The sequence below is a fragment of the Pseudonocardia sp. Cha107L01 genome (assembly GCF_052566575.1).
On record NZ_CP199579.1, the window covers coordinates 2,152,355 to 2,267,354 of the forward strand.

Genomic DNA, 115,000 nt, shown 5'->3' on the forward strand with positions numbered 1-115,000 from the left:
CTCGGGATGCCGCAGGCGAACTCCACGACCTCGAGGCCGCGCTGCACCTCGCCGAGCGCGTCGCTGACCACCTTGCCGTGCTCGTCGGCGACGATCTCGGCGAGCTCCTGGGCGCGGCCGTTGACCAGCTCGCGGAACCGGAACAGCACCTTCGCGCGGGCCGACAGCGACGACTGCGACCACTGCTCGAACGCCGCGGCCGCGGTGCGCACCGCGGTGTCGACCTCCTCGGTGCTGGCCAGCGGCACCTCGGCCTGCTGCTGTCCGGTGGCCGGGTTCCACACCGGCGAGGTGCTCGTGCCACCGGCGACCGGCTTGCCGCCGATCCAGTGCGTAATGGTCCTCACGGGCGGTTCTCCTTCGGGTCGTGAGTGCCGAGTTGGGTCATGGCCCCACTCGCCACTCACGGGGTGATCAGCGGGCGTTGGGTGGCTTTGTGCTCTTCGTAGGTCTTGCGGGCCTGCTGGGTGCTGTCCAGGGCGGCGACCTGGGCGACCGGCACGTCCCACCAGCTCTCCGGGGACGGCACCGGCGCCAGCGGGTCGGTCTCGATGTGGATGGCCGTGGTGCGGGTGGACGCGCGTGACGTGGCGATCGCCTCGCGGAGCTCGGCGATGGTGCGCACCCGGATCACCTCGGCGCCGAGGCTGGCCGCGTTGGCCGCCAGGTCGATCGGCAGCCGGGCCCCGTCGAGCTGGCCGGTGCCGGCGTCCCGGTAGCGGTAGTTGGTGCCGAAGCGCTGCGAGCCGACCGACTCCGACAGCGCCCCGATCGAGGCGAAGCCGTGGTTCTGCACGATGACCAGGTTCAGCTTGATGCCCTCGGAAACCGCGGTGACGATCTCCTGCGCCATCATCAGGTACGAGCCGTCGCCGACCAGCGCGAACACCTCGCGGTCCGGCTCGCGGCCCGACTCGGCGGCGGCCATCGCGGCCATCTTCACGCCCAGTGCGCCGGCGATCTCGTAGCCCATGCAGGAGTAGCCGTACTCCACGTGGTAGGCCTTCTCGTCGCTGGCCCGCCACAGCATCTGCAGGTCACCGGGCATACTGCCGGCCGCCTGCACGATCACGTCCCGGGGCTGCATCAGCTCGTTCAGCGCGCCGAGCACCTCGGTCTGCGCCGGCAGCGGCCCGTGGTCCAGGTGGTACGCCCGGTCCACCACCCGCGTCCACTCCTCGCGGTGCGCGGCAAACCTCGCCGTGTACTCCGCCGCCACCCGGTAACCACTCTCCCGCGAGTCGGGGATCTCAGCACCCTGTGTCGCGGGTGTCAGCACACTCACCGGCCCGGCCAGCGCCTCGGTGAGCGCCGTCAGACCCTCCCGCGCGTCGGCCACCAGCGCCGTGGCGGACTGCTTGGCGGCGTCGAACGAGGTGATGTTGAGGTTGACGAAGCGCACGTCCGGGTTCTGGAACGCGGTGCGCGACGCCGTAGTGAAGTCGCTGTACCGGGTACCGACGCCGAGGATCACGTCGGCGTCGCGGGCCAGCGCGTTCGCCACCGGTGACCCGGTCGCGCCGACCCCGCCGACCGCGCACGGGTGGTCCCACGCGATCGCGCCCTTGCCGGCCTGGGTGTCCGCCACCGGGATCCCGGTCGCCTCGGCGAACGCCCGCAGCGCCGCGCCCGCCTCGCTGTAGATCACCCCGCCGCCGGCCACCAGCAGCGGCTTTGACGCCGACCGGAGCACCGCCACCGCCCGTGCCAGCGCCGCCGGCTCCGGTACCGGCCGCGCCACGTGCCACACCCGGCGCGCGAACAGCTCGTCCGGCCAGTCGTACGCCTCGGCCTGCACGTCCTGCGGCAGGGAGATCGTCACGGCGCCTGTTTCGGCAGGATCGGTCAGCACCCGCATCGCACCGAGGAGCGCGGACGGCAGCTGCTCCGGGCGGTCCACCCGGTCGAAGAACCGGGACACCGGGCGGAACGCGTCGTTCACCGACACGTCGTAGCCGCGCGGGTCCTCGAGCTCCTGCAGCACCGGACTGGCCACCCGGGTGGCGAAGAAGTCGCTGGGCAGCAGCAGCACCGGGATCCGGTTGATGGTGGCCAGCGCGGCACCGGTGATCATGTTGGTGGAGCCGGGGCCGATGGACGCGGTGCACGCCATCGCCTGCAGCCGGTTGCGCATCCGCGCGTAACCGACGCTGGCGTGCACCATGCCCTGCTCGTTGCGGGCCAGTCGGTAGGGCAGGTCGGGCGACTCGGGTGCCTCGTGTGCTGAGAATCCCGACTCGGTGTGCTGGGAGCCCCGACTCGCGGGGGGGTTGTGGCCCGGGGCGGAGTGCTCTCGCTGGGCGGCGTTCTCCAGGAGGGCCTGGGCGACGCCGGCCACGTTGCCGTGGCCGAAGATGCCGAAGCAGCCGGGGATCAGCCGCTGCTCCACGCCGTCCCGCTCGCTGTACTGCACCGCAAGGAACCGGACCAGAGCCTGCGCCACTGTCAGCTTCATGTCGGCAGCTCCGAGGTGCTCGTGAGGGGCAGCCGGGAGTCGAGGGCCTGGCCGGCCCAGGTGTCGCGGACCCAGCCGTGCGCCGGGTCGTCGCAGATCAGCCAGGCGCGGTCCGGGCTGGGGCCGGCCATCACGTTCAGGTAGTAGAGCGGGTAGCCGGGCGCGGCCATGGACGGGCCGTGCCAGCCGTGCGGGATGAGCACGGTGTCGCCGCCGCGCACCTCGGTGCACACGTCGATCTCCCGGCCGGGGCCGGAGCCGTACACCCGCTGGTAGCCGATGCCTTCCCCGGCGGGCCCTGAGCCGACCTCGAAGTAGTAGATCTCCTCCAGCTCGGCCTCGCCGTCGCGCGCCTGATCGTGCTTGTGCGGCGGGTAGGACGACCAGTTGCCGGCCGGGGTGAGCACCTCGACGGCGATCAGCTTGTCCGCCTCGAACGTCTCCGGGGTGCAGAAGTTGTTCACCTGCCGACTGGCCTGGCCGGCGCCGCGCAGCTCCACGCCGACTCCCTCGGCCGGGCCGTACCGGGCGGGCAGCCGACGGGTGGCCCGGGCGGCCGGCAGAGCGAACCGGCCACCGTCGACCGAGGACACCTGGGCCCGCGAGGACATCGGGAGATACGCGAAGTCGGTGACCCGGGAGAACACCGACCCCCGGCCGGCCAGCTCGAACTTCTCGCCGTCACAGCTCACCGTCGCACCACCGGACAGCGGCAGCAGCACCATCTCGTCCGGCCCGGTGTCGAACTCGGCCGTGCCACCGGGGGCCAGCTCGAGCACCCGCAGGCTGCTGTACCCCCAGCCGGCCGACTCCGGAGTGACCACCAGTTCGAAGTCACCGTCAGACGTCTCGCCCCGACGCACCACGTACTTCTCGCTCACAGCAACCCCACCGCCGCATCCACGGCCGCCGCAACATCGTCATTGGGAGGGAACAGCAGACTGCGCCCGATCACCAGGCCCTGCACGGTCGGCAGCGCCAATGCCTTGCTCCAGCTGGCGATCGTGGCGTCCTGGTCGCTCGCCACCTCGCCGCCGAGGATCAGCGCGGGCAGCGTGGTCGCCGCCATCACCTTCTCCATGTCGTCCACGATCGGCACCTTCAGCCAGGTGTACGCGGAGGTGGTGCCGAGCCCGGCGGCGACCGTCATCGCCCGGATCATCGCCTCGGCGGTGAGCTCATTGCGCACCCGCCCGTCCACCCGGTGCGAGATGAACGGCTCGACCATGGCCATCAGCCGGTGCTCCGCGAGCTCGCTGACCGCCCGCCCGGCGGCGGCCAGGGTGAGCACCGTGCCGGCGTCGTCCGGGTCGATCCGGGTCAGCATCTTGCCGCCCTCGAACCCGGCGGCGCCGATCGCGGCCGCGGTGTACGCGGTGAACTTGTCGTCCATCTCGAACGTGGTGCCGGCCAGGCCGCCTCGGTTCATCGAGCCGACCACGACCTTGCCGTCCAGCGCGCCGAGCAGCAGCAGGTCCTCCAGGACGTCCGGGGTGCCGAGCACGCCGTTGACGCCGGGTCGGGACAGCGCCAGGCACAGCCGGTCCAGGAGGTCGATCCGGTCGCCCATCGCCAGCGGCCGGTCGCCGGCGCGCAGGGCGCCCCGGGCCGGGTGGTCGGCGGCGATCATCATCAGCTTGCCGTGCTCGCCGAGCAGCGAGTCGGGCCGGCGCCGGGCGGCGGCGGCCTCGGCTACCGCGCCGGGGCGGTGCACCCGGGTGGAGATGAGTTCGGAGAGCTGGTCATCGCGCACGGACGGCCTCCTCTAACCCGGTGTTCAGCAGCTGCTCGACCTCGTCGAGCGTGGGCATGGCGTCGGCGCAGGCCAGCCGCGACGCGACGATCGCGCCGGCGGTGTTGGCGAAGCGCATGATCCGTTCGGTGTCCCAGCCGGCGAGCAGTCCGTGGCACAGCGCGCCGCCGAACGCGTCGCCGGCGCCCAACCCGTTCACCACCTCGACCGGTACCGGCGGCACGGTGACCTCGGTGTCCGGCCGACCGTCGGCGCCGCGCACCGAGGCCAGCACGCCCTTGGGGCCCTGCTTGACCACGGCGAGCTCGATGCCGGCGGCGTGCAGCGCCTGCGCCGCCTCGTGCGGGTCGCGGATGCCGACGGCGGTGTCGCACTCGTCCTGGTTGCCGACCGCGACGCTGACGTAGGGCAGCGCCTGCTGGTACTGCTCGCGGGCGGCCTCGCGGGACGGCCAGAACATCGGCCGGTAGTCCAGGTCGAGCACGGTGATGCCCCGTTTACCCCGGGCCCGCAGTGCGTGCAGGGTGGCCTCGCGGCTCGGCTCGGCGGACAGCCCGGTGCCGGTCACCCAGAACACGTCCGCCGAGCGGATCGCGTCCAGGTCCAGCTCCTCGGGGTAGATCTCCAGGTCGGGTGCCTTGGGCAGCCGGTAGAAGTAGAGCGGGAAGTCGTCCGGCGGGAAGATCTCGCAGAAGGTCACCGGCGTCGGCAGGCTCGGCACCGCGGTGATGTGCCGGTCGTCCACGCCGAACCCCTGCAGTGCGTCGTGCAGGTACTCGCCGAACGGGTCCGCTCCGGTGCGCGAGATGAGCGCGCTGCGCCGGCCGTACCGCGCCGCGGCCACCGCGACGTTCGCGGCCGTGCCACCCAGGTACTTGCCGAACGTCTCGACCTTGCGCAGGGACACCCCGGTCTGCAGCGGGTAGATGTCCACCCCGAGGCGGCCCATGGTGAGCACCTCCGGGGCCGCCGGGGAGTCACCGACCTCGCTGGGCCGGTTCGTGTCAGCATTGATCACGGGGTCCATCGCTACCTCTCGCTCGAAGCCGTCTCGCCCCGAAAGGAGGACGGCGACCACGGGCTCAAGGTGTACCCTTCGGCCGTCAGCACGTCAATACTTTGTCTTTACATACTTTGTCAGGACATAGGGGGCCACGGTGTCGGAACGGACGACGGTCTGGGGGCTGGTACCGGACCTCGCGTTGGACCGGAGCAGCCCGGTCCCGCTCTACTTCCAGGTGGCCAGCCGGCTGCAGCAGCTGATCGAGGACGGCGAGCTGCCGGTGGGCGGGCGGCTGGAGAACGAGGTCGAGCTGGCCGACCGGCTGGGAGTGTCCCGGCCGACCATGCGCCGCGCCATCGGCTACCTGGTCGAACGCGGCATGCTGGTGCGCAAGCGTGGCGTCGGCACCCAGATCGTGCATCCCAAGGTGCGCCGGCCGGTGGAGCTGACCAGCCTCTACGACGACCTGAGCAAGTCCGGTCAGGCGCCGCGCACCGAGGTCAAGCTGCTGGAGATCCGGGTGGCCCCGGACGCCGTCGCCGAGGTGCTCGGCATCCCGTTCGGCTCGGAGATCAACTGGATCGAACGGCTGCGCTACGCCGACGGCGAGCCGCTGGCGCTGATGCACAACGCGGTGCCGGTGGACGTACTCACCCTGCGCCGCGCCGACCTCGAGCAGCGTGGGCTCTACGAGCTGCTCCGGGCCGCCGGGCACGTGCCGAGGATGGCCAACCAGATGGTCGGCGCGAAGTCGGCCACGGTCGCCGAGGCCAAGCTGCTCGGCGACTCCCGGGGCGCCCCCATGCTGACGATGACCCGTACCGCCTGGGACGCTGCCGGCCGCGCGGTGGAGTACGGCTCGCACATCTACCGCGCCAACCGCTACTCCTTCGAGCTCACCCTGACCAGTTAGCCCCCGTGAGTGGGGAGTGGTCCCTCGGGACCACTCGCCACTCACGAGGCCTGAGCTGCGACGATGCCCAGTTGGCCTCGGCTTCAGCTGGCCTCGGTGCGGCGGCGACGGTAGGCGACGCGCTGCCGGGCGCTGTTGCGGGTCGCGTCCATCGGCACCGGCTCCAGCGCGCCGGCCAGCCCGAACGCCGGCATGTTCACGTAGACGACCTCGCTGGTGCCCGGTCGCGCCTGGTACGCCTCGTGATAGGCGCCCATGCTGCCGTCGGTGCCGATCTTGCGCACGTACCGGCGCCACGCGGCCAGGTGCGGCGCGTCCGAGTTCGCCGCGAAGGCCTGCAGCTCCGCCATGCCGCGCCAGTACTGGACCATCAGCGTGGTGCGGCCGAACCAGGTGTAGTTCGCCAGCAGGCCCTCGTCGCGCCCGGCCAGGTGGCGCAGCATGCTGTTCATCGCGAGCAGCATGAACAGCCACTTGTCCACCCGCCACCAGCGGTTGAAGCGCATCCCGATCAGCACCACCACCACGCCGTCCTCGCCGAGCTCGGCGGTGTAGCGCCCTGGGAACACCTTGCCGGCACTGCCCTGGGGTCCGCGCATGGCAGTCTCCTCCCGATCGCACCCCGGGCCGTGCGTCGCTGCCCGCCCGATGGTCGGTACGGGTCCACTGTGACGTATCAAAACAGTGTTGTCTATCGCGCTGAGGCCATTGGCTGACTCGGCTTGAATGCCGGCGCCGCGGCGGGCAGGTTGGTCACATGAGCACGATCAGCACGCGCCGGCTGGGCGCGACCGGGCCCGAGGTGTCCGCGCTCGGCCTCGGCTGCATGGGCATGTCCAGCGGGGTCTACGGCCCGGCGGACCGGGCGGAGAGCATCGCCACCATCCACGCCGCGCTGGATGCCGGGATCAATCTGCTGGACACCGGCGACTTCTACGCCCAGGGCCACAACGAGATGCTGGTCGGCGAGGCACTGCGCGGCCGGGACCGGGACCGGGTGCTGCTGAGCGTGAAGTTCGGCGCGCAGCGGGGCCCGGCCGGCGACTGGCTCGGCTACGACGCGCGGCCGGTTGCGGTGAAGAACTTCCTGGCCTACTCGCTGAACCGGCTGGGGGTCGAGTACGTCGACGTCTACCGCCCGGCCCGGCTGGACCCGCTGGTGCCCATCGAGGACACCGTCGGCGCGATCGCCGACATGGTGCACGCCGGCTACGTCCGGCACATCGGGCTGTCCGAGGTCGGCGCGGCGACCATCCGGCGGGCGCACGCGGTGCACCCGATCGCCGACCTGCAGATCGAGTACTCACTGCTGTCCCGCGGCATCGAGGCGGACATCCTGCCGACCTGCCGCGAGCTCGGCATCGCGGTCACCGCGTACGGGGTGATCGGCCGGGGCATGTTGTCCGGGCGGTGGACCGCCGACAGCGTGGCCGCCCCCGGGGACTTCCGGACCCGGGGGCCCCGGTTCCAGGGCGAGAACCTGCAGCACAACCTGAACCTGGTCGCGGCGTTGACGAAGGTCGCCGAGGCGCGCGGGGCGAGCCCGGCGCAGGTGGCCATCGGTTGGGCGCTCTCGCGCGGTGCGGACATCGTGCCGCTGGTCGGCGCGCGCACCCGGGACCGGCTGGCCGAGGCGCTCGGTGCCGCCGAGCTACCGCTGTCCGACGACGACCTGGCCGCGGTCGAGCGGGCCGTCCCACCGGGCGCGGCTGCCGGCGACCGCTACGACGCGCACCAGATGGCCGTGCTGGACAGCGAGCGCTGAACCCGGGGAGTGCGCACCGGGCCCGGCAGGGCTGGGGCCGAGGGCTCGGGAGGCTCGGCCGGCCGGGTTCGGGCCGAGGGTCAGGAGGCGCGGCGGGCCTCGACGCTGAGCCGCAGCGCCTCGAGCAGGTCGGTGACATCGGTGGCGGCCGGGGCGGCGGACTCGGCGACCACCTGGTTGCCGACGCGCTTGTCCTCGATCAGGTCCCGGACCCGGTCGGCGTAGGTGTCCCGGTAGTCCTCCGGCCGCCAGTCCGCGCTCATCGACTCGATCAGGGTGCGTGCCATGTCGAACTCCCGGCCGTCCGGCTCGGCGCGTTCCGGCAGGTGGTCGAGCTGCTCACGCGGCTGGCGGATCTCGTCGGCGTAGTACAGCGTCTCCAGTGAGAGCACCCCGTCGTCGGCGCGGACGGCACAGAGGTACTGGGTGCCGCGCATGACGAACGTGGCGATCGCGACCCGGTTGGTCGCCGCCATCGCGGCCGCCAGCAGCGCGTAGACCTTGCCGTTCTCCGCCTTGGCGGGCGCGAGCCAGTACGTCTTCTGGAAGTAGATCGGGTCGATCTCGTCCAGGTCCACGAACGCGGTGACGTCGATCGAGCGGGACCGCCCCGGTGCGATCTGGTCCAGCTCGGCCGGCTCGACGATCACGGTCTCGCCGTCCTCCTCCTCGACGCCGCGCACGATGTCGCCGAAGGACACCTCCTCACCGGTGCGCTCATTCACCCGCTGGTAGCGGATCCGGTCGGTGGTGCCGCGCTGGTACTGGTGGAAGCTCACGCCGTGGCTCTCGGTCGCGCTGTAGAGTCCGACCGGCACGGTGACCAGCCCGAACGTGATCGAGCCGGTCCAGATGGAACGGGGCACGGTGCTCTCCTGCCTGGTCGCCGCGAGTGGTCAGTGTTCCAGCGCGGTCAGTCGGTCCCGCGCCACCCCGTGCCGCCGGTCGGCGTCACGCAGTGCACGGTCGGTGTCCTCGCGGTCCCGCCGTGCCGCCCGCGCTCGCTGGCGGGCCCGCTGCTCGGCCTGCTCGGCGGCGATCAGCTCGGCCCGCCGGTCGGCCACGGCCTGGTGCGCGGCGGCCTCCTCGGCGGCGGCCTCGTCGTAGTCGCGGTGTGCGGCCTCGGCCCCCGCGCGCGCCTCGGACAGCGCCTCGGTCAGTCGCTCCAGCTCCTGGCGGGCGCGCGCCAGCGCCGGGTTCGGGCGGTCGGCCGGCCGCGGCGGGGTGCCCGCCGGAGCCGCTCCCGCACCGGAGTCGGTGTCGGTGCGGGAGGCGGCGGCGCCGGTGTGGGAGGCAGTGCCGGTGCGGGATCCCGCGGCGGAAGCGGAGCGAGGCGCTGCCTCGGTGCCGGGCGTGACATCGGCGGGCGCGGCGGACGGTGCCGGTCGCGGGCGGGCGCCCGGAGCGGTCGCCGGCCAGTCCAGCGTGCTGGCGCTGGCCAGCTCCTTCGGCGAGCTGAGCCGACCGCTGGCCAGCGCGCGGGCGGCGTCCGGATCGGTCAGCGCAGAGGTGAACATGCCCTCCAGCTCGCGGCTGACGGTCTCGCTGACCTCCTCACCGGCCACGGCACCCAGCTCCCGGGTGGTTCGGGTCAGCGCGTTGATCAGCTCGCGGCGCTGTTCGGAGAGCCGGCGCAGCGCGGCGCCGTCCAACTGTTCGTGCGCGGCACGCAGCTGCTCGCCGAGCTCGGCCAGGCCGGTGATCTCGTCCGGGCGCTGCCTGGCGAGGTTGTTCACCAGCCAGGCCGCCACGGTGGGCCGGCGCAGCTTGCCGATCGAGGCGGCCAGTGCCTTGTCCCCGGCCGACCTGGCCTCCTTGACCCGCTCGTCACGCGCCGGGGTGAAGTCGGCACGGGGCAGCGCATACAGCGCATCGGCCGTCCCGTCGAGGTCCACCGGAACAGCCTTTCATGACCGCCCCGATCGCCCGATGGATTAGGGACAGCGCGCCGCCCTCGGCCCCGGACCGAACTCAGACTGAGAGTTACTTAAGTGTTTGTTCGATAGCCCCGTATCCGGCGGTCCGGGCCCCGGGCGCTGGCTAGCATCGACCCAGTGATCGAGCGGAAGACGTGGGGGCAGCGCCGTTCTCGGCGGTGGCAGCGAACGACCGGACTGTCGGTGGGGCTGGTCGCGGTGGCGGTGGTGCTCGCCGGTTGCGCGGGGAGCACCGGGGACTCGAGCTCAGTGCGGCCGCCGGTAGCCGGCGGCCCGGCGGGGGTCGGCGCGCCGGCGGCGCAGACCAACTGCGCGGCGAAGGCCACCGACCCGTCGAGCCTGGAGCAGGCACTGAACGGCGCTTCGGCCGGCGACACCATCTGCGTCAGCGGCGATCTGAGCGGCGACCGCGTGATCATCGCCAAGGGTGGCAGCGCGCAGGCCCCGATCACGGTGCTGGGAGACGGCAAGACCGTCACCAAGGGCATCACCGTCGAGGCGAGCAACGTCATCGTGGACGGGTTCGTCGCCGAGGAGCCCGAAGCGCCCGGCGTGTCGCTCAAGGGTGACAACCTGACCCTGCGCAACACCGCGGTCAACAGCCCGAGGGAGGGCGACGGCGACGGCATCCGGTTCTGGGGAACCAATATCAAGATCCTGCACAACACCGTCACCGACACCAGCAACGACACCGGCGCGCACGCGGACTGCATGCAGACCTACGCCACCGACGAGGACAGCCCGGCCAGCCAGGACGTGCTGATCGACAGCAACCGCTGCGAGAAGATCGACAACAACTGCCTGATCGCGGAGGGGCCGAACAGCAGCGCGGGCGACGGCAGCGGCGAAGGCGAGATGAAGAACATCACCTTCAGCAACAACTTCTGCGACAACAAGGCCTCGCAGGCCGTGCTGGCCGACGACGTGCGGAACATGGTCATCACCGGCAACCAGATCGTCGGGCACATCAACCACGCCTTCGCCTTCCAGAACCAGTCGAGAGGCGGCGTGGTCACCGGCAACCAGGTCGGGTCCGTCAGGTACGAGGTCGGCATGGACTCGTCGTCCGAGAACGGCTACAACGGCCCGGAGGCCGGCGGCGCCCCCTGATCGGCACCGCGCCCTGATCGGCACCGCGCCCTGATCGGCACCGCCCGCAATGATCGAAACTCAGGGCTTGTCCTTGGTCTTCGTCGGTGCCTTGGCCAGGTTCTTCAGGTCCAACGAGGGGTTGCCGCTGGAGTCCCAGCTGAGCGCGGCCACGAACATGGAGCGCTGCGTCGGGCTGGTGTAGGCGTGGAAGAGGAGGTAGTCGTGCTTGCGGCCGGGCACGACCTCCTCACCGCCCGGGTTGGTGTACCCGCCGCCGAGCGTGTCGCGGTTGAGGAACTGCCCGTCGTGTTTGTCGAACGCGCTGCTCAGCGACGTGGAGCTGGCGTAGTTGACGAAGTACTTGCCGCTGTTGAACGCGTTGCCGGAGTAGAACAGCACGTACCTGTCGCCGTGCTTGACCATCGCGGGGGCCTCCACGATGTTGCCCTCCTCCGGCCGGTCCGCCTGGATCAGCGCGTGCCGGTCGCCGATCGAGGTGACCCCGTCGACGCTCACCTGCTGGATCCAGATGGTGGCCTTGCCCCGGCCGCTGGTGTAGAGCAGGTACTGCTTGCCGTTGGTGTCGGTGAACGCGCTCGGGTCGATGCTGTCCACGTCCTCGGGGCGGCAGACCAGCGGGTTGGCCCCGGTGGACTGGAACGGTCCCTTCGGGGAGCTGGCCAGCGCGACGCCGATGCACTGGACGTTCTTCGACCCGGACCGCGCCGTGAAATACAGGATGTAGCTGCCGTCGCTGCGGGCGGCGACCTCCGGGGCCCAGACGGTGGCCGCGGCGCCGTTCTTCGCCACCCAGGGCGGCAGCTGCGGCATTGCGTCCCCGACGACGCTCCACCTGCCGTCCAGCGTGGACGCCCGTTGCACCGGTACGTGCCATACCTGATTGCCGTAGCTACTCGCCGTTGAATAGGCGTAGTAAACGCTTCCGACTGCAAGTACAGCGGGATCCGGAAAGTCATGGGCAATGACCGGCTGAATAGTCGATGCCGTCGTTGCGGCAACGACCGCCGCGACCGCGGGACCGGTCTTCAGTAGGCGTACCCAGCCGCCGCGAGTGAGGGGAGACATCACGACAGAGAGTAGCTTGCGGCCCGAGATGTACCGCAACGTGTTTACCCAAAAGTGTTAATCAGATCGGGTCAGTCGTGACCCTGCGGTAATAATTGCGGTGATCCACACCATCGGTCGGCCGGTGTGAACCGCCAGGTGGGGGTATTTCGCGTGCCGCGAAGCGTGTCAGCCGCACCCGCAGCCGCCGCCGCAACACCCGCCGCCGGCCCTCGGCGCGGACGCCGCCGCCATCCCCGTCATGGCCACCGTGGACAACAGCTTGACCGTGTCTCCGTGACCTGCGGGGCAGGTCGCGGGCTCGCCGGCGGCGCTCATCGGGCGCGATACCTCGAACACCGAGGCGCTGCCGACGTTGGCGCAGGTCCGGCAGCGGAACTCGTATCGAGGCATTCGCTCATGGTAGCCGGGCGGACCGTTCAGCTACCAGACTCGGCCGGCCGACGGAAGGGGCGTTCGGCGAGCGGGTAGCGCGGTTGAGTGACGACACGCCGGAGGCGGCGGTGCTCGACATGCCTCGATCGGGTATGTAACCTACTCCGGTCGAGAGGGCAGGATGCTCGTTTCCCTGCGTTATTGCTGAATAGTAAGTGCTTCAGTCGGCAGGTCTCCGAGAAAGGCATTGCGAACGAGTTCGTCGAGATGGCGAACGAGCGCGGGTTCGGGCTCCTCGGCGGTCTCGCACAATTTCCTGGCATATGCGATCACCTCGGCCGCGAGTCGGCTCTCCGGATCCGGCAGCGGTAGCCGATTCACATATTGCGTCATCCAGCGGCGACGGCCCGAGTAGAGCCTGTTCGCGCACATGAGGTCGTAGAAGCGGACGGCGAGCGTGGAGTTGGCCACGCCGACGAGCAGGTAGCCGAGATCCTCGTGCGGCAGCTCGGCGAGGCTGATCCAGTAGCAGTCCCCGTTCACCACGGCGCCGGAGTGGTCCACCGAGAACCTGGGCGCCACGCTGATGTCCGGGAACACGATCTTGGGGGCCTGCCAGCCCGCCGGCCGCTGCGGGACCCAGAGCTCGAACCACTCCCGGCCGGCGTCGGCCAGGTAGCGGCGCGCGCTCAGCCGGTCCCGGTGCAGTTCGAGATAGGCGGTGGCCCTCGGGTAGTCGGCCAGCTCGAGGAGCCGGCGGGTGGGGTGCCCCCGGTCGTACGGGTAGAGCACCCTGGTGGCCGGCTCGCCGGGCCCGCGCCAGGCCCGCACGTTGCGGTGGGTGAGCAGCGGCAACAGCAGCTCGTCCTCCGGGCGGTGTGCGGCGGGCAGCAGGTGCCAGTCGTCCCGGACGAACACCGGGTCGGCCGTGGACTTGATGCCGACCCGGATCCGGGCCACCTCGCCGAACGTGCGCCAGGTAGCTCCCCGGACCCGCTCGACCCACCTGGTGTTCGGCACGGACTCCAGCCGCCAGCGGTGCTCCGGGCCCGCCTCGACGCGCAGCGTGCCGACGGACACCGCGAAGCTACGACCGGCGCGGCGGGTGACCGTGTCGGCGGTGGCCCGCAGGTCGGCGTAGAACCGGTCGGGGCGTTCGGCCGGTTCGGCGGGTTCGGCGGCGGGTTCGGCGGGTTCGGTGCGCTGGTAGGTGCTGACGAAGCGCGCCGGCGGCGGGTCCGGATCGCCCGGTCCGGCGGTACCGACCACGATCGCGGGCAGTACCGCGGCCGGGAACGGTTTGCTGTCACCCAGGTCGTACACCTCGCGCACCTGGAACCGGTCGGCGAGCAGTCGGCGGACATTGGCGCCGGCCAGCGTGCTGAGGAACCGGTTCGAGCAGAGCAGCCCGAGCACACCGCCCTCGGCCAGCTGCTCGGCCGCCAGCGCCACGAACACGTGCATCAGGTCCACCCGGCCGCTCAGCCCGAACCGGCGGGACAGTTCGGCGGCGGTCACCGCGCCCAGAACCTGGGTGCGGACGTACGGCGGGTTGGTGATCACCAGCTGGTAGTCGCCGGGTGGGGTGGCACCGTTGTGCGGCGCGGCGGTCAGCGCGTCGCGGACGTGCAGCGCACCGGGGCAGCCCAGCTCAGCCAGCCGCCGGCCGGCGGCGGCCACCGCGACCGGGTCCCGGTCCGCGCCGACCAGCTCGACCCGGTGGTGACCGGCCGCCCGCAGCCGCTCACCGGCGGCCGCGAGCAGTGCGCCGTCCCCGCAGGCCGGGTCCAGCACCCGGATCAGCCGTTCGCCGGGTGCGCCGAGGGCGCGGACCGCCCGGTCGGCCAGGAACCCGGCGAGCTCCGGCGGGGTGTAGTGCACGCCGTGGCGTTTGCGCGACCCGGCCGCCGCTCCGGTCGCGGTCACCGAGGGCCCAGCGGGCCGGACGGGCGATGGTCCAGCAGCCCGAGGGCGAACTGCGCGTACTCCTCGGCGATCCGTTCCGGGGTGGACGGGCCGCCGACGTGGAACCACTGCGGCAGCGACGTGCACATGGTGGAGATCGCGCGTGCGGCATGCCTCGGGCTCGGGGTACCCAGCTCGCCGTCCCGGATCGCGTGGTCGATGGCGCCGTCCAGCAGGTGCTGCACGTGGTTGCGCAGCTCGGCGATGCGCCGCCGGTTCGCCGGCTCCAGGCTGCGCATCTCGCTGGCGCCGATGAAGGCCAGCTCCCAGCGGTGGGTGTGGAACAGCGCGAGCGCCTCCACCATCAGCCGGACCCGGGTGACCCCGTCCCGGGCCTGCCGCGCGGCGGCCAGCAGCCGCCAGGTCAGGTCGTCCATCGCCAGGTCCAGCGTGATCACCAGCAGCTCCTGCTTGCTGGCGTAGTGGTGGTAGACCCCGGGCACGCTGATCCCGGCCAGCGCCGCGATCGAGCGCATGGTCGCGCCGTGGTACCCGGTGCGGACGAACGAGGTGATCGCGGCGGCCAGTACCGGGTCGATGGGCAGCGGCCCGAACGTCCGCCAGTCCTGGCGCTCCCCGCCGAGTTGGACACTGCCCGGCCCGGCGCGGACCTCGTCGCGCGGCTCGCCGGGGGAGTCGAGCGCCGGCACGGCGAGCAGCCGGTCCGGGGTGGTCTGCAGGGCGTCGGCGATCTCCCGGAGCCGGCTGACCGCGAGCTCGGTCTTGCCGGTCTCGATCGCGCTGAGGGTCGCGGCGCTGACCCCGATGCGCCTGGCCAGCTCGCGCAGTGACACTCCAGCGGTCAGCCGGGACTGCCGGACGGTATGCCCCATCGCGTCCGGTGACGGCCCGTCACGCACCGCTGACCGAGCTGGCATCTGTTCAGGCTAGCCGAACACTTCGACGGATCCGGGCAGCTGGCCCAGGTGTCCGGTTCGCGTTGCACCACCGCCCCGCCGGTGACAGGGTGACTTGGCTCATAACGCCGGCCGAGCGAGCGGTCGGTAGTTCCGGGAGAGCTCGCACTGAAGATCAGGAAGGTAGCGCTCAATGGCTGAGCAGCACAGCATGGAGGACCTGCTCCGGGACGCCCCGTCGAACTGGGGCAAATGGGGCGACGAGGACGAGTTGGGCTCGCTCAACTATCTGACCCCGGCGGAGGTCCTGCGCGGGGTGCAGCACATCCGGTCTGGCAACGTGTTCACCCTGCAACGGCTGATCGGCGACCCGAAGGGTGACCCCGTCTGGCCCGGCCGCTCCCCAGCGCAGCGCACGATGATCTTCGACGAGTCGACCTGGGACAGCGACGACGCGCCGGCGTTCCCCGGCGGGTTGCACTACGCCGACGACAAGATCGAGGCCTTCCTGCAGGGCTCCACGCAGTACGACGCCCTGGGCCACGTCTGGTACGCCGGCAAGATCTGGAACGGCTACGACGCACGGACCACCATCGGTGGGCTGGACAAGGCCAGCGTGGCGCCGATCGCCGAGCGCGGCGTCGTCGGCCGGGGCGTGCTGCTGGACCTGGCCCGCTTCCGCGGCAGGGAGAACCTGGACAAGGGCGAGACGTTCGACCACAACGACCTCGAGGCCTGTGCCAAGTCGCAGGGGATCGAGATCGAGAAGCACGACGTGCTGCTGATCCGTACCAACTTCCTGAAGCTGTTCTTCGACCAGGGCGAACAGTTCTACGAGGGCTTCAACGAGCCGGGCCTGACCTACAGCCCCGAGCTGGTGCGGTGGTTCCAGGACCGGGAGATCCCGAACCTGGTCACCGACACCATCGCCAACGAGGTCACCTACGAGCCGGAGACCGGGATCGCACTGCCGCTGCACTGCGCGCTGATGCGCAACCTCGGCGTCGCCCTGACCGAGATCTGCGACCTGGAGAAGCTGGCCGCGAGCTGCGCCGAGGACGGCCAATACACCTTCCTCTACGCGGCCGCGCCGCTGAAGGTGCACCGGGCCACCGGCTCCCCGGTCAACCCGCTGGCCATCAAGTGATCGAGGTGAACCGATGAGTGAGCGTGCGAGCGAGTCAATGTCACAGGCTTTTCGCGCAGCGCCGGCCGAGTGCAGCGAGGGCGAGCGATGAGTGTGTATACGGAGCGGCCCTGGTTGGCCCGCTACGCCGACGGGCTGCCGGCGGACATCAAGACCGAGTACGGCACCCTGCTGGAGATGTTCGCCGCCTCGGTGGCGCGTGCCCCGGACACCGAGGCGATCCGCTACTTCGACGGCGTTCTCACCATGGCCGACCTGGACGCCGCCTCCGACGCGCTGGCGGTCGGGCTGGCCGAGCAGGGGTTCCAGCCGGGTGACCGCCTCGCGGTGTACGTGCAGAACAACCCGGCCTTCGTGGTCGGGCTGCTCGGCGCCTGGAAGGCCGGTGGCGCCGCCGTCGCGATCAACCCGATGAACAAGGCCCGCGAGCTGACGTACCTGCTCACCGACTCCGGCGCCACCGCGCTGCTCTGCCTGGAAGAGCTCTACGAGAGCGTTGCCAAGGGGGTGATCGAGACCGGCGATACCCAGGTCCGTTCGGTGATCACCGCCTCGCCGCTGGACTGGCAGACCCGGAACGACCCCCGGCTGTTCGCCGACGCCCGCAAGACCCGCCATGACGGCACCCTCGACCTGCTCGAGCTGATCGAGGGCAACGCCGGGCGCAAGCCGGACGCGCCGGCGCCGAAGCCGGACGACATCGGGATCCTGACCTACACCTCGGGTACCACCGGCGTGCCCAAGGGCGCGATGAACACGCACGCCACCATGTCGTTCAACGCGCAGACCTACCGGGAGTGGATGAAGCTCACCGGGGAGGACAGCGTGCTCGGGATCGCTCCGCTGTTCCACATCACCGGGCTGATCGGGCACGTCGCGCTGGCCCTGCTGCTGCCCTGCCCGCTGGTGCTGGCGCACCGGTTCCACCCCGAGGTCGTGCTGGATGCGATCAAGGAGCACCGGCCCACCTTCACCGTCGGCGCGATCACCGTGTTCATCAGCCTGGCCGGTATCGACGGGGTCACCAAGGACGACTTCGCCTCGTTCAAGATGCTCTACTCCGGCGGGGCGCCGATCGCGCCGGCGGTGACCGACCGGTTCGAGCAGCAGACCGGGCTCTACATCCACAACATCTACGGCCTCACCGAGACGAACTCGCCGTCGCACGGGGTTCCGCTCGGCGCCAGGGCACCCGTCGACCCGAACTCCGGCGCGCTCTCGGTCGGGGTGCCGGTGTTCAACACGGTGGTCCGCATTCTCGGCGAGGACGGCGAGGAGGTGCCGGTCGGCGAGATCGGGGAGATCGCCACCGCCGGGCCGCAGGTGGTGCCCGGGTACTGGAACAAGCCGGAGGCGACGGCAGCCTCGTTGCCCGGGGGCGAGCTGCGCACCGGCGACGTGGGGTTCATGGACGCCGATGGCTGGTTCTACCTGGTCGACCGCAAGAAAGACATGATCAACGCGGCCGGCTACAAGGTGTGGCCCCGTGAGGTGGAGGATGTCCTCTACGGCCATCCCGCGGTGCGCGAGGCGGCCGTGGTCGGGGTGCCGGACGAGTACCGGGGCGAGACGGTGAAGGCGTTCGTCTCGGTGCGCCCCGGTGTCGACGTGACCGAGCAGGAGTTGATCGACTACTGCAAGGCCAACATGGCGGCCTACAAGTACCCGCGATCGATCGAGTTCATCGATGAGTTGCCGAAGACCACGACCGGCAAGATCCTGCGCCGCGAGCTCCGGGACACCTGACGCTGAATGATCAACTCAACGTTCCTCTGGTCTCGGTCGTGATCGAAGCAGAGGAACGTTGAGTTCGGCGAGGCAGCCGCGGGGTGTCAGTGCGGGGCGAAGCCGGTGCGCAGGGTGGCGATGAGCCGTTCGACGACCTTCGCCGCGTCGCCGGGGTCGTCCGAGTGCAGGCCGAGCACGGCGTCCAGACCCGGCTGGCTCGGCGCGATGGCCAGGTGCGGCAGTACCAGCATGAGCAGCGCGAGGAACACCTCGACGTCCGCGTCGGGCTGGAGTTGGCCGTCGCGGCGGGCGGCCAGCAACAGTGGGCGGAACACCGCGATGTAGTGCGCGTTGACGGCCGCCCGGACCGGCGTCCTGGTCACCGGGTCGGGCTCCAGATTGACCGCGGAGGTCAGCGCGCGCTCGGCGGGATGGCTGGCGAAGTAGGCCATCCAGGAGCAGCAGATCGTGTGCAGCGAGCCGAAGAAGTCCTCGGACCAGTGCTGCTCGGCGATCAGCTCCTCCATCACCGAACGGATGCGCCGGCTGACCAGGTCGCTCAGGTACGTGCACAGGTCGGCCTTGTCGGTGAAGTACTGGAAGAGGCTGCCCTTGCTCACGCCGGCGTTGCGCGCGATCACGTTGAGACTGCCTCGGGAGAAGCCGAAGGCGCCGAACTCGGCCTCGGCGGCGTCCAGCACGGCCTGTCGGCGAGCCGCCGGCAGACGGAACCACGTCGTGGTCGGCACCGACCCTCCTCCCCGTCCCCGATGACCGGGCACCCGCCTCCCAGCACGCCGCGCGAGATCTCCTGGGGACGATCCGTCCTCAGGGGGACGCCCGTTCTGGGTGTTGTGCCATACAGTGTCGAAATCTAATATGACCGGCGGTCACATGACCAGTGGTCACGTTACCGAACGGGGTGGTCGCGGCATCGGGTAAGCCGCCAGTGGGTCGGCGCGTCCGTGCGGTTCAGGCGGGTCGCGGCTGATCCGGGCGCACGCCCTGTCCGCGTCCCCGCACACTCGTTCGCTGCCCCGGCTATCCCGGTGGCCCGGTCACCCGGGCCGCCACACGATCTCGAGGAGGAGATTCCGTGAAGACTCGCGGCGCTATCGTTCGGCAGGCTCCGGGTAAGTACGAGGTGGTGGACCTGGAGCTCGACGACCCGAGGCAGGGTGAGCTGCGGGTCAAGCTGGTCGCCTCCGGCCTGTGCCACTCGGACGACCACATCGCCACCGGTGACATCCCGGTGGGCATGTACCCGTTCGCCGGCGGCCACGAGGGCGGCGGCATCATCGACGAGGTCGGGCCGAACACGCCCGGCTTCGCGGTCGGCGACAAGGTGATCTTCTCGTTCCTGCCCGGCTGCGGGAAGTGTCGCTGGTGTGCCACCGGGCACCAGAACCTGTGTGACCTGGGCGCTGGCCTGCTCGCGGGCTCGCGCTGGACCGACCCCACCAGCTACCGGCTGCACCTGGAGGACGGCAGCCCGGTCGGCCAGATGTGCGGTATCTCCACGTTCTGCGAGTACACCACCGTGTCGGTCGACTCCACGATCAAGGTCCCGGACGACACCCCGCTCGAGGTGGCCTGCCTGCTGGGCTGCAGCGTCGGCACCGGCTGGGGCTCCGCGGTCAACACCGGCGAGGTCCGTCCCGGTGACACCGTGATCGTGCAGGGTGTCGGCGGTATCGGCGCCAACGCGGTGCAGGGTGCGGCGCACGCCGGTGCCTCGAACGTGATCGCCGTCGACCCGGTGCCGTTCAAGCGCGAGGCGGCGCAGACGCTGGGCGCCACGCACGCGGTGGACAACATGAACGAGGCCACCGAGCTGGCCAAGAGCTTCACCAACGGCCAGGGCGCCGACGTGGCGATCGTGACCGTGGGCATCATGAAGGGCGAGATCGTCGCCGAGGCCTTCGCCTCGATCCGCAAGCAGGGCACCGTCGTGGTCACCGGCCTCGGCGACCTCACCGCGGTCGGCATTCCGGTCCCGCTCGGCGAGCTGACCCTCTTCGAGAAGAAGATCAAGGGCTCGTTGTTCGGTTCGTCCAACCCGACGGCGGACATCCCGAAGCTGCTCGACCTCTACCGCACCGGCCACCTGAAGCTGGACGAGCTGGTCACCACCCGCTACGGCCTCGACGACGTGGCGCGCGGCTACGAGGACATGCACGCCGGCAAGAACATCCGCGGCGTCATCGTCTACTGAGCCGTCCACCGGCCGCACGTCCGGGCCACTCAAGGCCCCGGTCAGCGAGTCTCGCTGGTCCGGCTGGACCCCGGTGCCCGAAGTCGTTTCGGGTGCCGGGGGTCCAGTTTGACGAACACCAGGAAGTAGGAGTGGTTCTTGCGAGCGTGCTCCTGGCGCAGCAGTCGGGCGATACCGGGCCGGTTCGGCCGGATCACGATGAACAGGTCCTTGCAGTAGAAGCCGGCCTCGGTGTAGGCGTTGATCAGCTCGACGTGGGTCAGCCGCTGCCGGTTCGCGCTCACCTCGTCCTGGCACTTGACGATGAACACGCCGTGGTTGCGCAGCACCCGGGCGGCTTCCGCGCCGGCTCGCAGGTACAGGTCCAGCACCGCCTCGTGATAGCGCGGCCCCTGGTCCGGATCGGTCGCCAAACCGTCGGAGTAGCTGCTCCGGAACGCGGCGTGGGTGCCGGCGCCGGCGAGGTGCTCGCGGTCCCGGCGGAACAGGCCCTCCATGTATGGCGGGTCGAGCACCACGCAGTCGATCTCGCCGTCCGCATACGGCAGGGCGCGGCAGTCCACCCCGGTCTGCAGGTCGGTGGCCAGCACCTGGTAGGCGGCGGGCGGCACCTTGCGCCAGAACGCCCCCTTCCCCCAGGTGACGTCCGCGATCCGGCTGCCACGGGGCACGTGCAGGTCCAGGACCAGCGGGAAGACGTCGGCGTTTGCGCCCACGTGCGCGCTGAGAGTGACGTCCGTGGTCGCCACGCCGGCCGGCCGTTTGCGTTTGACGACGTCGTTGGCGACCTCTGTGGTGGCGGGCAGCGGCCGCTCGGTGGACGCCCCTGTCATGCGTGCGGCCCTTCGCTGAGACGTACCTACTCGCCGGCTGAAGCGCGCGTAGATTATCAACGGTCCGTGGAGATGCAGGGAGGTCGTGGCGTGCAACCGTTCCAGGTGACGACCCGGTGTCGGATCTTCACCCGGACGGCGAGCGCGACGCGCCGATGTCGACACGCGGTGCGCAACTGCGGACATCCGGATGGGTCAACTCAGCCGACCCGCGCACAAGATAGCCTGCGAAGGTGACGCCAGGTATTCGGGTTGTGACGATTGCCAACCTCAAGGGCGGCAGCGCCAAGACCACCTCCGCGGCCTTTCTGGCGCACGCGTTCTACGAGCGCGGCCGCAAGGTCGTGCTGGTCGACGCCGACCCACAGGGCTCCGCACTCCGCTGGCACGGGCTGGCGGACTGGCCGGTGCCCGCGCTCGGCCTGGCTTCCACCGCATTACACCGGCAACTCTGGGGCGTGATCGACCCGGCGCGCTGGGACACCGTTGTGATCGACACGCCGCCGCTGGAGGAGCGGGACGGCATCGTCGCGGCCACCCTGCGGGTGGCGACCGACGTGCTGGTGCCGATCGCGCCGACCATGATGGAGCTGGACCGGGTCGGTCCGGTGTTCAAGGCGCTCGAGGATGCCGGCGGCCGGCGCGACGAAGATCCCAACGTCGCGGTCCTGCTCACCCGTACCGTTGCGCACGCGACCAGCACCGAGACCGTCCGGGAGATCCTGGAGAGCCAGGGCCGGCGGGTGCTGTTCTCCACGGTGCCCCGGTTGGAGCGCTATGCGCAGGCGTTCGGCGCCGGCATCCCGGAGAAGGACGTGCCGTACGGCACCGCGGCCGAGGAGATCATGGGGGGCTGGGGCCGTTGAGCAGTTCCAACCGGCGGGCCGACCTGGCCGCCCGGGCGGCCGCGGTGGCCGGCTCGAGCGGTGCCCGCGCCCCCGCCGGTCCGCGCACCGAGCCCGCCGCCGCGGACCCGGCGGGAGCCGAGGCCGGCCGCGAGCCGGTGTCGTCCCGGGTGCCCAGGACGCGCCCGGTGCGGGTCACCGTGGAACTGTCGCCGATGGAGCACAAGGCGCTGCGGCAGTGGTGCGCCCAGACGTCGGCCGACCTGGACCTGCCGGTGGTGGCCGGCGCCGAGGTGTTCCGCGCGCTGCTCAGCCTGATGCGCGGCGATCCCGAGGTGGCGGAGCAGGTGCGCGCGGAGCTCGAACGCACCGGCGGCAGCCGCCGCCGCCACTGACCCCCGACCCGGTACTTCCCGCGAGTCGGGGCTCTCAGCACACCGAGTCGGGGCTCTCAGCACACCGAGTCGCGGGATTTCGCACACCGGGCGGCGAGGTTCCTCAGTCGACGTGAGCAGCGTGGGGTGCCGCCTGCCGGACTGTGTCGGTGTTCGGCGGTAACGTCGGGTCGTGTGCGTTGAGCTGGCTACCGACCAAAGGTGGCTGACCCGCGCGATCGAACTGTCGAAGCGCTGCCCGCCGGTCGATCGGGCCTACTCGGTGGGCGCGGTGATCGTCAGCGCTGATGGCGAGGAGCTGGCCTACGGCTACTCCCGGGAGACCGATCCGGTGGTGCACGCCGAGGAGTCCGCGCTGACCAAGCTCGCCGGCTCCGGCATCGACCTGCGCGGAGTCACGCTCTACTCGACGCTCGAGCCGTGCTCGCTGCGGGCGTCCCGGCCGCGCACCTGCAGCCAGCTGATCCTCGAGGCCGGCGTCGGCCGGGTGGTGCTGGCCTGGCGCGAGCCGTCCCTGTTCGTCGCCGATGCCCAGGGCGTCGAGCTGCTCACCGCCGCCGGCGTCACGGTGCTAGAGCTGCCCGAACTGGCCGAGGCCGCCCGCGCGGTGAACGCGCAGCTGTTCCAGTGAGTCGGCCGCCGAGCGCCGGGCGCTGGGTGCTGCATCTGGACATGGACGCCTTCTTCGCCTCCGTCGAGCAGCTCACCCGGCCCACCCTCCTCGGGCGGGCCGTGCTGGTCGGCGGTCTCGGGCCACGCGGTGTGGTGGCCGGCGCCAGCTACGAGTCGCGGGTGCACGGGGCTCGCTCGGCGATGCCGATGTCCCGGGCGCGGCGGCTGGTGCCCGCCGCCGTGGTGTTGCCGCCGCGCATCGCGGTGTACCGGGTGCTCAGCGAGCGGGTGTTCGGCATCGTCCGCGAACTGGATGCGACGATCGAGCAGATCTCGGTGGACGAGGCGTTCGTCGAGCCGGCCGGCCTGATCGATGCGCCGGCCGGCGAGGTGGAGCAGGCCGCCGAGGAGCTGCGCGCCCGGATCAAGGCGGCCACCGGGCTGACCGCCTCGGTCGGAGCCGGTTCCGGCAAGCAGTTGGCCAAGATCGCGTCGACCATGGCGAAGCCGGACGGGGTCCGGGTTGTCCCGCACGGCACCGAGCGTGAGCTGCTGGCGCCGCTGCCGGTGCGCAAGCTCTGGGGCGTCGGGCCGGTCGCGGAGACCACCCTGCACCGGGTCGGCGTGGAGACCATCGGCGCGCTGGCCGCGCTGAGCGTGCCGGAGGTGACCGCGCTGCTCGGGGTGGCGATGGGTACCGAGCTGCACGGGTTGGCCCAGGGGGTGGACCGCAGGCCGGTGGCGGAGCGCGGCGAGGCCAAGCAGGTGAGCGCCGAGACGACCTTCGACGCCGACCTGTCCGACCTGGCTTCGGTACGCAGGGCGGTCGCCGAGATGGCCGAGCATGCGCACCGCCGGCTGCTCGCGTCCGGCCGGGCCGCGCGCACCGTGACGGTCAAGATCCGCGGCGCGGACTTCGCCACCCGCAGCCGCTCGGAGACCACCCCGATCGCGAGCACCAACCTGGCTGTCCTGTCGGCGACCGCGCAGCGGCTGACCGAGGGCGCGCTGCCGGACTCCGGGGTCCGCTTGATCGGGGTGTCGCTGTCGGGGCTGACCGGGGCGGTCCAGCAGTACCTCTTCGAGACCGGGACCGAAGCCGGGACCGGGGCCGAGCTGGCGACCGCGGAGGGGTCGGGAGCCGAGTCGGTGGCCGTGGCCGATGGGACGGCCGTCGGCGCCGAGCAGGTCGAGGCCGACGGGCTGTTGCTGGGCGCGACGGCGGTCGGGGACGGGACGACCTCGACCGCGAGCGCGCCGACGCCGGTCGATGGGGTGGCAGGGGCACGGGTCGCGGCGGGATCGGTGGCGACGCTGCTCAGCCAGGAGGACCCGGCCGAGCAGCTGACCCCCCGGCGCTGGCGGGCCGGCGACGACGTCCGGCACACCGAGTACGGCCACGGCTGGGTACAGGGCAGCGGGCACGGCAGGGTCACCATCCGGTTCGAGACCAGGCGCACCGGCCCGGGCCAGGCGCGCACGATGGCCGACGACGACCCGGGGCTGACCCCCGCCGACCCGCTGGCCAGCCTGGACTGACCAGCACGCCTTTGCTCTGCGCACTGATACGCAACGGCCGCGCGGTGTGCGTATGTCTACGCAGAGCAAAGGCGCAACGGGCGCGCGGCTCTGCGTATGCCTACGCAGAGCAAAGGCGCACGGCCCGGCCGCTCAGCGCTCCGCCCGGCCGCCCCGCCGCTCTCCGTCAAGCGCCCAGCTGGCCCACCTCGAGCACCGCCTTGCCGAGCACTCGACGCCCACGCAAGGCCTCGACCGCCTCGCCGACCCGCTCCCAGCTCCCGTGCCACCCGATCTGCGGGTCCAGCTTGCCGGCCGCCAGCAGGCCGGCCAGATACGCCAGGTCCGGGCCGACCCCCGAGCCGATGTTGAACGCTTCCACCCGGGCGTCCGGATTGTGGATCCTGGCCTGCTCGAAGTCGATGGTGGTGGGGGCCAGCGATGCCATTCCCACGCTCAGCGCCACCCCGCCGGGTGAGAGCAGCGCGTAGCAACGGGCCAGCAGGGGGCCGCCCACGTTGTCGATCACCGCGTGCACCGGTCCGCCGACCTCACCGACATCGGAGACGACCTCGGCCGCACCCAGCTCCCGCAGCCCTCGGCCACGCTCCACCGAGCCGACCAGCGCCACCACCCGTGCACCCGCGTGCGCGGCGAGCTGGACCGCGAACCGTCCGACGCCGCCGGATGCCCCCGTGACCAGCACCCGCCGCCCGACCACCGAACCCAGCCGGCGGACCGCCCGCAACGCGGTCACCCCGGCGACCGGGAGCGCGGCGGCGGGCGCATGATCGACCGAGGACGGCAGCACGGCGAGCTCGGCCACGTCCACCACCCGGCGCTCCGCCCAGCCGCCGCTCCAACCGAAGGTCACCACCCGGGTGCCGGCCGGCGGACCGCTGCCGTCACCCGCCGAGGCGAGCACCACCCCGGAGGCATCCCATCCCGGTACCCCGCCGACGGGTTGGTGGTTGCCGAGGAAGGCCACCTCGCCAAAGTTCAGCGACGTGGCGGCCACCTCGACGAGCGCCTCACCGGGCCCGGGTACGGGGTCCGGAAGGTCGCTCAGCCGCAGCCCGTGCGGCGCGGCCGGATCGTGGATCAGTGCTCTCATGGCGACCATCCTGAGCAGACCCGGACCGAAGCACCAAGAGCTGCTGTAATAGCCGACAGCTATGGACCGCGCCCGGCCCGCCCAGGCCCGGCCCGCCCAAACCCGACCCGGCCGGCCGACCCGGCCGGCCGCAACAGCTCAGCCGATGACCTTGGAGATCCAGCCGACCAGGTCGGAGTTCACCTCGTCGCGGTTGGTCTCGTTGAAGATCTCGTGGCGGGCCCCGGGGTAGACGTGCACCGTGATGTCGGCCAACCCGGCCGCCTGGTACCGCTCGACCAACGGGTTGAGCAGCGCCAGGCCGCCGTTGACCGGGTCCGCGTCGCCGACCGCGATGTAGAGCGGCAGGTCGGAGCGCACCTTGGCCAGCTCGGCGGGGTCGGCCGGCCGGCGCGCCCCGACGAACATCGCCTTGCCGGACGGGCCGTCCACCCCGAAGCCGCAGCGTGGGTCGGCCACGTACGCGTCCACCTGGGCGTCGTCGCGGCTGAGCCAGTCGTAGTCGGTGCGGGCCGGTGCGAACGCGGCGTTGAACACGGCCAGGTCCATCGGCTCGTCCAGGTTCAGCGCCGGCTCGAGCAGGTCGATGGCGGCCGTCCCGCTGAGCACCGCGGCACTGACCCGGTCACTGTTGTCCACCAGGTACTGCTGCACCGCGAACGAGCCCATGCTGTGCCCCAGCAGCACCAGCGGAAGGTCGGGGTGGTCGGCCCGGATCACGTCGGTCAGCCGGCCGATGTCGGCCACCAGCTCGGTCCAACCGTCCGGACCCAGCACGCCGTAGTTCTCCGGTGACCCCGCGGTCGCGCCGTGGCCCCGGTGGTCCTGGCCGTACACGACGAGGCCGCGCGCGTTCAGTACGGCGGCGAGCTCCCCGTAGCGCCGGACGTGTTCGCCCATGCCGTGGGTCAGCTGGACAACGCCGGCAGGGGAGCCGGTCGGATCCCAGCGGTACGCGGTGATGGTGACTCCGCCGGCGGACGGATAGCTGAGGGTGGTCGGGGCGGCGGCGCACATCGTCGGTGCTGCTCCTTCGGCTCGGCGAATCGTCGTGAACTCGACGATCCGCGACGCTACCCGTGCGACGGCCGGTCCGGTCCGACCGAACGGGGGTGCCCGCCGGGCCGGACCCATCGCGGGGGCCCTGCCGGCGCCACCGAACTGAGAGCGCGGCGGCCCCGGAACGGGGATGGCTCCATCCAGCGATACCCAGGGTTACCGGGCAGTCCTAGACTGCGCGCCATGACTGAGACCCCGCCCACCGAGCACGGCGAGTCGAACGGCCGCGACGACGCGGGCGCCGGGAGCCCGGTGGGTGCCGCGGCGCAGGCCAAGGAGCAGGGCTTTCCCTGGCAACTCGGCCTCGCGGTGGTTGCCTGGGTGATACTCGGCGCGCTGCTGATCGTCTCGGCACTCGGCTCGAGTTCCACGTCCGGCGGCGCGGATCAGGCCAGCGTCGACAAGATTCAGGGCACGCTGGGTGACTCCGCTGTGGCCACCAACACCACCGCGCATCCCACCCTGATGCTGTTGCTGGGTCTGGTCGTGCTGCTGATGGCGCTGTTGCTGCTGATCGGGCAGGGCTGGGCGCGACTCGTGCTCGGGGTGCTCGGGGTGCTCGCGGTGATCCTGTTCGCGGTCGGTGGCCGCTGGGAGGCGATCATCGCGTTCGCCGTGCTGGTCGTGGGTAGCGTCCCGTTGCTCGCCCCCTCCGTGCATCGCTATCTGACTTCCTCCTGACCCGGTTCCACCGGCGGTCGGAACGCCCTGACCAGCCTAATTGGTGTCGGCAATAGCTGACCGTTAGACTATTGACTCATCGAGCTTCGGCTCGCGGGCGGCCAACGCCGGCTGCCGGGCACAGCGACGGAGGTGTCGCGGATGGGCCAGCAAGTCTGCTCCCGGGCGATGTCGCTGCGCGAAGCCGACAACGGCGCCCCGTGGTTGGCCACCGGGCACCGGCTATCCCCGGCGCGGCTCGAGGAGACCCTCGACGTGGCCGGCCGGGCCGGCGCACTGCTCGGCTGGACCGAAACTCCCGCTCCGTACCAGCTCAGCGACCGTGCGACCGCGCAGGAACTGCTGGCCAGGGCCTGGCGCGAGATCACCGATCAGCTGGCCGTCGCGGCCGGAACCGACCCGGACCGGCTCGGTGAGCTGATCGCCCTGCTCACCGATCTGAAGGCCGCCGATGAGCGGGTGCGCGACGAGTTCCTGGCCCGGCAGAGCTCGGCGGCCCGGGTGGTCCGCGAGGCGCTGGATGTGTTGCGCGACGTGGACACGGTCGCGCAGCTGACCGAGCGGGCCCCGTTGGCGGTGTCCACCATCGGGTTCGACCGGGCGGTGCTGTCCCGGATCGAGCAGTCGGTGTGGATCGCGGAGACCGCCTACGTGGCCAAGGACCCCGGCTGGGCCGACGAGATCCGCCGCGCCGGAAGTGACCAGCCGCGCACGCTGGACGGATCCCTGCTGGAGACCCAGATCGTGCGCCGGAACCGGCCGTTGGTGGTCAATGGCCTGGCCGACCGCACCGATCTGCACCGGGCATTGATTGATACCTCGATGACCCGGTCCTACGCCGCCGCGCCCATCGTCGGCTGGGGGCGGGTGATCGGGTTCCTGCACGCGGACTGCTACCACCAGCGGCGCAACCTCGACGCGATGGACCGCGACCTGCTCTGGATGTTCTGCGCCGGGCTGGGCACGCTGATCACCAGGGCCGCCGCGCTGGACGAGCTGAACCGACTGCGCGGTGAGCTGCGGCGACTGGCTGACGGCCCTGGCACCGAGGGCGGCACTCCCGGTGCCGGGCTGTCCTGGTCACGGCCAGCACCGGAAATCCCGTTCGGCCAGCCGGAGCCGTTCACCGGCCGAGGCGGCCGGCCGCCGGCCGAGCTCAAGCCCGAGCTCACCCGCCGTGAGCTGGACGTATTGCGGCTGATGTCCGGCGGCCGCACCAACGGCCAGATCGCGCGACAGCTGGTTATCGCGGAGGGCACCGTCAAGTCGCACGTCAAACACATCCTGCGCAAGCTCGACGCCGCCAACCGCGCGGAAGCCGTCTCCCGGTGGCTGCGGACCGAGCGAGCTGGCGGCTCAGCACGTACGGGCTATTCCCGATCCCGGGTTGGCGCAACGTAAGGCGTATCTCATCGGGCTAACAGCCGTTAGGTCAGAAGAGTCGGTCAGCCCTCTGACCGGCGCGGACGGTGAGATTCGGGCTTCAACCGAGGCCGGGGACGATGCCGCCAAACGGGTGATGTGTCAGATACCTCCCGATCGGGGGGTGGAGATGCCTCCTACTGATGATGTAGCGCGCGAACGAAGTCGGGATGATGCTCTCTCATGGTGTGTCAGTGGGCCCTTTGGAGCTTCACGCTGATGCGCGGGTACCGCCACCCCGAATGGCGGAACCCAGGCTCCCCGCAACTAGCGGGTGGGGGAGCGGCGGGGACCGCCGCTCTCGACGTCGTACCGGGCAGTGCTGCCGGGGCGGCGCGCCAGTGAGAAATGGATGGAGTGAGAGATGACGACCCCAGTGCAAGGCACCGGGACGCTCGGTTCTCCCGGGAATACCAAGGCAGTCGCCGCGCCGAAGTTCGGCAAGGGGCTGCGTTCTGCTCGAGGCGCGGCCACCAGGCCACTCCAGCAGGCCGGAGAGATGCTGGAGCTCCTGATCGCAGTGATCAAGAGCGCGGTCACCAACCCCAGGGGTTACTGGGGCGACGTCCGCGAGCAGATGTTCGAAATTCTCAAGCTCTGCTGGTTGCCGATGATCATCTCGACAACCGCGTTCGGGTTCGGGGCTCCGGGTCTGCAGGGTGGAAACATCTTCCTGCTCTTTGGTATCCCGGAACGTCTCGGCTCGTTCTTCCTGATGGCGAGCGTTCGTGAGTTCGCGCCATGGATCAACGCGATGGTCGTGGCCGGCGTGATGGGCACGGCGATCACGGCGGACCTCGGAGCGCGACGCATCCGGGAGGAGTTCGACGCCATGGAGGTTCTCGGCGTCGACCCCATCCGGACGATCATCCTGCCTCGAGTGATCGCGCTGACGATCATGACCGGCCTGATGGACGTCGTTGCACTGTCGTTCGGCGTGTTCGGTGGACTGCTCGCCGCGTGGGAGCTGGACGCCAACACCAACGCTTACTTCGGCAACTTCTGGAACAACGCCACGACGACCGACATGTGGTGCAGCGTCGTCAAGACCGCGCTGTTCGGCCTGATCATCGGCGTGGTGTGCTGCTACAAGGGATACCGGGCCGAGGGTGGCCCGATCGGTGTGGGTCGCGCGGTGAACCAGGCCGTCGTGATCGCGTTCGCCGGGATCTGGATGTTCAACTTCGCGTTCACGACCCTCATGCTCGGGCTCAACCCCGACATGCAGGTCTACCGGTAAGCGGGAGGAGCTGACATGACGATTACCGAAGATCGGTCAGGCCCGCCCGTACCTGGGCCCAACGGCGCACCGCCTCCCACCAAGCCGACGCCCGTGGAGGGCATCAAGAACGTCCTCGGCTCGGTCGGTGAGATCGCCCGATTCAGCGGGAGTGTTATCCGCTCCCTGCCGGACGTGCGGAAGTACAGCACCGAGGTTTTCCACCAGGCCGGCATTCTGATCCTGTCCAGCGGCCTGATCATCTGGGTCATGCAAGGTGTCATGGGCACCGAGTGCGGCCTCGAAGCCAGCTACACCCTCAAGCAGATCGGTGCGCCGATCTACTCGGGTGTGTTCAACGCCTGGTGCTCACTGCGCGAGATGGCGCCCTACATGTGGGGCTATATCTTCGCGGCCAAGGTGGGCTGCGGTCTGGTCGCTGAACTCGGCTCCATGCGCATCGCGGACGAGATCGACGCGATGGAGGTCATGGGGATCAAGTCCCGGAGTTACCTGGTCGGCACCCGGATCCTCGCGGTGTGGATCGCAATGCCGTTCCTCTACACGGTTGGTCTCGGCGTCATGTACGTCACCGCGTACCTGGTCACCGTGGTCAACCTCGGCGGGGTATCCCCAGGTGGTTACCTCTACATCTTCTGGCTGTACCAGAATCCAGCGGACTTCTTGTACTCCCAGATAAAGATCATGGCGATGGGGACGGTCATCACATTTGTCGGGTGCTACTACGGCTTCACCGCCAGAGGCGGTTCGGTCGGAGTGGGGCGAAATACGGCGAAGTCGATGATGTTGAACATGGTTCTGATTCACATCGTCGGCGTACTCGGGACGCAGCTCTTCTGGGGTCTGTCCCCGAACGCACCGATCGCTAACTGATGACGGCCCTCTGACCATTCACACAGGAGCGACATGTCCTTCAATTCGACCGTGGGCAGCCGGGATTCTTCCCGGCTGCCCACGGAGGGCAACGGCAAGCACGCGGCGCACAGCATGGAAGTGCGCAACCTGCACAAGTCGTTCGGCACCGCGACGATCCTGTCGGGTCTGGATCTGATGTTCCAGGACGATGCGATCACCACGATTCTGGGGCCTTCGGGTACCGGTAAGAGTGTGTTGATCAAGCATCTGGTGGGGTTGTTGGAGCCGGACGACGGCGAGGTGTTGATCTTCGGTCGGGATCTGTGGCAGATCTCGGAGAAGGAGCGCTACGAGCTCCGGACTCGGATGGGGGTGCTGTTCCAGGACGGGGCGCTGTTCGGGTCGTTGAACGTCTATGACAACACGGCGTTCCCGTTGCGCAAGCACACCGACAAGTCCGAGGACGAGATCCGCGAGATCGTGATGAAGCGGCTCACCGAGGTGGGGTTGGAGAAGTCGTGGGCGAAGCTGCCCAACGAGGTCTCCGGCGGTATGCGCAAGCGCGCCGGGTTCGCCCGTGCGTTGGTGATGGACCCCTCGATCGTGTTCTTCGACGAGCCGGACTCGGGTCTGGACCCGGTGCGGACGAGCCTGTTGAACGACCTGATTCTGGATATGCACGCCGAGCACAAGGGCACGTATCTGTTGGTGACGCACGACATCCGGACCGCGCGCAAGGTCAGCGACTACGTCGGGCTGATCTGGAAGGGCAAGGTCGTGCACTACGGCGAGGCCGAGGAGGCGTTCGCGTCAGAGGACCCGTTCGTCCGCCAGTTCCTGTCCGGTGAGTCCGCCGGACCACTCGGAATGGATTAGCCAAGCATGCGCCTGTACGTCGTCCTGGGGGGAGCCATCGCGCTGGTTATAGCCGGCGTATGGTTCCTTGCCGGGAATACCTATACCGTCAAGGTAGCCCTGCCATCGGCCACCAACATTGTCAACGGCGGCACAGTCCAACTGAACGGCTTCGAAGTCGGCTCAGTATCAAGCATTCAAGCTCAGGACAATCAGGCTATTCTTGAGCTGAAAATTGATCGCGACTATGCTCCGCTCCATGAAGGAGCGGTCGTGTCCGTCCCTTTTAAGGCCCTGCTGGGTGAACGCGTCGTTGACATCACGGATGGACCGTCAACGAACGCGAAAATCCCGAGCCATGGCCTAATTGAGGGTCAGATGCCAAAGCCTACTGAGTTCGACCAAATCCTTAACACTCTTGACGCCCCCACTCTAGACCACCTGAAGTCGCTGGTCAACGGATTGGACAACACCGTCAAGGGACACGAGGGTGACGTCAATGCGACGCTGACCGCCTCCGGACCAGCACTGAACGCCCTCGGTGGCGTTCTGGATGCAATTGGTACCGACGGGCCGGCTATTCGAGCCCTGGTCACGCGGCTGAACGAACTCACCGGCACGGTCGCCGACCACCAGGGCGACGTACGCACCATCGTGACTCAACTGACGCGGCTGACTTCCCTCGCCGCGAGCCGTCAACAGCAGCTCCGCGACTCCCTGAGCGCGCTCCCCCCCACGCTTCGGACGGCGAAGACGACTCTCGACAAGGTGCCACCGGTAGCGGATGACGTCGTTCCGCTGCTGCACGACCTGGACCCGGCCACCGAGCGGCTCAAGTCGGTCGCCGGCAACCTGCACCCCCTGTTGAAGGACCTGCGCCCGGCGCTGCACGACCTGCGGCCGACCATCAAGGCGCTGAACGAGCTCCTGGACAACACCCCGGGCCTGTTCGACACCGCGCACGAGACGTTCCCGGATCTGACCAAGGCCCTGGACAACCTGTCCGAGCCGCTGAACTTCCTGCGGCCGTACACGCCGGAAGCCGTCGGCTGGCTGTCCAACTGGAACTCGGCGTTCTCCAACTTCGACTCGAACGGCCACTACGCCCGCATCTTCGTGCAGGCAGGCGCCGGCGACCCGACCATCAACCCGGGCATCGTGCCGCCGGGTGTCCGGGAGAGCCCGTACCCGCTGCCCGGTCAGAACGGCGGGACTCCTTGGACCGACGCATTCGGAAGCGGTGTGCGATGAGTAGTCAACCGTTCCCGATGCAGGTGTCGAAAGCCCGTGTGGTGGCCGTCGCGCTGGTCGCGGTCGGCAGCTGCACGGCCGGCGCGGGCAGCTACGCGATCCAGGCCAGCCAGGAGCGGACCATCGTGGTCGCGGAGTTCCGCGACGCCTCCCCGATGCTGGTCGGCAACGACATCAAGCTGCACGGGGTGAAGGTCGGCGACGTGGCCGGCATGACCGAGGAGAACGGCATCGCCAAGGTGGCGCTGGATCTGGGCCCCGAGGCACTGCCACTGCACACCGACGCCCGGGCCACCGTACGGCCGGTCAGCCTCCTCGGTGAGCGGTACATGGACCTGGACACCGGCACCGCCAACGCTCCGCTGCTCAAGACCGGCGGCGTGATCCCGGTGACCCAGACCAGCCAGAACGCCGACCTCGACGAGGTCCTCAACGTCTTCGACGACAAGACCGGCCAGTCGCTGGCCGCCTTCGTCGCCGTACTCGGTGAGGGCATGCGGGGCAACGGTGCCGACCTGGACGGCGCGATCAAGGCCCTCGCCCCGGCGATGACCCAGACCGACCAGTTCGTCAAGGTGCTACAGGCGCAGAACGCCACACTGAACAGCCTGGTGGACAACCTCCAACCGGTGGCCTCCTCACTGGCCCAGGACAACGGCAAGACCATGGACAGCCTGGTTGCGTCGACCAGTTCCCTGCTGAACACCACGTCGACCAACGTGGCGGCGCTGAACGACACGCTGCAGGAGCTGCCGAGCTCGCTGGCCGCCGCCCGGCACACCCTGGGCAACCTGGCCGACACCGCGGAGGACACCACGCCTCTGCTGCGCTCGATCCGGCCGACCACGGACAACCTGAAGGACATCAGCGGCGAGCTGAAGCACTTCTCGCACTCGGCCGACCCCGCACTGGACAAGCTGGTGCCGGTGCTGGACAAGGGCACAAAGATGCTCGAGCAGCTCAAGCCGGTGGCCCGGGAGCTCCGCGCGGCGGGCCCGGACATGACCGACACCGCCAAGGGCCTGCGGCCGATCGTCGAGCAGCTCAGCGGCAACATCGACAACGTGCTCAACTTCATCCGGTACTGGGCACTGACCACCAACGGCAAGGATGGTCTCTCGCACTACTTCCGGGCGCACCTGAACGTCGAGCCGACCGCGGCCACCGGCAACATCCCGGGCGCCATCGGAAACGCAGGCCTGGGCGGTCGGGACCCGGCACCGGACTCCGGCCACCCGGCCAACCACGGCCCGGGTGTGCCGACCGGACTTCTCGCCCCGGACAACTCCGGGGACGGCAGCGCGACCGGGCTCAATGAAAAGCAGGAGAGCGGCGCTCTCGGCTTCATGCTGGGAGGTGACCACTGATGGTCAAGCGGTCGGTAATGCGCCGGCGTCGAGCCGTTGTGCTCGGCGCGGGTGTACTGATCTTCTTCTTCGCTCTGGTGACGCTGTCCCTGATCTCCCAGCAGGGTCTGCCGTTCGCCCCCCGCACCACGGTCAAGGCGGCCTTCGAGGATGTCGGTTCGCTCCGTACCGGCGACGACGTCCGGATCGCCAACATCCGGGTCGGCTACGTCCAGCAGGTCGACCTGGTGGACGCGACCAACGCGCCCAACGGGCAGAGCAAGCTGGCCGTCGCCATTCTGCGGCTGGACGGTGAGCGCCCGGTCTACAAGAACGCACAGGCGATCACCGCATCGGTCGGTGCCCGGTCCGCACTGGGCCAGAAGTTCGTCGAGCTGAACCCGGGCGACCCGTCCGCCGGGCTCCTGCCCGCTGACGCGGTGGTACCGGCGGTGCACACGGTCGGCGCGCAGGAGATCTCCGACGTGCTCTCGGTGCTCGACGAGCCCACCCGCCAGGCCATCGGCTCCTTCGTCCGCAACGTGGGTGGCGGGCTGGCCGGGCACGGGCGAGACTTCAACCTGGCCGCGGCCGCGTTCCCCGACGTACTGCCCGACCTGGGCACCGTCTCCGACGCGTTCTCCAACAACGGCGGGCGGGACACCGCTTCGCTGCTGCGCAGCACCAACGAGCTGTCGGTCTCGTTCATCGGCCGGCAGGAGCAGATCGGTCAGCTGCTCGGCAAGCTGGACAAGACGTTCGCCGGCTTCAACGCCGACAACGGCGCGCCGCTGGCGCAGACCCTGCAGACCGCGCCGGACTCGCTGCGCCAGACCCGCGCGGCGCTGCAGTCCCTGGACGGTCCGCTGGCGAACACCGCGGTGGCGGCGAAGGACCTGCAGCCGGGCGGCGACGCGCTGGGCCGGGCAACTCCGGACTTCCGGGGATTCCTGGTGGACAGCCGGTCGCCGCTGGACAAGGTGCCCGGTGTGTCGGATGACGCACGCGGTCCGATCGACGACCTGAAAGGCACCTTCGAGGATGCGCAGCCGTTGGCTCCCATGCTGAGCGACGCGTTCGGTCGGGGTGGCGCGTTGGCTCAGATCATCAGCCCGTTCTCCCCGGAGGCGTCGCTGTTCTTCACCAACGCCACCGACGCGCTCAAGGTCGGTAACGACAACTACCACGCGCTCCGCGTCGACACCGGCGTTGGCCACGAGCAGGCCTTCGACGCGATCTCGGCGCCGATCCGGGACCCGCTGCAGAGTCGTGACCCATATCCCGCACCGGGTGAGGCCGCCAAGCAGAGCCAGGGCCTGCCGGGCGTTCCGAAGACGGGGAGGACCGGAAGGTGAAGAACTTCTTCTTGAAGATCTTCGGCGGCCCGGTGGTACACGGGCACCGGACGCTCTCCGCCTGGAAGCTCGGACTGGGCTTCCTGGTCGGCGTGCTGATCATCGGCTGGGGTGTGTTCAACAAGGCCCAGGTCACCACCTGGCTGCACCCGGGCGAGACGATCAAGGTCAACTTCGCCAGTGACTACCGGCTGCGGCCCTACTTCAGCCAGGTGAAGATCGCCTACGTGCCGGTCGGCATGGTGACCGGCGTGGAGCAGAAGGACGACGGGACCGCGATGGTCGACGTCAAGCTGTACAACGGCAGCCGCGACCGGCTCGGCAGCGAACCGTCCGCGACGATCCGCCCGACCACGATCCTCGGTGGCAACTACTTCCTCGACCTGGAGCCGGGCGGGGACCGGGGACGGTTCAACGACGAGGTGATCCCGGTGACCCGGGCCCACCTCCCGGTCGAGCTGGACAAGGTGGCCAAGGCACTGCAGCCGGACGCACTCGCCGGCATGAAGGGCACGGTCGTCAAGTTCGACGAGACCCTGGCCGGGGGCGGCACCGCGGCGCTGCAGCGGCTCGCCGCCGATGCACCGTCCTCGCTCGGCCCGACCGGCGAGGTGCTGGACGCGCTGCGCGGGACCGACCCGAACCACGACCTGACGAACGTGGTCAGCGGGTTCGAGGCCACCGCGAGGGAGCTGGCCGAGCCCAAGGGCCGGCTGGACTCGATCCTGAGCGACCTGGCCGCCACCAGCGCGGTGTTCGGCAACCGCAGCCAGGACTTCTCGGCCACGCTGGACGAGCTGCCCGACTCGCTGCACACCGCCGATCGCGGCCTGCACCGGTTGAACAAGACGCTCGACGTGCTGCAGGACACCGCGAGCGACATCCGGCCCAGCGCACGGGAGCTGGACAAGACGCTCAAGCATCTGGACCCGGTGATCAAGCGGGCCCGCCCGGTGGTCAGCGACCTGCGTGACGTCCTGGACGACGCCCGGCCGCTGCTGGAGAACCTGGTGGACAACACCAGCGACCTGGACGACGTGCTGCGCGACCTCAAGGGTCCGGTGCTGGACCGGGTGAACGGTCGGATCTCCGACCTGATCCTGGGCAGCTTCCACGGCTCCGGGCCGTACGCACAGACCTCGACCGACAAGCCGGTCTTCGAGGAACTGGGCTACGCGGTCGCCGACCTGGACCGGGCAACCATCCAGACCAAGGACGGCTCGGGCATCGCATTCCAGCCGATGCCGCAGCCGGAGCCCGGGGAGAACGTGATCCAGAACAACGGTCAGGGACGCGGTGAGACATTGGAGCGCAGTGTGGTTGACCCGCTTCGGATCAACCCGCCGATCCAGTCGCCCGGTACGCCGCCGCACGCCTCACCGGGGCACCCGCAGCTGCTGCCGATGATGGGTGGGGAGGGCAAGTGACCAGCCCCAGTCGCCGCGAGCGCGCGGCCCACGCATTCGAGCGGGTCAGGACCGAGCCAGGTCTGGCCAGGAACACCATCGTGATGTTCGCGTTGATCGCGATCGCCGCGGTGGTGGGCGGGATCATCCTGGCGAACCAGCGGTTCGTCGCACCGTGGGACAACCGCCAGGTGTTCTACGCGAGCTTCGCGGCCACCCCGGGTATCAGCCCCGGTAACGGCCAGGAAGTCCGGATCGCGGGTGTCAACGTCGGCGACATCGTCGGCGCGGACATCGACGACACCGGCCACGCCCGGCTCGAGATGTCGATCGAGCGCGGTCACCACCTGTACGAGAACGCCAAGCTCGTCCTGCGACCGAAGAGCCCGCTGAACGAGATGTACGTGACCATCGCGCCGGGTGGGCCGCCGTCGAAGGAGATCGCCGACGGCTACACCTACCCGGAGTCGAACACGGTGCGCCCGGTGCAGGTCGACGAGGTGCTGGACCACCTCGACGACAACGCCCAGGCATCGCTCACCTCGCTGCTGGCGGAGTCGGACGTGGCGTTGACCAACGCGAAGTCCGACCTGCCCGGTGGCCTGGACGCGACCCGGATCGTGGGCAACGACCTCAAGCCGGTCGCCCAGCAGCTCGCGCTGCGCAAGGAGAAGATCCGCACCCTGATCACCGCGCTCGGCCAGATCTCCAACGCGGTCGGCGGCGACGACAAGCGGTTGGCCACCCTGGCCACCGGGCTGCAGACCACGCTGCACTCGTTCGGCACGCACGAGCCGCAGTTCGACCAGACGCTGTCCGAACTGCCGGGTCTGGTGCACAACCTGAAGCGCTCCACGCACGCCGTGCAGGAGCTGTCCGACCAGCTCGACCCGACGCTGCACGATCTGCAGGACGCGTCGGAGGAGTTCCCGGACGCGCTGCGCAAGCTGCGCGACACCGGCGACAAGCTGGACGACGTGGTCGATTCGGCCAAGCCGTTCCTGCACGAGCTGCGTCACGTCGTGAAGGACCTGCGGCCGTTCTCCGACGAGCTCTGCGACAACCTGCCGGAGCTGAGGGCGTCCACCAGGCACCTCGACCCGGTGACCAACGCACTGCTGCCCTACCTGCCCGACGTCGCGGCGTTCACCATCCAGACGCGCTCGATCGTGAGCACCGAGGACGCCAACGGCGGCATCCTGCGGGGTAACGCCCCGGTCGACGCGCAGATCGTGCCGCCGGTGCTGGGTGTCAACAACGGCCTCAGGCCGCTGCCGGCGCCCGGCGTGGACGAGGGCACGACGACGCTGCAGAAGCTGGTACCGACCGGGCCGGGAGGCCAGCCGGCACCGAGGCAGGACGGTTCCTCCGTCCACACGAAGCCGGACAAGACCCCGGGTGAGGACAACAACTCGGGCCTGCTGCCCGCACCTGGCGGCGGCGGCTCATCCTCGGGCGGACTGTTCTCGCTGCCTGGCAAGAAGAACTGAGGGGTCAGGGAATGAGACTGTCCGCAAGGGTCGTACAGCTGACCACGCTGATCCTGTTCGGAATTCTGTGTGTCGTGGTGTTCTCCTACCTCTGGATCAACTCCGGCGGCAAGATCCCGGGCATCACCAAGACCTCGTACCGGGTCACGGCCGACTTCCCGAGGGTCGCCAACCTGGTGTACTTCGGCGACGTCATGGTGTCCGGCGTGAAGGTCGGCAAGGTCCAGGACGTGATCCCGGAAGGCGATCACGCCAAGGTGGTGATGGACCTGGACAGCTACAAGCCGCTGCACCAGGGCGCCACCGCGCAGATGCGGGCCAAGACACTGGTCGAGGAAAGCTTCGTGGAGATCCTCGACGGCACCGGCCCGCCCATGCCGTCGGGCTGGATGATGCCGCCTGGCTCCGGCAAGCCACCGACACAGCTCAACGACGTGCTGGTGTCCCTGGACGGCAAGACCAGGGGCGCACTGGCCTCGGAGATGCGCTCGCTGGGCGCGGCCACCGAGGGCACCCAGTCGTCCATCTCGGCGGCGGTCCAGGGTCTGGGGGCCATCGGCCGGGGCGGCCACACCGCGCTCGACGCGCTGGCCGCCCAGTCCGACGACCTCAAGGCGCTGACCGGCAACACGGCGGCCATGATGACCGCGCTGAACACCCAGCGCGGCGAGATCGCCCAGCTCGTGGAGGACGCCAACCGGCTCACCACCGCGACGTCCGACGGCCAGGATGACCTCAAGGAGGTCATGCGGACGCTGCCGCCGGTACTGCACAGCGCCCGCAACGCCAGCCACGCCGTGACCGACATCGGCAACGCGCTGGACCCGGTGGCCCGACACCTGCACGACGCGGGCCCGGACCTGTCGGCCGCGCTGGAGGAGCTGCCGGACGTGTCGAGGGACCTTCGGGACCTGCTTCCCGACCTGAACAGTGCCCTGCACAAGGCCCCGGATACCCTGCACCGCGTGCCGGACTTCTCCGACGACTCGCACGATCTGTTCCCGCAGACGGTCACCGACCTGCGGGACCTGAACCCGATGCTGGGCTACCTCAAGCCGTACGCGCCGGAGCTGGCGTCTGTGCTGGCCAACTTCGCGCAGACCTTGGCGCACGGCGACGCGAACGGCCGGTACTTCAAGACGCTGCTGATTGTGAACGAGCAGTCCGCGAAGGACTTCCCGATCAACACCAACATCGGCCCGTTGGCGAAGTTCAACCCGTACCCGAAGCCTGGTCAGGGTTATGACCCCGGTCCGGTGGGTCGACCGTTCACCCGAGTGGAGAAGGCGCCGCCCGGATGATCCGACGGTTACTTGGCAAGAAACACGCGGAGCGGCCCACCAGCCGCACTCGTGGCACGGACAGCGGTATCGGGGGCCGGTTGAGTCGTCTTGTGCGACTCGGCCGGCCCTCGGCCGTGAAGGCGGCTCTGACGCCGCGCCGGGCACTGGCCGGGGTGGCGGTGCTGTTGGTGGCGGCGTTCATGGTCGGTGGCCTGATGCGGTCCCAGGTGCAGACCGGCATCGACTCGTTCCTGCCGTCCAGCGACCCGACGGTCGCCGAGCTCAACCAGGTCGGCCAGCTCTTCGGCGGTGACCCGATCGTCGTGCTGCTCGAGTCGCCGCAGCCGCGTGAGCTGACCGGCTCGAAGGACATGATCCCGCTGGTCCAGCTGGAGGGACAGCTCTCGAACCTGCCCGATGTGGCCACCGTCTACGGGCCGGGCACCCTGCTCAACCAGATCGCCGGGCAGGCCCAGAACCTGCTCACCGAACTGATCGGGCGCCGCGACGGGGACGCCAGCCGCGCCGAGGTGATGGCGCTGCAGGCCGGCAAGTCACCAGCCGAGGCGGCGGCGGCCAAGGCCCAGGTGCTGATGCGGTTCGACCAGCGCTACGGGACGCTCATCGTGGAGGGACTGCCCGCGGGGCTGCCCACGCTGCGGAACCAGGCGTTCGTGAACACCGTGGTCTTCGGCCCGGGCGGCCCGCGTCCGCAGTGGCGGTTCGTGGTGCCCTCCGAGCACGCGGTTGCGCTGTTGATCCGGCCCCGGGAGGGTGCCGACGCGGCGTCCGTCCAGCGGCTGGTCGAAGCGGTGCAGACCACCGTGGCGGCGGCCAAGCTGCCCGACGTCAAGGTGACCGTCTCCGGCGTACCGGCGGTGGTTGCCGCGCTGAGCGCCCAGGTGAAGCGGGAGGGCCCGCTGCTCGGCGGGATCGCCCTGCTCGCAGTCGGGCTGTGCTTCTGGCTGGTCCCGTGGACTCGCCGGTCCCGGCGGCTGGTGCCGCTGCTGACCACACTGATCGCGATCGGGCTGACGCTGGCCATCTTCGGCTGGTTGCACCGGCCGCTGTCCATCGGCGTGGTCGCGTTCCTGTCCGTGGTGCTCGGTATCGGCTGCTACTACCCGACGTACTTCGCGGTGCGGGCCAGGGTGCGCACCGTGCTGACGGTGGCCTGTGCGACGGCGGCCAGCCTGGGCACGCTGGTGCTCTCGCCGCTGCCGCTGGTCCGCGACCTGGGTCTGACCCTGTCCATCGGGGTGCTGCTGTCGGCCGTGTTGGGCATCCTGGCCCGCCGGCTGGTGTACCGGGGGCCCGCTGACTCGGCCGCTGACTCGGCTGACTCGGCTGACGACTCGGCAGCCGCCGAGGACACCGGGCCGGTGCGGCGGGTGCCGTTGCGGGAGGCCGTGACGGTCGCGCTGAAGACCAGGGTGCTGGCTCGGCGCGGTCCGGCGGTGGTGTTCGTGGTCGCCCTGGTGATCGCCGGGTTCGGCTGGGCGATGCTCCCCCGGCTCGGGCTGCAGACCGACGTCGAGCAGTTCGCCGCCGGGCTGCCCGCGCTGAACGACGCCCAGCACGTGGAGGACGTGATCGGTTCGTCCGGCGAGCTGGACGTGGTACTCACCGGCAAGGACATGACCTCGCCCGAAGCGGTCCATTGGATGGACCAGTCCGAACAGGTCATCATCACGAAGTACGGGGACCGCGCGCACCGGGTGATCTCGCTGCCGATGCTGTTCACGTTCCTCGGCGAGACGCCGAGCCCTGGCCAGATCGACGCGGCGATGCGGCTGCTGCCGCAGTACCTCACCGGCGCCGTGGTGAGCCTGGACCGGGGAACCTCGGTGATGGTCTACGGGGTCCGCATCAACGACCTGGCCAGCACCGAGGACCTGCGCGCCAACCTGCTGAACTCGCTGCCTCCGCCGCCGCTCGGCTACCAGGTCAAGCTGGCCGGGCTGCCGATCGTGGCGGCGCGCGGCCAAGACCTCGTCTCGGCCGACCGGATCCAGGCGAACCTGCTCGGCGTGATCGCGGCCGGGCTGGTGCTCGCCTTCGGGCTGCGCCGCCGCTGGGACGCGTTGCGCGCCGTGGTGGCGGCGATGCTGGCCACCGGGGCCGGCCTGTTCCTGCTGTGGTTGACCGGTACCCCACTGTCGCCGATCACGGTGGCGCTCGGCTCGCTGACGGCGGCCGTGGGGTGCGAATTTACCGTTCTGCTGTCCGAGGCGAGCCGGCGTAGCAACCCCGCGCTGCGCCGCGCCGTGCTGCTCGTGACAGCGACATCCGTAGTCGGTTACGCGGTCCTGATGATCTCCGGGATCGCCGTCGTGAGGGAGTTCGGCCTGCTACTCGCGGGCGCCGTGCTGCTGGCGCTGCTCTCCTCGCTCTGCGTCGTCCGTCTCACCGCGAGACCGGACGGTGCGGCGGCGGGGCCGGGCGGCCCGAGCCAACTTCGGCAGGACTCCCTGCTTGGAGCACATTCATGAAGTCGAAGTACGAGGTGGACGAATCCGTGGCCGTGGACACCCAGCGCGACGAGGCGAAGCCCGAGACCAATGGGACGGGCGTGGCGAAGGAGGTCAACGGCGCCGAGCCGACGGCCGCCGCCGCGACGGAACCGGGAGCCGGAACGGAGACCGGGGTCGAGGCCGGGGCCGAGACCGGGGCCGAGACCAAGGCTTCCGCCGCCGCGGTTGAGCCGGCGGGCAAGGCCGAGCCCGAGGTGGAAGCGTCACCGGCAGCGAAGGCAGAGCCCGAGCCGCTGGCGGAAGCCACGGCGGCGCCCGAGGCGGCGGCGCCCGAAGCGGCAGAGCCCGAGGCGGCAGAGCCCGAGGCGGCAGAGCCCGAGGCGGCAGAGCCCGAGGCGAAGACGCCCCCCGCTGTCGAGCCGGAGCCCGACGTCGAATCGGGGTCGAAGCCCGCCGAGTCAGAGGCGACCGAGTCAGAGGCGACCGAGTCAGAGGCGACCGAGTCAGCGGCCACCGAGTCGAAGGACACCGAGTCGAAGGACACCGAGGCCAGCACCGAGTCGGAGACCGACTCGGTGGAACCGCCCGCCCCGGCGGTCCCCGGACCCTCGGACCGCCCTAGCTGGCGTCAGCCGGCCACGCTGCTCGCGACGACGAAGAGCCGGATCCTGGCCGGGGTGGCGCTCGTCGTGGTGCTCGCGCTCGCCGGGGGCGGGTTCTACTGGTACAAGAGCACGCACCTCGCCGAGGGTGTCGCCTTCCGGGTGGACGGCCAGGACGTCACCGTGAGCCAGCTCGACGACGACGTGCAGACCGACAAGGCGCTGTTCGGCGTCCAGCCGCCCACCGAGGGCCCCAAGCTGGACCAGTTCCGCCGGGACTTCGCCAAGGCGACCGCGGTGTCCATGATCATCGACAAGGCGGCGGCCGACCGGCAGGTCGCGATCGCCGACCGGCAGGTGTCGGACGTGCTGGCCCGCTACATCACCCAGTACTACGGCGAGGGGCCGGAGGGGCACGACAAGTACGTGCAGGCGCTGGGCAACCAGGGCACCTCGGAGGCCAAGGTGCTCGCCGAGCTGAAGCGCCAGATGGTGCTGCAACAACTCGTGACCCAGGTGACCTCGGGTGTGACGGTCTCCGACCAGGAGGTGCAGCAGGCGTTCGACCAGCGGCGCGCCCAGCTCGGTACCCCGGAGCTGCGGGACATCCACAACATCGTGGTGGCCAGCCAGGTGGACGCGGACCAGGTCATCGCCCAGCTGAACAGCGGTGCCAACTTCGAGCAGGTGGCCCAACAGCGCAGCATGGACGACAGCACCAAGGGCAAGGGCGGCGACCTCGGCCCGGTCAGCGCGCAGGACCTGGAGCCGCAATACGCCGCCCAGGCGTTCGCGGCGCCGGTCGGCGCGGTGTTCGGACCGGTGCAGACCCGCGGCGGCTTCAACGTGGGCCGGGTGATCCAGGCCCAGCCGCCGCAGCCGGCTGTGTTCGACAAGATCAAGGACCAGCTGCGGCAGCGACTGATCAGCGAGAAGTCCGCCACCGTCTGGGGCTCGTACCTGACCGACCTGATCAAGAAGGCCGGGGTCCGCTACTCCGACACCTACCGGCCGGCCGACCCGGACGCGCTGCCCTCGGCCGGTCAGCCGGCGCCGGGCCAGCAGGGCGCTCCGGCAGCGGGTCAGCCGGCCCCGGCGGCCGGTCAGCCTGCTCCGGCCGGTCAGCCCGGTACCGCGCCGGCTCCGGCCGGTCAGCCCGCTCCGGCCGGTCAGCCCGGTACCGCGCCGGCTCCGGCCGGTCAGCCCGCGCCGGCCGGTCAGCCTGGTGCCGCGCCGGCTCCGGCCGGTCAGCCGGGGGCTCCGGCTGTCACCCAGCCGTCGCGGTGACACCGCGAGCGACCCAGTCCCGTGACTGGGGTGCCTGGATGGACCGGGTGGACTGGGTCCTGGTGGTGCGCGGCGCGTCCACCGGCTTCACCGTGCTGGTGATCAGCGGCCTGGTGAACCCGATCGTGTCGAACATCAACCCGCTGGCCGGGCTGATCTTCCTGGTGGTCGGCGCGGTGGCCGCGTCCGTGGTGGCGGCCTGGCGGACCCGGACGGCGGACTCCCCGGTGCTCAGCGGCGCGGTCGCGGCGTTGATCAGCTACACCCTGGTGGTGCCGCTGATCTACCTGAGCGAGCGCCACCTGGACTACCGGGTGATCGTGTTGTTCGCCGCCGTCGCGCTGCTCGTCGGCACGGTCAGTGGGTTCCTGCTCAGCCGGGGGCGGGCCGGGCAGGTCAAGTAGTCGCGGTCCGGAGTGCTCCAGCGGTTTCGCGGCGCCGGAAAATAGTCTAGTCTTCGATAATCGTCCGCTAGACATTATTCGGCGTACAGCGAGGTGCCCGTGAGCCAGTCCGACCTCATCCGACCTGAAGACCGCTACTCGGCCGACACGATCGCGTCGTTCCGCCAGGCCGGCCACTGGCGGGACGGCTCGCTGGCCGAGCAACTGGAGCACTGGGCCGCCACGCAGCCCGACCGGACCGCCGTCTCCGACGGCTACGGCACGCTGACCTGGAGCGAGCTGCACGGCCAGGCCTACCGGCTGGCCGCCAAGCTGCGCGGGCTGGGCGTCGAACCCGGCGACCGGGTGCAGGTGCAGCTGCCCAGCTGGAACGAGTTCGTCGTGGTCTACGCCGCGCTGGCCCGGATCGGCGGGGTCCTGGTCCCCACCATGCCGATCTACCGCTGGGACGAGGTCCGCTATGCGATCAACCACGCGGGTGCCAAGGTCTCGGTGATCTGCGGGGAGTACCGCAGGTTCGACTACCACCAGATGCTGCGCGACGTCCGTCCGGACTGCCCGACGCTGGGTCACGTGATCACGGTGCGGACCGAGGCCGGCGAGGGCGAGTCCCGGTTCGAGGACCTGGTCGCCGGCACCGACGTCCCGGGTGCGGACGAGCTCGGCCCGCTGCCGCACGCGGACGACGCGCACGCGATCATCTACACCTCGGGCACCGAGTCCCGGCCCAAGGGCTGCTTCCACACCTTCAACACGTTCAGCTACACCGTGCACTCGCTGGGCGCCGACGTGATGGGGCTCGGGCCCGGCGACGTGATGTTCATGCCGTCGCCGATCACCCACGCCACCGGCCTGGCCATGGGCGTGACCACGCCGATCGTGCTCGGCTGTGGCATGCACCTGATGGACACCTGGGAGCCGGCCGCCGGGCTGAAGCGGATCCAGGAGCACGGCTGCACCGCCAGCATGGCCGCCACCCCGTTCGTCCGGATGGCCGTGGACGTCTTCGACCCCGAACAGCACGACCTGTCGTCGCTGCGGGTCTGGGTCAGTGCCGGCGCGCCGATCCCGCCGTCGCTGCTGTCGGACTGGCGGGCGAAGTTCCCGGACTGCTCACTGCTGCCGGTGTACGGGCGCAGTGAGGGTCTGCTGGTCACCAGCTGCCGCCGCGACGACGACCCGGAACGGGTGCTCAACTCGGACGGGCGCGCGCTGCCCGGTGTCGACCTGCGTATCCAGGCGGAGAACGGCACCCAGGTCGCGGCGGGCGAGGAGGGCGAGATCTGCCACGGCGGACCCGGGCTGATGCTCGGCTACTGGCGCGACCCGGAGCGCACCGCCGAGGCGATCGAGGCCAGCGGTGTCTCGCACTCCGGCGACCTGGGCCGGGTGGACGCCGACGGGTACCTGCGGGTCACCGGCCGGATCAAGGACCTGATCATCCGGGGCGGCACCAACATCTCCGCCCGTGAGGTGGAGGACCACCTGCTGACCCACCCCAAGGTGGCGAGCGTGGCCGTCGTGGGGATGCCCGACCGGGTTCTCGGCGAGCGGGCCTGCGCGTTCGTGGTGCCGGCCGGCGAGCCGCCCACCTTCGAGGAGCTGACCAGCTACCTCAAGACGGAACGCAAGATCGCGGTGGTGAAGCTGCCGGAGCGCCTGGAGCTCATCGACGAGCTGCCGATGACCGCCACCGGGAAGGTGCAGAAGTTCGCCCTGCGGGAGAAGCTGTTGCCCGCCGCCGAGGGCTGATCCGGGCTCAGTCGAGGTCGCCCATCTTGGTCCGGACCTGACCCAGGACCGCGGTCACCCGCTGGGCGAGCGCGTCGTTCACCCCGGTGAGTCCGAACTGTGCGGTGGCGAGGTCCTCGCTTGCCTTGGTCACCACGCGTCGGCCCTCGTCGGTGAGCGCGGCCAGCACGGTGCGCCGGTCGGTGGGGTGTGGCCGCCGCGTCACCAGGTCGCGACCCGCGAGCTGGTCGATCACCAGGGTGACCGTGGTGGGGTGCACCATCAGGTGTTTGCTCAGCTGGCCGAGCGGCCGGGTGTGCTCGCGGGACATCAACAGGGTCGCCATCAGCAGGAACGCCGTCCGGCTGAGGCTGTGCGGCTTGAGCAGCCGGTCGAGCTCATTGACCATCAGTTGATGGGTACGCATCAGGGCGGCCAGCGCCGCGAAGTGATCGGCGGCCGGCTGGCCGCTCTCCGCCCAGTGTTGGCGGGTGTACTCCACCGCATCCGCATCCGCGGTCATCGAGCCCCCTCGTTGCTGGTCATCGTCCGTGCGTTTGTCTACCTCTGGACTGTTGAGGATACGGGCTATCGCCGGCGGGGCGCTGTCGGCCGATCGGCCGGTCACCGACCTTCGAACTTGGCGGGGCGCCGCTCGAGGAAGGAGCTGACCCCTTCGGCGAAGTCGTGGGTCCCGGCCAGCGAGTGCACCAGCTCGCCCTCCAGCTCCAACTGCTCGGCCAACGAGGGCCGTTCGCCGGCGTTGAAGGCGCGCTTGATCGCCGCGTAGGCCCTGCTCGGGCCGGCGGCCAACCGGGCGGCCAGCTCGCCGACGGCGGCCTCGAGCTCGCCGTCCGGCACGGCCCGGTGCGCGATGCCCCAGTCGACCGCCCGCGCGGCGGTCACCGACTCGCCCAGCATGGCGATCTCGGTGGCGCGCTGGCGACCGACCAGCGCCGGCAGCATGTGGGTGCCGCCGCTGTCCGGGTTGAGCCCGAGGGAGACGAACGCCAGCCGCAGGAACGCCGACTCGGCCATCACCAGGAAGTCGCCGGCCATCGCCAGGCTCGCGCCGAAACCGACGGCGGGGCCGTTCACCGCCGTGATCACCGGCAGCGGCAACGTACGCAGCCCGAGGATCGTGGGTACGAAGTGGCGGCGGTGCATGCCGTGCAGGTCCGGCCCGCCGGCCGGGGTGCGCTCGAACCCGTCCCGCAGGTCCACCCCCGCGCAGAACGCGTCACCCTCCCCGGTCACCACCACGCAGCGCACCTCGGGATCCGACTCGGCGCGCAGCAGCGCCTCGGTCATCGCCGCGCCACTGGCCGCGGACCAGGCGTTGCGTCGATCGGGGCGGTTCAGGCGCAGCCAGTAGACGCCGTCCCGGACCTCGGTCTTCAGCTCGCTCATACGGATGCTCCCTCGGGGATGTCGGTACTCGGCGCGGCATGGGTCAGCAGCGCCTCGACGAGCTCGTCGCAGCGCTGGGCCGAGAGCCGGAAGCTGGGTGGGTAGACGATCACGTGGTCCAGTACGCCGTCGTAGCGACGCAGCTTCTCGGTGACCTGTGCCGGGGTGCCGGCCACCGCGAGGGCGTCGATCATGGCGTCGGGTACGGCGGCGACCATCGCGTTGTGGTCACCGGCCGCGAACGCCGCCCGGATCGCCGAGGCGGCGGAGTCGAAACCGGCCAGCGCCAGCACCGGGGCGTAGGCCTTCGGTGCGGTGTAGAAGGCCAGCTGGCCGGCCACCTCGCGGCGGGCCTGCTCCTCGTCGTCGGCGACCGCACAGATCACCACACCGCACACGGCGACCTGGGCGGGGTCCCGGTCGGCCTTCGCGGCGCCGGTGGCGATCGCCGGCCGGACCACCTCGTCGACGTAGCTCGGGGCGAACAGCGGGTGCCCCAGGAAGCCGTCCGCGACCCGCCCGGCCACCTCGACCATCCGCGCGTTCACCCCGGCGGTGTAGACCGGGATGTCCGCGCGCAGCGGTGCGTCCACCTCGGCGGTCGGTTTGATGTCCACGTGGTAGAACCGCCCTTCGTGGCGCACCGGCCCCTCGTGCAGCCGCCACAGCCGGCGCAGCAGCGGCACCAGCTCCTCCATCCGGGAGGCCGGCCCGTCCGGGGTCTCGCCGTGCCAGTCGTGCATCATCCGCCGGGTGCCGGTGCCGAGGCCGAGCACCAGGCGGCCGCCGCTCACCTCGTCCAGGCTGCGCGCCTCGGTGGCGATGGTCAGCGGCGAGCGGCCCACCCCGTAGGCGATCGAGCTGCCGATCCTGGCGGTGGTCGTGGTGCCGGCCATCCGGGCCAGCGTGACCACCGCCGAGCGGGTGTAGAACTCCGGCGACCAGACCGAGTGGAAGCCGAGGCGCTCCGCCGCACCGGCCGCCGCCGCGATCTGCGCGACCCCGCCGCGCAGCACGGTGATGCCCCGGGTGGCGAGCTGTTCGGCCGTCGCGTGCCGCTCAGGCGTGGCCAGTTGCTCAGGCGTGGCCAGTTGCTCAGACATAGTTGGGCCGCCTCTTGGCCAGGAAGGCCCGCAGGCCCTCGGTTGCCTCCGGTCCGGTGTACAGCTCGTTCACCCGCTCCGCCTCGCGGGCCAGGCCCTGCTCGAGGGGCAGGTCCGCGGCGTCGTCGACGCACCGCATGATCTGGGTCAGCGCGTCGCCGGAGCGGCCGCACAGCGTCGTGGCCAGCGCCATCGCCTCGTCCGCCGCGGTGCCTGGCTCGACCAGGCGGTCCAGCAGCCCGATCGTGTACGCCTCCTGCGCCAGCACGTCGCGGGCCGTGAGCATGATGTCCAGCGCGCGGCCTCGGCCGATGAGGCGGGGGAGCCGCTGGGTACCGCCGGCGCCGGGGATCAGCCCCAGCTTGGCCTCCGGCAGGCCCAGCCGCGCGGTGCGCGAGCCGACCCGCAGGGTGCAGGCCAGCGCGAGCTCGAGGCCACCGCCGAGCGCGAGCCCCTCGATGGCGGCGATGGACGGCCGCTCCGACGCGCAGAGCCGGTTCAGCGGGCCGCGCAGCTGCTCGCCGTAGGCGGCGAAGTCCGCCGCGCCGCCCGCTCCGGAGAAGGACCCCATCAGCTTGATGTCCGCCCCGGCGGCGAAGAACCCGTCCAGGGCGGATGTGATGACGAGCACGCGGGCATCGGACTTCTCGAAGCTGTCCAGGGCTCGCTCCAGGCCGGTCACCAGCGGCAGGCCCAGTGCATTGGCCGGCGGGCGGTTCAGGCTGACCCGGAAAACGCGGTCGACGACGGTGTGGTTCACGGCTTCAGACTCGGTCACCGCTTGAGTATAAAAGCTCTAGCACTCTATTATCGAGTGGTGGAGCAATCTGTGATCGTATCGGCGGTACGCAGCCCGCTCGGACGCCGGGGCAAGGGGCTGTCCCAGATACATCCGGCGACGTTGCTGGGCAGGGTCCAGCGGGCCGCGCTGGAGAAGGCCGGGGTGGACCCGGCGTCGGTGGGCCAGGTGATCGGCGGCTGTGTCGCCCAGGTCGGCGAGCAGTCGTTCAACCTGGCGCGCACCGCGTGGCTGTCCGAGGGGCTGCCCGAGTCGGTGGCCGCGACGACGGTGGACGCGCAGTGCGGGTCCTCGCAGCAGGCGCTCACCCTGGCATCCGCGCTGGTCGGTGCCGGCGTGGTGGACCTCGCGCTGGCGTGCGGTGTCGAGTCGATGAGCCGGATCCCGATCGGGTCGAACTTCCGCAAGGACTTCGACCTGGGCCGCCCGGTGCCGAAGGACTACCTCAAGCGCTACGAGTTCCTGAACCAGTACCAGGCCGCCGAGCGGATCGCCGAGAAGTGGGGCGTCACGCGGGAGCAGGCCGACGGTCTCGGGCTCAGCTCGCAGCAGCGCGCCGCGGCCGCGTGGGCCGACGGTCGGTTCGACGGGCAGATCGTGCCGATCACCGACCCGGAAGGTGCCGTGGTCTCGCGCGACGAGGGACTGCGGGAGACCAGTGCGGAGGCGCTCGCCGCGTTGAAGACGGTGGTCCCGGACGGCGTGCACACCGCCGGCAGTGCCTCGCAGATCTCCGACGGCGCGAGTGCGGTGCTGGTCGCCAGTGAGCGGCGCGCGGCGGAGCTGAACCTGGAGCCGCTGGCCCGGATCGTGGACACCGCGACGGTCGGGGTGGACCCGGTGATGATGCTGCTCGGGCCGCACGAGGTGACGCCGATGCTGTTGCGCCGCAACAAGCTGGGCATCGACGAGGTCGACCTCGTCGAGATCAACGAGGCGTTCGCCTCGGTGGTGTTGTCCTGGGCCGCGGACACCGACGTCGACATGGCGAAGGTGAACCCGAACGGCGGCGCGATCGCCATGGGACACCCGCTGGGCGGCAGTGGCTGCGTCCTGACCACCAAGGCCGTGCACGAACTGCGCCGCTCCGGTGGCCGCTACGGACTGGTGACCATGTGCTGCGGTGGCGGGCTGGGTACCGGCACGTTGCTCGAACGACTCTGAGATGTCGGCTGTGCCGAATCCCGATACCGATTTCCGATACCGATTCCCCCAGGCAGTGGAAGGACTGACATGACGGCCGCCTACGAGGATGTCCGCTACGAGGTCGATGGGCCGAACGCGGTCATCACGATCGACCGCGAGAAGCGGATGAACGCCTTCCGGGCCAAGACCATCGAGGAGCTGATCCATGCGTTCAAGCGCGCCTGGGCGGACACCTCGGTGCACGCGATCATCTTCACCGGTGCGGGTGAGCGTGCGTTCTGCGTCGGCGGTGACGTCAAGCAGCGCGCCGAGACCGGCGACTACGGCCCCACCGAGAACGGACTGTTCGAGGCGGCCTACTTCCACCGGCTGATCCGGGACGTGCCGAAGCCGGTGATCGCGGCGGTGAACGGCATCGCGATCGGTGGCGGCCACGTGTTGCACGTGCTGTGCGACCTCTCGATCGCCGCGGAACACGCCACGTTCGCCCAGGCCGGGCCGAGGGTGGGCTCGTTCGACGGTGGCTTCGGCTCCGCGTACCTCGCCCGGGTGGTCGGGGAGAAGCGGGCCCGGGAGATCTGGTTCCTGCTGGACAAGTACGACGCGGTGACCGCGGAGCGCTGGGGTCTGGTGAACAAGGTGGTGCCCAAGGAGGAGCTGCTCCCGGCGGCCAAGGAGTGGGGCGAGAAGATCGCCAGCTACAGCCCGACGGCGCTGCGTTTCCTCAAGCACTCGTTCAACGCCGACACCGATCACCAGGGCGGGCTGTCCCAGCTGGCGATCGCCGGCCTGGACACCTTCCTGCAGACCGACGAGGCCAAGGAGGGCGCCGCCGCGTTCGCCGAGAAGCGCCAGCCCGACTTCGACAAGTACTTCCAGCAGCACTGACAACCCCCGTGAGTGGCGAGTGGTCCCCGGGGACCACCCGCCACTCACGACCCGGAGGGCAACGACATGAGTGTGCAGATCGACCTGAGCTCGGACGTCGCTGTGGTGACCGGCGGGGGCAGCGGTATCGGTGAAGGAATCGCCATGCTGCTGGCCGAGGCCGGCGCGAAGGTGGCCATCGCCGACCTGTCCGCCGATGCCGCCAAGAGCGTCGCCGAGCAGATCACCGGCAAGGGCGGCACCGCGATCGGCGTGGAGCTGAACATCGCCGACGAGGAGTCGGTGCGCCAGGGGTTGGCGTCCGTGCGCGAGCAGCTGGGACCGGTGTCCGTACTGGTCAACAACGCCGCCACCTGGACGATCAAGAAGTTCGCGGACACCACCGCCGAGGAGACCCAGCGGGTCATCGACGTGACGCTGATCGGCACCATCAACATGATGCGCGGCGCGCTGCCGGACCTGCTGGAGACCCAGGGCCGGATCGTCAACATCGCGTCCGACTCGGCGCGCACCGGCGAGCACTCGATGAGCGTCTACGCCGCCGCGAAGGCCGGGGTGATCGCGGTGACCAAGAGCCTGGCGCTGGAGGTCGGGCGCAAGGGCGTGCGGGCCAACGCGGTCGCGCCCGGCACCACGGTGACGCCGGGCAGCTCGGCGTTCATCGAGCAGGTGGGCGGGGCGGACAAGCTGGCCAGGGCGTATCCGTTGGGCCGTCTCGGCTCGCCGGACGACATCGCCGGCGCCGTGCTGTTCCTGGCCTCACCGCTGTCGGCGTGGATCACCGGTCAGGTGCTCAGCGTCAGCGGCGGCTACACGATGGTGTAGGGGTGCTGTCCTTCGCGTTCACCGAGGAGCAGGAGGCGTACCGGGTCGAGCTGGCCCGGTACGCCCGCACCCGGTTGTTGCCGGCGTACCGCGACCGTGCCGCGAAAGCGGAGTTCCCGTGGGACGCGCACAAGGAGCTGGCCGCGCTCGGGGTTCTCGGTATCGGGTTGCCGGAGGAGTTCGGCGGTACCGGGGTCAGTCCGGACGACCCGGTCACGCTGGGGTTGGCCACCGAGACGCTGGCCTACGGTGATGTGAACGTGGCTGCCGCGCCGGTGCAGAGCGGTCTGGTGGCCGCGCAGCTCGGTGAGGGCGGCAGCCGTGCGGTGCGGGAGCAGTACATCCCGCCCCTGATCGCCGGCGATGCGGTGTCGGGTATCGCGGTCACCGAGCCGGGTTCCGGCTCGGATGCGGCCGGTCTGCGCACGGTGGCGGAGCCGGTGCCGGGTGGTTGGCGGCTGTCCGGGGAGAAGATCGCGATCACTCACGCGACCGTTGCGGCGAGCATGTTGATCTACGCCCGGCATCCCGGTTCGGCCAGGTCGAAGGGGATCTCCTGTTTCCTGCTGCCGATGTCCTCACCGGGGGTGTCGGTGCGCCACCAGCCGGGGATGGGTTGCCTGCCGTTGGGCTGGGGTTCCGTCGCGATGGACTCGGTGTTCGTGCCGGCCGATCATCTGGTCGGTGAGGAGGGCCGCGGTTTCGCCGCCGCGATGCACCACTTCGACTTCAGCCGCTCCGCGCTCGGGCTGCTCTGCCTGGGTGCCGCGCGGGCGTCGGTGGACGAGGCGGCCCGCTACGCCCAGGAACGGGAGGCGTTCGGCCAGAAGATCGGCGAGTTCCAGGGTGTGTCGTTCCCGCTGGCCGAGCACGCCACGTACCTGGAGGCGGCCCGGCTGCTGTGCTATCGCGCGCTGTGGGCCCGGCAGGTCGGCCAGCCGCACACCGCGCTGGCCGCGATGAGCAAGTGGTGGCCGCCGCAGGTCGCGCTGGACGCCATCCAGGCCGCGCTGAAGATCCACGGCAACCTCGGCTACTCGACGGAGTTCCCGCTGCAGCAGCGCTACCGCGATGTGATGGCCTATCTGATCGCGGACGGCACCTCGGAGATCCAGAAGCGGATCATCGCCAAGGACGTGTACCGGAAGGCGGGTTTGTCATGACCGGCAGTGCTGTGACCGGCGGTGCTGTGACCGTGGGGACGTCGGTGCACGACCAGGTGCTCAGCGTGTCCCCGGGCGAGCGGCGCGCGCTGCTCGGGCGGATCGCCGACGCCGGCATCGACCACGTCGTGGTGGCCGATCACGTGAGCTTCCACGGCGGTACCGGGTTCGACGGGATGCTCGGCGCGGCCGCCGCGTTGGCCACCGAGGACCGGTTGTCGGTGTTGATCGGGGTGTATCAGCTCGCGCTGCGGCACCCGATGACGGTGGCCCGCTCGCTGGCGTCGCTGACCTCGCTGGCACCCGGTCGGCTGACCCTCGGCGTCGGGGTCGGCGGCGAGGACCGCTCCGAGGTGAGCAACTGCGGGGTGGACCCGGCGACCCGGGGGCGGCGGATCGACGAGTCGCTCGGGTTGCTGCGCCGCCTGGCCACCGGTGAGGTGGTGGACCACGCCGGCGAGTTCTTCACGATCGAGGCGGGCGCGGTGCTGCCGGCGCAGAAGCCGGAGGTGCCGATCCTGATCGGCGGCAAGTCCGAGGCGACGCTGCAGCGCACCGTGGAGCACGGCGACGGTTGGCTGGCCATGTTCGTCTCGGCGCGCAAGTTCACCGAGTTCGTCGCCCAGATCGCCGCACTCGCCCAGGAGCGGGGGCGCCCGGTGCCCGAACAGCACGGCTTCGAGGTGTGGTGCGGGCTGGCCGACGACGCCTCGGTGGCCCGGGAGCTGGTCGCGGAGAAGATGCAGGCGCTGTACAAGCTGCCGTTCGACAGGTTCGAGCGGCTCTGCCCGGCCGGTACGCCCGCGCAGGTCGCCGACTTCCTGCGGCCCTATGTCGAGGGCGGGGCGCGGTCGTTGACGCTGGTGCCCTGCTCACCCAACTGGCAGGCCGGGGTGGACGCGGTGGCCGAGGTCCGCCGCCTGCTCGCCGGCTGACCGGGTCGTCATAACCCGACACGCGGAAACGACGGAGGCCCCCGGCCCACCGAGGTGGATCGAGGGCCTCTGCCGCACCCCGCGAGTGGAGAGTGGATCTGGGGACCGTCGTGTCGCCGCCGGTTACAGCGGTGCGAAGCGGTAGTGGTTCTCGTCCAGCCGGTCCTGGTCCTTGCCGGTGTAGCCGTTGTACCCGTTCGACTCGTCGTCGCCCTGGAAACCGGTGCAGTCGGCGTCCTCGTCGTCGCTGTCGTAGCTCTCGTCGTCGGACTTGTCGCCGTCGTACCCGTAGGTGTAGTCGTGCGAGGCGTGGGACGGCCCGCAGCTGTCGTCCGAGCCGGAGTCCGAGCTGGTCAGCGGGTTGGCCGCGGGCACCGAGGTCGAGCCGGGCATGGACGCGGCGGTGGGCAGCTCGAAGCTGTGCAGGTTCTGCGCGCCACCGGCGGAGCTGCCCGGTGCGGCGTCGGGCAGTGCGGCGGCCGGGTCCTGCTGCTGAGCCTGGGGAACCGCGGTGGTACCGGTCGCGGCATACGCGGTGCCGGTGAGGGAAGCGCCGAGCGCGGCCAGGCCGACGACGCTGACTCCTGCTCGCAATGCACGCCGGGCAGTGTGGTTCATGCTCGGTTCTGTCCTCTCCAGGGCGCGGTCAAGTCCTCGGTGACCCGACACCTCTTCCTGGTGCAACGAACGGGGGAGGCTGAGGGTGCGCATTGCGCTGGTAGGGGACCTGCCGTTCACCCAAGTCAGTGACCGCTCGGAGTCAGCCCGCCCCGATCAGCCCAGTCGGGATGTCGGTCAGCCGGGAACGCAGGTATTCGCCGAGCCCCTTGGCCTGCGGATCCGGTCGGGTGCTGGACGCAACGCCCTCGCCGAGCAGGCCGACCACGACGAAGTTCAGCGCGAACAGGTTCGGCAGCTCGTGGCGCTGCACGACGAGCTCGGCGGCCTCCGGCAGCAGTTCGCGGAACGTGGCCACGGTGAGGTGTTGGCGCAGCCAGGCGTACTGCTCGGCGGTGCGGGTCCACAGCCCGACGTTCGCATTGCCGCCCTTGTCGCCCGAGCGTGCCGCGCACAGCGTGCCCAGCGGGGCCCGCTCGGTCGGCCCGAAGTCCAGGGCCTCCCCCGGCGCGCCCACCGCTGGGCTGACGGAATTCCCGACTCGCCCGGACGGAATCCCCGACTCGCGGGGGTGGGTGTGCGGGATGGCGCGCTCGGTTCCGTCCGGGAGTACGGCGGTCTGGGTGACGAATCGGCTGGGCACCAGGGCCGGCCAGTACACCCCGTACGCGGCCTCGGGGCTGGGTGGGGTGGTGGTGTGGAAGCCCGCGTAGCCGCCGAGGGCCAGCTCCATGGTGGCGTTGGAGAACACCCGGCCGACCTTGCGCGGGTCCGGGTCCTTGACGGTGATCCGCAGGTGGGCGGTGGCCTCCGGGTTCGACCCGGCGTCCGGGTGGTCGAAGCGCAGCAGTCGCACATCGGTCTCGGCGAACCGGTCCTTGCCACCGAGCACCTCGAACAACAGCTGCTCGGCGTAGGCGGCCCGCTCGGCGATGTCCAACCCGGTGAGCACCAGCGTCATCGTGTTGCGGTAGCCGCCGAGCTGGTTCAGCGCGACCTTCAGGGTCTCCGGCGGCGCGGTGCCCCTGGTGCCGGCGATGCGCACCCGGTGCGGCCCCTCCTGGGTCAGGCTCAGCGTGTCGAAGTGCGCCACCACGTCCGGGTTGGGATAGGCCGGCGCGGCGATCTCGTACAGCAGCTGCGCGGTGACCGTGCCGACCGAGACCAGCCCGCCGGTGTCCTCGTGCTTGGTGATCACGCTGCTGCCGTCGGCGGCGACCTCGGCGATGGGGAAGCCGGGGTAGCGCCGATCGGTGATCTCGGACAGCCACGAGTAGTTGCCGCCGGTGGCCTGCGGGCCGCACTCGATCACGTGCCCGGCGGCGACCGCACCGGCCAGTGCGTCGAAGTCGTCGCGGGCCCAGCCGTGCCACCAGGCCGCCGGGCCGACCACCAGCGAGGCGTCGGTGACCCGGGGGCAGACCACGATGTCGGCATCCGCGCCGAGTGCCTCCGCGATGCCCCAGCCGCCCAGGTAGGCGTTCGCCGAGATGGGCTTGCGGTCGGAGTCGGCGAGCGGCTGCCCGGTGTCCAGGTTGGCCAGGTCGACCCCGGCCGCGGCCAGCTCGTCGAGGCGGTCCACCAGGTCGTCGCCGGTCAGGTGGGCGACCCTGGGGTGCAGCCCGAGCCGCTCGGCGAGCTGGTGGATCTGCTCGGACAACCCGGCCGGGTTCAGTCCGCCGGCGTTGCTGACGATCCGGATACCCCGGTCAAGGCAGGTGCCCAGTACGTGTTCGAGCTGGGTGAGGAAGGTGCGGGCGTAGCCGGCGGACGGGTCCTTCTGCCTGGCCTTCCACAGGATGAGCATGGTCAGCTCGGCGAGGTAGTCGCCGGTGAGCACGTCGATCGGGCCGCCCTCGACCATCTCCCTGGCGGCCTCGATGCGGTCGCCGTAGAAGCCGGAGCAGTTGCCGATCCGGACCGGTCCGGTGTTGCTCATCGGGTCCCCTCCGCGGGCTCGGGCAGTTGCGCCGGCAGCAGCGCGCCGTCGTGTTCCAGGTCGGCGACCTGCTCGGCGGCCAGCCCGAGCCACCGGCCGAGTACGTCGGCGTTGTGCTCGCCGACGTACGCCGCACCGGCGCGCGGCTCGCAGGAGGCGGCGGAGAACCGGTACGGCATCCGGATCACCGGGCGGGTGCCGCCGTCGCGGTCGTCCACCTGGGCGGACACCTCCCGGGCGACAGCCGTCGGGGACTCCATCAGGGTCGCCGGGGTACGGATCTCGGCGTAGGCCACCCCGGCGCTCTCCAGTGCGGCAATCGCCGAGGCACGGTCGGTGAACCCCTCGACCCAGTCCTTGATCACCTGCGCCCTGGCGGCGATCCGGACCGAGGTCTCGGCCGTCGGGTCCGGGTCGGTCAGGCCGTGTCCCCTGGACAGCCGGTGCCACAGGAACTTCAGGTCACCGGCGACCAGCAGCGGGCCGCCGGCGATCTCGTAGATGGTGCCTCGGGCCGGCCACACCGGGTAAGTGCCCTCCAGGCTGTAGTGCGTGTAGTCGTCGGTGGCCAGCATCGCCTCGAACATCGACAGGTCGATGTGCTGCCCGGCGCCGGTCTGCTCGGCCACCCGCAGCGCGGCCAGCACGCTGATCATCCCGTGCAACCCGGCCACCGAGTCGGCCAGTGACATCACCAGGTCGTTCGGCTTCGCGCCATCGACCTCGGCCTGCCGGCCGAGCAGCCCGGTCTCGGCGTGCAGCACCGGGGCGTACGCCTGCCGTGTCGCCTCCGGTCCCCACTGGCCGAACCCGGAGATCGACAGCATCACCAGCGACGGGTTGCGTCCGGACAGCGCCGACCAGCCCACGCCGAGCCGGTCCAGCGTGCCGGGCCGGAAGTTCTCCACCACCAGGTGTGCCCGGCCGGCCAGCTCACGCAGCAGCTCCGCGCCGGCCTCGGTGGTCAGGTCCAGCGAGATGTTCGTCTTGCCGGTGTTGACCTGCACATACAACCCGGAGTGCCCGTGGCTGCGCGGCCCGAACGCCTGGGTGATGTCGGTGCCGGGGACCTCGACCTTGACCACCTCGGCGCCCAGGTCGGACAGCAGCCGACCCACGTACGGCCCGGAGAGCGCCCGGGACAGGTCGAGCACCCGCACCCCGGCCAGCGGGAAGGGCGCACTCGCGCCGTGCTGCGTCACGCGGGACTCCTAATAGGACTTGGGCAGGCCGAGTACATGCTCGGCGATGTAGTTGAGCACCATCTCCTGCGGCACCGGGGCCAGCTTCTGCAGCCGGGCCTCCCGGAAGTACCGCTCCACGTGGTACTCCGAGGCGTAGCCGAACCCGCCGTGCGTCTGCACCGCGGCGTCGGCCGCCTTGAACGCCGCGTCGGCGGCCAGGAACTTCGCGGTGTTCGCCTGCTCGCCCGAAGGCAGCCGCTGATCGACCCGCCAGGACGCCTCGCGGATGGCCAGCTCGGCGGCGCGCAGCCGGGCGTGCGACTCGGCGAGTGGGAACGAGATGCCCTGGTTCTGCCCGATCGGGCGGCCGAACACCACCCGCTCCTTGGCGTACGCCACCGCCCTGCGCACCGCGGCGCGGCCGATGCCCAGCGCCTCGGAGGCGACCAGCACCCGTTCCGCGTTCAGCCCGTCGAGCAGGTACCGGAAGCCCTTGCCCTCCTCGCCGACCCGGTCCCGGTCCGCCACCCGCAGCCCGTCGTAGACCACCTCGCAGGAGGCCACCGCGTTGCGGCCGAGCTTGGGGATCGCGGTGACGTGTACCGCCGGGTCCTTCAGGTCGGCCACGAACAGGGTCATGCCCTCGGTCGGCTTGGCGCACTCGGCCTTCGGCGTGGTGCGGGTGAGCAGCAGTACCTTGTCCGACTCGAGCGCCTTGGAGGTCCACACCTTGCGGCCGTGGATCCGGTAGCCAGGGGAGTCGCCGGAGTTGTCCCGGACCGCGCGGGTGCTGATCGAGGTGGTGTCCAGGCCGGCGTCCGGCTCGGTCACCCCGAACGCCACGTGCAGCTCACCGGAGGCGACCGCGGGCAGCACCCGCTGTTTGAGCTCCTCACTGCCGTGCAGCACCACCGGGTGCATACCGAAGATCGACAAGTGGATCGCGCTGGCGCCGTTCATGCAGGCCCCGGACGCGGCGACCTCCTCGAGCACCAGCGACGCCTCGGTGATGCCCTGCCCGCCGCCGCCGTAGGCCTCCGGGATGGCGATGCCGATCCAGCCGCCCTTGGCCATCTCCCGGTAGAACTCCCAGGGGAACGTGTGCTCGGCGTCCAGGCGCATCCAGTAGTCGTCGTCGAACTGCTTGCAGACGTCCCGCACCGCGGCCCGGATCGCCCGATGGTCCTCGTGCTCCGCGAAATCCACGGTGCGCTCCCTCTGCTCTCTTTGTCTAGTGCAAAAATAATGAGTCCTCGACTAAATGTCCAGTCCGGCAGTGGTTCGTCACCACCGGGCGGGCCACCCCCAAGGGAGTGGGAACTTGCCCATTTAGGGAGGCGTGTCGCAGCTCACTCTCCCCCGACACTGGGGTGCGGACGTGCACCGAAGACAGGGGATCACCATGACGACCACCGAGACCGTCGACCACAACCTCAGCCCGCTCGAGTTCTGGGCGAAGCCCCGCCAGGTGCACCACGAGACGTTCAAGTGGCTGCGGGAGAACAAGCCGGTCAGCTGGCACGGCCCGCCGGAGGCGCTGGACCCCAACCTGGACAATGCCCAGGGTTACTGGTCGGTGGTGAAGCATGCGGACATCCGTGAGGTGTCGCGCAACCCGCAGGTGTTCAGCTCGGCCGAGGGTGTCTTCCTGGACGACTTCCCGCAGTTGGAGACGATGTTGTCGTTCATCGTCACCGACGCGCCGAGGCATACCAGTTTCCGCAACATCATCAGTGTGGCGTTCACCCCGAAGCACATCAAGAAGGTCGAGGAGGATACCCGGCGGACGGTGCGGGAGATCATTGATCATGCCGCGCCGCTGGGCGAGGGCGACCTGTGTGAGCTGATCACGAAGGAGGTGCCGGGTCGCATCTTCGCGTCGTTCTTCGGTATCGCCGACCGGGACGAGCGGCAGTACGTGATGGATCTGTCCGAGCAGATGGGTGCCTGGAGCGATCCGGAGTACAAGCACATCGGCTCGCCGCTGCAGGTGTTCGCGGATGCCACCAGCCGCCTCGGCGAGGTCGCGTTGCGTCATGCCAAGGAGCGGCAGAAGAAGCCGACCGAGGACCTGATGAGCTGGGTCTCGCAGGCGCAGTACGAGGGCGAGAAGATGACGGTGGAGGAGGTTGGGGTGTTCTTCGCGCTGTTGGCCGGCGCGGCGAACGACACCACCCGGCACTCGATGGCGCACGTGCTGGCGCTGTTCGACCAGCACCCGGACCAGTTGGCGTACGTGTTCGAGGACTTCGACAACCGGGCCGACGACGCGGTCAACGAGTGCCTGCGGATGGAGCCGCCGCTGATGCACTTCCGGCGCACCGCGGTGTCGGACTACGAGCTCGGTGGCGAGACGATCAAAGCCGGTGACAAGGTGGTGCTCTGGTACATCTCCGGCAACCGGGACGGCGAGGTGTTCGAGAACCCCGACACGCTCGACGTGACCCGGGCGGCCAAGAGCAACCCGCACCAGGCGTTCGGCGGCGGTGGCCCGCACTACTGCCTGGGCAACATGCTCGGCAAGCAGATGCTCAAGGCCGAGATGTGGGAGATCTACACCCGGATGAAGGACCTCAAGGTCGGCGAGCGGACGATCATGCTGTCCAACTTCATGAACGGCGTGATGAAGATGCCCGGCACCTGGACCCCCGAAAAGCGCTGACCCCCGAACGTCCGCCCCCCAGCCGCACACCCGTTCTGTACGCCGCACAGCCGCTCCAGTGGATGTGCGGCGCACGAAGCGGGTGTGCGGTGCGCTTTCTTTCTAGTGGGTGGGGGCGGTGGCCGGCCAGTCGGCGCGCAGGGTGCGCTTGTCCGTCTTGCCGGAGTCGTGCATGGGCAGCTCCTCGGTGCGCAGCCACCAGTCGGCCGGCACCTCGTAGCGGGCCAGCTCGCTTGCGGCGAACGCGGCGAGGTCGGCCTCGCCGACCTCGGCGCCGGGCTCCAGCTGCACGACCGCTGCCACCCGCTCGCCCAGGTCCGGGTCGGGCAGTCCGAGCACCGCGACGTTGCGCACCGCCGGGTGCCCGAGCAGGACTGCCTCGACGTGCGCCGGCGCGATGTTCTCGCCGCCCCGGATGATCAGGTCCTTGATCCGGCCGGTCACGTAGAGCAGCCCGTCGACGACGCGGCCCTGGTCACCGGTGTGCACCCAGCCCTCGGCGTCGATCAGGTCGGCCGCGGTGTCCCCGGGCGCGGTGCCCCAGTAGCCGACCATCTGGCCCGGCGTGCGGACCACGATCTCGCCGTCGCCCTCCGCGTCGGGTGCGTCGATGCGCAGGTCCACCACCGGCAGCGGGGCGCCGGCGGTGGTCGGGTGCTCGGTCATGGTGACGCCGGACGCGGCGGCCACCGTGCCACCGGTCTCGGTCATCCCGTAGATCGTGGACATGCCGCGCCCGGCGTTCGGGAACGCCTTCCGCAGCCGTTCCACCAGCGCGGGCTGTACCGGCGCGCCGCCCATCGAGATCGACCGTACCGAGTCCAGGTCGCGGCCGGTGATCGACGGGTGCTCCAGCACCCGGGAGGCCATCGTGGGCACCGCGCCCCACCAGGTGACCCGCTCGCGCTCGATCACGTCGAGCACCTGCCCGGGGTCGAACCGGCCCTCCAGGAACACCAGGGTGTTCCCGCCGAGCAGCGCCAGCAGCAGCGACTGCAGGCCGCCGATGTGGAACAGCGGGCCGCTCTGCAGGCTGACCGCCGGCGGCCGGGACCCGTCCACCTGCTGCGGCAGCCGGCGCGACATGACCAGCAGGTTGTGCAGGTTGGCGATCACCGAGCGGTGCGCCAGCACGACGGGCTTCGGCGCCCCGGTGGTACCGGCGGTGAAGATGATCACGGCGGGGTCGTCCTCGGCGCCGGGCGGCGGGGCGGGCACGGCGGCTGCCGCCTCGCCGGAAGCCGCGCCGGCGTCGACGCGGTCGCGCACCTCGTCGACGGTCAGCACGGTGACCCCGGCCGGGACCAGCGCGGCGCGCTTGTCGTCGGCGAGCACCAGCCGGGGCGAGATCAGCGCCACCGCGTGCTCCACCAGCGGGCCGCTCCACCAGCCGTTGCCCAGCGCCACGATCGCGCCCACCCGCAGGCCGGCCCACAGGCTGATCACCCACTCCGGCGAGTTCGCCGCGAGCAGCAGCAGCCGGTCACCGGGGCGCAGGCCGGCCTCGGCGAACTGGGCCGCCACCCGGGCGGACGCGGCGAACATCTGGGCGAAGCTCAGCCGGCGCCCGCCCTGGATCAGGTGGGTGCGGTCCGACCAGCGGGCTGCGTCGTCCAGGAGCTCGACGACGTGCCGGCGCCGGGGCGAGTAGCACAGGAACGGGATGGCCCCGTCCCGGCGCTCGACGGAGGTACCCCAGAACGCGTGATCACCGGTGACTGACACGCGACCGATTTTAGTCTAGTACGCAATACTCGACAACTAGACTATGTGCACTGTCACCGACCGAGCGCGAGCACCTCGTCGAACCCCTTGCTCAGGCAGTCCTCGAACAGTGCGAGGTCGGTGACCGCGTCCGGGTCCAGGTTCACCCCGATGCAGCACATCCCGTCGTAGGACACCATGGTGACCATCGCGGCCACCCCCGGCCGCGGACCGATCGGGTACATCCGCAGCACCTTCGCGCCGGCCAGGTAGACCGGGTGGCTCAGGCCGGGGATGTTGGACGCCTGCACGTCGGAGACCTTCGTCAGGTTGGCGGTGATCTCGGTGAGCACCGCGCCCGGCAGCTTGCTGAGCACCGGGCTGATCAGGCCGAGAAAGCCGATGGCCGGCTCCGCCCGCACGTTCAGGATGAACTCGCGGACGAGCTGGATCCGGATCCGGGGGTCGGCCTCGCCCATCGGCGCCACGAAGCGCGCGCCGGTGAACTTGTTGCCGCCCATCGGGTCGTTCGAGTCGCGCAGACTGATCGGGATCGCCATCGGTAGCTGGTCGACGGACTGCCCGAAGTGTTCGTGGTAGCGGCGGAACGCGCCGAGGACGCCGGCCAGGAAACAGTCGTTCACCGAGCCGCCAACCGCCTTGCCGGCCGCCTTGAGCTCGGCCAGCGCCACGTCGTGCAGCACCAGCTGGTAGCCGAACCCGCCGCCGCGCAGCAGCGGGGAGCGCTCCGCCGCCGGCGGGCTCAGCATCCGGCGCAGCGACAGGCCGTAGCCGAACGCCCGCTGCGCGGTGCCGACCGGGTCCCGCAGCGCCCGCCCGGCCAGGCCGAGTGCGCCGGTCGCCGCGCCGAACACCCGGGCCGGCGCGCCGGCGATCTCCTCGAGCAGGCCGTCGGCGACGAGGCTCAGCGGGGTGGTGGAGGTGGCGGCGGCCGTTTCGGTGATCCCCGAGGGCAGCCGGGTGCCGCCGGGGGTGGCCGTCTGGCTGTGCGCCATGCCGAGCAGCTGCACGATGCCGAGTCCGTCGGACATGGCGTGGTGCAACCGGAGCAGGTAGGCGGCCTTGCCGTCCGGCAGGCCCTCCACCAGGGTCGCCTCCCAGGGCGGCCGGTTCACGTCCAGCGGCCGGGAGGCGAGCTGGCCGGCCAGATCCAGCAGCTGCCGAGGTGAGCCGGGTTCGGGCAGCCGGATCCGCTGCACGTGGTAGCTCAGGTCGAAATGGGCGTCCTCGGTCCAGGTCGGTGGGACCACCGGCAGCAGCGGTTCGACGACCCGGTCCCGCAGCCGGGGGATGGCCTGGACGGCGCGGCCGTGCGCGGCGAGGAACCGGTCCCACTCGGGGGCGGAGTCCAGCAGCTCGAGCAGCAGCCCGCTGGACCGGGTGCGCAGGTCACCCTCGGCCCGCCACATCAGGGCTTCCGAGGGGTTCATCCGGGCCGGCCCGCCCCAGTCCCGCCCGTCGATCTCGGTCACCGACACCACCCCGCTCCTATCCGCCGGCCACCGGGACGGTGCCCCGATCCACCGCGTCGGTCACCTCGAGGATCAGCCGGGCCACCGTGTCCGGCCGGTCCGACATCGGTACGTGGCCGACTCCGTCGAGCATGATCAGTTCAGCGCTGGGTACCAGCTCCAGCATCGGCTCACCGTAGTGCTGGAACGGGATGACCCGGTCCTTCTCCGCCCACACCACCCGCACCGGGCATCCCGGGTCGGGCAGCGGCGCCAACGGCTTGTCCATCAGCACCCCGAGCAGCGGGCGGACCACCGGGGCGTTGCGGATCGCCCGGATGTCGGCGACCAGCTGACTGGGGTCGTACCGTTCCGGGTGCGCCACCTGCGAGGACAGCAGCAGCCGGCGCCCGCGCGGGGTGCGGGCCAGCCGTTCGAGCCAGTCGCCGCGGTTCTCCATCAGCTCGAAGCCGGCCCGCATGCCGGCGGTGAGCAGGGCCATCCGCAGGTTGGAGCGGTAGGCGCCGGCGGGGGAGAACAACACCACCGAGCGGGCCCTGCGGCGCCGGGCCAGCTCGAGGCTGATCCAGCCGCCCAGCGAGTTGCCCACCACGTGCACCCGGTCGAGGCCGAGCTTGTCCAGCTCCGCCTCCACCCCGTCGACCAGCGCGTCCAGTGACGGGGCGGTCCCCTCGGCCAGTGGTGCCGCGCCGCTGTGCCCGAGCAGCGTCGGGGCGATCACGTCGTGGTGCTGCTCCAGGAGTGGCAGGACCGGCTTCCAGGTCCGCCAGGTGACGCTGATGCCGTGCAGCAGCAGGATCGGCGTGCCGGAGCCGCCGCGGTGCCCGGCGGTGTCCGGGGAGATGTACTCGGTGACCTGGCCGGTGACCCGCTCCGCGTGCACGATCGCGCTGTTCGCCGGGTCGAGCACCGGCTCGCCGAAGTCCGAGCCGACCCCGGCCACGTCGTCGGCCCGCTGCCGGGCCCTGGTCACCAGCACGCCGGCGGCGCCGGCTGCCAGGCCGGCCGCTCCGACGGTGATCAGCAGGTTGCGCCGGCTCACCAGCCCTCTCCGTGCACCTCGTGCCCGGGCGTGTCCTTGAGCAGGCCCCGGTAGGCGTCCTCGGCGGTGCCGCCCTTGTTGACCACGCCGTCCACCTCGGCGGCGATCGGCATGTCGATGCCCAGCCGGTCGGCCACGTCCATCACCGCGCTGACCGCCTTGACGCCCTCGGCCACCTGGTGCATCCCGGCCATCACCTCGTCGATCGACTTGCCCTTGCCAAGCTCCTCGCCGACCCGGCGGTTGCGGCTCATCGGGCTGGTGCAGGTGACGATCAGGTCCCCGGTGCCGGCCAGCCCGGCGAAGGTCTTGTGGTCGCCGCCGAGCGCCTCGCCGAACTTGGTCATCTCGCGCACCGCGCGGGTGATCACCATGGCCTTGGTGTTGTAGCCGGCGCCGGCTCCGTCACCCATGCCGGCGGCGATCGCGAAGACGTTCTTCAGCGCGCCGGCCACCTCCACGCCGAGTACGTCGGTGGTCGAGTAGATCCGGTAGCGCTCGGTGCGGAACAGCGCGGCCAGCTGGGCGGCCGAGTTCTGGTCGGGCATCGCGATGGTGGCCGCCGCCGCGTACCCGGCGACGATCTCGGAGGCGATGTTCGGGCCGGACAGCACGCCGGCCGGGTGACCGGGCAGCACCTCGCCGACGATCTGGGTCATCCGGTGGTCGGTGCCCTGCTCGAGCCCCTTGACGAGGCTCACCACCGGGATCCACGGCCGCACGTACGGCGCCGCCTGCTCCAGTGCCTCGCGGAAGCCGTGCGACGGCACACCCATGATCAGCACGTCGGCCTCGCTCACCACGCGCTCCATGTCCGAGGTGGCGCGCAGGCCCTCGGTCAGTGCGACGTCGCCGAGGTACCGGGTGTTGCGGCCGTTGCTGTCGATGTCCTCGGCAACCTCGGCCGATCGGGCCCAGATGGTGGTCTGGGCGCTGACCGCCACGATCGAGGCCACCGCCGTCCCCCACGAGCCCGCGCCGAGCACGGCCACCCGGGGCTGTCTGCGTTGCATCGGAACACCCCCAACATGGATCTTCGTCGATGATCGCACCCACGAATTCGAACGTCAGCTACCGTCCGGTGTCAATGTTTGTCAATGTTGCCCGAGCGGCACCTTGGCGAGAGCGTGTCTGCGGGACACTAGTTTGCAATACTCGGGGAATCAATAATTGAACTTTGGGGCTACCGCTGTCGGTTGCGGCGCTGCCCCGGCCGTGGTTGGGAGTAGTGGTGACGTCGACCGAAGCGCTGGTGGAGTCGATCCGGTCGGGTCCGACCGGTCCTCGGATCGCGGCGTTCTTCGATTTCGACGGCACCCTGATCGACGGTTACTCGGCGGCGGCGTTGTACGAGCACCGGTTCCGCAATTTCGAGATCGGTCCGGGTGAGTTGGTCCGGACGGTGCGGGCGTCGATGGGGCCGACCATGACCGAGGAGCAGTTCGCCGCGGTGGTGGAGGACGGTCTGGGCAGTTGGGCCGGGCGTACCGAGGAGGACATGCTGGAGCTGGGTGAGCGGTTGTTCGCCCAGGGGATCGCGGGGACCCTGTTCCATCCGGCGTGGCGGTTGGTGAAGGCGCACCAGCGGGCCGGGCACACCGTCGTGATCGCGACGTCGGCGACGTTGTTGCAGGTCGCGCCGTTGGCCCGGGAGTTGGGTGTGGAGCACGTGCTGTGCACCCGGCTGGCGGTGGAGGGCGGGCTGCTGACCGGCAAGGTGGACGGTCGCACGTTGTGGGGGCCGGGCAAGATCGCCGCGGTGCGGGGGTTCGCCGCCGAGCACGGTGTCGACCTGGCGGCCAGTCACGGCTATGCCAACGGGGACGAGGACGTGCCGTTGCTGGCCGGGGTGGGTCAGCCGCATCCGGTGAACCCGCAGCCGGAGTTGGCGGTGGAGGCGGCGCGGCGGGGTTGGCCGGTCCTGGAGTTCGGCTCGGCTCGCAGCGGCCGGTTCGACCCGGTGCCGGCGCTGCGTACCGCGGCGTTGTTCGGCACCTTGTTCGCCTCGGCGGGTGCGGGTATCGCGGTGGGGGTGTTGAACGGCAACCGGCGTCAGGGTGTGGACCTGGCCACGTCGATGTTCGATGCGTTGGCCGGGCCGTTGACCGATATCGAGGTCGAGGTGGTCGGTGCGGAGCATGCCTGGTCGGCCCGGCCGGCGGTGTTCTTCATCAACCACCAGAGCACGTTGGTCGACTTCCTGGTGACCACCCGGGTGATCCGGACCGGGTTCACCGCGGTGGCGAAGGCGGAGGTGAAGAAGATGCCGGTGGTCGGGCCGTTGTTCGATCTGGCCGGGGTGGCGTTCCTGGATCGGGCGAATCGGGCGAAGGCGTTGGAGGCGTTGAAGCCGGCGGTGGAGATGTTGCGGTCGGGTACGTCGGTGGTGATGGCGCCGGAGGGCACCCGGTCGATGACGCCGCGGCTGGGGGTGTTCAAGAAGGGTGGGTTCCATCTGGCGAGCCAGGCGGGGGTGCCGATCGTGCCGATCGTGATCCGCAATGCTGGGGAGATCATGTGGCGCAACGCCCGCACCGCCCGCTCGGGCACGGTGCAGGTGGCGGTGCTGCCGCCGATCAGCACCGACGGCTGGACCCACGACGACATCGACAAGCAGGTCCACGCGGTGCGCCAGCTCTACCTCGACACCATGGACCACTGGCCGGCGCCGTCCTCGACGTAGATTGACCAAGGCAACTAGGGTGACCGCGGACACAATCAACCGGGGGTAGGTACAGATGCAGGCCGTCGATCCAGCCTCGATCCGGGGCGGAGCAGCCGCGCTGCTCGGCCGCACGCCGGCGCGAGGTCTCCTGCGCAGGGCGTCAATGCTGGCGCCGAGTGATGCGCCGCTGCCCACCGACACCCGCGAGGTGACGCAGCTGCTCGAGTCCGACTCGTTCCGCGCCTCGGTGAGCGAGCTGGCCAGCAAGATCGACATGGTGCCGGCCGAGGCGATGACCGAGGTCGCCGGGTACCTGCGCGAGATGTCGGCCACCCACAACCAGCGGGTCAGCGACGTGTGGCAGCGCTTCGGCGGCTGGCTGACCAGGGGCTACGACATCCTGGTCGACGACGACGGGCTGGCCGAGCTGCGCCGGCTGGACCGCAAGCACGCGCTGATCTTCCTGATCTCGCACCGTTCGTACCTGGACGAGTTCATCCTGCCGCCGGTGCTGCAGTCCGGTGGCCTCTCGCCGCTGTTCGGCATGGCGGGCGCGAACCTGAACTTCTTCCCGCTGGGCACCGTGGCGCGGCGCACCGGGATCATCCACGTCCGGCGCTCCACCGGCGACATCCCGATCTATCGGTTGGCGCTGCGCTCCTTCGTCGGCCAGCTGGTGGCCAACAAGTCCAACCTGTGCTGGTCCATCGAGGGCGGCCGCACCCGGACCGGAAAGCTGCGCCCGCCGCGTTACGGGCTGATGCGCTACATGGCCGACGCGGTCGAGGCGCTCCCGGACACCGACCCGCTGCTGGTGCCGGTGTCGTTCATGTACGACCAGCTGCCGGTGCACGAGGTCGGCCGGATGGCGTCCGAGGCGCGCGGTGCGGGCAAGGAGGCCGAGGACGTCCGCTGGCTGGTCAACTACGCCGCGGGTCTGAAAGAGCGGCTCGGCAGGGTGTACCTGGACTTCGGCACCCCGTTGCCGCTGCGCCAACGGCTCGAGGAGCTGCGCGCCGACGAGGTCACCGAGAACCAGGTGGAGCGGGTCGCCCTGGACGTCTGCCACCGGATCAACGCGGCCACCCCGGTGACGCCGACCGCCGCGGTCTGCATCGCACTGCTCGCCGCCGACCGGGCACTGACCCTGGACGAGGTACTCACCACGGTCCGCCCACTGGCCGACTACGTGAGCGGGCGGGGCTGGCCGGTTGCCGGCGGCGCCACGTTGACCGACCGCTCCACGCTGCGCTGGGCACTGCGCGAACTGGTCCGCTCCGGCGTGCTGACCTCGTACTCCGGCGGCTCGGAGACGGTGTGGGGGATCGGCGACGACCAGCACCTGGTCGCGGCGGTCTACCGCAACAGCGCCATCCACGTGCTGCTGGTGCGGGCCATCGCGGAACTGTCCCTGCTGGCCGTGGCGGAGGCCGACGCCGAGCCGGGCAAGGGCGCCCCGAACACGTTGTTCGACGAGGCGCTGCGGCTGCGCGAGCTGCTCAAGTTCGACTTCTTCTTCGCCCAGCGCGAGCAGTTCGCCGAGGAGCTGGCCGCCGAGATCGCCATCCTGGCCAGCCCGGACACGTCCAACGAACTGAAGGTCACCCCCGAGCAGGCCCGTGAGTGGCTCGCCAGGGCCCGACCGCTGGTGTCGCACCTGGTACTGCGGCCGTTCCTGGATGCCTACCGGGTGGTCGGCGAGCAGTTGGCCGCGCTCGACGAGGACGAGACGGTGGACCAGAGCGCGCTGGTGGACAGCTGCCTGCGGGTAGGTCACCAGTGGGCGCTGCAGCGCACCCTGGCGAGCGAGGAGTCGGTGTCCGGGGAGATGTTCAGCACCGCGCTCAAGCTCGCCGGGCACCGCGACCTGCTCAAACCGGGCGCCCCGTACCTGGGCAAACGACGGCGTGAGTTCGCCGACGAGCTGGGCGAGGTGGCCAGGGCGATCGGCCGTATCGCGGACCGCGACCACCCGCTGAGCGCCGGCACCTGACCTACCCCGTGAGTGGCGAGTGGTCCTGTCGGACCACTCGCCACTCACGACTCCGTGCCCCGGGGCCGTACGGTGTTGACCACCACCTCGGTTGTCCGCGGCGTGGGCGAGCTCGGCGCACCGGGTGGTGGAGGAGGCAGCCGTGGCGGTGGCGTCCCGGTTGTCCGACGACGACGGATTGGGCGCGCGGAGTCTGACCGAGCTCGTGGTGCGCCGGCTGCGCGGCGAGATCCTCAGCGGCGCGCTCGCCCCCGGCGAACGCCTGGTGGAGGAACACCTCACCCGCCGCTACCAGACCAGCCGGGCACCGTTGCGCGAGGCGCTGCGGCAGCTCGGTGAGCAGGGTCTGGTCGACCACCTGCCGCGCCGAGGGGTGCGGGTGGCCGAGCTGTCCACCCGGGACGTGGACGAGTTGTTCAGCCTGCGCGACGTGCTCGAAAAGTTCGCACTGGGGAACGCGCTCGACGCCGGGGTGGTACTCGAGCCGGCCCAGCTGACCAGACTCGCCGAGGCGCTGGCGACGATGGAGAAGGCCACGACGCGGGACGATCCGCTGGCCAGGGCCGAGGCGCACCGGCGGTTCCACGTCGAACTGGTCGCGCTGGCCGGGCACCAACACCTGTCGCGGGTGTACGAGCCGGTGATCCTGAAGCTGCAGCTCTACATGGCCACGAACATCCGCCGGGAGGCCGCGACGCGCAGCCCGATGGACAGCGTGCACCGGCACCGCCGGCTGTTCGACGCGGTAGCCAGCGGAGATTACGCGGCGGTGCTCGCTGTGCTGGCCGGGCACGGCGCCCGGGTCTACCTTCCGCCCGAGGCCCAGGACCCGAAGGACCGCCAGCCGTCCTGAGTCCCGGGTCCCGGACCGTTCGGGGACGACCCAGCCCGGGTGCTTGGCTCGGGTGACTCGTCTCGGGTGGCTCGTGCCCCGGGTTAGCTCGGCTCGGGTGGCTCGTGCCCCGGGTTAGCTCGGCTCGGGTGGCTCGTGCCCCGGGTTAGCTCGGCTCGGGTGGCTCGTGCCCCGGTTGGCTGCTCCCGGCCCCGGGACCCGGTTTGACCGTTCGGCACCCGCTTCGCGGGGGATCGACCATTTTGGCTGCGATTCCGTGATCAACGGGACCTGAGTGCTGTTTGATCATGAATAGAACAGCACTCAGGTCCCGTTGATCACTGACGGATCAGCCACCCGCTCAGCTGCCTCGGGCCGTTGAGCTCGGGTGGCCGGCATAGTGCTCGGCCGCTGTCGCTTGAACGGTGGGTCAGGCTCGCCGCACCTGCGTCCCCGACCTGCCTGTTGTTGCCGAGCTGCACAACAGGCCGGCAAAACCATGATCGAACCTGCCGGGTGTGCAGCTCGGTAACATGCCTCGGCGCGCCGAGCGGCCTCGGCGCGCGGCGAGCGACGGCCCGGCCCGGCGGCGGCGGCCCGGCGGCCGCGGCCCGACCCGGCAACCTCGCGGCCTGACGACTCCGCCCGGCGACCGACGGCGCGGCCTGGGGGCCCGGCCCGGCGGCCTGACGACTCCGCCCGGCGACCGACGGCGCGGCCTGGGGGCCCGGCCCGGCGGCCTGACGACTCCGCCCGGCGACCGACGGCGCGGCCTGGGGGCCCGGCCGGCGGCCTGGCAGCTCGGCAGCTCGGCAGCTCGGCAACACGCAGCTCGTCGACGTCCCGCGGAGCGCGCTGAACGGTGGGCCCCCGGAGCGCGGACCGCCCGCTCACCTCGGGCGGCCGGGTGGCCGGATAGGCCGGAGTCGCCGCTCCCCGGGCCCTCGGCGTAGTGGTCTGCGGCCGAATGGGGTAGCCCGGCCGGCTGGTCGGTGACCACCGAACCCGCATAACCGGGCCGTAACGGCGTGGACCCCCAAGCGACACCAAACGGTCGACAATCGACAAAATGCATAGTGCGCCAACCGGCACCGGGCAGTGCCCCCCACTCGGGGTGGCCGGGCTGCGCACGAGCTATCGCAACGGTCGGCTGCGCCCACGCGAAGTGATCGAGCTGGTGCTCGACCGGATCGCCCGGCGACCCCAGGACAGCGTGTGGATCTCCCGCTTCGGTGACGCGGAGCTGCGGGCGAGCGCCGGGGAGCTGGAGCGCCGTGCCGGCCGCTACGGGCACGAGCAGTTGCCGCTCTACGGCATCCCGTTCGCGGTCAAGGACAACATCGACGTGGCCGGGCTGCCGACCACCGCCGCCTGCCCGGCGTTCAGCTACCGGCCCAGCGCGCACGCCGGCTCGGTCCGCCGGTTGCTGGATGCCGGCGCGCTGGTCATCGGCAAGACCAACCTGGACCAGTTCGCCACCGGGCTGACCGGCAGCCGCTCGCCCTACGGAGCCTGCGAGAGCGTCTTCGGCGGCGACCTGATCTCCGGCGGCTCCAGCTCGGGCAGCGCGGTGGCGGTGGCCGCCGGGCTGGTCGCCTTCGCGCTGGGTACCGACACCGCGGGCTCCGGGCGGGTGCCGGCCGCGCTGAACGGCATCGTCGGGCTGAAGCCGACCCGCGGGCTGGTGGGTACCAGCGGGGTCGTGCCGGCGTGCCGCTCGCTGGACTGCGTGAGCGTGTTCAGCACCGATGTGGCGGACGCGGCCGACGTGCTGGACGTGCTCGCCGGACCCGATCCGGCCGACCCGTGGTCCCGATCGGTACCGGCGGTGACCAACCCGAGCCCGAACCGGCCACGGATCGCGCTGCCCGAGGCCGGCGCCCTGGACTTCGACGGTGATACCGCGATGGCCGCCGCGTTCAACTCCGCCGCCGAACGGGCCGCCGCCGTGGCCAAGGGGGTGCACCGGGTACCACTGGCGCCACTGCTCGAGGCCGGCGAGCTGCTCTACGGCGGCCCGTGGGTGGCCGAGCGGCTCGCCGGGTTGGCCGGCTTCCTCGCCGAGCACCCGGACGATGTGCTGCCGGTGACCCGCGCGGTGATCGAGCGCGGCGCGGAGTTCGACGCGGTCGCGGTCTTCCGCGCCCGGCACCGGCTGCAGCAGCTGCGGGCCTGGTGCCAGCGGCTGTGGGCGGACGCCGACGTGTTGCTGCTGCCCACCGTGCCGACCACGTTCACCAGGGCGGAGATCGCCGAGCAGCCGGTGGCCCGCAACCTCGTGCTCGGCCGCTACACCCAGTTCGCCAACCTGCTCGACCTCGCCGCCGTCGCGATCCCCGCCGGGACCACCGGTGACGGCCGCCCGGTCGGCATCACCCTGCTCGGCCCGGCCTTCTCGGAGGCCCGGCTGCTCTCGGTAGCCAGTCAGCTGAGTCACCAGGAGGACACATGACCAGCACCCAAGCGCAGGTTCGCACCGCCCGGATCGGACCGGTGGCCGCGACGCCCTACGCGTGGCCCTACGACGGCTCGGTGGACACCGCGCACACCGCGCTGATCTGCATCGACTGGCAGGTCGACTTCTGCGGACCGGGCGGCTACGTGGACCGGATGGGCTACGACATCAGCCTGACCAGGGCCGGGTTGCCGCACACCGCCGCACTACTGGCACATGCCAGGGCCACCGGCATGCTCGTGGTGCACACCCGGGAGGGCCACGCACCGGACCTGAGCGACCTGCCGGCCAACAAGCGCTGGCGCTCGGCCCAGATCGGCGCGGAGATCGGCAGCGCCGGCCCGACCGGGCGCATCCTGGTGCGCGGCGAACCCGGTTGGGAGATCGTGCCCGAGGTGGCCCCGGTGCCCGGCGAGGTACTCATCGACAAGCCGGGCAAGGGCGCGTTCTACGCAACCCAGCTGGACCTGGTGCTGCGCACCCGGGGCATCACGCACATCCTGCTGACCGGCATCACCACCGACGTGTGTGTGCACACCACCATGCGGGAGGCCAACGACCGGGGCTACGAGTGCCTCATCCTCTCCGACTGCACCGGCGCCACCGACCCGGCCAACCACTCGGCGGCACTGCACATGGTGACCATGCAGGGCGGCGTGTTCGGCGCGGTCGCCGACTCCACCTCGGTGATCCAGGCGACCACCTGGAGCGAGTCGTGAGCACCGTGGCGCGCGAAGCCGACAGCGAGCGAGCATCGCAGCGAGCTTACGAACGAGGAGCGGAACGAGCGCGGAGGCGAGCAGTGAGCGCCGATCCCGGACCGTTCACCTTCGACCCGGCGAGCACCGCGCTGGTGATCATCGACATGCAGCGGGACTTCTGTGAGCCGGGCGGCTTCGGCGAGACGCTGGGCAACGACGTGTCACTGCTGCGCGCGGTGATCCCGCCGCTCCAGTCGGTGCTGGCCGCGGCCAGGGCGGCCGGGCTGATGGTGATCCACACCAGGGAGGGGCACCGACCGGACCTGAGCGACTGCCCGCCGGCCAAGCTGAACCGCGGCGAGCCGACGCTACGCATCGGTGAGCCGGGGCCGAAGGGCCGCATCCTGATCCGGGGTGAGTACGGCCACGACATCATCGACGAGCTGGCCCCGCTGCCCGGTGAGGTGGTCATCGACAAGCCGGGCAAGGGCTCGTTCCACGGCACCGACCTGGGCGAACGGCTCACGGCGGCGGGCATCACCAGCCTGATCGTCGCCGGCGTCACCACCGAGGTGTGCGTACACACCACCGTCCGGGAGGCCAACGACCGGGGCTACGAGTGCCTGGTGCTGTCCGACTGCGTCGGCTCCTACTTCCCCGAGTTCCAGCGGGTCGGCCTGGCCATGATCGCCGCGCAGGGCGGGATCTTCGGCTGGGTGGCGCCCTCCTCCGTGCTGCTCGACGAGCTCGCCACCCACACCCTGGAAGGAACCCGCTCATGAGCGAGACGACGAAGTCCGCGCAGCCCCGCCCGCTGTCCTGGTGGGTCGCCGGTGACACCAACGCGTTCTTCGGCCTCGGCTTCAACACGCTGGTCAACGTGCTGGTGCTGACCGGGCTGTGCCTCGGCGTGGTGAAGATCCCGGGCACCGAGGTGTTCGGCGTGCTGCTGCCGGCGCTGGGGGTGCAGCTGCTGATCGGCAACGTCTACTACACCTTCCTGGCCCGGCGACTGGCTCGCCGCGAGAACCGCACCGACGTGTGCGCGATGCCATACGGCCCCAGCGTGCCGCACATGTTCATCGTGGTCTTCGTGATCATGTTGCCGATCTACCTGGCGACGAAGGACCCGCTCACCGCCTGGGCGGCCGGGCTGGCCTGGTGCTTCATCATCGGCATCATCGTGCTGATCGGAGCCTTCATCGGCCCGTTCATCCGCCGCTACACCCCGCAGGCCGCCATGCTCGGCACCCTGGCCGGCATCTCGATCGCGTTCATCTCGATGCGCCCCGCGGCCCAGATGTGGGAGGCGCTGTGGATCTCGCTGCCGGTCATGGTGATCATCCTGATCGGTTTCTTCACCGACCTGAAGCTGCCGGGCAACATCCCGGTCGGGCTGGCCGCGTTGCTGGTCGGCAGTGCGATCGGCTGGATCGGCGGCTACATGTCGGCGCCGGACGTGGTCTCGGCCGCGCGCGAGGTGGCGATCTCGCTGCCCACCCTGAGCTTCCACCGGCTCGGGCAGGGGCTGGCCGACGTGGCGCCGCTGCTGGCCACCGCCATCCCGCTGGGCATCTACAACTTCACCGAGGGCATGACCAACGTGGAGAGCGCCTCGGCCGCCGGTGACAACTACAACCTGCGCAGCGTGCTGCTCGCCGACGGTGCCGGCGCTATCGTCGGGTCCGCGCTGGGCTGCCCGTTCCCGCCGGCCGTGTACATCGGGCACCCCGGCTGGAAGGCCGCCGGCGGTCGCACCAGCTACTCGCTGGCGTCCGGCGTGGTGATCGCCCTGTTCTGCTTCCTCGGCATGTTCGCGCTGCTCGGAGCGCTGCTCCCGCTGCCGGCGATCGTGCCGATCCTGCTCTACATCGGGTTGCTGATCGGTGCGCAGGCCTTCCAGGTGGTGCCCAAGGCGCACGCGGTCGCGGTGGTGTTCGCGATCCTGCCGAACATCGCGTCCTGGGCCGGCGGCCTGATGGACAACGCACTGGCCGCCGCCGGGACCACCGCCACGAAGGTCGGCGCGGACGCGCTGACCAACGCCGGGCTGGTCTACAAGGGCACCCAGCTGTTCGGCGGCGGCGCGATCCTGGCCGGCATGGTGCTGGGCGCGATCGTCGCGTTCATCATCGACAAGAAGTTCGTGCCGGCGGCGATCTACTGCTTCATCGGCGCCGCGCTCGGGTTCGTCGGGCTGATCCACGCACCGCAGGTCGGCTGGGCCGTTGGCGGCCAGATCGCGCTCGGCTACGCCTTCTCCGGGCTGGTGTTGTTGGCCTTCGCGCTGGTCACCAGGGGTCGGGGCGAGCCCGCCGAGGGGGTACCCGAGCAGCGCACCCATGACGGATCTGGCGGGGGCTCGACCGAGCTGAGCGAAGCGCCGGCGCCGGCATGACCGCGGCGACCGACACCGGTGAGCCCGTCCTGGACCGGACGCACGTCAGGGGCGCGGTGCTGGCGGCGTTCCAGCGCTACGAGCACGCGTTGATCGACGGTGACGTCGCGGTGCTCAACGAGCTGTTCTGGGACGACCCGCGCTGCCTGCGCTACGGGGTGGCGGACCGGCAGGTCGGTGCGGCGCAGATCCAGGCGTGGCGCCGCGAGCACCCGACCGTGCCCGCCGGGCGGCGACTGCGGGAGACCACGGTGCTGACCGTGGACGACCGGACCGCGGTGGTCAGCACCCTGTTCGAGTACCCGGACGGACTGATCGAGGGCCGGCAGAGCCAGACCTGGGTCCGGTTCGCCGAGGGCTGGCGAATCGTCGCGGCGCACGTCTCCGAGGTGCCCAGGTAGGTCGTGAGTGGCGAGTGGCCCCCCAGGACCACTCGCCACTCACGGGGGTTCAGTAGGCGCCCGGGGTTCGCGCCCCACTGGCGGGGCGCCGGCTGCCCGTCGGTGGCGTCTCAGCCGATGATCGGGGCGATGCCGATGGACCGCCGTTACCGAGCTGCACCCCAGGCAGGATCCGGCCGCCGCAAACCTGCCTGCTGTGCAGCTCGGTAACAACGCGCACGCCACCGCATTAGCTCGCGGTGCACACCGAGTCGGCGGGCTGTGCCGCGCGGGTATGTATGTGGTGCGTCGCGGGGCGCAGGTACGGCAACAGGCTGAGCAGCGCGAGCCCGGCGAGCGCGGCGCCGATCCACAGCGGTGCCCTCAGCCCGAGACCCGCGCTGATCGCCAGCCCACCGAGTGTCGGGCCGACCGCGATGCCGACGTTCACGACCGAGGCGCCAACCGTGTTGATCATCGGCGTGTTGGCGACCACCCGCATCCGCCGGGCGATGGTCGCCGAGTTCAGCGGCAGCCCGACCATCCCGATGCCGATCACCGTGACCAGCACGACCGCCGGCACCGCCGCGCCCGCCGCGAACCCGGCGAGCAGCCCGACCAGCGCGGCGAGACCCAGGGTGAGTACCGCCATCGGGTAGCGGTCGGCCAGCCGGCCCACGACCATGTTGCCGATGACCGCGGCCGCCCCGTAGCCGGTCAGCAGCACCGGCACCAGGCCGGGTGCGAATCCGGTGACGTCGATGAAGATCGCCGCGAAGAAACTGAACGCCGCGAACAGAGCGCCGATGTGCAGCATGCTGGTGCCGTAGACCGCCCAGAGGCGGCGGTTGCGGAACAACGCCAGTTCCGCGCGGAGTCCGCCCGCTGAGCCGTCGGCCGCCGCACGAGCGCCGGCGCCCGAGACGGCATCGGCGTCAGCTCCGGCGTCAGTTCCGGCCCGGACAGCGGCACCGACTCGACCTACTACCGGCCGGCGGACCGTGACCAGTACCGCCACGCCGGCGACCAGCACCAGCCCGGCCACCGCCCAGAACGCGCCGCGCCAACCGGCCCACTGCGCCAGGAACGTGGCCAGCGGCAGCCCGAGCACGCTGCTCACCATCAACCCGCCCAGCACCACCGAGGCCGCGCGGCCGGCCAGGCGGGGCGGCACGGTGTCCATCGCCACGGTCAGTCCCACGCCGAAGAACGCGGCCTCGGCGCAGCCGGTGATCACCCGCGACACCACCAGCATCGGGTAGCCGGTGGCGAGGGCGCCGAGCACCTGGCCGGCCAGGAACGCGCCGAGCAGCAGCACCAGCGCCCTGCCGTGCGACAACCGGGTCAGCGCCGCCGAGACGAACGGGCCGCCGAGTGCCATCGCGATCGCATAGGCCGACACCAGGTAGCCGATCGCGGAGATCGACACGTTCAGCGCCGAGGCCAACTCGGGCAGCATGCCGGACACCATGAACTCACTCGTGGTCATCGCGAAGATGCCCAGTCCGAGCACGTAGACCACCGCTGGCATGAATGACCCCCATTTTTGATTGATGTGTACAAAACTTCGGCAGCGCAAGCCGGCCGGCTGTGCGGTGCTCAGCGCAGGGCGGCCAGTGCTCCTTCGGCGACGTCGAGCAGTGCGGCCCGGTCCTGGGTCACCGCGCCGAGTACCCGCAGGCCGTAGTAGGTGCTCTGCAGGGTGCGGGCCATCCGGGTCAGGTCCCGGTCGGTGGCGAACTCGCCGGCCCGCTGCCCCTCCTCGAGCACCTCGCGCAGGGCCTGTTCCAGCCGTTCGAAGTGCCGGCGGGTCAGGTCGGTGACCGGGTCGGTGCGCCCGGCGGTGTCGATCGAGGCGTTGATCGCCATGCAGCCGCGCCGGCTGGGATCGGCCAGGTCGGTCTCGATCACCCAGTGCAGCAGCGCCCGGACCCGTTCGGTCGGGCTGCCCGGAGCGCGCAGGATCTCGATCGTCGCGGCGTACCCCACCTCGGTGTAGCGCCCCACCGCTGCTTCGTACAGCTCGTGCTTGCTGCCGAAGGCGTTGTACAGGCTGCCCCGCCCGAGTCCGGTGCTCTCGCACAGCTCGGCGGTGCTGGTGGCTTCGTAGCCTTTGGTCCAGAAGGTCTCCATGGCGGCGTCCAGTGCCGTGATGTCGTCGAACTCGCGCGGCCTGGGCACGTCGGGAGCGTAGCCAGTTTTGTATAGGTCAGTCAAGAACTGGTGCCGGCGCCTGGGAGAGGATGGTGCGGATGAGCGACACCGAGCAGGGCATGGCGAACCTCGACCTGCTCCTGACCCCGGCCGGCGCGGCGGTACTGGACCGGCTGGCCGGCACGGAGCTGACCGCCGGCGTCGAGCTGCGGCTGGCCGAGACGCTGCGCCGGGAGTTCCCCGCCGAGCTGGTCACCGCCGCGCTGGCCCAGTACGAACTGCGGCAGCGGGCTCGCGCGAAGTTCACCCGCGCCGAGTCGATGTGGCTGACCCGCGACGGGCTGGAGCAGGCCTCTTCGGAGCCGATCGCCCGGCACCGGGCCACCCGCTACGCCGGCGCTCGCCGGGTGGCGGACCTGTGTTGTGGCATCGGCGGCGACCTGGTGGCACTGGCCGGCGTGGGTGCCTACGCCAGTGCCGACACGACCGCGAGCAGCCCCAGCGACACAACCGCCGCCGTCGAGCTGGTTGCGGTCGACCGGGACCCGCTGCACCTGCGGATGGCCACCCTCAACGCCGCCGCGTACGGGTTCGGCGACGCGGTCGCGGGGCAGCTCGGCGACGTCCGGGACGCCGACCTGGCCGGGGTGGACGCGGTGTTCGTCGACCCGGCGCGGCGCTCCGGCGGTCGCCGGCTGCGCACCGGGGACAGTGAACCGCCGCTGGCCTGGTGCGTTGCGCTGGCCGAGCGGATCACCCGCGTCGCGATCAAGGCCGCGCCCGGGCTGGACCGGGCCACGGTGCCGACCGGCTGGGAGGTCGAGTTCGTCGCCGACGGGCGCGACCTCAAGGAGGCGGTGCTGTGGTCACCGGCGCTGAGCGGCCCGGGCATCGGCTCCAGGGCCACCGTGCTGCCGGCCGGCGACCAACTGCTGCCGGCGCCGGGCGACCCGGTGCCGTGCCGGCTGCCGGGGGAGTACCTGCTGGACCCGAACCCGGCGGTGACCCGCGCCGGACTCGTCGAGGAGCTGGCCAGGGAGCTGGGTGCCTGGAAGATCGACCCGAGGATCGCGTTCCTGTCCGCCGAGACGCCGCCGCGCACCCCGTTCGGCCGGACCCTGCGGGTGCTGGACAGCGGCCCGTGGCGGGAGAAGGACCTGATCGCCAGGCTGCGCCGGCACGACGTCGGCGCGCTGGACATCCGCCGCCGCGGGCTGGCCGGCGATGTGGACGTGCTGCGCCGCAAACTGCGCACCACCGGGAGCACGCCCGCGACCCTCGTGATGACCCGCGTGGACGACCAGCCCTGGGCGCTGATCTGCGTCGACGTGTGAGCCGCATCGACGGGCGGCCACCGACCCGATAGCTTGACACGCATGCTCCGCGAGGCGGACTACCAGCGGGTGTTCGACGTGCTCGAGCGCTGCGACGAGGCGAGCTCGGTGCCGGACTTCGCCGCGCGGCTGATGGACGCGCTGGCCGGGACGTTCAACCTGCGGCACACGACGTTCTTCAGCGGCGCCACCTTCCGCGCGGCGTTCGGTGACGCCTCCCCGCTGCTGAACGGGCGCACCCCGGCGATGTTCCCGGAGTACCACGACCGCTGGTCGGACCGGGACGCGTTCGCCACCGCCGAACCGATGCGGCTGCTCCGCGAGACCAACGTCGCCTCACTGAGCGAGGTCCGCCACCTGGACGGCGTCGCGGCCGCCTACCTGCACGGGTTCATGTTCCGGCACGGTCTGTACTCGGTCACCGGGATGCGGCTGCGGCTGCCCGGCGGCGGCCAGGGCATGGTCGGGCTGTTCGACCAGGACCCGCGCGCGGTGGGCGAGCGCGAGCTGGCGGCGCTGCGCCTGCTGGCCCGACAGCTGAACGTGATCAGCCGGAACCTGCCGGCGCCGGAGCAGCGGCCCGATCCGCTGGCCGGGCTCTCCGAGCGGCGCCGCGAGGTGGCCGCACTGGTTGCCGAGGGACTGACCAACGCCGCCATCGCCGACCAGCTCTCGCTCGCCGAGGACACCGTGAAGAAGTATGTCAGCCGGACGCTGGCCGCCACCGGCTGCCGGTCCCGCACCGAGCTGGCCCTGCTGGTCGGACCGACCGGCCAGCCGGCACCGCTCAGTCGGGCAGTCGTGCGCTGATCGCCCGCGTCGGACGCAGCGCGGTGGCCGGGGACCAGTCGTCGATAGCGAAGCCCGCGTCGGCGGGCAGGTCGGCCAGCCCGGCGCCGATCACGTCCCTGGCATCGCGCGGTTCCGCGGCGCGCAGGCGAGCCGATCGAGGTGTCCTCTTTCGTGCACTGCCGCCGGGGCGCGGCACCCCCTAACGTGCGACAGAGAGGTCGTTTCTGGGAGGCGGATGTGTCAACGGTGACAAGACTCGACGCAGTGCCCGAGGTGGTGGCCGAGACGATCGACGTGGCGGGCAGCCCGGTGGCGCTGCGCCGCCGCGGGCCGGTCGGGCCAGACGTCGGAGCCGCCGCGGTCGGCGAGCCACTGCTGTTCCTGCACGGCGCGGGTTTCACCGGCAAGTGGCTGCGGTTCCACGAAGCGCTCGCGCAGGGCGCGGACGTGATCGCTCCGGAGCACGTCGGCTACGGCGAGACCCCGATGCAGGACTGGCTGGAGGACATCGGCGACCTGGTGCTGCACTACGACGACCTGCGCCGGGTGCTCGGTCTGGAGCGGTTCCACCTGGTCGGCTACTCGCTGGGCGGCTGGATCGCGGCGGCCTACGCGACGCTGTTCCCGGACCGGTTGCGTTCGCTGACGCTGATCACCCCGGCCGGCATCCAGGTACCGGGCAAGCCGCCGTTCACCGACCTGTTCACCATGACGCCGGAACAGCTGTTCGGCACGATCTTCAACGACCCGGCCAACATCGGCGAGGTCATGGTGGACGTGACCGACCCGGATGTCGCGGTGCACCTGTACGAGGAGCAGTCCACGCTCGCGCGGCTGGTCTGGAATCCGCGTTACGACCGCAGGATGCCGCGCCGGCTGGCCCGGGTGAGCTGCCCGGCGCTGGTCCTCGGCGCCGAGGACGACCGGCTGGTGCCGAACGAGGCGGTGGACCGGTACGCGGAGTTCCTGCCCGACGCCCGCGTCCAGCGAATCCCCGGCACCGGCCACGCACTGGTGATCGAGCAGCCTGAGCTGACCGCGAGCGCGATCCTCGACTTCCAGGGGAGCGAGCAATGAGCCCGCGAAGCCGACAGCGAGGGAGCATCGCAGCGAGTGCCGCGAGCGAGGAGCGGACCGAGTGCGGAGGCGAGCAATGAGCCAGAGCCTGCAGTTCTTCCACTTCGGCCTAATGCCGTACCCGAACATCCCGCCGCCGGAGCAGATCGAGTCGACGTGGGTCAACCTGTCGAACTCGAACTACGACCCGGTGGTCGGTCACCGGCTGTACAACGAGTACCTGGACCAGGCCGTGCTCGCGGAGAAGCTCGGCTACGACGGCACCTGCGTCAACGAGCACCACCAGAACGCCTACGGCACCATGCCCGACCCGAACGTGATGGCCAGCCACATCGTGGCCCGGACCAGCAAGATCCGGGTCGGCATCATCGGCAACGCGCTGCCGCTGCACGAGAACCCGCTGCGGGTGGCCGAGTCGGTCGCCATGCTGGACGTGATCTCCGGCGGCCGGATCATCTCCGGTTTCGTGCGCGGCACCGGCATGGAGTACCACTCCATGCGGGTCAACCCGGCCACCTCCCGGGAGCGGTTCTGGGAGGCGCACGACCTGATCATCAAGGCGTGGACGACGGACGGGCCGTTCGACTGGCAGGGCAAGCACTTCGACATCCCCTACGTCAACCCGTGGCCAAGGCCGTTCCAGCAGCCGCACCCGCCGATCTGGCTGCCGGGGCAGGGTTCGTTCGAGACCATCAAGGAAGCCGCCAAGCGCCGGTACCCGTTCATGATGGTGTTCGCGCCGCTGTCCTTCACCAAGGTCAACTACGACATGTACCGCAAGGCCGCGGCCGACGAGGGCTACGAGCCGGCGCCGGAGCAGCTGGCGTTCTGCGTGCCCACCTATGTGGCCGAGACCGAGGCCAAGGCGCACGAGGAAGCCCGCGAGCACATGATGTGGCTGTTCCACCGCGGCCTGAAGATCCCGGACTACCACTGGGTGCCGCCGGGCTACATGAGCGGCCATTCGCTGCGCGGCATGATCATGGGCAAGCGCAAGTTCGGCATCAAGGACCACACCGACCTGAGCTACCAGGACCTGCTGGACGATCAGTACATCATCGTCGGCACCCCGCAACAGGTCGCCGAGAAGCTGGCGTACTACACCGACGAGCTCGGCGCCGGCATCCACGTGGCCAGCTCGGCACAGATCGGCGACATGCCGAACTGGAAGGTCGTGAAGAACATGACCCTGTTCGCGGAGGAGGTCATGCCGCTGTTCCGCCCGCCGGGCAACCAGCCGGCGTGGGCGCGTGGCGTGCCGGTCCCCGGCACCCCGCAACCGGTCAATGGCACACCTCAGCAGGTGGAGGCGCCCTCGGCCGGTTAGCGCACGCCACCGCGGGCTCGAGTCGGCTGAGGAACTCTCAGCGACGGCTGGTTGCCGAACTGCACATCAGGCAGGGTCGCGGCTCGGCCCGTGGTTACCGAACTGCACACCGGGACGGACCATTGCGCGGTTCGGCAATGCCGAATATCTGATCACGCGGAACCACTTTGTTGCGCGAACGAAGCTGCTCCGGTTTCCTCACGGTCTTATGCGCTGGAACTACTGCGCAGTAGGATTTTCCGATTGCCGGGGCGGGGCAGATCCTCCGACCCTGCGCGGATGGAGGGTGGGCCATGTCCGAGACAGCAGCGCGGGTCGAACAAGAGCCGGGGCCGGCCGGGAGGACCGTATTCGGTCATCCGATCGGCCTGGTGAACCTTTTCAACGTCGAGCTGTGGGAGCGGTTCTCCTACTACGGCATGGTGGGCATCCTCGCCTACTACCTGTACTACTCCCTGGAGCAGGGCGGCCTCGGGCTGCCCCAGACCACGGCGACCGGGATCGTCGGCGCCTACGGCGGGCTGGTCTACCTGTCCACGGTGCTGGGCGGCTGGCTGTCCGACCGGGTGCTCGGCATGGAGCGCATGGTCTTCTACGGCGGCTTCGTGGTGATGCTCGGCCACATCGCGCTGGCTGTGCTGCCGGGGCTGGCCGGGGTCGGCGTCGGCCTGATCTGCGTGGCGCTGGGTAGCGGCGCACTCAAGGCGAACGCGTCCTCGCTGCTCGGCACGCTCTACTCGAAGGGCGACCCGCGCTGCGACGGCGGCTTCACCCTGTTCTACCTGGGCATCAACATCGGCGCGTTCGTCGGCCCGCTGCTCACCGGACTGCTGCAGAGCGAGCTGGGCTTCCACTACGGCTTCGGCGCCGCCGCGATCGGCATGGCGCTGGGCCTGGCGCAGTACGTGGTGTTCCGGCGGAACCTGGGCACCCACGGCAAGCAGCCGACCAACCCGCTGCCCGCCGAGGCCCGCCGCAAGGCCGCGCTGGTCGGCGTCGGCATCCTCGTGGTGATCGTGCTGGTGCTGCTCACCGGAGTGGTGACGCTGGCCAACCTGAAGTGGGTCACCACCGGGGTGATCGCGGTGGCCTCGGTCGCCTACTTCACCGTGATGCTGAGCAGCGGCAAGGTCAGCTCGGTGGAGAAGAGCCGGGTCGGCGCGTTCATCCCGCTGTTCATCGCCAACGCGGCGTTCTGGTCGCTTTTCCAGCAGATGTTCACCGCGCTCGCCGTGTACTCCGACGAGCGGATGGACTGGAACATCTTCGGCTGGACCGCCCCGTCGGCCTGGGTGCAGTCCGAGGAGCCGATCTGGGTCATCCTGCTGGCCCCGGTGTTCGCCGCGATCTGGACGAAGGTGCGGGAGAAGGCACCGTCCACGCCGATGAAGTTCGCCCTCGGTGTGATCGGCATGGGGGTCGCTTTCCTGCTGTTCCTCGTGTTCGCCGGCAACACCGGCAAGACCACGCCGGCGATCGCGGTGTTCTTCATCATGGGCGTGTTCGCGATCTCCGAGCTGATGCTCTCGCCGATCGGGCTCTCGGTGACCACCAAGCTCGCGCCGGAGGCGTTCCGGGCCCAGATGATGGCGCTGTACTTCTTCTCCGTCGGCCTCGGCACCTCGATGGCCGGTGTGCTGGCCGGCTTCTACTCGCCCCAGCACGAGCTGCCTTACTTCGGTATCAGTGGCGCGGTGACCATCGTGATCGGCCTGGTCGTCGTGGCGCTCAGCCCGTGGATCCGGCGCAAGATGGAGGGCGTGCACTGAGTCGCTGACTCCGTACGCGCTGGCCCGGTCACCTCGGTGACCCAGCACCCGGGACAGCGTGGCCGCGGACAGCACGGTCGGGTGGCAGGGGCCGCGGCGCGAACACCGGGGTGCCGCCGGGGCGCAGCGCCTGCCAGGCCAGGTACAGCAGGTAGAGCGCACCGGCGATCTTCAGTGCGGCGTACGCCGCCGGTACCGCGGTGAAGATCGCGGCGAGGCCGGCGGTCGCGGCGGCGAGGTAGGCCAACTGGCACCCGGCCGGCGCAGGCCCGAGGATGGCTGCGCGGCGACAGCTGTTCAGCGAGGAGACCGGGAGAGCGCATGCGGGTCGGCATCACGTTGGGTCCGGATCAGCCCGGCGTCGCAGGCGAGGCCCGGTGGGCGGAGCAGGTCGGGTTCGACCAGGTCGCGGTGGGCGAGCACCTGTTCTTCCACGGCCCGACGGCGAACAGCTTCGTCTCGCTGGCGGCCGCCGCCGGTGCCACCGAGCGGATCCGGCTGCTCAGCGCGCTGACCATCGTGCCGGTGTACCCGCTGGCGGTCCTGGCGAAGCTGGTGGCGAGCCTGGACCAGGTCTCCGGCGGGCGGTTCGACCTGGGTGTCGGCGTCGGCGGGGAGTTCCCGCCGGAGTTCGTCGCGGCCGGCGTCGAAGTGACGCGGCGGGGCGCGCGGACCGATGAGGCGCTGGCCGTGCTGGGTCCGCTGCTGGCCGGTGAGACGGTCACCCACCACGGCCGGTTCGCGGAGATCCCGGGGCTGGCGTTGCAGCCGCCCGCCGTGCAGCGGCCGGGTCCGCCGGTGTGGCTGGGTGGGCGCAAGCCGGCCGCGATCCGCCGGGCCGGCCGGTTCGCCGACGTGTGGCTGCCCTACATGTACAGCCCGGAACAGCTGGCCAAGTCACTGGCGGAGGTGAACGCCTCGGCCGTCGAGCACGGCCGCGCGGACGGTTCGGTGCGCGGCGCGGTGTACTGCTGGGGAGCGGTGGACAGCTCCGCCGACCGGGCGAGACAGAGTGCGATCGACGTGGTCAGCGAGGTGTACCAACAGGACTTCACCCCGCTCGCGGACCGCTACCTGCTGCACGGCGACCCGGCGCGGGTGCTGGCCCGGCTGCGTGAGTACCACGACGCCGGCGCGGAGCAGTTGGTGTTCAGCGCGGCGGCCGGCTCACCGGCACAGCGGACCGCGATGCTGGAGCTGTTCGCCGCCGAGGTGCTGCCGGAGGTGCGCGGATGGTCCTGACCCCCCGGTGCCGTCAGGGCGTGCGGCTGGCGGTCTCGCAGTACTGCTTGAGGCTCCGGCCCTCCGTCGACACGTAGCGGCGGGTGAGCGGGCCGAGCAACAGGGTGAGCGGGCCGGCCAGCGGGCCGGTGGACTCGATCACCAGGGTGACCCGGCAGCGGCCGCCGTCGAGCGGTTCCACCCGGTGGTCACCCCGGGTGGTCACGCCGGGACCACCGGCGGCCCACTCGAACCGGCGGCCCGGTTCGAACCCGGTCACCGTCCAGACGGCCTTCGGCAGCTTCGGCTGGCGGATCTCGGCGGAGCTGCCCGGGCCGAGGGGACCAGCGGTCAGCAGCCGGACGCTGGTCATCGTCGGGGTCCAGTCCGGCCAGCGCTCGACGTCGGCCAACACGGCCCACACCCGCTCGGCGGGCACGTCGATCTCGGTGGCGACCTCGACATACATGTACCAAATGGTACATGTATCGCAACGCGAGTCGGGGCTGTCAGCACACTGTGTCGGGACTTTCAGCACACACCGCCGGCCGGCCCGATCCTTACGGAGCGGTGTGACGTATCACCCTCGCGTTGACACTTCTCCACCGATCTGGTGGATTTGAGGCTATGTGTCCGCAGTTTCTCACCCGGCGGCGTCATGTGGACCTCGCCCGGGTCAGCTCGCAGGCCTGTCGTATCTAACGCTCGTCGCTCGGCGGCCGGTGCGGACCTTCCCGCGCCCGCGACGAACTCACCGCGTGATCGCGTGTTCCGCCTGCCCAGAGACAACTGCCCGACAACCCGAACCGGGGGTTCCGAGACTTCATGTCAGCACAGCCGAGTACCGACCCGATCAAGTTCGCCTACTGGGTGCCGAACGTCAGCGGCGGCCTGGTCACCAGCACCATCGAGCAACGCACGGACTGGGGTTACGATTACAACCGCGAGCTCGCTGTGCTCGCCGAAAACGGTTTCGAGTACGCGCTGAGCCAGGTCCGCTACATGGCCAGCTACGGCGCCGAGTACCAGCACGAGTCGACCAGTTTCAGTCTCGCGCTGCTGCTCGCCACCGAGCGGCTTAAGGTGATCGCCGCCGTGCACCCGGGGTTGTGGCACCCGGGCGTGCTGGCCAAGCTGGGCGCCACCTCGGACCACCTGTCCAAGGGGCGGTTCGCGGTGAACGTGGTCAGCGGCTGGTTCAAGGGCGAGTTCACCGCGCTGGGCGAGCACTGGCTGGAGCACGACGAGCGCTACCGCCGCTCCGAGGAGTTCATCCGGGCGCTGCGCGGCATCTGGACCGAGGACGAGTTCAACCTCGCCGGTGACTTCTATCGAATCCGCGACTTCACGTTGAAGCCGAAGCCGCTGAACACCCCGGAGCGGCCGAACCCGGAGATCTTCCAGGGCGGCAACTCCACGGCGGCCCGGCGGATGGCCGGCCGGGTCTCGGACTGGTACTTCAGCAACGGCAAGGACTACGACGGGGCGGCCGAGCAGCTGCACGACGTCAACGCCTCCGCCGCCGAGAACGGCCGGTCGGTCAACTTCGGGCTGAACGGCTTCATCATCGCCCGGGACACCGAGAAGGAGGCCCGGGAGACGCTGCGGGAGGTCATCGCCAAGGCGCACAAGCCGTCGGTGGAGGGCTTCCGGGACGCCGTCACCCAGGCCGGCAAGTCCTCCTCGGACGGCAAGGGCATGTGGGCGGACTCCTCCTTCGAGGACCTGGTCCAGTACAACGACGGCTTCCGCACCCAGCTCATCGGTACGCCGGAGCAGATCGCCGAGCGGATCGTGAAGTACAAGGCACTCGGTGTCGACCTGATCCTGGCCGGGTTCCTGCACTACCACGAGGAGGTCGAGTACTTCGGCCGCCGCGTGCTGCCGATCGTGCGCGAGCTGGAGGCCGACCTGCCGGCGCGCGAGCCGGTCTCCGTCTGACGGCTGGGTCCGAGCCCCGGTCTTGTGCCGCGGCCCGGGCCTGACCGAGTTCCCGATATTCCGGACCTACTTCGTCAGGATTGTCCTCCGGACCGATATCCCGACTCACCCTGACGAAAACCCCGACTCGCGGAGAAGTTGAGAGATGAGCATTAGGGCGCACTGGTTCCTGCCGACCTACGGTGACGGGCGGCAGTTGGTCGGCGGTGGGCACGGGGTGCCGGTGGGTTCGGCCGGTGGGGTGCGGCCGGCCACCCTGGGGTACCTGACGCAGGTGGCGCGCGCCGCCGAGCAGCTCGGTTTTGAGGCCGCCCTCACGCCCACCGGCATGTGGTGCGAGGACGCGTGGCTGACCACGGCGATGCTGTCCCAGCAGACCGAGCGGCTGAAGTTCCTGGTCGCGTTCCGGCCGGGCATGCTCACGCCGACGCTGGCCGCCCAGATGGCCGCCACCTACCAGCGGCACTCGCCGGGGCGGCTGCTGCTCAACATCGTCACCGGCGGTGAGCCGACCGAGCAGCGCGGCTACGGCGACTTCCTGTCCAAGGACGAGCGCTACGCCCGGGGCTCGGAGTTCCTGCATGTGGTGCGGGCGCTGTGGCGCGGCGAGCGGGTGGACTTCACCGGCACGCACCTCCGGGTCGAGGGCGCGGAGCTGGAGCGGGTGCCGGATCCGGTGCCGCCGATCTACTTCGGCGGGTCGTCGCCGGCCGCGGGTGACGTGGCCGCCGAGCATGCCGATGTGTACCTGACCTGGGGTGAGCCGCCCGACCAGGTCGCCGAGAAGATCGCCTGGGTGCGCAAGCTCGCCGCCGACCGGGGCCGGGAGATCCGTTTCGGCATCCGGCTGCACGTAATAACTCGGGACACCTCGGCGGAAGCCTGGGCGGAGGCGCAGCGACTGCTCGACGCACTCGACCCGGCCGCCATCGCCGCCGTGCAGGATGGGTTGTCTCGGAGCGAGTCGGTCGGCCAGCGGCGGATGCGCGAGCTGCACGGCGGCTCCGTCGACCGGCTCGAGGTGTCGCCGAACCTGTGGGCGGGCATCGGCCTGGTCCGGGGCGGCGCCGGCACCGCGCTGGTCGGCAGTCACACGGAGGTCGCCGACCGGATCGCGGAGTACCACGCGCTGGGCATCGACGAGTTCATCCTGTCCGGCCACCCGCACCTGGAGGAGGCGTGGTGGGTCGGCGAGGGTGTGCTGCCGGTGCTGCGCGCGCGCGGTCTGTGGGAGCCGCCGGCCGGCTCCATCGCCCACGCCGGCGCGGTGACGGCGGCCGTTCCGTTCGCGCGGCCGAGGTAACCGCCGTGACGTCCGACCAAGTGCTTGTGAGTGGCGAGTGGTCCCCTGGGACCACTCGCCACTCACGGCCCGTGAGCAGGGGAAACACGCAATGACGACCACCGCGGAGCGGGTACCGGCCGGGCAGCCCGTGCCGGCGTCCAACCGGACCATCCTGCTGGCCAGCCTGGTCGGTACCACCGTCGAGTGGTACGACTTCTTCCTCTACGCCACCGCCGCCAGCCTGGTGTTCCCGAAGCTGTTCTTCCCGGCGCACGACGAGGTGGTCGGCACGCTGCTGGCGTTCGGCACCTTCGCGGTCGGCTTCGTGGCCCGCCCGATCGGCGGCGTGCTGTTCGGGCACATCGGCGACCGGCTCGGCCGCAAGCGCACGCTGGTGGCGACCATGGTGCTGATGGGCGCGGCGACCGCGCTGATCGGGCTGCTGCCCGGGGTCGCCACCATCGGGATCGCCGCGCCGGTACTGCTCGTCCTGCTGCGCATCCTGCAGGGGCTTGCGGTCGGCGGGGAGTGGGGCGGCGCGGTGCTGCTGGCCACCGAGAACGCGCCGCCGGGGCGGATCGGCCGGTTCGGCAGCGTGCCGCAGATCGGGCTCGGGCTCGGGCTGGCACTGGGTACCGGGGTGTTCGCGCTGCTCGGCGAGGCGATGAGCAAGGAGTCGTTCCAGTCCTACGGCTGGCGCATCGCGTTCGTGGCGAGCGTGCTGCTGGTCGCCATCGGGCTGGTGATCCGGTTGCGGGTGCTGGAGACACCGGAGTTCCGCCGGCTGGAGTCGCGCGGTGAGCTGGCCAAGGTGCCGGTGGTCGAGGTGTTCCGCACCAGTCGGCACCGGCGTGGCCTCGGGCTGGGCATGCTCGCCCGGTGGGCCGAAGGTGCCTCGTTCAACACCTGGGGCGTGTTCGCGATCAGCTACACCACCGCGACCGTGCACCTGAGCAGGGTGGACGTGCTGCTGGCGGTGACCGTCGGTGCGCTGCTGATGGCCGCCCTGGTCCCGGTGGCCGGCTGGCTGGCCGACAGGTACGGGCGGCGGCGGGTGTTCGGCACCGGGGTGGCCCTGTTCGGGGTGTCCGTGCTGCCCTCGTTCTTCGCGCTGCACTCCGGCTCGACCTGGCTGGCGGCCACGGTCCTGATCTTCCAGCTCGGTGTCTGCTACGCGCTGATGACCGGGTCGGAGGCGACCCTGTTCGCCGAGCTGTTCGATACCGGGGTGCGCTACACGGGCATGTCGCTGGTGTTCCAGGGCTCCGGGGTGTGGGCGTCCGGCCTGACGCCGGTGTTCCTCACCGCGCTGCTTGCCCTCGGCGGCGGCTCGCCGTGGGCCGCCGGTGGTTACCTCACGGTGGTGGCGGCGATCAGCCTGTTCGCGGTGTGGGCGATGGGCCGCTGGCTGCCGGCCGAGCCGTCCGCCGAGGCACCCGCCGACGTCACCGCCGAGCCGTCCGCCGACGTGCCCGAGGCCGCCCCGGCCAACTGACCGCCGCCGGGGCGCCGCTGGCACCGCTGACCGCCGCCGGCACCGCTGACCGCCGCCGGGGTGCCGCTGTTGCCGCCGGCACAGACCTGCCGTGGGCCGCACAGACCCTGCAGCGTCTGTGCCGGCCGCGGTGGGTCTGTGCGAGCCGCGGTGGCGGGGGGGGGGCGGGGGGCGGGGGCCTGGGTCAGGCTCGCTGGGGGGCTCGGGCTATCGCGGCCTGTGCCTCGGCCTGCTTGGCCGCGCGGAAGCTCTCGTCGTCGAAGCCGCGGCGCCAGTAGCCGGAGATGGACAGCTGGTCGATGGTCAGCCCGCGCTCGTCCAGCAGGTGCCGGCGCAGTTCTTTGACCTCGCTGGCCTCGCCGTGCACGAACGCGTGCACCTGCCCGGCCGGGAACTCCAGCGCGCGCACCGCGTCGGCCAGGCCGGTGTCGCCGGCCGTGGCCCGGTGCACCCACTGCAGGTTCAGCTCGCCGGGGCTGCTCAGCTTCTGTTCCTCGGCGGCGTCGTCCACCTCGACCAGCACGTGGACCGGGACGCCGGCCGGGATCTGGGCCAGCGCCGCCGCGATGGCCGGCAGGGCGGACTCGTCACCGACCAGCAGGTGCCAGCCGGCGGCCGGGTCGGGCGCGTATGCCCCGCCGGGGCCGGCCACCAGCAGCTCGGTACCCGGCTCGGCACTCGCCGCCCAGGGCCCGGCCAGCCCGTTGTCGCCGTGGTAGACGAAGTCGATGACGATCTCGCCAGCCTCCCGGTCGACCTCACGCACGGTGTACGTGCGCAGCGTCGGCCACTGGTCGCGGGGCAGCTCGGCCCGCGCGGCCGCCATGTCGAACGGCTCCGGGTAGGTCACCCCGGGCTGGCGGAACACGACCTTGACGTAGGCATCGGTGTGCGGGCTCTCCGCGAAGCGGTCGATGTCGGCCGCTTCCACCGGGGCGGCGACAATTCGAATCAGGTGCGGAGTGGCCCATTCGGTCCGCCGCACCACAAGCTTGGTGGTACGGGGCGCTTTCCTGGCCGGTCGTTCCGCCATGTGGTGCTCCGTTCATACGTTTCGTACATGGGGTAAAGTAAGCCTACCCTTGGTCATGCATGAGGTGGCGCACCAGTCGCGCGACCTGTTCAGCGTATGCCTCGCGGAACTCCGGCGAATCCGGGTCGGTGTCCAGGATGCGTCGCACGATCTGCGGCAGCATGGTCGGCGCGCTGGCCATCGCGAAGAGCGCGAGGAGCAGGTGCCCCGGGTCCAGGTCGGCGGCGAACTCGCCGGCCGCCTGTCGTTGACGCAGGTCCTCGACGTTGCGCCGGAGGAAGTCGGCCTGCCGCTGCTCCTGCTCGTCGACCTCCGGGTGCTCGCCGGGCGCGGGGACGTCGCCGAGTGACTCCCAGGCCAGCAGTCGGGCGAAGGAACGGTTGCGGCTACCCGCCCGGACGAAGCCGGCCGCGATCTCGTCCATCGGCCGCCCGGGCTGGGTGATGGCGGACGTGACGCCCCGCCAGCGGCTGACCAGTGCCTGGTAGAGCCCGGCCTTGCCGTCGAAGTAGTAGGAGATCAACTGGGCGTTCACGCCGGCGGACGCGGCGATCCGGCTGACCCGCGCGCCGGAGTAGCCGCGCTCCCCGAACTCACCGACGGCCGCTTCCAGGATGCGCTCCCTGGTGCGCTCCGGGTCTCGGCGCCGCTGCGGGTCGGTCGGTGCCCTGCGCGGGCGCTTGCTGGCTGGCACGGCCGCTGATCTTAGCGTCGATCAGCGGTTTCAACTGCCGGCGTGACTTGTCATTTGGTTGATTGACAATGTCATCCATTCAGTTGATAGTTGTCCGCGACGGCGGCGGAGGAGCAGGTCATGCGGGTACTGATCATCGGCGGCGGGATCGGCGGGCTCTGCCTGGCGCACGGGCTGCGCGAGGCCGGCATCGACGTGGCGGTGTACGAACGCACCGCGGCGGGCGCGGACTGGCTGCAGGGCTACCGGATCCACCTCAACCCGGATGGCTGCCGCGCCCTGCACGACTGCCTGCCGGAGCGAGGGTGGGCGAGGTTCGACGCCACCGCCGGGGATGCCGGGAGCTTGTTCCGGTTCTACGACCAGCGGCTGGGCACCCTCGCCGTGCTGGGGGAGGAGCGCCGCGGCCAGGGCGAGCCCGTGTTGCGGCACCGCTCGGTCAGTCGCATCCGGCTGCGCGAGGTACTGCTGGACGGCCTGGACGGCGTCGTGCGGCACGGCAGGGAGTTCATCGGCTACGAGCGCATCGCCGGCGGCCGTACGAGGGCGCACTTCGCGGACGGCGGCTCCGCCGACGCCGACCTGCTGATCGGCGCTGACGGAAGCAACTCCCGCGTGCGTGGGCAGTACCTGCCCGAGCTGTCCAGGCTGGACACCGGTGTGTTCAACGTGGCCGGCCGCTACCCGCTGTCCGCCGAGGCGGCCGCCCGGCTGCCCGGCGAGCTGACCCATGGTTCGGGGTACGTGCTGACGCCCCGCTCCGACGCGATGTTCGTCTCCGCGTGGCGGTCGCCGGAGCGGGCGCCGGAACCGCCGTCGGACGGGATCGACGGGATCGACGGAGTCGACGGAATCGACGCCGAGGACTACGTGCTGTGGGCGTACGCGGCGGCCAGGAGCAGCTTCCCGGCCGATGTCGAGCGGTGGGAACCCTCGGCGTTGCGGGACCTGGTGGCGGCCCGGCTGGGTGGCTGGGCGCCCGCGCTGCGCACCCTGGTCGAGCGGTGCGACCCGGGCACGGTGGCACCGGTGCCGCTGCGCAGCATGCCGCCCCTGCACCCCTGGCCGGCGAGCTCGGTGACGCTGCTCGGCGACGCCATCCACAACATGACGCCGATGGCCGGCATCGGGGCGAACACCGCGCTGCGCGACGCCGGGGTGCTGCGGCGCGCGCTGATCGAGGTGGCCGCCGGGCGCCGTGCTCTGCTCGACGCGGTGGCCGGCTACGAGCAGGAGATGCGCGGTTATGCGAATCGGGCGATCGGGGTGTCGCTGAGCAACGCCGAGCGGGCCGCGTCCGACGCCCGGCTGCCTCGGCTCGCGTTCCGCACGGTGCTGCGGGTGGCGCAAGCGGTTCCGCCGCTCAAGCGCGCCATGTTCGCCGGCCACGGGACGTGAGAGAGCCGTGAGTGGCGAGTTGGGCTATCACCCAACTCGCCACTCACGGGGTGGAGACTATTCGGCGAGGAACTTGACGAGCAGGTCGGAGATCTCGTCGGCGTGCGTCCAGAGGAACCCGTGCGGGGCGCCCTCGATCTCGACGTACCGGGCGTTCGGCAGCCGCTTGGTGAACTCCCGGCCGGTGGCGTCGATCGGCAGGATGCGGTCGTGCGTGCCGTGCACGATCAGGACGGGGATGCCACTCTCGTCGATCTTGGGCAGGTCGGCGCGGAAGTCGGTCAACCAGCTGGGCACCACGGCCCAGGAGGCCTTCGCGCCGGCGCTGGAGGCCACCGCGAAGCTGGCGCGCACGACCTCGTCGCTGATCCGCGAACCCAGGTTCTCGTCGAGGTTGTAGAAGTCGTTGTAGAACGCGCCGAACCAGGCGTAGCGGTCGGCCTTGGCAGTGGCCTGGATACCGTCGAAGACGCTGGCGTCGACGCCGGTCGGGTTGTCGTCGGTCTTGAGCAGGAACGGCTCCAGCGAGGCCAGGAAGGCCGCCTTGGCCACCCGGGACGCGCCGTGCCGGCCGATGTAGTGGCCGACCTCGCCGGTGCCCATGGAGAAGCCGACCAGTACGACGTCGGTCAGGTCGAGCGTGGTCAGCACCTTGTCCAGGTCGTCGGCGAAGGTGTCGTAGTCGTAGCCGACACTCGGCTGGCTGGACTGGCCGAAGCCGCGCCGGTCATAGGTGATGACGCGGTAGCCGGCGTCCAGCAGGGCCTGCTCCTGCTTCTCCCAGGAGGCCCCGGACAACGGGTAGCCGTGGATCAGTACGACCGGTTGCCCGGCGCCGCGGTCGGTGTAGTGCAGCTTGATCTCGGCGGTGTTCTCCTGGCCAACGGTGATGTACGGCATGACATGCCCTCTCGGATCGGTGGTTCCGAACTGCGGAGACGTTCCCGGGGGAGGAGAACGCCCATTCTCGACTCGAACCTGGCTCCCGGTCCTGCTGCCGGGCTGATGACACGACGTTATTACCGAACGATCGGTAAAGCAATGTGGCATGGTTCACCGATTGCGTTCTTGCTTGTTTACCGTTCGTTCGGTAATAGTGGGGGGATGCCCCGCCCACAATCAGTGCACGACGACGAGCTGCTGGCCCGGCTCGCCGAGGTGTTCCGCATGGCCGGTTTCGAGGGGGCCTCACTCGGTGCGCTCGCCGAGGCGGCCCAGCTGCGCCGGGCGAGCCTCTACCACCGGTTCCCCCAGGGCAAGGCGCAGATGGCCGAGGCTGTGCTGGACCGCGTCGAGGTGCTGTTCGACGACGTGCTGGAACCCATGCGCACCGAGGCGGACGTCACCGCCGGGGTCACTGAGACGGCGCGGCGGATCGGCGGGTTCTACGGCGGCGGACTGCTGCCCTGCGTGCTCGACACACTGACGCTGGCCGGTACCCCGGACGCCGTGCGGGCCAGGGCGGCCGGCGTGGCCAGGGTGTGGATCGACGCGATGGCGGCCGCCGCGGTCCGGGCCGGGCGCCCTGAGGAGAGCGCCCGCGCAAGTGCCGAGGACGCGTTCGTGCACATCGAGGGCGGGCTGGTGTTCGGGCGGCTGTTCGGCGACCCGGCCGCGTTCCGGCGGGCACTGGCGGACCTGCCCCGGCTACTGCTCGACGAGCACTGAGTCGAGCGGGCCGAGCGGCGGGCCCGTTCCCTAGTCGGCCGCCTGCAGGTCGTGTTTGGTCTGCTCCCAGTAGCCCTCCGGCACCGGGTACGGGCTGTAGAAGCTGGTCCGGGTGAAGATTCCGCCGTAGCGCGCCAGCAGCTGCTCGGCGACCTTCTCCTTCGGCGCGACGATGGCGAAGGCGTGCAGCACCTCGTCGGTGATCCGCCGGCCCATCTCGTCCCACTCGCCGCGCTTGGACAGGCGGTTGAGCTCGGGGCCGAGGTCGGTCCAGCCGTGCGTCTCGAACACCGGCCAGTACGACGGGGTGGAGCCGTAGAACGCGATCTGCTTGCGCACCGCGGTGTCGGCCGCCTCGGTCTGCTCGTCGGTCTCGCCGGTCACCACGAACGGCAGACCGCTGATCTGGAAGCCGTCGAGGTTGTCCTTGCCGGCGGCCGCGCGCCCTTCGAGCAGCGTCGGCAGAGTGACCTCGCGCAGGTAGCGCTCGGTGGTGAAGCCGTGCACGAAGAAGCCGTCGGCCACCTCGCCGGCGACCTTGGTCATCCGTGGCCCGACCCCGGCCAGCACGATCGGCGGATTGCCGTGTGGGTTCGGCCCGGGGTTGAAGAACGGCGTCATCAGCGTGTGCGTGTAGTACTCGCCGAGGAAGCGCAGCGGCTCGCCGGTGGCCCAGGTGTTCCAGATCGCCCGCACCGCGAGCAGGTACTCGCGCATCCGGTCGGCCGGTGCGGACCACGGCATCGAGAAGCGCTTGGTGATATGCGGCTTGATCTGTGAGCCGACGCCGAGGATGAACCGCCCGCCGGAGTAGAGCTGCAGGTCGTTCGCCTGGACCGCCAGCGACATCGGGTTGCGGGCGAAGGCCAGTGCGATCGCGGTGCCCAGCTCCATCCGCTCGGTGCGGGTGGCGGCCACCGCCAGGGCCGGGAACGGATCGTGCTTGATCTCGCTGAGCCAGCCGCCGTCGTAGCCGCGCCGCTCCGCCTCGGCCGCCACGTCCCAGTCCCCGGGTTTGCCCTCAAGGGTGAAATCGACCTTCATTGGCCCTCCGCTCATCCGGCTTTGCCAACCGTTCGTCGCACCATAACCGTTTAACGGCTGAGCCCTGTCGACGACCGAGTCATAACGTCCACACAGCTCCCCGGTTAGGTTCTGCTAGAGCGCGTAGGGCAACCTGGTGTCACCCGCAAATTTGATTGCACACAGCAACGGTCTATGGCCGGCGTGTGACGTACGGAGGAACTGTCAACCATGTCGGTCGGCTCTCCCGAGCGTTCCGCCACGGTGCTCGAGGAAGCATCGTCGGCGGCTGGTTCGTCGGCTCCCGACGCTGATCGGCCGGCCGCTCCCCCGGCCGACCGGGCACCGACCGCCGGCGCCGACCGGGCACCGGCCGCCGATCCCGGCCGCAAGCCAGGCGGTGGGCGGGTCCGCCAGATCGACGCCCTGCGGGTGCTCAGCTGCTTCTCGGTCATCACCGTGCACGCCGTCGGCGCTCCGTTCCCGCCGGACAGCATCGGCCTCGGCGAGACCAGCTTCCTGCTGCACTACAGCCGCGAGGTCTTCTTCTTCGTCTCCGCGCTCGTGCTGGTGCGTACCTACTACCCGCGGCTGGGCCCGAACGGGCGGTTGCCGGACGAGAGTGGTTTCCGGCTCCGCCGGCTGCGGATGATCGGTGTGCCCTACCTGTGGTGGACCACGCTGTACCTGGCGGTCTCGATCTTCCACACCCGCGGCTCCGAGCCGTTCTCCCAGACGCTGGACGACCTGCCGCTGCGCTGGCTCTACCTGGTGGCCACCGGCAACGGCAGCTACCACATGTACTTCCTGCTGGTCACCCTGCAGTACGCGGTGGCCTTCCCGCTGGTGCTGCGGCTGCTGCGGCGTACCCAGGGCCGGCACGGCCGGGTGCTCGCCGTGTCGGTGTTGCTGCAGCTGGCCACCCTGGCCTGCTACCAGTGGGTGCTGCTGCCCGACGACGGTTGGCGCGGTGTGCTCGGTGACGCCAGCCTGCCCGCCTACCAGTTCTGGCTGGTCGGCGGGGCGGTCGCCGGGCTGCACCTGGAGCAGTGGCACCGCTGGGTCGTCAGCCACCGCCCGCTGGTGCTCGCCGCGGTACCGGCGGCCGCCGCCGTGCTGCTGTGGGTGTACTGGGCGCAGGTGCCGACCAGGGGCGGACTGGGTGCCAGCAGCCCACTGCAACCGATCATGGTGCTCTGGTCGGTGGCCGCGCTCGGCGCCCTGTACCTGCTCGCCGTCTGGATCATGGAGCGCGGCGCGCCGGGCCTGAAGAACGCGTTCAGCTACCTCGCCCAGCTGTCCTTCGGTGTCTATCTGGCTCACCCGATGGTGTTGGACCTGGTGCTCGCGGTGCTGCGTCGGACCGGTCTGATGGCGGCCTCGGTGTGGGTGTCGGTGATCGCCCTGGTGCTCACCGTGGTGGGGACGGTGGCCGTCTGCAGCGCGCTGCACCGCACCCCGTTGAGCCTGCCGCTGATGGGACGCGCCCGGTTGAGCCCGGCTCGGGTGCCGCAGCCGCGACTGCCCCGGACCATGCCTCGGTTGGTCAGCGTGCCGACAGCGGTGCTGGCGCTCAGTGTGCTGGCGGTGCTGCTGGTCAGTGGCGATCAGACACCGCCGGCCGAGACCGGCACGCCGAGCTGGGAAGAGACCGTGCAGGCCAGCGACCCGGTGCCGCCGACCGATACCGCCGACTGCCCGGCCGACCCCGCAACCGCCGCCGACCTGACCGCGATCGCGGACTGCTCGGGCGGCGTCGCGGGCACTCCGGAGGCGTCGTCGGCGTCCTCCGCCTCGGGCGTCGCGAGCGTTTCCGGCGGTTAGGGCGACCCCGGCCCGACCCCCGGCCCGACCCCCGGCCCGACCGCGCCGAGCGACGACGTGTTCGGCGACACCGTGGCCAATGCACCAGTCGGGCTAGATACCTGAGACAATGGTTACTGGGTGTGCCTGATGTGCGCCCTGACGCACTGAGGACAACCGTCCCAAGAGTGCTTTTCGAGAGAACTGACGAGACCCGACGCTGTGAGCATTGATGTTGCCGAACACCCGCACGCTATCGCGCTAACTTTTGCCGACCTTCCGCTGGACCCCGCCCTGCTGGCGACGGTCGCGGAGCTCGGATACGAGCAGCCCAGCCCGATCCAGGCCGAGGCGATCACCCCACTGCTCGAGGGGCACGACCTGTTAGGGCAGGCCGCGACCGGAACTGGTAAGACCGCCGCGTTCATGCTGCCGATGTTGCAGCGCCTGATCGACCGGCGCCTCGAGCAGCCCGGCCGCAAGGGCATCTTCGGCCTGGTACTGGCGCCCACCCGGGAACTGGCCATGCAGGTCAACACCGCCGCCGCCCGCTACGGCGAAGGCATCGGAGTACGCACCCTCGCGGTGTACGGCGGCGCGCCGATCGGCCCGCAGCTGGGCGCCCTGCGCAGGGGTGTCGACGTTGTGGTGGCCACCCCGGGGCGGGCCATCGACCTGATCAACCGCGGCGGCCTGAAGCTGGACGAGCTCGAGGTCGCCGTGCTGGACGAGGCCGACGAGATGCTCGACATGGGCTTCGTCGAGGACATCGAGACGATCCTGGACGCCACCCCGGACACCCGCCAGGTGGTGCTGTTCTCGGCGACGATGCCGAGGCGCATCGAGAAGCTGGCGCAGAACTACCTGCGTCAGCCGGTCACCGTGCGGATCAAGCGCGAGGTGGTCGCCGAGGGCGCCGCACCGCAGGTCCGGCAGAACGCGTACCTGGTACCGCGCTCGCACACCACCGCGGCGCTCGGCCGGGTGCTGGAGCTGGAGCGGCCCCGCTCGGCGATCGTCTTCTGCCGCACCAGGGCCGACGTCGACGCGGTCACCGAGGCGCTGACCGGCCGTGGGCTGCGCGCCGAGGCACTGCACGGCGGCATGGACCAGGAACACCGAGGCCGCGTGGTCGAGCGGCTGCGCAGCGGGCGTACCGAGCTGCTGGTTGCCACCGATGTCGCGGCGCGCGGCCTGGACATCGACCTGCTCACGCACGTGGTCAACCACGACGTGCCGCAGACCGCAGAGGCCTACGTGCACCGGATCGGCCGGGTCGGCCGGGCCGGCCGCGAAGGCGTGGCGATCACCCTGGTGCCGCCGTCCAAGCGGTACATGCTCAGCGCCATCGAGCGGCTCACCGGGCAGCGGATCACCGTCGCCTCGGTGCCGTCGCTGGCCGCACTGAGCTCCGCGCGGCTGGCCCGCACCAAGGCTGAGCTGGTCACCCTGCTCGACCGTGCGGAGACCGAGCGCGTCGAGAGCGAGCTGGCCGCGATCGAGCTGGCCGGCAGCGACTCGGCCGGCAGCGAGTCGGCCGGGAACGAGTTGGCGGAGGCGCCGATCGCACGTCCCCTCGACGAGGTCCGCTCGATGATCTCCGAGCTGTCCGCCGAGTACGACCCGCTGGCTGTCGCGGCGGCGGCGGTCCGGCTGGCCCAGGCGGCCGCCGGCACCCCGTCGGACGAGGAAGAGATCCCGGTGATCAGCCCGAACCTGTCCTCCCGCGGCGGTGCGGTGCGTTCGCCGCGCGGCACCCGGCCGGAGCGTGGCCCCGGTCGGGAGCGCGGTGCGGGCGACCGCCCGCCGAAGGCCGGCACCGCGCGGCTGTTCGTCGCCGCCGGTCGGGCCGCCGGCATCCGCCCGCAGGACATCGTGGGTGCGCTGGCCAACGAGTCGCAGCTGTCCGGCCGCGACATCGGCACCATCCAGATCCACGAGCGGCACGCGCTGGTGGAGGTCCCCGAGGCGGCGGCCGACGAGGTGCTGCGCGAGCTGCGTGGCTCGACCATGCTCAAGGGGCGGCGGGCCAACGTCCGCCGGGACCGCGCCAGCTGATCGCGACAACCGACCGAAGTGGCGGCCGACCCGCCCGAGTCACCTGACCTGCCAGCGGACTGGAGCCGCTGGCGGGATCAGGTCGACCTGTCCGGCTACGACGACCGGTGGCAGCGGATGGCTGCCGCCGGGGTGAACCCGCACGGCGAGGCCGACCTGGTCTGCTCCTACCGGCCGGCCTCGGTGTTGGACGGCGGTTGCGGGACCGGGCGGGTGGCCATCGAGCTGGCCCGGCGCGGCGTCCGTGTCCTCGGCGTGGACGCCGACCCGGACATGATCACCGCCGCCCGGGCGAAGGCTCCGGAGCTGTACTGGCTGCGGGCCGACCTCGCCGGGCTCACCCTCGCCGAGCGGTTCGACGTCGTGGTGCTGGCCGGCAACGTGGTGCCCTACGTGGCGCCCGAGCACCGGGCGGCAGCCGTCTCGGCCTGTGCCGGGTTGCTGGCCGGCGGCGGTCGGCTGATCGCCGGGTTCACCCTGCGGCCGGGCTGGCCGACCCCGGCCGAGTACGCCGACTGGTGCGCGGCCGCCGGGTTGGTCGCGGAGGCCAGCTACGCCACCTGGGACGGCGCTCCGTGTGCTGACGGCGGCGACTACCTGGTTGCGGTACACCGGGCTCGCGGCTAGAACTCACGGCTAGAAGGGGAGCAGCGTGGCGGACCTGGACCAGTTGATCAAACCGGGTATGCGGATCGCGGTCGGGGACGGCACCGGCACCCCCCGCTCGCTGTACCCCGCGCTCAACCGGGCCGCGCAACGGCACGGTGACCTGCGGCTGCTGCTGGGCTGGACGCCGGTCGCCGAGCCGGGCCTCGACGTGTCGCTGTTCGCCGACGCGCGCACCGTGATGTCCGGCTGGGGGCTGCGCACCGCGGTGGACGCGGGCACCGTCACCCCGATCCCGACCAGGCTGTCCGCCGTGCCCGCCCTGCTCAACGGCCCGCTGCGCCCCGACCTGCTGTTGGCCACCGTGGTCCGCACGGGCGACGGGTTGCGGTTCTCCTCCGAGGTGTCCTTCTTCCGGGCGGCGATCAGTGCCGGGGTTCCGGTGGCCGCCGTCGTGAGCCGCACCGGCCCGCACGCCGACGCCGGCCCGCCACTGCCGGCGGACGCGGTGACGGTGCTCGGTGAGACCGACGACGGCCCGCGCGAGCTCAGCTTCGCCACGCCCAGCCCGGCGCAGGAGCAGATCTGTGCGCACGCCGCCGAGCTGGTCCCGGAGGGGGCACGGTTGCAGGTCGGTCCGGGTCAGCTGGGCGCGGCGATGTTGCGGGCGCTGCGGGTACCGGTGCGCATCGACTCCGGGCTGATGCCGGAGCAGGTCGTCGAGCTGGATGAGCGCGGCCTGCTGCTGGGTGATCCGGTCGCGGCCTACCTGGTCGGCGGGCAGCGGCTGTACCGCTGGGCGCACGGCCGCCCGCTGTTGCACCCGCTGGAGGTCACCCACGATCTCGGCCGGCTGTCGAACGGCCTGCCCTTCGTCGCGTTCAACACGGCGATCGAGCTTGACGTCGCCGGCCAGGTGAACGTGGAGGGCACCGAGTCGGCGATCGTCGGGGGCATCGGCGGGCACTCCGACTACGCGGCGGCCGGCGCCCGCTCGGTGGGCGGTTTGAGCATCGTCGCGGTGAGCAGTTCGCACAAGGGGCGCTCGACGCTGGTCCGCCGGCTGTCCCGGCCGGTGAGCACCCCGTCGCAGGACGTCGACGTGGTCGTCACCGAGCGCGGTTCGGTCGACCTGCGCGGGCTGGGCAGGGCCGAGCGGGGTGCCGCGCTGCTGGACCTGTGGGGCGAGGCGGGCGTCCGGGAGAACTGACCCCGGAGCGGGTCCATAAGACTGGACCGTTCCGTCTTGTAAGCGGGGCTCAGCTGCGGAGATCCGGGTCCGTCAGCGCGGTCATCGCCATTCTGCGCAGCAGCCCGGCGGCGCGTTCCGGGTCGCTGCGGGGCGCGCTGTGCGGCGTCGAGTTGAGCAGCCCGAACACGCCGTGCGCGGCGACCCTGGCGGCCTCGGCGGCCAGTTCGGGACTGAGCCGGCACAGCGCGTCCACCCAGATTTCCACGTAGGCCCGTTGCAGCGCGCGCACCTGTCGGCGGTCGGGGGTGGGCAGGTTGGCCAGGTCCCGGTCCTGCACGGTGATCAGTTCGGGCTCGCGCAGGGAGAAGTCGAGCTGGAAGTCGACCAGTGCGCCGAGCAGCTCGATCGGGTCGGTGATCTGCTCGGCGAGCGCGGCGCCGCCGGCCAGCAGGCGCTCGCTAATCCCCACCAGCATCCGCGCGAGCAGCGCCTCCTTGCTGGGGAAGTGCCGGTAGAGCGCCGGCCCGCTGATGCCCACGGCGGCACCGAGCTCCACAATGCTGACCCCGTGGAAACCGTGCCGGGCGAACAGTTGGGCGGCCTCCCGGAGGATCTGTTCCTTCCGGGAGGTGCTCGGCGACGTCGACCCGGCAACCATCCGGTAAGACTAGCGCTCTAGGTTAATGACCGCTAACGTGGTTAACGAACGCTAACAGTGCTCACCTCAGGGAGTCCACTCACGATGGAAGCGCCCCCGTTGACCAGCGCCGTCGACCCGGCGAGCGCGGCGTTCGAGCGCAACGCCGCGTCGCACGAGAAGCTGGTCACCGAGCTACGCGACCGGCTGGCCACCGCCCGGCTCGGCGGCCCCGAGCGGGCCCGGACCCGGCACACCGACCGGGGCAAGCTGCTGCCGAGGGACCGGGTCGACTCGCTGGTCGACCCGTCCAGCCCGTTCCTGGAGCTCTCCCCGCTGGCCGCGTCCGGCATGTACGGCGCTGACGGCACCGACGCCCCGGGCGCCGGGATCATCACCGGTGTCGGGCGGGTGGCCGGCCGGGAGTGCGTGATCGTGGCGAACGACGCCACCGTCAAGGGCGGCACGTACTACCCGATGACGGTGAAGAAGCACCTGCGCGCGCAGGAGGTGGCGCTGCACAACCACCTGCCGTGCATCTACCTGGTCGACTCCGGCGGCGCGTTCCTGCCCGAGCAGGACGACGTCTTCCCGGACCGTGAGCACTTCGGCCGGATCTTCTACAACCAGGCGACCATGTCCTCCCGCGGGATACCCCAGATCGCCGCGGTCCTGGGCAGCTGCACCGCCGGCGGTGCCTACGTGCCCGCGATGAGCGACCAGGCGGTGATCGTCCGCAACCAGGGCACCATCTTCCTGGGCGGCCCGCCGCTGGTGAAGGCGGCCACCGGCGAGGAGGTCACCGCCGAGGAGCTGGGCGGCGGCGACCTGCACTCGCGTATCTCCGGCGTCACCGACCACCTGGCCGACGACGACGCGCACGCGCTGCAGATCGTCCGGTCCATCGTCTCCACGCTCGGCCCGCGCACCCCGGTGCCCTGGGATCGGACGCCCACGGTGGCGCCGAAGGTCGACGAGAAGCAGCTCTACGGCGCCGTGCCCACCGACTCGCGGACCAGTTACGACGTGCGCGAGGTGATCGCCCGGGTTGTCGACGGCAGCGTGTTCGCGGAGTTCAAGTCGGAGTACGGGCCGACCCTGGTCACCGGGTTCGCGCACATCCACGGCCACCCGGTGGGGATCGTAGCCAACAACGGCGTGCTGTTCTCCGAGTCGGCGATGAAGGGCGCGCACTTCATCGAGCTGTGCGACCAGCGCTCGATCCCGCTGGTGTACCTGCAGAACATCACCGGCTTCATGGTCGGTCGGGAGTACGAGGCAGGCGGCATCGCCAAGCACGGCGCCAAGCTGGTCACCGCGACGGCGTGCGCCCGGGTACCCAAGTTCACCGTGGTGATCGGCGGCTCGTTCGGCGCCGGCAACTACGCGATGTGCGGGCGGGCGTACTCGCCCCGGTTCCTCTGGATGTGGCCGAACGCGCGCATCTCGGTGATGGGTGGGGAGCAGGCCGCCACCGTGCTGGCGATGGTGCGGCGTCCTGGCGACCCGGTACCGGAGGACGAGTTCAAGGCCGGCATCCGGGACCAGTACGAGCGGCAGGGCAACCCGTACTACTCCACCGCCCGGCTGTGGGACGACGGTGTCATCGACCCGGCGGATACCCGCACCGTGCTCGGCCTGGCCCTCGGCGCGGCCGCCAACGCGCCGCTCGAGCCGGTCCGCTACGGCGTCTTCCGGATGTGAGAGGACCAGCATGTTCGACACCGTTCTGATCGCCAACCGGGGCGAGATCGCCGTGCGGGTGATCCGCACGCTGCGCTCGCTCGGGGTGCGCTCGGTCGCCGTGTTCAGCGACGCGGACGCCGGCGCTCGGCACGTCGCGGAGGCCGACGTCGCGGTACACATCGGCCCGACGCCGGCCAACCAGAGCTACCTGAACGTGCGCGCGGTGCTCGATGCCGCCGTGCGCACCCGCGCCCAGGCCGTGCACCCCGGCTACGGCTTCCTGTCCGAGAACGCCGAGTTCGCCCGGGCCTGCGCGGCCGCCGGTCTGGTCTTCATCGGCCCGCCGGTGGCCGCCATCGAGGCGATGGGCGACAAGATCCGGGCCAAGGCGACCGTCTCGGCGGCCGGCGTGCCGGTGGTCCCCGGCGGCGGTGAACCGGGCCTGTCCGACGAGCGGCTGGCGGAGATCGCCCGCGACATCGGCTTCCCGGTGCTGCTCAAACCGTCCGCCGGTGGCGGTGGCAAGGGCATGCGGCTGGTGGAGGCTGACGCCCAGCTGCGGGACGCGATCACCGGTGCCCGCCGCGAGGCGCGGGGCAGCTTCGGCGACGACACGCTGCTCGTGGAGCGGTTCGTCACCGACCCGAGGCACATCGAGATCCAGGTGCTGGCCGATCAGCACGGCACCGTCCTGCACCTGGGCGAGCGGGAGTGCAGCCTGCAGCGCCGGCACCAGAAGATCATCGAGGAGGCGCCGTCGCCGCTGCTCACCCCGGCACAGCGGGCCGCGATGGGCGCCGCCGCCGTGGAGGCCGCCCGGGCGGTCGGCTACACCGGCGCGGGGACTGTCGAGTTCATCGTCGAAGGATCCAACGCGGACAACCACTTCTTCATGGAGATGAACACCCGGCTGCAGGTGGAGCACCCGGTCACCGAGATGGTCACCGGGCTGGACCTGGTCGAGCTGCAGCTGCGGGTGGCGGCCGGCGAGAAGCTGTCGCTGACCCAGGACGACGTCGTGCTGACGGGGCACGCGGTCGAGGCCCGGATCTACGCCGAGGACCCCGCCAAGGGCTTCCTGCCCACCGGCGGCCGCGTGCTCAGCCTGCGGGAGCCGTCCGGGCCGGGCGTGCGGGTGGACTCCGCGCTGCGCCCCGATCTGGAGGTCGGCGGCGCCTACGACCCGATGCTGGCCAAGGTGATCGCGCACGGCCCGGACCGGGAGACCGCGCTGCGCCGCCTGGACGGCGCACTGGTGGACACCTCGATCCTCGGCGTGCCGACCAACGTGGCGTTCCTGCGTGCGCTGCTGCGCCACCCGGCCGTCGCCGCCGGCGACCTGGACACCGGGCTGGTCGAGCGCTCCCTCGACGTGCTGGTCGACGACGTGATCCCGGAACCGGTGTACGCGGTGGCCGCCCTGCAGCGGGTGCTGGCACTGGAGCCACCCGAGAGCGGCACCGAAGCGGTGGTCGACCCGTGGGACATCCCGGGCGGCTGGCGCCTCGGCGAACCGGCATGGAGCACCTGGCGGTTCGAGCTGTCCGGGCACGAGCCGGTGGACGTGCGGGTGCGCGGCCGCGCGGGCGCCGCCGAGGTGGCCGTCGGCGGCGGCGACCCGGTGACCTGCGCGTTGCGGTCGGACAACGGCATCGCCGGGCCCGAGCTGGTGCTGAGCTACCGGGGCGCCACCCAGCGCTACAACACCGCCGGCACCGACGGCCTGCGCTGGCTGGGCCGCCGGGGGCGCAGCTGGGCACTGGCCGAGACCGGCCGGTTGGCGGCCGCCCGGACCAGTGCCGGCGGCGCGGTCGGCGGCGAGCTGCGCAGCCCGATGCCGGGCACGGTGCTGGCCGTCGCGGTGGCCGAGGGCGACACCGTGGTCACCGGCCAGCCGTTGCTGGTCATCGAGGCGATGAAGATGGAACACACCATCGCGGCCCCGACCGACGGCGTGGTCTCCGCGCTGGCGGTCCGCGAAGGCCAGCAGGTCACCGTCGACCAACCCCTGGCCACCGTGAGCCCTGTCCAGTCGAGCGACACCGCACCCGAAGCGGCGGGAGAAAAGTCATGATCGATCACAGGCTGTCCGAGGAGTACTCCGACCTGCGTAAGACGGTCGAGGAATTCGCCCGCGAGCAGGTCGCTCCGGTGATCGGCGAGTTCTACGAGAAGGAGGAGTTCCCGTACGACCTCGTCGCACAGATGGGCCGGATGGGGCTGTTCGGGCTGCCCTTCCCCGAGGAGTACGGCGGCATGGGCGGCGACTACTTCGCGCTGTGCCTGGCGCTGGAGGAGCTGGCCAGGGTCGACTCCTCGGTGGCGATCACCCTCGAGGCCGGGGTCTCCCTGGGCGCGATGCCGATCTACCGGTTCGGCACCGACGAGCAGAAGCAGCGGTGGCTGCCCGCCCTGTGTGCCGGCGAGAAGCTGGCCGGTTTCGGGCTGACCGAACCGGGTGGTGGCTCGGACGCCGGCGCCACCCGCACCACCGCGGTGCTCGACGGGGACGAGTGGGTGATCAACGGCTCCAAGTCGTTCATCACCAACTCCGGCACCGACATCACCTCGGCGGTCACCGTCACCTGTGTGACCGGCGGGCTGACCGGCACCAGTGGCAGCCGCAAGGAGATCTCGGCGATCATCGTGCCGGCCGGCACACCGGGGTTCAGCGTGGCGCCGAAGTACTCCAAGGTCGGCTGGAACGCCTCGGACACCCACGAGCTGTCCTTCGACGACTGCCGGGTGCCGGCGGCGAACCTGCTCGGCGAGCGTGGCAAGGGCTACGCGCAGTTCCTGCGCATCCTGGACGAGGGCCGGATCGCCATCGCGGCGGTGTCGGTCGGGCTGGCCCAGGGCTGCGTCGACGAGAGCCTGCGCTACACCCGCGAGCGGGAGGCGTTCGGGCACACCATCGGCACGTACCAGGCAGTGCAGTTCAAGCTCGCCGACATGGAGACCCGGGTGCACACCGCCCGGCTGGCCTACTACCACGCGGCGAGCAAGATGCTGCGCGGTGAGCCGTTCAAGAAGGAGGCGGCGATCGCCAAGCTGGTCGCCTCCAACGCCGCAATGGACAACTCCCGCGACGGCACCCAGATCTTCGGCGGCTACGGGTTCATGAACGAGTTCCCGGTCGGCCGGTTCTACCGGGACGCCAAGATCCTGGAGATCGGCGAGGGCACCTCCGAGGTGCAGCGCATGCTCATCGCCCGCGAGATCGGCGCCACCGGCTGAGCCGGGCTCGGTTGTCGGGAGAGCCCACGCAGCGCAAAGTTTCTCCCTCGATCCCGATGAGATGTCCGGTCCGCCGGAGTCGTAACGACCAACGGGTATCCGAGTGCAGAAGGAGAAAACCTGTGAGCCTGCCCCAGGTCGTATCGAGGCAAGAGTGGCTGGACGCCCGCAAGGCGCTGTTGACCAGGGAGAAGGAGCTGACCCGCGCCCGGGACGCGCTGAACGTCGACCGCCGCCGGCTGCCGATGGTGCACGTGGAGAAGGAGTACGTGTTCGACGGGCCGGACGGGAAGGCCACCCTGCTGGACCTGTTCGGGGGCCGCCGCCAGCTGATGGTCGTGCACTTCATGTTCAACCCGGAGTGGACCGACGGCTGCCCGAGCTGCTCCGCCTCCGCCGAGGAGCGCTCACCGGGCCTCTACCAGCACCTGGCCACCAGGGAGACCACGCTGGTGCACGTGTCCAGGGCGCCGCTGCACAAGATCGAGGACTACAAGCGCCGCAAGGCCTGGACGTTCCCGTGGTACTCCTCCCACGGCAGCGACTTCAACTACGACTACGGCGTCACGATGGACGATTCGGTGGCCCCGGTCGAGTACAACTACAAGACACTGGACGAGCACCGAAAGGCCGGCACCGACTACTACTTCTCCGGCGAGCAACCCTCCGAGCAACCCGGCCTGAGCTGCTTCCTGCGCGACGGCGACACGGTGTTCCACACCTACTCGCAGTACGGGCGGGGCGGCGAGCAGGTCGGCGGCTCCTACTACTACCTGGACCTCACCGCGCTGGGCCGGCAGGAGGACTGGGAGGAGCCCAAGGGCCGGGCCGACGTGCCCCGGGGCGCCAGCCCGGACTTCGCCGAGTAGCGCGGCGTCCCGGTCAGGGCAGCAGGTCGTCGATGGCGCGGTAGATCCGTTTCTCGGACACCGGGAACCGGGTGCCCAGAGTCTGGGCGAAGAAGCTGACCCGCAGCTCCTCGATCATCCAGCGGATCTCGGTCACCTCGGTCGGTACCGGGCGCTCGGCGTGACCTCTCTCGGCGAGCAGCTCGTCGTAGGCCACCTGGGCCTCGTGCACCCTGGCCATCCAGTCCCGGTCGCGGCCGGGCTCGCGGGGCAGCGTCTCGAGCCGCCGTGACATCGCCCGCAGGTACCGGGTCAGATCCGCCAGCCGACCCGCACCGGTGGCCGCCACGAACCCGGGGTACACCAGCCCGCGCAGCTGGGTACGCACGTCGGCCAGTGACGGCTCGACACCGGGTGCGCGGACGTCGGCCAGGCGGGACTCCACCTCGGTGGCCGCCGCCAGCGCCGTCGCCACGCCCCAGACCACGGTGACCAGCGCGGCGGTCAGCCCGATGCGCAGCGCGTCGACCAGCTTGGCGAACCCGGCCGCCGTCCACGCCGGACCCCCGGCCGCCGTCAGCACGGTGTCCGCCGCCGCGTCCAGACAGTCCGCCAACAGCGCGTCCAGCGAGCCGTGCGGGCCCCGGCTCAACGCCAGGCTGTCGGCGTTGCTCAGCGTCCGGCGCACCTGGCGCACCGGCGAGGGCACGGTGAGCAGCAGCAGCCGCCGGGTGCCCAGCCACATCGCGGCGCGCTGTTCCTCCGGTGAGCCCAGCACACGGACGGCCACACCGGCGGCCCCGTCGTCGACCAGCGCCGGGTAGCCCACGACCTGGTACCCGTCCCGGTCGCGGCGCACCACCTGGGGCAGGTCGCCGAGGGTCCAGGCGGTGAGCCCGGACTGCTCGATGTCCGACCCGGTGGCCGACGACAGGGCCGCCCTGGTCCGCTTCAGCAACCGGGTGCGCAGCTCACCGAGGTCCTTGCCGGTGGCCACCACGGCGCCGTCCGCTGTGCCGTCCTCGGCCACCACCCGGAACGAGATGCGCAGGTGGTCCGGGATCTGGTCCCAGCGCCAGGCGTCCCGGGGCACCGTGACCCCGGCCAGCTCGCGCAGCACCCGGCTGAGCTCGTCGACCAGCGAGCCGCGAGCCGGGTCGACCCTGGCCAGCGCGGCGCGCACGGTGTCCGGCACCGGCACGAAGTTGCGCCGCAGGTCCTTGCGCAGCGACCGGATCAGTGCGGTGACCAGCTCCTCGCGGTGGCCGGGCACCTGCCAGCTGAAGGTGTCCTCGTCGACCTGGTTCAGCATCGCCAGCGGGACGTCCACGCTGACCCCGTCGGCGGGGGTGCCCGGCTCGAACTCGTACTTCAGCGTCAGCCGCTGCGGTTGTTCGGCACCGGGCGTCGAGGTGGACCAGAACGACGGGTAGTCCCGCTCGGACACCCCGCCGGCCTGGTTGGTGAGCTCCTTCAGGGACAGGTCGAGCAGCTCCGGGTTGTCCCGGCGGGCGACCTTCCACCACCGGTCGAAGTGCCGGGCGGAGGCCACGTCGGCCGGGACCCGCTGGTCGTAGAAGTCGAACAGGGTCTGCTCGTCGACCAGGATGTCGCGGCGCCGGGCCCGCTGCTCCCACTCGCCGACCTCGTCCAGCAGCGCGCGGTTGCGGTGGAAGAAGTCGTGCTGGGTGTGCCACTCGCCCTGCACCAGCGCGTGCCGGATGAACAGCTCGCGGCTCAGCTCCGGGTCCACCGAGGTGTACGTGGTCAGCCGGTCCACCACGATCGGCACCCCGTACAGGGTGACCCGCTCGTGCGCCATCACCGCGCCGCGCTTCGCCGACCAGGCCGGTTCGCTGAACGTGCTGCGCACCAGGTGGGTGGCCAGCGGCTCGATCCACTCCGGCTCGATCCGGGCCGCCGTCCGGGCCCACAGCCGGGACGTCTCCACCAGCTCGGCGGCCATCACCCAGCGCGGCGGCCGGCGGAACAGCGCGGACCCGGGGAAGATCGCGAACGAGGCGCCGCGGGCACCGGTGTAGGTGTTCTGGGCGCGCTCCTGGGCACGCCGGCGGTTGCGGTTCTGGCTGGGTTGGTTGTTCAGCGAGGTGGTCTCCACCTGCAACCCGATGTGCGAGAGCAGGCCGGCCAGCATCGACTGGTGCAGCGCTTTCGGGTCGGTCTGCCGGTCCTGCTCGCCGGGGATCGAAGCACCCGCGGTGTCGGCGTCGTTGTGGTTGTCGGTGGCGGCGGTCCGGGTCGGTTCGGTGACCGTGATGTCCAGCTCGCGCAGCACCCGGCGCAGCTGGCCGTGCAGGTCCTGCCACTCCCGGATGCGCAGGAAGTGCAGGAACTCGCTCCGGCACATCCGGCGGAACTGGTTGCCGGTCAGCTCCGCCCGCCGCTGGCCCAGGTAGCGCCACAGATTCAGGTAGCTGACGAAGTCCGAGCGCGGGTCGGCGAACCGGGCATGGCTGGCATCGGCGGCCTGCTGGTTGTCGGCGGGGCGCTCCCGGGGGTCCTGGATGGACAGCGCGGCGACGATCACCAGCACCTCGGCGACGCAGCCGTTGCGGTCGGCCTCCAGCAGCATCCGGGCGAACCGGGGGTCGATCGGCAGCCGGTCCAGCGAGCGGCCGATCTCGGTGATCTTCCCGGCGCCGCTCTGGCCGCTCGCCGGGCTCTGCACCGCGCCCAGCTCGTGCAGCAGGTTGATGCCGTCGGTGACCGCGCGCCGGTCCGGCGGGTCGACGAATGGGAAGTCGGCCACCTCGCCCAGCCCGAGCGAGATCATCCGCAGCATCACCGACGCAAGGTTGGTGCGCAGGATCTCCGGGTCGGTGAACTCCGGGCGCGCGTCGTAGTCGTCCTCTGCGTAGAGCCGGATGCAGATGCCGTCGCTGGTCCGCCCGCAGCGTCCGGCCCGCTGGTTGGCCGACGCCTGGGAGATCTTCTCGATGGGCAGCCGCTGCACCTTGGTGCGGTGGCTGTACCGGGAGATCCGGGCCGTGCCGGTGTCGACCACGTACTTGATGCCGGGCACGGTCAGCGAGGTCTCCGCGACGTTGGTGGCCAGCACGATCCGCCGCGACACACCCCGGCCCGGCCGCCCCCAGACCCGCTGCTGCTCGGCGGTGGACAGCCGGGCGTACAGCGGCAGCAGCTCGGTGTCACGCAGCACGCCCCGCTGGCCGTCGGCCGTGATCGCGCCGGCCAACGCCTCGGTGGCGTCCCGGATGTCCCGCTCACCGGGCAGGAAGACGAGCACGTCACCGGGTCCCTCGACGGCCAGCTCGCGGCAGGCGTCGACGATCGCCTCGGCCTGGTCGCGCTCCTCGGCGTTCTTATCGTCCGGGTCGACCACCGGCCGGTACCGCACCTCGACCGGGTAGGTGCGCCCGGACACCTCGATGATCGGCGCGGGCTTGCCGGGGGTGCCGAAGTGCTCGGCGAAGCGCTCCGGGTCGATGGTGGCCGAGGTGATGATCAGTTTGAGGTCCGGGCGGCGGGGCAGCAGCCGCTTGAGGTAGCCGAGGATGAAGTCGATGTTCAGGCTGCGCTCGTGCGCCTCGTCGATGATCAGCGTGTCGTACTGGCGGAGCATCCGGTCCCGGCCCAGCTCGGCCAGCAGGATGCCGTCGGTCATCAGCTTGACCTGGGTGCGCTCGGAGACCTCGTCGGTGAACCGCACCTTCCAGCCCACCGTCTCGCCCAGCGTGCTGTGCAGCTCCTCGGCGATCCGGGCGGCGACCGTGCGCGCGGCAAGCCGGCGCGGCTGGGTGTGCCCGATCCGACCACCGTTCTTACCCCCGGCGCCACGGCCCAGCTCGAGGCAGATCTTCGGCAACTGGGTGGTCTTGCCCGACCCGGTCTCCCCGGCGACGATCACCACCTGGTTGTTCTTGATCGCCTCGGCGATGTCGTCGCGCCGGGCGGTGATCGGCAGTTCCGGCGGATAGCTGATGTGCATAGGACACCCATGATCCCAGCCTCGGTGCGCTGCCCGCCATTCGCTTTCGTCACGTACTCGCTACCGACGGGTAGGAACGTGTACTAGGTTCTGCACTGTGCGCCAGCTCACCAGCGTCGATGCCCAGTTCCTGGCCCTCGAAAGTCCGCGCCAGACCGGCCACGTCGGCAGTCTGATGATGTTGGACCAGTCCACCGCGCCGGGCGGGGAACTGACTCTGGACAGCTTCCAGAAGGTGATCGAGGCGCGCCTGCCGACCGTGCCGCCGCTGCGCTGGCGCCTCGTCGAGGTGCCGTTCGGGATGGACCACGGCTACTGGCTGGACGACCCGGACTTCGACCTGGACTTCCACGTCCGCGAGCTCGCGCTGCCCGCGCCCGGCACCGACGCGATGCTCGCCGAGCAGGTCGCCCGGATCATCGCGCGGCCGCTGGACCGGGGCCGCCCGCTCTGGGAGATCTACCTGCTGCACGGCGTTCACGGCGACAAGATGGCGGTACTCACCAAGATCCACCACGCCATGATCGACGGCATGTCCGGCGCCGAGATCCTGGGTGCGCTGCTGGACCTGAGCCCGGAGATCCGCCAGGTGGACCCGCCCCCGGCGGAGTTCACCGGCGAGCGCGCGCCGGGTCGTGTGGAGCTGCTCGGCCGAGGGCTGTGGGGGGTGGCCAGCTATCCGGTGCGGTTCGCGCGGGCGCTGCCGGGCACGCTGCCGCACCTGGAGGAGGTGCGTTCGCTGCGCGCGGTGCCCGGGGTGCCGTTGCTCGGCCGGCTCGCCGGGGTGGTGCAGCGCGGCTTCGGCGGCTCGAACGCGCGCGGCTTCGGCGGGCTGGAGGCGCCGCACACCCCGTTCAGCAAGCCGTTGTCCGCGCACCGCCGGTTCGCCTTCGGCAGCCTGCCGCTCGCCGAGGTCAAGGCGGTGAAGAACGCCCACGGTGTGACGGTGAACGACGTGGTCGTCGCGCTCTGCGCGGGTGCGCTGCGGCGTTGGTTGGTGGCCAACGACGCGCTGCCCGACGAGCCGCTGGTGGCGCAGATCCCGATCTCGGTGCGGACGCCCGAGCAGGCCGGCACCTACGGCAACCGGATCATGCTGATGACGGTGCCATTGCTCACGACCATGTCGGACCCGATCGAGCGGCTGCGCGCCACCCACGACGCGCTGGACGAGATGAAGCTGAGCCAACAGGGGATGCCGGCGGCGCTGCTGTCCGACGCCAACCGGTTCATCCCGCCCGCGCTGCTCTCCCGGGCGGCCCGGCTCAGCTTCGCAATGTCCACCCGCTGGGGCGGGCGGCCGCTGTGGAACCTGGTGGTGTCCAACGTGCCGGGCCCGCAGTTCCCGCTCTACCTGGCCGGGGCGAAGGTCACCGCGACCTACCCGGTCTCGGTGATCACCGACGGGATGGGGCTGAACATCACGGTGATGAGCTACTGCGGCTCGCTGGACATCGGCATCGTCGCCGACCGGGACCAGGTGCCCGACGTGGCTTCGCTCATCGAGCAGCTGCGGGCCGAGCTCGCCGTGCTCTCCCGGATAGCCGCCTGACCCGCTACGCCCTACCCACCTCGGCGAGCACCGCGTCGGTGAACACCGGCCACGCCTCGATGGCCCACTTGTCGAAGTCCTTGTCGGTCAGTGCGACACAGGCCAGGCCGGCGACCGGGTCCACCCAGAGGAACGTGCCGGACTGGCCGAAGTGCCCGAAGGTCTCCGGCGAGTTCCGTCGCCCGGTCCAGTGCGGGTCCTTGTGGTCGCGCAGCTCGAAGCCGAGACCCCAGTCGTTCGGGCGCTGCCGGCCGTAGCCGGGCACGACGCCGTCCAGCCCGGGGAACGCAACCTGCCGGGTCGCCTCGGTGAGCGTCTGCGCGGCGATCAGCTTCGGGGCCTGCAGCTCGGCGGCGAACAGGGCCAGGTCCGCGCAGCTGGCGATGCCGCCGGCGCCGGCGGCCCCGGCCAGCCGGGACGAGGTCATGCCCAGCGGGGTGAACACCGCCTCGGCGAGGTAGTCGGCGAACTCGATGCCGCTGGATTTGGCCACCGCGTCCGCGAGCACGGCGAACC

The 115,000-nt window shown here is 70.8% G+C and carries 99 protein-coding genes (2 of these 99 cut by a window edge); 60 read left to right on the forward strand and 39 right to left on the reverse strand.

What is annotated here, in order from left to right; genetic code table 11:
• The 5 genes in view from ACTXG6_RS10325 to iolC are tightly spaced (at most 56 nt apart) and all read right to left on the reverse strand, a layout consistent with a single transcriptional unit that may run on beyond the window.
• Positions 1-347: the 5' portion of a CoA-acylating methylmalonate-semialdehyde dehydrogenase gene (locus ACTXG6_RS10325; RefSeq protein ID WP_445187542.1), read on the reverse strand. 1,180 nt of this gene lie to the left of the window's left edge; the window shows 347 of its 1,527 coding nt (coding positions 1-347); its start codon is at positions 345-347; the stop codon falls past the left edge of the window.
• Between the two features lie 56 nt (positions 348-403).
• Positions 404-2,455 carry a 3D-(3,5/4)-trihydroxycyclohexane-1,2-dione acylhydrolase (decyclizing) gene (gene iolD, locus ACTXG6_RS10330; RefSeq protein ID WP_445187543.1) on the reverse strand — a complete coding sequence of 684 codons (2,052 nt, stop codon included), beginning with the start codon at positions 2,453-2,455 and terminating at the stop codon, positions 404-406.
• Positions 2,452-3,336: a 5-deoxy-glucuronate isomerase gene (gene iolB / locus ACTXG6_RS10335; RefSeq protein ID WP_445187544.1), complete on the reverse strand. Its 885-nt coding sequence runs from the start codon at positions 3,334-3,336 to the stop codon at positions 2,452-2,454. Before iolB ends, iolD begins: the two co-directional genes overlap by 4 nt.
• A complete protein-coding gene (locus ACTXG6_RS10340; protein WP_445187545.1) occupies positions 3,333-4,208 on the reverse strand; it encodes a Cgl0159 family (beta/alpha)8-fold protein in 876 nt (291 codons plus the stop codon). Before ACTXG6_RS10340 ends, iolB begins: the two co-directional genes overlap by 4 nt.
• Complete coding sequence (iolC, locus tag ACTXG6_RS10345; protein WP_445189967.1) at positions 4,198-5,157, reverse strand: 5-dehydro-2-deoxygluconokinase; 960 nt, start codon at positions 5,155-5,157, stop codon at positions 4,198-4,200. Before iolC ends, ACTXG6_RS10340 begins: the two co-directional genes overlap by 11 nt.
• Before the next feature lie 208 nt (positions 5,158-5,365).
• Between iolC and ACTXG6_RS10350 the strand changes: the two genes are divergently transcribed.
• The gene (locus ACTXG6_RS10350) at positions 5,366-6,124 is read left to right on the forward strand and encodes a GntR family transcriptional regulator (protein WP_445187546.1); all 759 of its coding nucleotides are present in this window, start codon (positions 5,366-5,368) and stop codon (positions 6,122-6,124) included.
• Positions 6,125-6,207: 83 nt separating this feature from the next.
• Here ACTXG6_RS10350 and ACTXG6_RS10355 read toward each other — a convergent pair whose 3' ends face one another.
• Positions 6,208-6,723 (reverse strand): DUF4188 domain-containing protein, encoded by a 516-nt coding sequence (locus tag ACTXG6_RS10355; protein WP_445187547.1) that lies wholly within the window; start codon positions 6,721-6,723, stop codon positions 6,208-6,210.
• Between the two features lie 158 nt (positions 6,724-6,881).
• Between ACTXG6_RS10355 and ACTXG6_RS10360 the strand changes: the two genes are divergently transcribed.
• Positions 6,882-7,889 carry an aldo/keto reductase gene (locus ACTXG6_RS10360; RefSeq protein WP_445187548.1) on the forward strand — a complete coding sequence of 336 codons (1,008 nt, stop codon included), beginning with the start codon at positions 6,882-6,884 and terminating at the stop codon, positions 7,887-7,889.
• A gap of 80 nt (positions 7,890-7,969) precedes the next feature.
• Here ACTXG6_RS10360 and ku read toward each other — a convergent pair whose 3' ends face one another.
• Both ku and ACTXG6_RS10370 read right to left on the reverse strand, forming a co-directional pair.
• Entirely contained in the window at positions 7,970-8,755 is a 786-nt protein-coding gene (gene ku, locus ACTXG6_RS10365; RefSeq protein WP_445187549.1) for a non-homologous end joining protein Ku, read from the reverse strand.
• 30 nt (positions 8,756-8,785) lie between these two features.
• Positions 8,786-9,784 (reverse strand): hypothetical protein, encoded by a 999-nt coding sequence (locus tag ACTXG6_RS10370; RefSeq protein ID WP_445187550.1) that lies wholly within the window; start codon positions 9,782-9,784, stop codon positions 8,786-8,788.
• 225 nt (positions 9,785-10,009) lie between these two features.
• Here ACTXG6_RS10370 and ACTXG6_RS10375 point away from each other — a divergent pair, with 225 nt between their 5' ends.
• Positions 10,010-10,936 (forward strand): right-handed parallel beta-helix repeat-containing protein, encoded by a 927-nt coding sequence (locus tag ACTXG6_RS10375; RefSeq protein WP_445187551.1) that lies wholly within the window; start codon positions 10,010-10,012, stop codon positions 10,934-10,936.
• Between the two features lie 60 nt (positions 10,937-10,996).
• On the opposite strand, the gene ACTXG6_RS10380 is transcribed toward ACTXG6_RS10375, so the two are convergent.
• The 4 genes from ACTXG6_RS10380 to ACTXG6_RS10395 all read right to left on the reverse strand — a co-directional run bounded on the left by ACTXG6_RS10380 (position 10,997) and on the right by ACTXG6_RS10395 (position 15,222).
• Positions 10,997-12,004 carry a glycoside hydrolase family 43 protein gene (locus tag ACTXG6_RS10380; protein ID WP_445187552.1) on the reverse strand — a complete coding sequence of 336 codons (1,008 nt, stop codon included), beginning with the start codon at positions 12,002-12,004 and terminating at the stop codon, positions 10,997-10,999.
• A 168-nt stretch (positions 12,005-12,172) separates the two neighbouring features.
• Complete coding sequence (locus ACTXG6_RS10385) at positions 12,173-12,397, reverse strand: FmdB family zinc ribbon protein (protein ID WP_445187553.1); 225 nt, start codon at positions 12,395-12,397, stop codon at positions 12,173-12,175.
• A 180-nt stretch (positions 12,398-12,577) separates the two neighbouring features.
• Positions 12,578-14,305 (reverse strand): Eco57I restriction-modification methylase domain-containing protein, encoded by a 1,728-nt coding sequence (locus ACTXG6_RS10390; protein WP_445187554.1) that lies wholly within the window; start codon positions 14,303-14,305, stop codon positions 12,578-12,580.
• Complete coding sequence (locus ACTXG6_RS10395; protein ID WP_445187555.1) at positions 14,302-15,222, reverse strand: TetR family transcriptional regulator; 921 nt, start codon at positions 15,220-15,222, stop codon at positions 14,302-14,304. Before ACTXG6_RS10395 ends, ACTXG6_RS10390 begins: the two co-directional genes overlap by 4 nt.
• Positions 15,223-15,394: 172 nt before the next feature.
• On the opposite strand from ACTXG6_RS10395, the gene ACTXG6_RS10400 reads away from it, so the two are divergent.
• Entirely contained in the window at positions 15,395-16,348 is a 954-nt protein-coding gene (locus tag ACTXG6_RS10400; RefSeq protein WP_445187556.1) for a cyclase family protein, read from the forward strand.
• 87 nt (positions 16,349-16,435) lie between these two features.
• Positions 16,436-18,094 carry an AMP-binding protein gene (locus tag ACTXG6_RS10405; RefSeq protein WP_445187557.1) on the forward strand — a complete coding sequence of 553 codons (1,659 nt, stop codon included), beginning with the start codon at positions 16,436-16,438 and terminating at the stop codon, positions 18,092-18,094.
• Positions 18,095-18,180: 86 nt separating this feature from the next.
• Here the strand turns inward: ACTXG6_RS10405 and ACTXG6_RS10410 are convergent, their stop codons facing one another.
• Positions 18,181-18,825, reverse strand: a complete 645-nt coding sequence (locus tag ACTXG6_RS10410; protein WP_445187558.1) for a TetR/AcrR family transcriptional regulator — start codon at positions 18,823-18,825, stop codon at positions 18,181-18,183.
• Positions 18,826-19,172: 347 nt separating this feature from the next.
• On the opposite strand from ACTXG6_RS10410, the gene ACTXG6_RS10415 reads away from it, so the two are divergent.
• The gene (locus tag ACTXG6_RS10415; protein WP_445187559.1) at positions 19,173-20,291 is read left to right on the forward strand and encodes an NDMA-dependent alcohol dehydrogenase; all 1,119 of its coding nucleotides are present in this window, start codon (positions 19,173-19,175) and stop codon (positions 20,289-20,291) included.
• A 41-nt stretch (positions 20,292-20,332) separates the two neighbouring features.
• Here ACTXG6_RS10415 and ACTXG6_RS10420 read toward each other — a convergent pair whose 3' ends face one another.
• Positions 20,333-21,124, reverse strand: a complete 792-nt coding sequence (locus ACTXG6_RS10420; protein WP_445187560.1) for a DNA methyltransferase — start codon at positions 21,122-21,124, stop codon at positions 20,333-20,335.
• Between the two features lie 254 nt (positions 21,125-21,378).
• Between ACTXG6_RS10420 and ACTXG6_RS10425 the strand changes: the two genes are divergently transcribed.
• The 4 genes from ACTXG6_RS10425 (at position 21,379) to ACTXG6_RS10440 (ending at position 24,515) form a co-directional block, all read left to right on the forward strand.
• On the forward strand, positions 21,379-21,990 hold the full coding sequence (locus ACTXG6_RS10425; RefSeq protein ID WP_445187561.1) for an AAA family ATPase: 612 nt from the start codon (positions 21,379-21,381) through the stop codon (positions 21,988-21,990).
• Positions 21,987-22,364, forward strand: coding sequence for a hypothetical protein (locus ACTXG6_RS10430; protein ID WP_445187562.1), 378 nt, complete (start codon positions 21,987-21,989; stop codon positions 22,362-22,364). The genes ACTXG6_RS10425 and ACTXG6_RS10430 overlap by 4 nt, the downstream gene beginning before the upstream one ends.
• Positions 22,365-22,536: 172 nt before the next feature.
• On the forward strand, positions 22,537-22,995 hold the full coding sequence (locus ACTXG6_RS10435) for a deaminase (RefSeq protein ID WP_445187563.1): 459 nt from the start codon (positions 22,537-22,539) through the stop codon (positions 22,993-22,995).
• Positions 22,992-24,515, forward strand: coding sequence for a DNA polymerase IV (locus ACTXG6_RS10440; RefSeq protein WP_445187564.1), 1,524 nt, complete (start codon positions 22,992-22,994; stop codon positions 24,513-24,515). The genes ACTXG6_RS10435 and ACTXG6_RS10440 overlap by 4 nt, the downstream gene beginning before the upstream one ends.
• A gap of 166 nt (positions 24,516-24,681) precedes the next feature.
• Here the strand turns inward: ACTXG6_RS10440 and ACTXG6_RS10445 are convergent, their stop codons facing one another.
• Positions 24,682-25,608, reverse strand: coding sequence for a zinc-binding dehydrogenase (locus ACTXG6_RS10445; RefSeq protein WP_445187565.1), 927 nt, complete (start codon positions 25,606-25,608; stop codon positions 24,682-24,684).
• A 138-nt stretch (positions 25,609-25,746) separates the two neighbouring features.
• Positions 25,747-26,625 (reverse strand): alpha/beta fold hydrolase, encoded by an 879-nt coding sequence (locus ACTXG6_RS10450; RefSeq protein WP_445187566.1) that lies wholly within the window; start codon positions 26,623-26,625, stop codon positions 25,747-25,749.
• Positions 26,626-26,850: 225 nt separating this feature from the next.
• On the opposite strand from ACTXG6_RS10450, the gene ACTXG6_RS10455 reads away from it, so the two are divergent.
• The 15 genes from ACTXG6_RS10455 to ACTXG6_RS10525 all read left to right on the forward strand — a co-directional run bounded on the left by ACTXG6_RS10455 (position 26,851) and on the right by ACTXG6_RS10525 (position 46,370).
• Positions 26,851-27,348: a hypothetical protein gene (locus ACTXG6_RS10455; RefSeq protein WP_445187567.1), complete on the forward strand. Its 498-nt coding sequence runs from the start codon at positions 26,851-26,853 to the stop codon at positions 27,346-27,348.
• 141 nt (positions 27,349-27,489) lie between these two features.
• Complete coding sequence (locus ACTXG6_RS10460) at positions 27,490-28,749, forward strand: LuxR C-terminal-related transcriptional regulator (protein WP_445187568.1); 1,260 nt, start codon at positions 27,490-27,492, stop codon at positions 28,747-28,749.
• A 385-nt stretch (positions 28,750-29,134) separates the two neighbouring features.
• A complete protein-coding gene (locus ACTXG6_RS10465; protein WP_445187569.1) occupies positions 29,135-30,010 on the forward strand; it encodes an MlaE family ABC transporter permease in 876 nt (291 codons plus the stop codon).
• A gap of 15 nt (positions 30,011-30,025) precedes the next feature.
• A complete protein-coding gene (locus tag ACTXG6_RS10470) occupies positions 30,026-30,883 on the forward strand; it encodes an ABC transporter permease (protein WP_445187570.1) in 858 nt (285 codons plus the stop codon).
• A 33-nt stretch (positions 30,884-30,916) separates the two neighbouring features.
• A complete protein-coding gene (locus ACTXG6_RS10475; RefSeq protein WP_445187571.1) occupies positions 30,917-31,741 on the forward strand; it encodes an ABC transporter ATP-binding protein in 825 nt (274 codons plus the stop codon).
• Between the two features lie 6 nt (positions 31,742-31,747).
• The gene (locus ACTXG6_RS10480) at positions 31,748-32,971 is read left to right on the forward strand and encodes an MlaD family protein (RefSeq protein ID WP_445187572.1); all 1,224 of its coding nucleotides are present in this window, start codon (positions 31,748-31,750) and stop codon (positions 32,969-32,971) included.
• Positions 32,968-34,338 carry an MlaD family protein gene (locus ACTXG6_RS10485; protein WP_445187573.1) on the forward strand — a complete coding sequence of 457 codons (1,371 nt, stop codon included), beginning with the start codon at positions 32,968-32,970 and terminating at the stop codon, positions 34,336-34,338. Before ACTXG6_RS10480 ends, ACTXG6_RS10485 begins: the two co-directional genes overlap by 4 nt.
• Positions 34,338-35,672: an MlaD family protein gene (locus ACTXG6_RS10490; RefSeq protein ID WP_445187574.1), complete on the forward strand. Its 1,335-nt coding sequence runs from the start codon at positions 34,338-34,340 to the stop codon at positions 35,670-35,672. The genes ACTXG6_RS10485 and ACTXG6_RS10490 overlap by 1 nt, the downstream gene beginning before the upstream one ends.
• Entirely contained in the window at positions 35,669-37,099 is a 1,431-nt protein-coding gene (locus tag ACTXG6_RS10495; RefSeq protein ID WP_445187575.1) for an MlaD family protein, read from the forward strand. Before ACTXG6_RS10490 ends, ACTXG6_RS10495 begins: the two co-directional genes overlap by 4 nt.
• Complete coding sequence (locus ACTXG6_RS10500) at positions 37,096-38,568, forward strand: MlaD family protein (RefSeq protein WP_445187576.1); 1,473 nt, start codon at positions 37,096-37,098, stop codon at positions 38,566-38,568. The genes ACTXG6_RS10495 and ACTXG6_RS10500 overlap by 4 nt, the downstream gene beginning before the upstream one ends.
• Before the next feature lie 11 nt (positions 38,569-38,579).
• Entirely contained in the window at positions 38,580-39,869 is a 1,290-nt protein-coding gene (locus ACTXG6_RS10505; protein WP_445187577.1) for an MlaD family protein, read from the forward strand.
• Positions 39,870-39,985: 116 nt separating this feature from the next.
• Positions 39,986-42,343 (forward strand): RND transporter, encoded by a 2,358-nt coding sequence (locus ACTXG6_RS10510; protein WP_445187578.1) that lies wholly within the window; start codon positions 39,986-39,988, stop codon positions 42,341-42,343.
• Entirely contained in the window at positions 42,340-44,214 is a 1,875-nt protein-coding gene (locus ACTXG6_RS10515; protein ID WP_445187579.1) for a peptidyl-prolyl cis-trans isomerase, read from the forward strand. Before ACTXG6_RS10510 ends, ACTXG6_RS10515 begins: the two co-directional genes overlap by 4 nt.
• Positions 44,215-44,252: 38 nt before the next feature.
• Positions 44,253-44,618 carry a hypothetical protein gene (locus tag ACTXG6_RS10520; protein WP_445187580.1) on the forward strand — a complete coding sequence of 122 codons (366 nt, stop codon included), beginning with the start codon at positions 44,253-44,255 and terminating at the stop codon, positions 44,616-44,618.
• Positions 44,619-44,717: 99 nt separating this feature from the next.
• Positions 44,718-46,370, forward strand: coding sequence for an AMP-binding protein (locus ACTXG6_RS10525; RefSeq protein ID WP_445187581.1), 1,653 nt, complete (start codon positions 44,718-44,720; stop codon positions 46,368-46,370).
• 7 nt (positions 46,371-46,377) lie between these two features.
• On the opposite strand, the gene ACTXG6_RS10530 is transcribed toward ACTXG6_RS10525, so the two are convergent.
• The 4 genes from ACTXG6_RS10530 to ACTXG6_RS10545 form a co-directional block, all read right to left on the reverse strand.
• Positions 46,378-46,872, reverse strand: a complete 495-nt coding sequence (locus ACTXG6_RS10530; RefSeq protein ID WP_445187582.1) for a MarR family winged helix-turn-helix transcriptional regulator — start codon at positions 46,870-46,872, stop codon at positions 46,378-46,380.
• A 101-nt stretch (positions 46,873-46,973) separates the two neighbouring features.
• Positions 46,974-47,759, reverse strand: coding sequence for an enoyl-CoA hydratase/isomerase family protein (locus ACTXG6_RS10535; RefSeq protein WP_445187583.1), 786 nt, complete (start codon positions 47,757-47,759; stop codon positions 46,974-46,976).
• Complete coding sequence (locus tag ACTXG6_RS10540; RefSeq protein WP_445187584.1) at positions 47,756-48,862, reverse strand: LLM class flavin-dependent oxidoreductase; 1,107 nt, start codon at positions 48,860-48,862, stop codon at positions 47,756-47,758. Before ACTXG6_RS10540 ends, ACTXG6_RS10535 begins: the two co-directional genes overlap by 4 nt.
• The gene (locus tag ACTXG6_RS10545) at positions 48,855-49,640 is read right to left on the reverse strand and encodes an enoyl-CoA hydratase/isomerase family protein (protein WP_445187585.1); all 786 of its coding nucleotides are present in this window, start codon (positions 49,638-49,640) and stop codon (positions 48,855-48,857) included. Before ACTXG6_RS10545 ends, ACTXG6_RS10540 begins: the two co-directional genes overlap by 8 nt.
• Before the next feature lie 39 nt (positions 49,641-49,679).
• On the opposite strand from ACTXG6_RS10545, the gene ACTXG6_RS10550 reads away from it, so the two are divergent.
• From ACTXG6_RS10550 to ACTXG6_RS10570, 5 genes are all read left to right on the forward strand, one after another.
• On the forward strand, positions 49,680-50,825 hold the full coding sequence (locus ACTXG6_RS10550; RefSeq protein ID WP_445189968.1) for an acetyl-CoA C-acyltransferase: 1,146 nt from the start codon (positions 49,680-49,682) through the stop codon (positions 50,823-50,825).
• Positions 50,826-50,894: 69 nt separating this feature from the next.
• On the forward strand, positions 50,895-51,695 hold the full coding sequence (locus ACTXG6_RS10555; RefSeq protein ID WP_445187586.1) for an enoyl-CoA hydratase-related protein: 801 nt from the start codon (positions 50,895-50,897) through the stop codon (positions 51,693-51,695).
• A gap of 66 nt (positions 51,696-51,761) precedes the next feature.
• Entirely contained in the window at positions 51,762-52,520 is a 759-nt protein-coding gene (locus tag ACTXG6_RS10560) for an SDR family NAD(P)-dependent oxidoreductase (protein WP_445187587.1), read from the forward strand.
• A gap of 2 nt (positions 52,521-52,522) precedes the next feature.
• Entirely contained in the window at positions 52,523-53,683 is a 1,161-nt protein-coding gene (locus ACTXG6_RS10565; RefSeq protein WP_445187588.1) for an acyl-CoA dehydrogenase family protein, read from the forward strand.
• Complete coding sequence (locus ACTXG6_RS10570) at positions 53,680-54,618, forward strand: LLM class flavin-dependent oxidoreductase (RefSeq protein WP_445187589.1); 939 nt, start codon at positions 53,680-53,682, stop codon at positions 54,616-54,618. The genes ACTXG6_RS10565 and ACTXG6_RS10570 overlap by 4 nt, the downstream gene beginning before the upstream one ends.
• 123 nt (positions 54,619-54,741) lie before the next feature.
• Here the strand turns inward: ACTXG6_RS10570 and ACTXG6_RS10575 are convergent, their stop codons facing one another.
• From ACTXG6_RS10575 to ACTXG6_RS10590, 4 genes are all read right to left on the reverse strand, one after another.
• Entirely contained in the window at positions 54,742-55,236 is a 495-nt protein-coding gene (locus ACTXG6_RS10575) for a hypothetical protein (protein WP_445187590.1), read from the reverse strand.
• 142 nt (positions 55,237-55,378) lie between these two features.
• Positions 55,379-57,175 (reverse strand): acyclic terpene utilization AtuA family protein, encoded by a 1,797-nt coding sequence (locus ACTXG6_RS10580; RefSeq protein WP_445187591.1) that lies wholly within the window; start codon positions 57,173-57,175, stop codon positions 55,379-55,381.
• Complete coding sequence (locus ACTXG6_RS10585) at positions 57,172-58,377, reverse strand: CaiB/BaiF CoA transferase family protein (protein ID WP_445187592.1); 1,206 nt, start codon at positions 58,375-58,377, stop codon at positions 57,172-57,174. Before ACTXG6_RS10585 ends, ACTXG6_RS10580 begins: the two co-directional genes overlap by 4 nt.
• A 9-nt stretch (positions 58,378-58,386) precedes the next feature.
• Positions 58,387-59,565, reverse strand: coding sequence for an acyl-CoA dehydrogenase family protein (locus tag ACTXG6_RS10590; RefSeq protein ID WP_445187593.1), 1,179 nt, complete (start codon positions 59,563-59,565; stop codon positions 58,387-58,389).
• 196 nt (positions 59,566-59,761) lie between these two features.
• On the opposite strand from ACTXG6_RS10590, the gene ACTXG6_RS10595 reads away from it, so the two are divergent.
• Positions 59,762-61,021, forward strand: a complete 1,260-nt coding sequence (locus ACTXG6_RS10595) for a cytochrome P450 (RefSeq protein WP_445187594.1) — start codon at positions 59,762-59,764, stop codon at positions 61,019-61,021.
• A 102-nt stretch (positions 61,022-61,123) separates the two neighbouring features.
• Here ACTXG6_RS10595 and ACTXG6_RS10600 read toward each other — a convergent pair whose 3' ends face one another.
• The 4 genes from ACTXG6_RS10600 to ACTXG6_RS10615 are packed head-to-tail and all read right to left on the reverse strand — an operon-like array spanning position 61,124 to position 66,273.
• Positions 61,124-62,746 (reverse strand): class I adenylate-forming enzyme family protein, encoded by a 1,623-nt coding sequence (locus ACTXG6_RS10600; RefSeq protein ID WP_445187595.1) that lies wholly within the window; start codon positions 62,744-62,746, stop codon positions 61,124-61,126.
• A gap of 53 nt (positions 62,747-62,799) precedes the next feature.
• Positions 62,800-64,218 (reverse strand): wax ester/triacylglycerol synthase domain-containing protein, encoded by a 1,419-nt coding sequence (locus ACTXG6_RS10605; protein WP_445187596.1) that lies wholly within the window; start codon positions 64,216-64,218, stop codon positions 62,800-62,802.
• Between the two features lie 16 nt (positions 64,219-64,234).
• Positions 64,235-65,260, reverse strand: a complete 1,026-nt coding sequence (locus ACTXG6_RS10610; RefSeq protein WP_445187597.1) for an alpha/beta fold hydrolase — start codon at positions 65,258-65,260, stop codon at positions 64,235-64,237.
• A complete protein-coding gene (locus ACTXG6_RS10615; RefSeq protein WP_445187598.1) occupies positions 65,257-66,273 on the reverse strand; it encodes an NAD(P)H-dependent glycerol-3-phosphate dehydrogenase in 1,017 nt (338 codons plus the stop codon). Before ACTXG6_RS10615 ends, ACTXG6_RS10610 begins: the two co-directional genes overlap by 4 nt.
• Before the next feature lie 218 nt (positions 66,274-66,491).
• Between ACTXG6_RS10615 and ACTXG6_RS10620 the strand changes: the two genes are divergently transcribed.
• The 8 genes from ACTXG6_RS10620 to ACTXG6_RS10655 all read left to right on the forward strand — a co-directional run bounded on the left by ACTXG6_RS10620 (position 66,492) and on the right by ACTXG6_RS10655 (position 76,705).
• Positions 66,492-67,943: an HAD-IB family hydrolase gene (locus ACTXG6_RS10620; RefSeq protein ID WP_445187599.1), complete on the forward strand. Its 1,452-nt coding sequence runs from the start codon at positions 66,492-66,494 to the stop codon at positions 67,941-67,943.
• A gap of 55 nt (positions 67,944-67,998) precedes the next feature.
• On the forward strand, positions 67,999-69,918 hold the full coding sequence (locus ACTXG6_RS10625; protein ID WP_445187600.1) for a lysophospholipid acyltransferase: 1,920 nt from the start codon (positions 67,999-68,001) through the stop codon (positions 69,916-69,918).
• A gap of 142 nt (positions 69,919-70,060) precedes the next feature.
• The gene (locus ACTXG6_RS10630; RefSeq protein ID WP_445187601.1) at positions 70,061-70,771 is read left to right on the forward strand and encodes a GntR family transcriptional regulator; all 711 of its coding nucleotides are present in this window, start codon (positions 70,061-70,063) and stop codon (positions 70,769-70,771) included.
• 1,048 nt (positions 70,772-71,819) lie between these two features.
• Positions 71,820-73,202: an allophanate hydrolase gene (gene atzF, locus ACTXG6_RS10635; protein WP_445187602.1), complete on the forward strand. Its 1,383-nt coding sequence runs from the start codon at positions 71,820-71,822 to the stop codon at positions 73,200-73,202.
• Complete coding sequence (gene biuH, locus ACTXG6_RS10640) at positions 73,199-73,924, forward strand: biuret amidohydrolase (RefSeq protein ID WP_445187603.1); 726 nt, start codon at positions 73,199-73,201, stop codon at positions 73,922-73,924. Before atzF ends, biuH begins: the two co-directional genes overlap by 4 nt.
• 83 nt (positions 73,925-74,007) lie before the next feature.
• A complete protein-coding gene (locus ACTXG6_RS10645) occupies positions 74,008-74,688 on the forward strand; it encodes a cysteine hydrolase family protein (RefSeq protein WP_445187604.1) in 681 nt (226 codons plus the stop codon).
• Positions 74,685-76,304 (forward strand): regulator, encoded by a 1,620-nt coding sequence (locus ACTXG6_RS10650; RefSeq protein WP_445187605.1) that lies wholly within the window; start codon positions 74,685-74,687, stop codon positions 76,302-76,304. The genes ACTXG6_RS10645 and ACTXG6_RS10650 overlap by 4 nt, the downstream gene beginning before the upstream one ends.
• A complete protein-coding gene (locus ACTXG6_RS10655) occupies positions 76,301-76,705 on the forward strand; it encodes an AtzH-like domain-containing protein (protein WP_445187606.1) in 405 nt (134 codons plus the stop codon). Before ACTXG6_RS10650 ends, ACTXG6_RS10655 begins: the two co-directional genes overlap by 4 nt.
• Positions 76,706-76,934: 229 nt before the next feature.
• Here ACTXG6_RS10655 and ACTXG6_RS10660 read toward each other — a convergent pair whose 3' ends face one another.
• Both ACTXG6_RS10660 and ACTXG6_RS10665 read right to left on the reverse strand, forming a co-directional pair.
• Positions 76,935-78,215: an MFS transporter gene (locus ACTXG6_RS10660; protein ID WP_445187607.1), complete on the reverse strand. Its 1,281-nt coding sequence runs from the start codon at positions 78,213-78,215 to the stop codon at positions 76,935-76,937.
• Positions 78,216-78,283: 68 nt separating this feature from the next.
• Entirely contained in the window at positions 78,284-78,865 is a 582-nt protein-coding gene (locus tag ACTXG6_RS10665; protein WP_445187608.1) for a TetR/AcrR family transcriptional regulator, read from the reverse strand.
• A gap of 71 nt (positions 78,866-78,936) precedes the next feature.
• Between ACTXG6_RS10665 and ACTXG6_RS10670 the strand changes: the two genes are divergently transcribed.
• The 5 genes from ACTXG6_RS10670 (at position 78,937) to ACTXG6_RS10690 (ending at position 85,137) form a co-directional block, all read left to right on the forward strand.
• Complete coding sequence (locus ACTXG6_RS10670; protein ID WP_445187609.1) at positions 78,937-80,172, forward strand: class I SAM-dependent methyltransferase; 1,236 nt, start codon at positions 78,937-78,939, stop codon at positions 80,170-80,172.
• Between the two features lie 42 nt (positions 80,173-80,214).
• On the forward strand, positions 80,215-80,982 hold the full coding sequence (locus ACTXG6_RS10675; RefSeq protein WP_445187610.1) for a helix-turn-helix transcriptional regulator: 768 nt from the start codon (positions 80,215-80,217) through the stop codon (positions 80,980-80,982).
• 228 nt (positions 80,983-81,210) lie between these two features.
• Positions 81,211-82,041, forward strand: a complete 831-nt coding sequence (locus ACTXG6_RS10680) for an alpha/beta fold hydrolase (RefSeq protein WP_445187611.1) — start codon at positions 81,211-81,213, stop codon at positions 82,039-82,041.
• A 76-nt stretch (positions 82,042-82,117) separates the two neighbouring features.
• A complete protein-coding gene (locus ACTXG6_RS10685; protein WP_445187612.1) occupies positions 82,118-83,368 on the forward strand; it encodes an LLM class flavin-dependent oxidoreductase in 1,251 nt (416 codons plus the stop codon).
• Between the two features lie 293 nt (positions 83,369-83,661).
• A complete protein-coding gene (locus tag ACTXG6_RS10690) occupies positions 83,662-85,137 on the forward strand; it encodes a peptide MFS transporter (RefSeq protein ID WP_445187613.1) in 1,476 nt (491 codons plus the stop codon).
• 28 nt (positions 85,138-85,165) lie between these two features.
• On the opposite strand, the gene ACTXG6_RS10695 is transcribed toward ACTXG6_RS10690, so the two are convergent.
• The gene (locus ACTXG6_RS10695; RefSeq protein WP_445187614.1) at positions 85,166-85,384 is read right to left on the reverse strand and encodes a LysE family transporter; all 219 of its coding nucleotides are present in this window, start codon (positions 85,382-85,384) and stop codon (positions 85,166-85,168) included.
• A 74-nt stretch (positions 85,385-85,458) separates the two neighbouring features.
• Here ACTXG6_RS10695 and ACTXG6_RS10700 point away from each other — a divergent pair, with 74 nt between their 5' ends.
• Positions 85,459-86,379 carry an LLM class flavin-dependent oxidoreductase gene (locus ACTXG6_RS10700; RefSeq protein WP_445187615.1) on the forward strand — a complete coding sequence of 307 codons (921 nt, stop codon included), beginning with the start codon at positions 85,459-85,461 and terminating at the stop codon, positions 86,377-86,379.
• A gap of 13 nt (positions 86,380-86,392) precedes the next feature.
• On the opposite strand, the gene ACTXG6_RS10705 is transcribed toward ACTXG6_RS10700, so the two are convergent.
• Positions 86,393-86,827: an SRPBCC family protein gene (locus ACTXG6_RS10705; RefSeq protein ID WP_445187616.1), complete on the reverse strand. Its 435-nt coding sequence runs from the start codon at positions 86,825-86,827 to the stop codon at positions 86,393-86,395.
• A 158-nt stretch (positions 86,828-86,985) separates the two neighbouring features.
• Between ACTXG6_RS10705 and ACTXG6_RS10710 the strand changes: the two genes are divergently transcribed.
• The 4 genes from ACTXG6_RS10710 to ACTXG6_RS10725 all read left to right on the forward strand — a co-directional run bounded on the left by ACTXG6_RS10710 (position 86,986) and on the right by ACTXG6_RS10725 (position 91,079).
• Entirely contained in the window at positions 86,986-87,060 is a 75-nt protein-coding gene (locus ACTXG6_RS10710; protein ID WP_445189969.1) for a putative leader peptide, read from the forward strand.
• Between the two features lie 123 nt (positions 87,061-87,183).
• A complete protein-coding gene (sfnG, locus tag ACTXG6_RS10715; protein ID WP_445187617.1) occupies positions 87,184-88,299 on the forward strand; it encodes a dimethylsulfone monooxygenase SfnG in 1,116 nt (371 codons plus the stop codon).
• 145 nt (positions 88,300-88,444) lie between these two features.
• A complete protein-coding gene (locus tag ACTXG6_RS10720; protein ID WP_445187618.1) occupies positions 88,445-89,602 on the forward strand; it encodes an LLM class flavin-dependent oxidoreductase in 1,158 nt (385 codons plus the stop codon).
• A gap of 91 nt (positions 89,603-89,693) precedes the next feature.
• Positions 89,694-91,079, forward strand: coding sequence for an MFS transporter (locus ACTXG6_RS10725; RefSeq protein WP_445187619.1), 1,386 nt, complete (start codon positions 89,694-89,696; stop codon positions 91,077-91,079).
• A gap of 184 nt (positions 91,080-91,263) precedes the next feature.
• Here the strand turns inward: ACTXG6_RS10725 and ACTXG6_RS10730 are convergent, their stop codons facing one another.
• Complete coding sequence (locus ACTXG6_RS10730) at positions 91,264-92,112, reverse strand: siderophore-interacting protein (RefSeq protein WP_445187620.1); 849 nt, start codon at positions 92,110-92,112, stop codon at positions 91,264-91,266.
• Positions 92,113-92,155: 43 nt separating this feature from the next.
• Positions 92,156-92,806, reverse strand: a complete 651-nt coding sequence (locus tag ACTXG6_RS10735; protein WP_445187621.1) for a TetR/AcrR family transcriptional regulator — start codon at positions 92,804-92,806, stop codon at positions 92,156-92,158.
• Positions 92,807-92,926: 120 nt separating this feature from the next.
• Between ACTXG6_RS10735 and ACTXG6_RS10740 the strand changes: the two genes are divergently transcribed.
• Entirely contained in the window at positions 92,927-94,204 is a 1,278-nt protein-coding gene (locus ACTXG6_RS10740; RefSeq protein ID WP_445187622.1) for an FAD-dependent oxidoreductase, read from the forward strand.
• A gap of 57 nt (positions 94,205-94,261) precedes the next feature.
• Here ACTXG6_RS10740 and ACTXG6_RS10745 read toward each other — a convergent pair whose 3' ends face one another.
• Positions 94,262-95,104, reverse strand: a complete 843-nt coding sequence (locus ACTXG6_RS10745; protein ID WP_445187623.1) for an alpha/beta fold hydrolase — start codon at positions 95,102-95,104, stop codon at positions 94,262-94,264.
• A 204-nt stretch (positions 95,105-95,308) separates the two neighbouring features.
• On the opposite strand from ACTXG6_RS10745, the gene ACTXG6_RS10750 reads away from it, so the two are divergent.
• Positions 95,309-95,872, forward strand: a complete 564-nt coding sequence (locus ACTXG6_RS10750) for a TetR/AcrR family transcriptional regulator (RefSeq protein WP_445187624.1) — start codon at positions 95,309-95,311, stop codon at positions 95,870-95,872.
• A 30-nt stretch (positions 95,873-95,902) separates the two neighbouring features.
• Here the strand turns inward: ACTXG6_RS10750 and ACTXG6_RS10755 are convergent, their stop codons facing one another.
• Positions 95,903-96,916: a TIGR03617 family F420-dependent LLM class oxidoreductase gene (locus tag ACTXG6_RS10755; RefSeq protein ID WP_445187625.1), complete on the reverse strand. Its 1,014-nt coding sequence runs from the start codon at positions 96,914-96,916 to the stop codon at positions 95,903-95,905.
• 210 nt (positions 96,917-97,126) lie between these two features.
• Between ACTXG6_RS10755 and ACTXG6_RS10760 the strand changes: the two genes are divergently transcribed.
• From ACTXG6_RS10760 to ACTXG6_RS10775, 4 genes are all read left to right on the forward strand, one after another.
• On the forward strand, positions 97,127-98,719 hold the full coding sequence (locus ACTXG6_RS10760) for an acyltransferase (protein ID WP_445187626.1): 1,593 nt from the start codon (positions 97,127-97,129) through the stop codon (positions 98,717-98,719).
• Between the two features lie 201 nt (positions 98,720-98,920).
• On the forward strand, positions 98,921-100,756 hold the full coding sequence (locus tag ACTXG6_RS10765) for a DEAD/DEAH box helicase (protein WP_445187627.1): 1,836 nt from the start codon (positions 98,921-98,923) through the stop codon (positions 100,754-100,756).
• A gap of 18 nt (positions 100,757-100,774) precedes the next feature.
• On the forward strand, positions 100,775-101,383 hold the full coding sequence (locus ACTXG6_RS10770; protein WP_445187628.1) for a class I SAM-dependent methyltransferase: 609 nt from the start codon (positions 100,775-100,777) through the stop codon (positions 101,381-101,383).
• Between the two features lie 25 nt (positions 101,384-101,408).
• Complete coding sequence (locus ACTXG6_RS10775; protein ID WP_445187629.1) at positions 101,409-102,572, forward strand: acetyl-CoA hydrolase/transferase C-terminal domain-containing protein; 1,164 nt, start codon at positions 101,409-101,411, stop codon at positions 102,570-102,572.
• A gap of 49 nt (positions 102,573-102,621) precedes the next feature.
• Here ACTXG6_RS10775 and ACTXG6_RS10780 read toward each other — a convergent pair whose 3' ends face one another.
• Positions 102,622-103,212: an SACE_7040 family transcriptional regulator gene (locus tag ACTXG6_RS10780; RefSeq protein ID WP_445187630.1), complete on the reverse strand. Its 591-nt coding sequence runs from the start codon at positions 103,210-103,212 to the stop codon at positions 102,622-102,624.
• Positions 103,213-103,296: 84 nt separating this feature from the next.
• Between ACTXG6_RS10780 and ACTXG6_RS10785 the strand changes: the two genes are divergently transcribed.
• The 4 genes from ACTXG6_RS10785 (at position 103,297) to ACTXG6_RS10800 (ending at position 108,983) form a co-directional block, all read left to right on the forward strand.
• Complete coding sequence (locus ACTXG6_RS10785; RefSeq protein WP_445187631.1) at positions 103,297-104,895, forward strand: carboxyl transferase domain-containing protein; 1,599 nt, start codon at positions 103,297-103,299, stop codon at positions 104,893-104,895.
• Positions 104,896-104,905: 10 nt separating this feature from the next.
• Positions 104,906-106,951 (forward strand): acetyl/propionyl/methylcrotonyl-CoA carboxylase subunit alpha, encoded by a 2,046-nt coding sequence (locus ACTXG6_RS10790; RefSeq protein WP_445187632.1) that lies wholly within the window; start codon positions 104,906-104,908, stop codon positions 106,949-106,951.
• Complete coding sequence (locus ACTXG6_RS10795) at positions 106,948-108,114, forward strand: acyl-CoA dehydrogenase family protein (RefSeq protein WP_445187633.1); 1,167 nt, start codon at positions 106,948-106,950, stop codon at positions 108,112-108,114. The genes ACTXG6_RS10790 and ACTXG6_RS10795 overlap by 4 nt, the downstream gene beginning before the upstream one ends.
• 122 nt (positions 108,115-108,236) lie before the next feature.
• Positions 108,237-108,983 carry a DUF899 domain-containing protein gene (locus tag ACTXG6_RS10800; RefSeq protein WP_445187634.1) on the forward strand — a complete coding sequence of 249 codons (747 nt, stop codon included), beginning with the start codon at positions 108,237-108,239 and terminating at the stop codon, positions 108,981-108,983.
• Between the two features lie 13 nt (positions 108,984-108,996).
• Here ACTXG6_RS10800 and hrpA read toward each other — a convergent pair whose 3' ends face one another.
• A complete protein-coding gene (gene hrpA / locus ACTXG6_RS10805) occupies positions 108,997-112,932 on the reverse strand; it encodes an ATP-dependent RNA helicase HrpA (RefSeq protein ID WP_445187635.1) in 3,936 nt (1,311 codons plus the stop codon).
• Positions 112,933-113,029: 97 nt separating this feature from the next.
• Between hrpA and ACTXG6_RS10810 the strand changes: the two genes are divergently transcribed.
• Positions 113,030-114,484, forward strand: a complete 1,455-nt coding sequence (locus ACTXG6_RS10810) for a WS/DGAT/MGAT family O-acyltransferase (protein ID WP_445187636.1) — start codon at positions 113,030-113,032, stop codon at positions 114,482-114,484.
• A gap of 4 nt (positions 114,485-114,488) precedes the next feature.
• Here the strand turns inward: ACTXG6_RS10810 and ACTXG6_RS10815 are convergent, their stop codons facing one another.
• Positions 114,489-115,000, reverse strand: partial view of a serine hydrolase domain-containing protein gene (locus ACTXG6_RS10815; RefSeq protein ID WP_445189970.1) — the 3' portion only. Its footprint extends 310 nt past the window's final position; only the last 512 of its 822 coding nucleotides appear in the window; the start codon falls outside the window, past its right edge; its stop codon occupies positions 114,489-114,491.

Excerpts from the sequence above, each read along its gene's own strand:
- ACTXG6_RS10395 (WP_445187555.1), bottom strand. The coding sequence starts at position 15,222 with ATGCCAGCTCGGTCAGCGGTGCGTGACGGGCCGTCACCGGACGCGATG.
- ACTXG6_RS10690 (WP_445187613.1), top strand. The coding sequence starts at position 83,662 with ATGTCCGAGACAGCAGCGCGGGTCGAACAAGAGCCGGGGCCGGCCGGG.
- ACTXG6_RS10795 (WP_445187633.1), top strand. The coding sequence starts at position 106,948 with ATGATCGATCACAGGCTGTCCGAGGAGTACTCCGACCTGCGTAAGACG.
- ACTXG6_RS10625 (WP_445187600.1), top strand. The coding sequence starts at position 67,999 with ATGCAGGCCGTCGATCCAGCCTCGATCCGGGGCGGAGCAGCCGCGCTG.
- ACTXG6_RS10420 (WP_445187560.1), bottom strand. The coding sequence starts at position 21,124 with ATGACAGGGGCGTCCACCGAGCGGCCGCTGCCCGCCACCACAGAGGTC.
- ACTXG6_RS10485 (WP_445187573.1), top strand. The coding sequence starts at position 32,968 with ATGAGTAGTCAACCGTTCCCGATGCAGGTGTCGAAAGCCCGTGTGGTG.
- ACTXG6_RS10540 (WP_445187584.1), bottom strand. The coding sequence starts at position 48,862 with ATGTCTGAGCAACTGGCCACGCCTGAGCAACTGGCCACGCCTGAGCGG.
- sfnG (WP_445187617.1), top strand. The coding sequence starts at position 87,184 with ATGTCAGCACAGCCGAGTACCGACCCGATCAAGTTCGCCTACTGGGTG.
- ACTXG6_RS10385 (WP_445187553.1), bottom strand. The coding sequence starts at position 12,397 with ATGCCTCGATACGAGTTCCGCTGCCGGACCTGCGCCAACGTCGGCAGC.
- ACTXG6_RS10455 (WP_445187567.1), top strand. The coding sequence starts at position 26,851 with ATGACTGAGACCCCGCCCACCGAGCACGGCGAGTCGAACGGCCGCGAC.
- ACTXG6_RS10460 (WP_445187568.1), top strand. The coding sequence starts at position 27,490 with ATGGGCCAGCAAGTCTGCTCCCGGGCGATGTCGCTGCGCGAAGCCGAC.
- iolC (WP_445189967.1), bottom strand. The coding sequence starts at position 5,157 with ATGGGCCGCCTCGGGGTGGACATCTACCCGCTGCAGACCGGGGTGTCC.
- ACTXG6_RS10790 (WP_445187632.1), top strand. The coding sequence starts at position 104,906 with ATGTTCGACACCGTTCTGATCGCCAACCGGGGCGAGATCGCCGTGCGG.
- ACTXG6_RS10670 (WP_445187609.1), top strand. The coding sequence starts at position 78,937 with ATGAGCGACACCGAGCAGGGCATGGCGAACCTCGACCTGCTCCTGACC.
- ACTXG6_RS10780 (WP_445187630.1), bottom strand. The coding sequence starts at position 103,212 with ATGGTTGCCGGGTCGACGTCGCCGAGCACCTCCCGGAAGGAACAGATC.
- ACTXG6_RS10570 (WP_445187589.1), top strand. The coding sequence starts at position 53,680 with ATGACCGGCAGTGCTGTGACCGGCGGTGCTGTGACCGTGGGGACGTCG.
- ACTXG6_RS10515 (WP_445187579.1), top strand. The coding sequence starts at position 42,340 with ATGAAGTCGAAGTACGAGGTGGACGAATCCGTGGCCGTGGACACCCAG.
- ACTXG6_RS10555 (WP_445187586.1), top strand. The coding sequence starts at position 50,895 with ATGACGGCCGCCTACGAGGATGTCCGCTACGAGGTCGATGGGCCGAAC.
- ACTXG6_RS10480 (WP_445187572.1), top strand. The coding sequence starts at position 31,748 with ATGCGCCTGTACGTCGTCCTGGGGGGAGCCATCGCGCTGGTTATAGCC.
- ACTXG6_RS10445 (WP_445187565.1), bottom strand. The coding sequence starts at position 25,608 with ATGAGAGCACTGATCCACGATCCGGCCGCGCCGCACGGGCTGCGGCTG.
- ACTXG6_RS10755 (WP_445187625.1), bottom strand. The coding sequence starts at position 96,916 with ATGAAGGTCGATTTCACCCTTGAGGGCAAACCCGGGGACTGGGACGTG.
- ACTXG6_RS10380 (WP_445187552.1), bottom strand. The coding sequence starts at position 12,004 with ATGTCTCCCCTCACTCGCGGCGGCTGGGTACGCCTACTGAAGACCGGT.
- ACTXG6_RS10655 (WP_445187606.1), top strand. The coding sequence starts at position 76,301 with ATGACCGCGGCGACCGACACCGGTGAGCCCGTCCTGGACCGGACGCAC.
- ACTXG6_RS10530 (WP_445187582.1), bottom strand. The coding sequence starts at position 46,872 with ATGACCGCGGATGCGGATGCGGTGGAGTACACCCGCCAACACTGGGCG.
- ACTXG6_RS10405 (WP_445187557.1), top strand. The coding sequence starts at position 16,436 with ATGAGTGTGTATACGGAGCGGCCCTGGTTGGCCCGCTACGCCGACGGG.
- ACTXG6_RS10575 (WP_445187590.1), bottom strand. The coding sequence starts at position 55,236 with ATGAACCACACTGCCCGGCGTGCATTGCGAGCAGGAGTCAGCGTCGTC.
- ACTXG6_RS10535 (WP_445187583.1), bottom strand. The coding sequence starts at position 47,759 with ATGAGCGAGCTGAAGACCGAGGTCCGGGACGGCGTCTACTGGCTGCGC.
- iolD (WP_445187543.1), bottom strand. The coding sequence starts at position 2,455 with ATGAAGCTGACAGTGGCGCAGGCTCTGGTCCGGTTCCTTGCGGTGCAG.
- ACTXG6_RS10685 (WP_445187612.1), top strand. The coding sequence starts at position 82,118 with ATGAGCCAGAGCCTGCAGTTCTTCCACTTCGGCCTAATGCCGTACCCG.
- atzF (WP_445187602.1), top strand. The coding sequence starts at position 71,820 with ATGCATAGTGCGCCAACCGGCACCGGGCAGTGCCCCCCACTCGGGGTG.
- ACTXG6_RS10595 (WP_445187594.1), top strand. The coding sequence starts at position 59,762 with ATGACGACCACCGAGACCGTCGACCACAACCTCAGCCCGCTCGAGTTC.
- ACTXG6_RS10470 (WP_445187570.1), top strand. The coding sequence starts at position 30,026 with ATGACGATTACCGAAGATCGGTCAGGCCCGCCCGTACCTGGGCCCAAC.
- ACTXG6_RS10505 (WP_445187577.1), top strand. The coding sequence starts at position 38,580 with ATGAGACTGTCCGCAAGGGTCGTACAGCTGACCACGCTGATCCTGTTC.
- ACTXG6_RS10650 (WP_445187605.1), top strand. The coding sequence starts at position 74,685 with ATGAGCGAGACGACGAAGTCCGCGCAGCCCCGCCCGCTGTCCTGGTGG.
- ACTXG6_RS10490 (WP_445187574.1), top strand. The coding sequence starts at position 34,338 with ATGGTCAAGCGGTCGGTAATGCGCCGGCGTCGAGCCGTTGTGCTCGGC.
- ACTXG6_RS10750 (WP_445187624.1), top strand. The coding sequence starts at position 95,309 with ATGCCCCGCCCACAATCAGTGCACGACGACGAGCTGCTGGCCCGGCTC.
- ACTXG6_RS10730 (WP_445187620.1), bottom strand. The coding sequence starts at position 92,112 with ATGGCGGAACGACCGGCCAGGAAAGCGCCCCGTACCACCAAGCTTGTG.
- ACTXG6_RS10760 (WP_445187626.1), top strand. The coding sequence starts at position 97,127 with ATGTCGGTCGGCTCTCCCGAGCGTTCCGCCACGGTGCTCGAGGAAGCA.
- ACTXG6_RS10705 (WP_445187616.1), bottom strand. The coding sequence starts at position 86,827 with ATGTATGTCGAGGTCGCCACCGAGATCGACGTGCCCGCCGAGCGGGTG.
- hrpA (WP_445187635.1), bottom strand. The coding sequence starts at position 112,932 with ATGCACATCAGCTATCCGCCGGAACTGCCGATCACCGCCCGGCGCGAC.
- ACTXG6_RS10720 (WP_445187618.1), top strand. The coding sequence starts at position 88,445 with ATGAGCATTAGGGCGCACTGGTTCCTGCCGACCTACGGTGACGGGCGG.
- biuH (WP_445187603.1), top strand. The coding sequence starts at position 73,199 with ATGACCAGCACCCAAGCGCAGGTTCGCACCGCCCGGATCGGACCGGTG.
- ACTXG6_RS10580 (WP_445187591.1), bottom strand. The coding sequence starts at position 57,175 with ATGAGCAACACCGGACCGGTCCGGATCGGCAACTGCTCCGGCTTCTAC.
- ACTXG6_RS10700 (WP_445187615.1), top strand. The coding sequence starts at position 85,459 with ATGCGGGTCGGCATCACGTTGGGTCCGGATCAGCCCGGCGTCGCAGGC.
- ACTXG6_RS10725 (WP_445187619.1), top strand. The coding sequence starts at position 89,694 with ATGACGACCACCGCGGAGCGGGTACCGGCCGGGCAGCCCGTGCCGGCG.
- ACTXG6_RS10360 (WP_445187548.1), top strand. The coding sequence starts at position 6,882 with ATGAGCACGATCAGCACGCGCCGGCTGGGCGCGACCGGGCCCGAGGTG.
- ACTXG6_RS10560 (WP_445187587.1), top strand. The coding sequence starts at position 51,762 with ATGAGTGTGCAGATCGACCTGAGCTCGGACGTCGCTGTGGTGACCGGC.
- ACTXG6_RS10355 (WP_445187547.1), bottom strand. The coding sequence starts at position 6,723 with ATGCGCGGACCCCAGGGCAGTGCCGGCAAGGTGTTCCCAGGGCGCTAC.
- ACTXG6_RS10450 (WP_445187566.1), bottom strand. The coding sequence starts at position 26,625 with ATGTGCGCCGCCGCCCCGACCACCCTCAGCTATCCGTCCGCCGGCGGA.
- ACTXG6_RS10675 (WP_445187610.1), top strand. The coding sequence starts at position 80,215 with ATGCTCCGCGAGGCGGACTACCAGCGGGTGTTCGACGTGCTCGAGCGC.
- ACTXG6_RS10745 (WP_445187623.1), bottom strand. The coding sequence starts at position 95,104 with ATGCCGTACATCACCGTTGGCCAGGAGAACACCGCCGAGATCAAGCTG.
- ACTXG6_RS10615 (WP_445187598.1), bottom strand. The coding sequence starts at position 66,273 with ATGCAACGCAGACAGCCCCGGGTGGCCGTGCTCGGCGCGGGCTCGTGG.
- ACTXG6_RS10465 (WP_445187569.1), top strand. The coding sequence starts at position 29,135 with ATGACGACCCCAGTGCAAGGCACCGGGACGCTCGGTTCTCCCGGGAAT.
- ACTXG6_RS10660 (WP_445187607.1), bottom strand. The coding sequence starts at position 78,215 with ATGCCAGCGGTGGTCTACGTGCTCGGACTGGGCATCTTCGCGATGACC.
- ACTXG6_RS10475 (WP_445187571.1), top strand. The coding sequence starts at position 30,917 with ATGTCCTTCAATTCGACCGTGGGCAGCCGGGATTCTTCCCGGCTGCCC.
- ACTXG6_RS10740 (WP_445187622.1), top strand. The coding sequence starts at position 92,927 with ATGCGGGTACTGATCATCGGCGGCGGGATCGGCGGGCTCTGCCTGGCG.
- ACTXG6_RS10400 (WP_445187556.1), top strand. The coding sequence starts at position 15,395 with ATGGCTGAGCAGCACAGCATGGAGGACCTGCTCCGGGACGCCCCGTCG.
- ACTXG6_RS10520 (WP_445187580.1), top strand. The coding sequence starts at position 44,253 with ATGGACCGGGTGGACTGGGTCCTGGTGGTGCGCGGCGCGTCCACCGGC.
- ACTXG6_RS10785 (WP_445187631.1), top strand. The coding sequence starts at position 103,297 with ATGGAAGCGCCCCCGTTGACCAGCGCCGTCGACCCGGCGAGCGCGGCG.